The sequence below is a fragment of the Streptomyces sp. NPDC101132 genome, from assembly GCF_044759225.1.
Taxonomy (GTDB): domain Bacteria; phylum Actinomycetota; class Actinomycetes; order Streptomycetales; family Streptomycetaceae; genus Streptomyces.
This window is the reverse complement of the sequence record NZ_JBIVYX010000017.1, coordinates 1-110,303: the sequence shown is the minus strand read 5'-3', so window position 1 is coordinate 110,303 and position 110,303 is coordinate 1. Positions and strand designations below refer to the sequence as shown.

Sequence of the window (110,303 nt, the reverse complement as noted above, 5' to 3'; positions counted from 1 at the left end):
CTGGGCGTGGGGGGTGTGGGGGCGGGCGCTCTTTCATCCGGACCCGCCCCCCCCCCCCCGGGGGGCGGGGGGGGGCCCCCCCCCCGCGGGGGGCCCCCCCCCCCACGGCGTTTCCATACGGGCCCGGCCCGGCGCCGTCCGGCCCGGCTGCCCTTGCCCGGCGGCCCGGCCCGGCGCCGCCCGGCCTGGCGGGATCCGGTGCGGTCCGGTGCGGGCGGCGCGGGCCGGTCGTGCCGGACCGGGCCGACCGGTCTGGTCCGGTTCCTGCCCGGCGTGGCGCGGTCCGGTGCGGCCGGACCTGGTCCGGGGCGGCCGGGTTCGGTCCGGCGAGGTCCGGGCCGGCTGGGGCCGGAGGTCCGGGCGTCTCGGCCCTGCTCCGCCCCGCCCTGCCTTGCCCCGCCCAGCCCCGCCCGGCGCGACCCGCGCGGCCCGCGCGGCTCGGCTCGGTGGGGTCCGGACTGGTTCGGTGGGGTCCGGCTTGGGGCGGGCTGGTCCGGTCCGGTCGTTCCGGCCCGGGCCGGGTTGGTCTGGTCCGGGCCGGCGTGACACGGGGCGGGGCTGGGGTCTCGTAGAGGTGGGGCCGGGGTCAGTGGCTGACGTGTGTGAGTCGGGCGACGACGGTGACGGCCACCCGGCAGGCCGGCGGTGCGCCGGCGCAGCCGAACAGCCGGAGCCGGGGCCCCTGGGCACGTCCCTCCCCGCGCCCGGCCCCGGTGCCGCCGCGGGCCCGGAGCCTCGCGCGCTCGGGGCCGGTGCGGGACCGGACCGCCGTGCCCACGGCACGGGCGGCGCCGCCGACCCACTCGACGGTGAAGGTCGCGGTGGAGCCGTCGGCGCGGACGGCGTGCACCCGGTCGCCCGGCCGGAGCGCGGCGAGCCGGTGGAAGGACCCGGGCAGCGCGGCCGTACCGGTGTGTCCGAGGATCAGCGCGCTGCCGCGTTCCCCCGGGGTGGGTCCGGCATCGTCCCAGGACAGGCCGCGCCGGTGCGCCGGGCCGGCGGAGCCGACGGCGGCGTCGATGCGCAGGGCCGGGATGCGCAGGCGCAGCGGCGCGGAGGCCCAGAGCGCGCCGGGTGCGCGGCGGCTTCCGCGGGGGTGTGCGAGATCGTCGGCGAGCCGCCGGTGCGCGGCCAGCGGGCCGTCGGCCGGCCTGCTCTCGGCGAAGTGGCCGTGCGGGCTGTCGCGGGGCCCGTCGCCGCTGGTGACCACCCAGGCCCCCGCACACACGGCCAGTACCGCGAACAGCGCGACGAGCCGGTCGGTCCGCCGCCGGCCCGCCGCCCTCCTGCTGGAATCCACCCGTGCCCCCTCGTCCTCCGGGGGTTCCCCGGACATCCCCCAAGGCCCCCGTCCCCGTACGTCGGCGGGACCGCCGCGGGCGTCGCTGCGCGTACGTGGTGTACGTACGCGCAGCTCGCGCCCGTGGTCGCAGGCCCGCCGCTGGGACGTGCCCGGCGGCCCGCCGGTTCCGGGCCGCCCCCGTCACCACGGGCCCGCTGCCCAGGGCCCGCGCTGACGAACCCTCAGCCGGAACCGGACGCAGGCCCCGCCGAGCCCGTCCCGCCGCGTGCCCCGCAGGTCAGAGGCCCCGCGGTGACCGACGCGGGCCGGGACGGCGCCCCGCCGCCCTGCCGCCGAAAGAGTGACGGCCCTGACCGAGCCGACAGGAACCGGCGCGAGGACGACCCCGCAGCGCCGGCGGGGCCGGGGAGAGGACGAGTCCCACTGAGACCGGTGGCCGTCCGGGGCGGGTCGCGGTCGTCCAGGGTCAGGGCTGCGGGGACGAACTCCTGCCGTTCCCGTGGCTGGGCCGCTGGGATGGGCGGCGGTCGTCCGGGGTCAGGGCCGCGGGGACGAGGTCCCGCTGTCCCGGGCCGGGGCCGGGCCGGGGCGGGGCGGGGACGGGTCAGGGGCGGGGGGCGAGTTCTGCCATCGGGCTCCAGCCCTCCCCGGGGATCTCCGTGTGGATGATCTCGGGCGTGGCGGCGATGGCGCCGGCCATGGTCTCCAGGCCGGCCTTGAAGTGCGGGGCGGCGACGTGCGCGGCGCCCGCCGCCGAGTCCGTGAACCCCTCCACCAGCGTGTACTTGGTCGGGTCCTCGACGCTGCGCGACCAGTCGAAGAAGAGGTTGCCGGGCTCGGCCCGGGTGGCGCGGGTGAACTCGTCGACGAGGACGGGCCAGTTGTCGGCGTGCTCGGGACGGACGGCGAACCTGACGGTGATGAAGATCATGCCCCGAGCCTGGCAGCCGCCCCCGGCCGGACGCCACCCGCACCGTGCCGTTTTCCGGCTCCGCCGGAAAACGGCACGTTCGGCCGCAGGCACCTTTCAGAGGGCGCCGGCCGCCGCGCGTTCGAGGGCGAGGCGCGCCGCCTCGGGGCGGCGCCGGTACTCCTCCGTCGGCAGCGAAACGGACAGGGCGTGCACCGCGCCGGCCTCCCGCGGGCCTGGCAGGATCAGCGCCAGGCAGGTGAAGGCGGGGTCGGCCTCCCCGACCGACACCGCGAAGCCCTGCCCGCGCACCCGGGCCAGCTCCGCCTCCAGCCGCTCGGCCGAGGTGATCGTGGCCGCCGTCAGCCGGGCCATGCCGTGCTCGTCGAGGTAGCGGCGGCGGGCGGCCCGGGGGAGTGCCGCGAGCAGCGCCTTGCCGTGCGCGGTGGCGTGCGCGCGGGTCTCCCGGCCCGGCGCGAAGGGGTTCGCGGTGTCCGTGACCGGAGCCGTGGTGTCCACGACCGTGATCACCCCGCCCCGGTACGCGGTGTGGTACGCCTCCCCGCCCGTGGCCCGCCGCAGCCGGCCCAGCAGCTCGGCCGTCCCCGCGGCGGGCTCCCACTGGCGCCGGAAATCCCGGTGCAGCGCGGGGATCCGCGGCCCGGGAACGTACCCGTGGGCCGTCCGCGTGACGTAGCCGCGCTCGGCCAGCGGGCCCAGCAGGTGGTACGTGGTGGACAGCGAGCACCCGACCCGGCGCGCCAGCGCCTTCGCGGCCAGCGGCCCGGGCGCGGAGGCCACCGCGTCCAGGATCGCCAGGGCGCGGTCGACCGACTGCGGTCCGCTCTGTGGCATCGGAGAACTCCCCTGGGACGGCGTCGACGCTGACCGACCACCCTAAGAGATCGTCTCGATCGGTGCTCAATCACCACTCCATCACCGGGAACAGGCTGTCGGTGGAGAATCCGCGTGCACCGGTTGACCAGGGTGGGGAACACTGTGCTGATGAGCTCTGCAACCTCCCAGGCAGCACAGGAACGGGCCCTTCGGCATGTCACGGAGCTGGCGTCAGGCCCTCCGATGGACCCGACTTTGCGGGTGACCCTCAACTTCCACCCGGACCGTCTGCTGCGCGGCAAGCCGATCCTGGACGCTATGGCCGAGGGCGGTGTCTACCACTCGCAGTTCGTCACTGGGACCAGCAACGGTGGCCTGACCGCGCATCCCGGCGGCGACCGATGGCGCTGGGAGAGCCGGATCTTCGGCGGGGCGTACGACCAGGCGACCGCTCATGAGCGACCCGTCTACGGGGCGTTGAACTACCGTCGCAAGCCGGTCGGTGGGGCGCCGCGGTTCGGCTCGGCCCACTTCCGGCTGACGGCCCAGACGCTGACGCGGAGCACGTTTTGTTACCCAGACAGTTTCCTCGAACCGTCGGATTTCGGTGTCGCGGCCCGCATGGGGCTTGTTGACCTTGCCCTCGCCGATCGTCAGGACGAGCTGGACGACTACATAGAGGCGCAGGTGCACGGGCCGGTCCACTTGCAATCCGCAGTGGAGGCGCTGGTCCTGGATCCCTGCTACCGAGGCACGACGGTCGAGGGCGCGGCTCTGCGTCTCGGCTGCCCGGTGGAGTGGCACCCCGGCTTCCGACTCGGGGTTGAAGAACTCCGACGTCACCCCGACTATCGCGGTGAGGACTACGTCGACTTGGGCTCGCGGATCGCGGTCGACGGCATGCTCGATCCTGGGATCGTCGGCGACGCTGCACGCGCCGGCCTCCATGACCCCCAGGCGGTCAAGAAGGTGTGGCACTACCTGGCGCGATTCGGGTCTCCCTGGAAGGCCGCAGACAGCTCGGTGGCTCCGGCACCGAGGGACGGGGCGGTACTCGACGGCCTTCGTTGAGGGGTTGGTGCCGGAGGGCTGTGGAATGTGTTCCAGGCTGTGAGACCACAGATCCCCACGAGGCCGCAAGGCGGCGGTCGTCGACGGGTTTGACGATCGCCCGGTGCTCGCCGCGATCATCTTCGTCGCCACCTCAGGGCGCACCTGGCGGCAGCCTCCCAGCGTCTTGGCCGCCAGCGCTGAACTGTGGAGCGGACGGTGGCCAACCCCAGCCCTCACCCGAGCCCTGTCCCCACCACGGCCCCCACCCCCACCCCCACCTCCACCCCCGCCCCCGCGCCCGGTGGGGCAGGATGCCGGTATGCGGATCGAGGAGCTGGAGCGGCGCGCGCGGGGGCTGGCCGGGGCCGGGGGCCGGCGGATCCTGGGGATCGCCGGGCCGCCCGGGGCCGGCAAGTCCACCCTCGCCGACCGGCTGGCCCGGGCGCTGGGGCCCGGGCTGGCGGCCGTCGTGCCGATGGACGGGTTCCACCTCGCCCAGGCCGAGCTCGTACGGCTGGGCCGCGCCGACCGCAAGGGCGCGCCCGACACCTTCGACGCCGCCGGCTACACCGCGCTGCTCCGGCGGCTGCGCGAGCCCGCCGGTCCGGTCGTGTACGCCCCGGCCTTCGACCGGTCGCTGGAGGAGCCGGTGGCCGGCAGCATCCCCGTCGCCCCGGACGTACCCCTGGTGATCACCGAGGGGAACTACCTGCTGCACGGCGCGGGGGAGTGGGCGGGCGTACGGCCGCTGCTCGACGAGGCCTGGTTCCTCGCCCCCGACGACGCTCTCCGCGTCCGGCGCCTGGTGGACCGGCACGTGCGCCACGGCAAGGCGCCCGGCCAGGCGGCGGACTGGGTCGCCCGCTCCGACGAGGCCAACGCCCTCCTGATCGCGCCCGGCCGGGACTCGGCCGATCTGGTGCTGACCGACGTATGCTGCGAGCCGTGATCACCATCGAGCGGCTCTCGGCCGAACACGCCCCGGCCCTGCTGGAGTTCGAGCGGGCGAACCGGGCGTACTTCGCGCGCTCGGTACCGGACCGCGGGGACGCCTACTTCGAGTGGTTCGGCGACCGGCTCGGCGCCCTGCTGGCCGAACAGGCCGACGGCACCTGCCACTTCCACGTCGTACGCGACGCCGCCGGGGCGCTGGTGGGACGCGTCAACCTGGTCGACGTGGCGGACGGCGCGGCCGAACTCGGCTACCGCATCGGCGAGTCGGCGTCCGGACGCGGCGTGGCCACGGCCGCCGTCGAGGAGGTCTGCCGGCTGGCGGCCGGACCGTACGGCCTGTCGCGCCTCTTCGCCGTCACCACCCTCGACAACGCCGCCTCCCGGGCGGTGCTGCGCCGCACCGGCTTCACCGAGGCGGGGGACACGGTGGTCGACGGCCGCCCCGGCACCCGGTACGAGCGCCCGCTCACCGGCCTCTGACGGCCGGCCCGGCCGGTCTCCGCGCGCCCCCGGCGTGACGTGCCGCCGGCGTGACGCCTCCGCCGGCGTGGCGCCGCCCCCGGCACCGACAGCCGGGGGCGGCGCCACGCGCGGCTGCGCGGGGCTCAGCGGAAGAGCAGCGAGGCGTCGCCCGCCGCCGTGGTGACCGAGGACGGGCAGAGGAAGCTGCCCGAGGTCTTGGTCGCGGTGAAGGCCCGGTTGACGTACTTCCGGGTCGTGCCGTCACGGTTCCACAGCACGTTCGTGGCTTTGTAGCGGCAGGAGACGAAGCTCTGCTTGCCCGTGATGTCGATGACGTCTGCCGCGGCGGTGCCGGCCGTGTCGTCGAAGGTGACGTTGGGGTTGTTGTTGAGCGTCGCGGTGATGCCGCCACTGCAGCTGAGGTTGCCGCCGGGCTTGTTGATGGTGTTCCGGTCGATCGACAGGGCGCTCGGCGGGTTGGCGCTGGTCTTCGCGTTGGTCCAGGTACAGGTGTTGCCCGCGACCACGATCACGCCGTCGACCAGCTGGCTCGCCGTGGGCCCGAGCGCGGTGGCCGCGGTCGAGGCGCCGGCGGTGGCGGCGATGATCAGGGCGGTGACGCACGACAGTTCCGAGATCCTTCGCATGTCGCTCCTTCTTGCCACGTCCTTGTGGGGGTGTGAGCGGAGCCCGGAGGTGCGGGATGGCCGGCGGAGGTCCGTCCGGATCCGGGTGCGTCATGGAAGGTCCCATAGGGATGTTCGATTGTCAGGTCCTCGTCAAATCATTGGCCGGATCGCGGCACTCGGACGCCCGGCGACGGCACGCTTCAGGCCGTCCGCGCCGTCCCCGCCGTCCCCGCCGTCCCCGCCGTGGTCCCGGCAGCGGCCCCCGCCGTGGTCCCCGCCGTGCTCCCGGCCGTGGTCCCCGCCGGGTCGTCCTCCGCGGGCGCCAGTCCGTCGGCGACCAGGCCGGCGAGCACCGCCCGGCCCAGCGCGTGCACGGCCGACTGCGGCCGCACCATCACGGTGATCTCCTTGATCAGGCCGTCGTCGCCGGTGTGCAGCAGGTCGATGCCGTGGATGTCCTTGCCACCGGCCACGGCCCGGAAGAGCAGCACCTCCGAGGGTGCGGTCGTGCCGTCCGTGCTGGTCTCGGAGCTGCCCTCGAAGGCGCCGACGTAGCGGAAGTCCTCCAGGGTGCGCAGCAGCACCCCGAGCAGGCCGGTCACCGCGGCCCGGCCCTCGAACGGCCGGAACTTGACGGGGCTGTACAGCCGGATGTCGTCGGTGAACAACGCCTCCATGGCGGCCAGGTCGCGGCCCTCCACGGCGGCGCGGAAACGGGTGGCGGCGGACGGGGTCGGGCGGTCGGACATGGCTCCTCCAGGGGGCGGCCGGGCGGATTCCTCGTACTCATCAATCTGACTACTCATATTCATGACTATGATGGCTCGTGTCCAGGGTCCCGGAGGACGGGGCGGGGGCGGGCCCGGCACCCGCCCGGGAACGAAGCGAACGAGGAGGCGACCGCGATGGCATTGCGCCACGCCGTCCTTGCGGCACTGCTCGGCGAGGAGCTGAGCGGCTACCAGCTGGCCAAGGCCTTCGACCTCGGCGTGGCCAACTTCTGGCACGCCCAGCCCCAGCAGCTCTACGCGGAGCTCACCAGGCTGGAGGCGGAAGGGCTGGTCACCGGCCGCGAGGTGGTCCAGGACACCCGCCCCAACAAGCGGCTGTTCACCGTCACCGCCGACGGCCTGGCCGAGCTGGAGCGGTTCACCGCCGCCACGGCCAAGCCGACCTTCATCCGCGACGACCTCCTCGTGAAGGTCCAGGCAGCCGATCACGTCGACACGGACACGCTCGTCGCCCAGCTCACCGAACGCGCCGCGTTCACCCGCACCAAGATCGAGCTGCTCGAGAAGCTGCTGCGGCACATGCGCGGCGACCGCGACGAGGCCGACTTCCTCCGCCACGGCGGCCCCGTCGGCCCCTACCTGACCTGCCTGCGCGGCCTCGCCTTCGAGCAGGGCAACCGCGACTGGTACGAGCGCACCGTCACCGTTCTGAGGGAGAGGCAGACCCATGACCGGCACTGACCCGCACGAGCCCCGCCCGGCACCCCGCTACGAGCGGTACGTCGCACTCGGCGACAGCCAGACCGAGGGCCTCGGAGACGGCGACGACAACGCCGGCCTGCGCGGCTTCGCCGACCGCCTCGCCGAACTGCTCGCCGCCCACGAACCGGGCCTCCAGTACGCCAACCTCGCCGTCCGCGGCCGCCAGGCCGGACAGGTGCGCGCCGAACAGCTCGCCCCCGCCCTCGCGCTGCGCCCCGGCCTCGCCTCCGTCGTGGCCGGCGTCAACGACGTCCTGCGCCCGAAGTTCGACGCCGACGAGGTGGCGGGCCACCTGGAGGAGATGTTCGCCGCCCTCACCGCCCAGGGCGCCCGCGTGGTCACTGTCACCTTCCCCGACCTCACCCGGCTGATCCCGCTGGCCCGCCCGGTCGGCCCGCGCATCACCGCCCTCAACGACCGGGTCCGGCTGGCCGCCGCCCGGCACGGCGTGGTCGTCGCGGAGACCGCGCGCCCGGCGGCGGTCGCCGACCCGCGGATGTGGACCGCGGACCGGCTGCACGCCAGCCCCCTCGGCCACGAGCGGATCGCCGCCGCGCTCGCCGAGGCCCTCGCCCTGCCCGGCAGCGACGACACCTGGACCCGCCCGCTGCCGCCGCCCGCCGTCCCGCTGCCCACCGGCTGGGGTGCCACCGCCGCCGACCTGCGCTGGGCCGCCGGACACCTCGGTCCCTGGCTGCTCCGCCGGGTGCGCGGCCGGTCCAGCGGCGACGGCCGCACCGCCAAGCGGCCGGGGCTGCTGCCGGTCCTGGGCTGACCACCGGACGGGCCTGCCGGGGGCGGGCCTGCCCCGGGCGGGTGGGCAAGCGGGTGGGCGGGCGCGCGGGCGCGCAACGGGGCGAGCGGCCGGTGGGCGGGCCTCCGAAGGGGTGCCTCCCTCAGTAGCGGGTGCCCATGGCCTCGTGGACCTCGGCCAGCGTGGCCTCCGCTCGGGCGGCCGCCCGCGCGTTGCCGGTACGCAGCACCTGGCGTACGTACGCCCGGTCGCGCGCGTACTCGGCCCGCCGGGCCCGCAGCGGCGCGAGGTGTTCGTTGACCGCCTCGGTCACGGTCCGCTTCAGTGCCGCCGCACCCCCGTCGCCGATGGCCGCGGCCACCTCGTGGGGGTCCCGGTCCAGGCACAGGGCGGCCAGCAGCACCAGGCTCGACACCTCGGGGCGGCGCTCCGGGTCGTACGTGATGTGCCGGTCGGCGTCCGTCTTCGCGCCCTTGAGCAGCCGGGCCGTCTCGTCGGCCGTCGCGGCCAGGGCGATGGCGTTTCCGCGGGACTTGCTCATCTTCGTGCCGTCCGTGCCGAGCAGGACCGGCGCCGCCGACAGCAGCGCGGCCGGCTCGGGGAACACCTGTCCGTAGCGGTCGTTGAAGCGCCGGGCGACCGTCCTGGTGACTTCGAGGTGCGGCAGCTGGTCGCGGCCCACCGGGACGACGTTCGCCTTCGAGAAGAGGATGTCCGCGGCCTGGTGCACGGGATAGGTGAACATCAGCCCGCTCACGGACGACTGGCGGGAGTGCGCGATCTCGTCCTTGACGGTGGGGTTGCGCTGCAGCTCGGGCACCGTGACGAGGGAGAGGAAGGGCAGCAGGAGCTGGTTCAGGGCGGGGACCGCGCTGTGCGCGAACACCGTGGAGCGCTCCGGGTCGATGCCGGCGGCGAGGTGGTCCAGGACCAACTCCTCGACGTGCTCGGCGAGTCGCTCGGCCACGTCGCGGTCGGTGAGCACCTGGTAGTCGGCCACGATCACGTACGTGTCCACGCCGAGGTCCTGGAGCCGGACGCGGTTGCGGAGCGTCCCGAAGTAGTGGCCGAGGTGCAGGCGGCCGGTGGGGCGGTCCCCGGTGAGGACCCGGAAGCGCTCGGGGGCCCGGAGGATCTCGGTTTCCAGGGCGTCGTTGCGGGTGCCGGGGTCGTCGTGGGGCGGGGCGTGGGGGGCCGGGGCGCCGCAGGGTGTGGCCGTGGGTGCGGTGGTGGCCGTGGTGGTCGTGCCCGCTGTGGGGGTCGTGGTCGTGGTGGTCGTCATCTTCTTCCGCCTTCGTTTCCGCTGCTGGGCCGGGCCGTCACCGGACGGGCGGGTCCGCACGCGAAGCGGTACGCGGAAGGGCCGTCCGATGGACGGCCCGGGACATGTCTCGTCAGTGGCCGCCCCTAGGGGGAACGCCACTGCCACGCACGAGACATCTGGGTCATACGGCCAGCCTAGCGGCCGTCCCGGGCGCCGCTCCAGGGGATTTCGTCCCGCCGGGCTGCCGGGCTGCCGGGCTGCCGGACTGCCGGACTGCCGGACTGCCGGGCAGTCCGGGCGGGCGGGGCCGTCTGACGGCCGGGCCGGGGCCGGGGCCGTGTGGGTGTGGGTGCGGGGATTCACGCGGAGAGCGCGGTGCCGCCCTCCGCCCCGCCGCCGGTCTCGGCGCAGGCCGCCGCCAGCTCGTCCAGGGACATCCCGAGGGCGCCGGCCAGCGCCGCCACCGTGAAGAAGGCCGGGGTCGGGGCCCGGCCGGTCTCGATCTTGCGCAGGGTCTCGGCCGACACTCCGGCCGCCGCAGCGACCTCGACCATGCTGCGCTCGCCGCGCGCCTCGCGCAGCAGTGCGCCGAAGCGCTCGCCGCGCTCCCGCTCCCACGGAGTCAAAGGGGTCCTCACCATGAGCGTGATACTAATACCGGTATAAGTATTGGGTCCAGGCGCGTCGCGGTTGGCGGTCGGCGTGCGGAACAGGGGGCTGCGGCCATGGTGGAGATCAAGACGGCGGAGGCGCTCGACGCGATGCGGGAGGCCGGGCGCGTGGTCGCCCGCGCCCTGGCGGCGGTCCGGGAGGCGGCGGAGGTGGGGGTCGCGCTGGTGGAGCTGGACGCGGTGGCCCGTACCGTGCTCGCGGACGCGGGGGCGACCTCGCCGTTCCTCGGCTACCGGCCGGCCTTCGCCCCCGTCCCCTTCCCCGCGGTGATCTGTGCCTCCGTCAACGACGCCGTGGTGCACGGCATCCCGACCCCGTACCGGCTCCGGGACGGCGACCTGCTCAGCATCGACTGCGGCGCCGAACTCGACGGCTGGACCGGGGACGCCGCGATCACCTTCCCGGTGGGTACGCCCCGCCCGGGCGACCTGGCGCTGATCGACGCCACGCGGCGCGCGCTGGACGCCGGTATCGCCGCGGCCGTGCCGGGCAACCGGGTCGGGGACATCGCCCACGCCATCGGCGGCGTCGCACGGGAAGCGGGCCTCGGGGTGCCCGCCGACCTGGGCGGCCACGGAATCGGGCGGCGCATGCACGAGGACCCGCACGTGCCGAACCGCGGGCGGCCGGGCCGCGGCTTCCCGCTGCGGCCCGGCCTGTGCCTGGCGCTGGAGCCGATGTTCCTGGCGGGCGGGCGCGACGGGTACCGCACGGGCGCCGACGGCTGGACGCTGTTCAGCGGCGACGGCAGCCGGGCCGCCCACATCGAGCACACCGTCGCGGTCACGGAGGACGGGCCGCGGGTGCTGACGCTGCCGTGAGCGCGGCAGCCTGCGCCGCCGGGGGCGGGGGCGTGGGCGGGGCCGGGCCTGCGGTGACCGGGGTTGCCGCGAGCGTGGAACCCTGCGCCGCGCGGGTGCGTCGTAGCCCGCACACGGCAACGGAAACGACCCGAGGGGGACCCATGGGGGAGTACGACTCCGCGCGACCGCAGCCCGGCACGGACGGGCCCGGCGAGACCGGCACGTCCCAGGACAACGTCCAGCACGCGGACTTGACGGTGCCGGTGGACCCGGTGGACCCGGTGGACCAGGTGGACCCGGCGGACCCGGCGGAGAGCAGGCCCGACTGGATCGGGCCGTCCGCGGTGCCGGGTGATGCCGCTGACGGGTTCATCGGGCCTGGCGCCGTCGCGGCTGCCGCGCCCGAGTGGATCGGCCCGTCGGCCGTGCCGGGTGACGCCGCGGCCGGGTGGGACGGGCCGTCGGCGGTGCCGGGTGATGCCGCGACCGACTGGATCGGGCCGGGGCTGGTGCCGGAAGCCCCCGTGGACGACACGGGCGGTGAGCAGGCCGGCTGACCTGCTGCCGGTTCCCGTCGGAGCCGGGCCGGGCACGGTCGTGTTCGGCCCCGCTCCGACCGGGCGCGGGGCAACCGGCCCGGGGGAGCGCGCCGTACCGGGCCCGGGGTCGACCGCGTCCAGCACCTCCCCCACGCACCACGCGGCGGGGCACTGCGCGGGGGAGGTGCCCTGCGCGGAGGCGAGCCCCCGGGCGGACCGGCAGCGGTTGGGGCGGTGTGTCCAGCATGGGAGACACCGGGGTCGGAACGGCAGGGCCGGGCGGAGACTGGGGCAGGCAAGTCCCCCCCGTCCGTACGGAGCCCGCATGTCCGCAGCTGACGACGCCGGTCTCACCGGTCCCGACCGCGCGGGGCCGCAGTCCCCGACCCGCCCCCTCCGGGCCTGGTCGGCGGTGCTGGCCGTGTCCCTCGGGATCTTCTGCCTGATGACCTCCGAGCTGCTGCCCGTCGGTCTGCTCACCCCGGTCGGCGCCGGGCTCGGGGTCTCGGACGGTACCGCCGGCCTGATGGTCACCGTGCCCGGCCTGGTGGCCGCCGTCTGCGCCCCGCTCGTCACCGTGGGCACCGGGCGGCTGGACCGGCGCCTCGTCCTCTGCGCCCTGATCGCCCTGGTGGCCGCGGCCAACCTCACCGCCGCCGTCGCCCCCAACTTCGGTGTGCTCCTCGCCGCCCGTCTCCTGGTCGGGGTGGGCGTGGGCGGGTTCTGGGCGATCGCCGGCGGCCTCGCCCTGCGGCTCGTGCCCGAGCGGCACACCCGCCGGGCCACCGCCGTGATCGTCGCCGGCGTCTCCATGGCCTCCGTGCTGGGCGTGCCGGCCGGTACCCTGCTCGCCGAACTCAGCGGCTGGCGGGCCGCCTTCGCGTCCGTCGGCGTGCTCGGCCTCGGCTCGCTGGCGGCGCTCGTCCTGCTGCTGCCTCCGCTGCCGCCCGGTCCTTCCGTCGGGTTCGCCGAGCTGCCCGCCGTGCTGCGGTCCAACGCCGCGGTGCGGGCCGGGGTGATCGTGACGTTCCTGCTGGTCACCGGCCAGTTCGCGGCCTACACGTACGTACGCCCCGTGCTCCAGGACATCTCCGGCGTCCCCGCTGCGGCGGTCAGCACCCTGCTGCTCGGCTACGGCGCGGCCGGCGTCGCGGGCAACTTCCTGGCCGGTGCCCGCGAGGCCCGGCGGGCGCTGCTGGTCACCGGACTGGTGCTGCCCGTGCTGCTGGCCCTGATCGCGCTGCTCGCCTCGCCCGTGGCCGGCGGCGTGCTGCTGATCGCCTGGGGGCTGGTGTACGGAGGGGTGTCGGTCAGCGTGCAGAACTGGATGAACAAGGCCGCCCCCGGAGCCACGGAGGCCGCCTCCTCGCTGATGGTCGCGATGTTCAACCTGGCCATCGCGGTCGGCGCGGTGACCGGCGGCGCGCTGGTCGACGGGGTCTCCACGGCGGCCGCCCCGCTGGCGGGGGCCGTCCTGGTCCTGCTGGCCGCCGTCACCATCCTCGTCACGCGCCGCACCGCCCGTCCCGCGCGCCCGTCCGTACCGGTGGCCGGCGGTGGGGACGTCCGTACGGGCGAGGACGACGCGGTCGCGGGCCGCTGACCCGCCGGGGCCTAGGAGGAACTCCCGGGGCCCGGTGCGCGCTTCCCGCGGGCGGTGTCACAGAGCAGGCTGATGAACACGGAGGTGTCCGAGGTGTCGGTGGCGGCGCCGTGCAGGGACGTCGACGCGGTCCAGCCGCCCTTGCGGATGGTCAACGAGCCCGGCACCTCGGGACCCTGCTGCCAGCCGTGGGCGGACCGTGCCGTGCCGAACGCACTCCTGAGCGTCGCGTCCACCGTGGCCGCGCGGGTCTGCCCGGTGAGCTGCTCGTTGCACTCCAGCGGGATCACGTCCTGGGGTGTGCGCCGCAGGGTGACGCCCTCCGCCGCCAGCAGCGCCGTCACCTCCGCCACCACCGTGTCGGCGGGCAGCGGTGCCGCCGTGCTGCGGGCGGGCAACGGGCCGAGGTCCTGGAGCGGGTGGGCGCAGCCCGTCGCCGTCACGGCGAACAGCAGCGCCGCGCACCCCCGTACGTACCGTCCGCCTGCCATGAAACCGCCCGTCGTGCCGTGTTGCCCTTGTCGGCCGACCAGTCTCGCACCCGGGCCGGGGCGCGGCGGCGCGGGGGGTGGCGTGACGCCGCCTCGATCCCCGGGCGCGTCACCACCGGCCCGGCGCGGTCCCCGTCACCGGGTCCGAGGGCCGCCCGTCCACGCCCACCGGGACCTCACCGGCCAGCATCACCCGGTGCATCACGCGCGGACCATCCGCCACGCCCGTGTCGTTCGGGGCCAGGTGGACGGTGGCCCGGTTGTCCCAGAAGGCGACGTCACCCGGCTCCCAGCGGAAGCGGACGGTGTACTCGGGCCGGACGGCCTGCTCCAGCAGCATCTCCAGCAGCGGCGCGCTCTCGGCCCTGCTCAGGCCCAGGATCTGCTCGACGTAGTAGCCGTTGACGAACAGCAGCCGCTCCCCGGACTCCGGGTGCACCCGCACCAGCGGATGGTGCGAGGCCTGCTGGTGGTCGAGCAGGTGGCGTACGTACGCGTCGTCGCCCGGCCGCGGCTGGTAGCCGACCCCGAGCCGGTGCTCGGCCCGCAGCCCGTCCACGAACGCGCGCAGCGGCGCCGACAGTCCCGCGTACGCCGCCGCCAGGTTGGACCAGCAGGTGTCGCCCCCGTACGCCGGCACCGACTCGGCCCGCAGGATGCTCGCGGCCGGCGGGTCGATCCGGGCGCCGTGGTCGCAGTGCCACCCGCGCAGCAGCGTGTGCCGGCGCCGGTCGAGCCACTCCGCGCGGTCCATGCCGTAACGCCCGCCCAGCTCCAGGCGGTCGGCCGTGGTCTCGATCCCGGGGAACTCCGGCGGCGACACGCTGCCCCGGCGGGACGGCGCCACCGGGGTGCCGAACCGCCGGGCGAACGCCAGGTGCGCCTCGTGGTCCAGGTGCTGGCCCCGGAAGAACAGCACCTTCCAGCGCAGCAGCGCGGCCCGGACCGCCGCCGCCTCCGCGTCCGACAGGGGCTTCGCCAGGTCCAGCCCGACGACCTCGGCGCCGGTGTACCCGGCCACGGGCCGCACCTCGACCGCACTGTCCTCCACCACACGCCCTCCGCTTCCGTCGTCCCGCGACTGCCCGCCGCCCCCAGCCTGCCCCGCCCCGGCCCGGCACCAACGCAACCGCGCGGCGCCTCACACCCGTTCCGGCCAGAACTTCGACAGCGCGCCCTCCTTGTACGGAGCCGGACTCACGGCCAGTTCGCCGGCGAAGGGGCGGTCCAGGACGAGGACCAGCAGCAGGCTGAAGCCGATCAGGGCCGCCACCGCCGTGACGAACAGGAGCTGCATGCGCAGGCTGCGCAGCCCGAACAGGAAGGTCAGCGGGACGATGACCAGCGCGCCCCCGAACACCAGCACCTTGAGCAGGGTGGGCAGTTCGGCCTGCGCCAGGCTGATCCGCTCGCGGCGCTGGGCGACGGCGTCGTTGAGGCTGGCCACGGCCTGCTCGTAGAAGATCTCGTCCCGCGCGCCCACCGGTGCGTACGCCTGCAGGGCGTCGTACATCGCCTCCACCCGGGACGACGTGGCCGAGAAGCTCGGCTCGCCGGACCGCATCCTCGGCCACTGCACCTCCACGACCGAGTGCACGTACTCGCCCACCGCCCGGTGCACCCGCTCCCGGTCGGCGGGCGGCAGGACCCGGGTGGTGCGCACGACCAGCGCCAGGTCGGTCGACTCCTTGGACACCACCTGCTGCGTGTGGTCCAGCTGGGTCCACAGCGTCACCACGACGAAGGCCAGGATGATCCCGTAGATCGCGCCGAACATCCCCAGCACCACGCCCACCATCTCGTTGTGCTCGCCCTCCGCCAGGTGGGGATGGCGCCGACGGGCCGCCAGGCTCCCGGCCACGGCCAGGGCGATGAGGACGCCGACCGTGAGCACCGCGAGGGTGAGGGTGTCGAGATGGTTGAGCAGCCAGAGCGACACCGCGCCGACCTCCCCTGTTGAGCGCGTGCGGGACAGCCGGTGAAACGATCGTGCGGCCCGGTGGTCACGTGCCGTGCGCCCAACCCGGGGAGTTCAGGAAGTGAACGGGACAACTCCCCTCCGGATTCTTTGTGTTCACCTCTTGCCCTGACGACGGACGTGCGAGCACAGTGGTCGCGCGGCCGCACTGGGAGCGCTCCCATCTCTGGCGGCGCCCCATCCCTGGCGGCGCCCCTGCCCGCAGCACCCCCCTTCCCCCACCGAGAGGTGCCCATGAGCGAGACGACCGAGACACGCGTACGGCCCGGCCCCTTACGCCGCGCCTCCCTGGCGGCCGGCGCCCTGCTGCTGGCGGCCGCCGCGGCCGTCACCACGGCCTCGCTGCCCGCCAACGCCAGCGCCCCGGCGCCCGGGCCCGGCTGGACCACCGTGTTCCTGGAGGAGTTCGACGGGCCCGCCGGCAGCGGGATCGACACCGCCGACTGGCAGTACACCACCGGCACGAGCTACCCCGGGGGCCCCGCCAACTTCGGCACCGGCGAGATCGAGACGATGACCGCGGACCCGGCCAACGTCTCCCTCGACGGCGGCGGCAACCTGCGCATCACCCCGCTGCGCGACGCCGCCGGACGCTGGACCTCCGGCCGCGTCGAGACCCGCCGCTCCGACTTCCAGCCCCCGGCCGGCGGAAAGCTCCGCGTCGAAGCCCGCATTCAGATGCCGAACGTCACCGGGCCCGCCGCCAAGGGCTACTGGCCCGCGTTCTGGATGCTCGGCGCCCCGTACCGCGGCAACTGGTGGAACTGGCCCGGCATCGGCGAGCTGGACATCCTGGAGAACGTCCAGGGCATGAACCAGGTCTGGGCCACCATGCACTGCGGCACCAGCCCGGGCGGCCCGTGCAACGAGACCTCCGGCATCGGCGGCCAGCGCGTCTGCGCCCCGGTCTCCTGCCAGGCCGGGTTCCACACGTACGCCGTCGAATGGGACCGCAGCACCAGCCCCCAGCAGATGCGCTTCTCGCTCGACGGCACCGTCTACCACACCGTGCGGCAGGACCAGGTGCCCGCCACGGTCTGGGCCGACGCAACCGACCACGGCTACTTCCTGATCCTCAACGTGGCCATGGGCGGCGGCTTCCCCGACGCCTTCGGCGGCGGACCCGACGGCGGCACCGTCCCCGGCCACCCCATGCTGGTGGACTACGTGACCGTGCTCAGCAGCGGTCCCGGCGGCAGCACCCCGCCGACGACGCCCCCGACCACCCCGCCGACCACACCCCCCACCACCCCGCCGCCCGGCGGCACCCGCGACGCCTACACCACCCTCCAGGCCGAGGCGTACGACGGGCAGTCGGGCCTGACCACGGAGACCACCACCGACAGCGGCGGCGGCCGGAACATCGCCTCCATCGCCAACGGCGACTGGGCCCTCTACCGGCAGGTCGACTTCGGCACCACGCCCGCCCGCCAGTTCGCCGGCCGGGTCGCCAGCGGAGCCGCGGGCGGGGTCAGCGGCCTGGTCGAGGTACGCCTCGACTCCCGCACCAGCGCCCCGATCGGCAGCTTCGCCCTCGCCGGCACCGGCGGCTGGCAGAGCTGGCGCACGGTCCCCGCCAACATCGCGGCGGTCACCGGCACGCACGACGTCTACCTGACCTTCACCAGCGGCCAGCCGGCCGACTACGTGAACGTCAACTGGTTCACCTTCGGGCACTGACGACCGAAGGCGGACCGGTCTCCCCGGGGGCGGGCGGCCCCACCGCAGGGCCGCCCGCCCCAGCGCGCGGGACCGCGCCGGTCCCGCCACCCCCACGGACACCCCCGGCCCCCTCACCGCCACAGACCCCGCCACTCCCGCCCGGCAGCCGCGCCAGCCGGTTCTCCGCCAGGATCCGCCGGGTGGTCACCCGCTCCGGATAGCAGCGCATGAACATCCGGGTGAAGTGCGCCCCGTAGTGGATGGCCTCGCACCCCGGACCCGCGCCCAGCGGCCGCACCACCGCGTCGAACGCCGGCTCGTGGAAGTACGCCAGCGTGAACCGCTCCCGGTCCGCCAGCCGCACCCGGTGCGGCGTCGACAGCAGCGCCCCGCGCGTCAGGAACTGCAGCATGTCGCCCGGGAACACGGTCAGGACGCCGGGCACCGGGGCGACGTACCGCCAGCCGGGCTCGTCCTCCCACAGCCCCGCCGAACTCTCGTCCTCCCGCCAGTTCCGCGGCCGCGCCTCACCGGGCACGGGCGGCCGCACGAACAGCCCGCCCACCTCGTCCTGGGCGGCGATCACCAGCAGCCCGTAGTCCGTGTGCGAGCCGATCCCGCGCCGCCCCGACCCCGCCGGCCCCGGCGGGAACCGCAGCACCCGCATGTGGTGCCAGCCGTCCCGCGTCAGCTGCCCGAACCCGGCCGCGCCGCCCGGCCCGAGGCCCAGCCCGAGCGCGACCAGCCGCAGCAGCCGGTCGCCCAGCCGGCCCACGCCGCCCAGGTACGCCTCCATGGCGCGCCGGAAGCCGGTCCCGGGCCACGGCACCGGCCCGTGCGCCGGCCACCCCCGCCGCACCCGGGGGTGGCCGGGCGGCAGGTCCGGCGTGATCGTGAAGATCTCCGACGCGTCCGCCTCGCCCGCCGTGAGCTCCTCGCCCGAGGCGATGTACCCGGCGTACGAATCGGCGCTGACCAGCCCGGCCTTCTCCGCACCCGGCAGCTCGAAGAACCGGCGGGCCGCCGCCAGCGCGGACTGCGTACGGGCCTCCTGCGCCGGGTCGGCGGCCACCTGGAAGACGCCGTCCCGCCGCCAGGCCCGCACCAACTCCCGCCCCAGCGCCTCGTCGGCCGCCGTGCCCGCCACCACGGCCGGCACCCGGAACGTCCGGAAACCATCCATCCAGACCACTCCTCTTCGCCGTACCGCCCGCCCCCGTGCGGGGCACGGGCTCCTGCCCGGGTCCACGCACGGCGGGCGGGCGGGTTCGGCGGGCGGCCGGTACGCGTCGCGACTTCGGGAGGTCGGCGGGGGCCGGCGGCGGCGCGGGGTCACTCGTACTCGACCGTGAGCGTGGCGCGGGTGCCGAGGTTGAGGAACAGGTACGCCGTGCTCGCCTGGGGGGCCTCGAAGCGCAGCCGGACCTGGGTGGTCCCGGTGCGGTGCAGGGCCTGGAGGCCGGCGGGCGACAGGTCGGAGGAGGCCGCGGAGCCCGAGGAGAACGGCGGGACGGCCGCGGCGCCGGCCACCGTCGGGGCGGCGGTCCAGTCCGCCGCCTCGACCGCGCACCCGCCGAAGCAGCCCGTACGGACGTCCGCCACCAGCCGGTTGCCCGCCGGGCTCGCCCACGGGTCGCCCGAGCCGCTGCTGCGGGTGACCGTCACCCAGGCGCGGGTCACCCGTGCGGCCGCCGGGATCCGTGAGGTGTCGAAGGAGAGCAGGGTCCGGTTGTGCCGGCCGTCGGAGCCCCGGCCCACGGCCTGGCCGTAGCTGCCCTCCAGGGTGCCGACGGACGCGCCGGAACCGTCCGCGGCCGCCTTCACGTACCCGTCCTCGGCGTCCGCGCTCGGCAGGACGAGCCGGTTCCCGGCCGGCGGGGGAGTGGTGGCACCCCCGCCGAGGGCGCGGACCATGCCCATCACGGTCTCGACCTGCGGGCCGCCGTGCCGCGCGTGCGCCGTGTCGCCGAGGTAACCCCACCAGTTCCAGCAGCCGTTGGGGTTGTCGAGCGTCGCGGTCGGCACGGCCTGCGGGTACAGGACGACGATCCGGTTGGTGTCCGCGTACTCGTTGAGGTACGCGCCGTCGATGAACCGGCGGCCGAAGCCCTGGTACGCGTACCCCTGCTTGCAGCCGTGCAGGGCGACCAGCAGCGTGCACGGGGCGCCGTCGGCGCAGGCGGTGGGCACGTACGCGTAGCCGGTCTCGTCCAGCGAGTGGGCGGCGGCCCGGCCGCCGGGCGCGTACCGGTTCTGGTCGAAGGCGATCAGGCTGCCGCCGGGCGCCGCGGCGGGGGCGGCGACCGGGCCGAGCAGGTGCCCGAGGAGGTCGCGCTCGGCGTCGAACCCGCAGTCGTTGAGCCACGGACTCTGCGTGACGGCACAGGAGTTGGGGCCGCGCGGGCTGATCCACGCGTGCCCGGCGGCGACCTGGTCCTCGTACCTGACGCGCGCGCCGAAGCGGCCGTACCAGGTGGCGAGCGCGTCGGAGACCGGCTGCCGGACGGTGGCGTCGCCGGTGCCGCTGAAGAGGTAGACGGGGTCGCCGGCGAGGTTGGCCACCGGGTCGATCAGGCCTTGGGCGGACCAGTCGCGGGCGGTCCGTTCCAGCTGGTCGAGGCCGAGGTCCCGGAGAGTGTCCATGCAGGCGTGGAGGGCGGTGTCGAGGTTGCCGCGGGCGCAGCCGTACGGGCCGGAGGCGAAGGCCGCCGAACCGGCGAAGGTGCCGGAGTACGCGACGTGCAGTTGGGTGGCCAGGTATCCGCCGGACGACACGCCCGCGCTGTACACGCCGGTGATGTCGTACGGGCGGAGCTCGCCCGGCACGGCCGGGGGAGCGACCGGGTCCGCGCCCGCGGGCGCCGCGACGGCCGGGGGTGCCAGGGCCGCTCCCACGAGCAGGAGCAGGACCGCCAGCGGGCGGAAGCGGGCAGCGCGCGACCATCTCATGTGGACCCTCCCGGGTGTCCCGGCATGTGCCGATCTCGGTTCCCGGGAGGTTAGGCGCGGGGTGGGCGCCCTCCTATGGTGGCCGCAGCCACAATGCCCGGCCCGGCCATGGGACGGCCGGACCGGGCGGTGCGCGGGGGAGGCGGCGCCGGGCGGCGCGCGGGGGAGGAAGCGGCACCGGGTGGTGCGGCACGAGGCGGAGCGGCACCGGGTGGTGCGGTGTCCGGGCGGTGCGGGGCCGGTCAGCCGGCCGTGACCGGCGAGGCGACCTCGAAGTCGCCCGGGTCCACGCCGCCCTCCTTGGTGTCGTCGTTGGCGAACACGAAGGACTCGACCGGCACCCCGCGCTCCTCGCTCAGCTGGGCCACCAGCTCCTGGAGCACCACGGTCTCCAGCACCACGCGCGCGGCCTCGGCGCAGGCGGGCAGCCGGATCACGGAGAGGTCGGGGACGCTGACCTCCGCGTCGACGCCCGCGGTGGTCACCAGCAGGGTGGTGTGGCCGGCTCCGGCGAGGGAGCGGGCCAGGGCCAGCTCGCGCCCCGAACCGAAGACCACGTGCAGGGTGTTGCCCGCGGACTCCATCTCGCCGTGCAGGTAGTTGCGGGTGGCCGAGGCGGCCGCCGGCATCCGCACGACCTCCCGCAGCAGCAGGGCGCCCTCTTCCGCGGAGGCCCGGGAGGCGCCCGCGGCGACCACGTCCGCCGCGACGCAGCCGGCCGCGCGGGAGCGCAGCGCGCCGGTCACCTCCGCGGCGCGGGAGCGGACTTCGCCCGTAAGGGATGCGATGTCCCGCCAGGGGTCCACCCGTTCGGGGCGGCCGGTGAGCGCGCCGGCGATCAGGTCGAGGGCGACGAGGGTGCCGGTGTAGCCGACGGTGGACGCGTACGAGTCGGGTTCGTTGCCCAGGCCCACGGTGACGTCGGCGAGTTGGGAGAGCGGCGCGGGTACGACGTTCAGCAGGGCGGCCCTGGCCGTCCCGGCGGGGGCGTTGCGGAACGCGGCGAGCGTCTCGGAGCTGCGGCCGCCCTGCGAGACGGCGATCAGCACGTCCGCCTCGAAGCCGCTGAGGCCGTCCTCGATCTCGCTGGCCAGCACGCGCTGGGTGACGACGCCCTGCTCGCGCAGCTGCTGGACGGGCAGGGCGAGGGCGGCGTAGGAGGCGCCGATGCCGGTGAACAGGGGGCGGCGGGCGGTGCGGAGGCACTCGGCGGCGGGCTCGGCGAGCGCGGCGCGGACTCGGCCGGCCACCCGGGCGAGCGCGGCGCCCTGGTCGTTCCGGCCCTGGTGGAAGGGGATGCGTGAAGCGGACATGGGAGGGTTCCTTTCGGGCGTACGGGCAGGTGGCCGGGGTCAGGGCCGCGGGTCGCCGGCACCGGTGTCCGCGGCGCCGTCCCCCTCGCGTTCCCGGCCGGGGGTGGGGAGGTCGAACCGGACGATGGCGAACCGGAAGATGACGTAATACAGGGCGGCGAAGGCCAGGCCGATCGGGATCAGCAGCAGCGGCTTGGTCGCGATGCCGAAGTTGACGACGTAGTCGATCGCGCCGGACGAGAAGCCGAAGCCGTCACGGATGCCGAGGGCGTAGCAGAGGGCCATCGAGACGCCGAAGAGCACGGCGTGGACGGCGTACAGCAGCGGCGCGACGAACATGAAGGCGAACTCGATGGGCTCGGTGACGCCGGTGACGAAGGAGGTCAGCGCGACCGAGATCATCATGCCGCGGACGACGGTGCGGTTCTCCGGGCGCGCGGTGTGGGCGATGGCCATGGCGGCCGCCGGGAGGGCGAACATGTAGATCGGGAAGCCGCCGGTCATGAACTGTCCGGCCGAGGGGTCGCCGGCCAGGAAGCGTGCGATGTCACCGTGTACTTCCACACCGGTGGCGGGGTTGGTGTAGGAGCCGGCCTCGAACCACGGGAAGAACGAGAAGAAGTGGTGCATCCCCACCGGGATGAGCGAGCGGACGACCAGGCCGAAGATGCCCGCGCCCCAGGCGCCGGTGCCCACCAGCCACTCGCCGAAGTGGAAGAGCCAGCCGCCGACCGCGGGCCAGACCAGTCCGAAGACCACTCCCATCCCGGCGCCGGCGAAGGCGGTGAGGATGGGCACCAGACGGCGCCCGCCGAAGAAGCCCAGCCACTCCGGCAGCCGGGTCCTGCTGAACCGCTGGTAGAGCAGGGCGGCGACCAAGCCCATCACGATGCCGCCGAGCACCTTGGCGTCCAGCGGCTCGCCGTCGGCGCCCTTGGGGAAAGCGGGGCTGGCGAGCACCGCCGTGAACACCAGGTGGCCCACGACGGCGGCCAGCGCGGTGGAGCCGTCCGCCTTCTTCGCGAAGCCGATGGCCACGCCGACCGCGAAGAGCAGCGGGAGGTGGCCGATGACCGCGGCGCCGCCGGCGTCCAGCACCATCGCGAGCTTGCGGACGAGCTCGGGCAGCGCCTCGTTGCCGAGCAGGTCGGAGCCGCCGAGGCGCTTCATGAGCGCCGCCGCCGGCAGTACGGCCACCGGCAGCATCAGGCTGCGTCCGATGCGCTGGAGCACCGGCATCACGCGGGGAGCGCGCTTCCTGGTGGCCGGTTCCGGCGCCGGTGCCGGGGCGGTGGCGGTACTCATCTCTGCTCCTCGGGGGACGGGGGTGCTTCACGGCCGAACGTAGGCAGTGGTCTGAAGAGTGGTCAATGGTGGTCTGTAGTGGTTTTGTAAGCCGGGATCGAAGTCGGGACCCAGGGCCCGCCCTGCTCACGGACCATGGACCCGTTGTCCCCAGGAGATGGGGTGCGTGGCGCCGCACCTGTCGCGGACCGACTGGTATTCAGTGGTATGGTCGATCGACGGACCCCGGAGGAAGGCCCCCGATGACCGAAGACCTCGCTGCCGTGAGCGGCGACGGCCCCGCCCCCCTCTGGGCCCGGGCGGCCGACCGCATCCGCGAGGAGATCGCCCGCCGGTCCCTCGGCCCCGGCAGCCGGCTCCCGGCCGAGCGCGAGCTCTGCGCCCGGCTCGACGTTTCACGTGTGACATTGCGCCGTGCACTGTCACACCTCGTGGACCTCGGCCTGGTCACCGCCTCCCACGGCCGCGGCTGGTTCGTCGCCGCACCCGCGCCGGTCGCCCCGGCCCGCGACTGGCCCCAGCACCTGGAGTCCTTCACGGCCACCGCCCGCCGCAAGCACATGCGGCCCGGCTCGGTCGTGCTGCGCAACGCCCTCGCGGGCGCCACCCTCGACGAGGCCGAGCGGCTCGGCGTGGTCGCCGGCACCCCCCTGCTCCACCTGGAGCGCGTACGGACCCTCAACGACGTGCGCGTCGCCCTCGACCACACCCTGCTCGTCGCCGACCTCGCCCCGGACCTCCCGGGCGTCGACTTCACCCACGCCTCGCTCTACGAGGAGGTGCGCCGCTGGGGCGTCGAGCCGTACCGCGCCGAGGCCACCATCGAGGCGCGCACCGCCGACGAGGAGCTCGCCGGCCACCTCGCCGTCGCGCCGGGCGCGCCCGTGCTCGTACTCGACCAGCTCGTCCTCACCCGCGACGACCGGCCGGTGCTCCTGTCCACCGTCCGCTACAGCGGCGACCGCTACCGGCTGCGCACCACCCTGAAGACAGACTGACACCGGCGGCGTCAGTCGATGGGCAGCCCGCGGGGCTCCTTCACCCGCTTCATGATGATCTGCGAGTTGACCTCGGTGACCCCGTCCAGCGCCGTGAGCCGCTCGATCCACAGCTGCTCGTACGCCGCCAGGTCGGCGACCGCGATGCGCAGCAGGCAGCCCGGGCTGCCGAACAGCCGGTACGCCTCGATCACGTCGGGGATGTCCCGCAGGGCCTCCTCGAAGGCCTCGACGGTCCGCCGGTCGCGGCGGACCTCGATCGAGACCAGCACCTCGAACCCGCGCCCCACGGCGTCCGGGTCGATCACCGCCCGGTAGCCCCGGATCACCCCGTCCTGCTCCAGCTGGCGCACCCGGCGCATGCAGGCGGAGGCGCTCAGGCCGATGCGCTGGGCCAGCTCCAGGTTGGTCAGACGGCCGTCGTTCTGGAGCTCGCGCAGGATGCTTCGGTCAATCCGGTCCATGACGCAATTATCGACGACATCGAGTGATCAAGAGCGGTCATTTTCGCAATCACATTGCGCGTGAACTGTCCTATCCTTGCGGCCGGCCACCCGGACCACCCCACGACGGCACCACCGAGGCAGACACACATGACGACGCGCGCACGCGACGACCGCCGGATCGTTCTCATCAGCACGGGCGGCACCATCGCCAGCCGCTGGCAGGGATCGGGCTACGCCGCCGACGCGGCCGGCGGCGACGTCCTGGCCAGCGCCGCCCTGCCCGACGGCCTCGCCGTCGAGGTCGTGGACCTGTTCAACGTCAACAGCTCCAACATGACCACCCGCCACCAGCTCGCCCTGCTGCGCACGGTCCACGAGACCCTGGCGGACCCCGGCGTCGACGGCATCGTCATCACCCACGGCACGGACACCCTGGAGGAGACCGCCTTCCTCCTCGACCTGCACCACGCCGACCCCCGCCCGGTGGTCCTCACCGGAGCCCAGCGCCCGTTCGGCACCGGCGACGGGGACGGCCCCTCGAACCTCAGCGACGCCCTCCAGGTCGCCGCGACCGTCCGCGGCCTCGGCGTCCTGGTGGTCTTCGACGGCATGGTCCACGGCGCCCGCGGCACCCTCAAGACCCAGACCCTGGCCGTCGACGCGTTCTCCGACCCCTCCGCCCCGCCGCTGGGCAAGGTCGGCTTCAGCCGCGTCGACATCCGCCGCAGCCCCGCCCGCCCGGAGGCCCTGCCGCTGCCGGCCGCCGCGTACGCCGCCGACTACGCGGCCGGGGACCTGCCGCGCGTCGACATCGTCACCCACCACAGCGACGCGGACCCGGTCCTCTTCGAGGCCGCCCTCGCCGCCGGCGCACAGGGCATCGTGCTGGTCGCCACCGGCGCGGGCAACGCCACCCCCGACTTCGTCGCGGCCGTCACCAAGGCGGTGGCCTCCGGGGTGCTCGTGGCCGTCACCACCCGGGTCCCCGCGGGACCGCTCGCCGAGCTGTACACCGGCGGCGGCGCCGTCGACCTGGCCGCGGCCGGCGCCCGGCTCACCGGTACGCTGCGCGCCGCCCAGGCCCGTATCGCCCTGCTCGCCGCGGCCCTCGCGACGCCGGACCGGGCCGAGCGCGCCGCCCTCATCGGGCCGCTGCTGACCGGGCCGGAGTCCGCCGGCGAAGCGTCCGTCGCGGCACCGGAGGCCGACGCGCTCACCGGATCCGACACCGTCCCCGAGGCCGACGCGGCCTGACCGGTCCCGGGCCCCGGCCGCGCCGCCGGCCGCGTCAGTCCCGCCCGGCCACGGGCACCTCGGCCACCACGTACGTCGCCGTGGTCGCGTCCGCCTCGGCCACGAGCGCGCCGCCCGGCGCCCACACGGCCGACCCGCCGCAGCCGGTCCACGGCCCGGCGGGGCCGACGTGGTTGGCCAGCACCACGTACATGCCCGTCGACCGCGCGATGCCCGGGTGGACGGTCGCGCGCTCCTGCACGCCGCCCCCGGTGCCGTACAGCGAACTGGCGAGGTGCACCCGGCAGCCGTCGGCGGCACCACGGCCGGTCAGGTCCGCGAAGTGGTTGTCGAAGCAGGTCGCGAGGGCGAACCCGGTCCCCCCGAGTGCGAAGCGGCCGTCCCGGTCGCCCGCCTCGAAGACACCGCGTTCCTGCTCGTACAGGTGCTGCTTGGCGTACGTGGTGAGCCGCTCGCCGTCCGGGCCGTACACCAGCGAGGCCAGCACCGGACGTGAACCACCGGTGCGCAGCGCGCCGTTGACGACCACGGCGGTGCCGAGCCCGCGCAGCGGGTCCAGCCGCGGGTCGTCCGGCGTCACCCAGAGCGCGGGGTCCGCGGCCAGGGCGCCGAGCTCGTACCCGGTCAGGGCCAGCTCGGGGAAGACCACCAGCTCCGCCCCCTCGTCGCGCGCCGCGGTCGCGAGGGAGACGAGCCGGCGGACGTTGGCCGGCACGTCCGCCGGGACACAACTGAGCTGAGCTGCGGCGATCTTCATGCGCCCAGAGTGCCAGGGTGACCGGTCGCCACGGGGGCCGGGGCCGTGGTGCGGGCGGGGGCCGGGCCGTGGTGCGGGCCGGGGCTGCGGCGGGGGCCGGGGCCGTTGCGGGGGCCGGTGCCGTGGTGCGGGCGGGGGCCGTGCCCTGCCCGTACCCGGCTGCCAGGTCCGCGTCCCACCCATACCGGCCCGGGATCCCCTCCCGGGCCCGCAGCCACGAGGCCGGCACGCCGGCCGTGCCGGTCCGCGCCGCGACCACGCCGCCCGCGATGGCGCAGGTCGTGTCCCGGTCACCCCAGCCGCCGACCGTCTGCCAGAGCGCCGCGGCCAGGTCGTCCGGGTTCCCGGCCGCCGACCAGAGGGCGAACGGAACCGTGTCCTGGGCCGACAGCAGGCTGCCGGAGCCGAGCACCGAGGCCGCGTGCCGCACCGACGTCAGGCCGGGGAGGCCCGCCGCCACGAAGAGCCGCGACCGCACGTCGCTCCCGGGCACGTGGGAGGCGACCTCCCGCAGGAACTCGGCCCGGGGTACGGCCGCGTGGCCCGCGCCGGCCGCGGCCAGCGCGGCGGCGACGGACACGGCCACCGCACCCGCGACGGCCTCGGGATGGGCGTGGGTGGTCAGCGCGGACAGCCCGGCCTGCTCGGCCGCGGCCGCCAGGTCGTCCCGGAACCAGGCTCCCAGCGGCGCGACGCGCATGGCGGCTCCGTTGCCGTGGGACCCCTGGCCGCCGAACTGCCCGGTCGTCACGGTGCGCCAGTCCTCGCCCCGGCCGAACCTCTCCAGCACGCCGTGCATGGAGGGTCCGTACTTGCGGCCCGGGTCGCGGGCGTACTCCGCGGCGAAGTCCGTGGCCAGCAGGTCCGGACGCACCTCGCCGTGCACGGTCAGATGCGCGAACAGCACCAGCGCCATCGCCGAGTCGTCCGTCCAGTGCCACGGCGCGGGACGCGCCTCCCGCGCGGCCCACAGCGCCTCGGCGGGCTCGTCGGAGCGCAGGAACCACCGGTCCCCGAAGGCGTCCCCCAGGACGAGACCGTCGAGGCTCGCGTGGGCGTGGGCGTGGGCGTGGGCGAGCCGGAGCCACGGGTGGCGGGCGGCTGCCGCTGCGCGGCGCCGCCGGTCAGCGGCCCTTGCGTACGCGGGCGGCCCGCCGGGCCTCCGCGAGGGCGCGGGCCTCGCTCGTCTTGCGGGACTGGCCCTGGCGGCCGGAGCCGCCCGTCCCGATACCGCGGAACGCCGCGCCGCGTCCGGCCTTCGCGTCGTCCCCGGACCTCGTGCCGCCGCCGGGCTTCCCCGTACCGCCCGCCTTGCCGGAGCCGGCGGGCCTGCCCGTGCCGCCGGCTCCGCCCGTGGCCGGGACGGGCGGCCGTTTGGCGCCCGTGATGCGTGCCAGGTCGGGGGAGCCCGGGCCCACCTGAGTGACCGTCGCCCGGACCCCCGCGGCCGACAGCATCTCCTTCACCTCGCGCCGCTGGGCGGGCGTGACGAGCGTGACGACGCTGCCGGCCGCGCCCGCGCGGGCCGTACGGCCGCCGCGGTGCAGGTAGTCCTTGGGGTCGGTGGGCGCGTCCACGTTCACCACCAGTTCCAGGGCCTCGATGTGCAGGCCGCGGGCCGCCACGTCGGTGGCCACCAGTACGGTCACCTCGCCGTTGCGGAACTGCTCCAGCGTGTGGGTGCGCTGCGGCTGGGACTTGCCGCTGTGCAGCGCCGCCGCCTTGATGCCGGCGGCGCGCAGGTCGCGGGTGAAGCGGTCCACCCCGGCCTTGCTGGCCAGGAACATCAGCACCTGCCCGTCACGGGCCGCGATCTCGGTGGCCGTGACGTACTTCTCCGCGGCCGGGACGGTCAGCAGGTGGTGCTCCAGCGCGTCGGGCGCCCCCTCGGGTTCGTCGACGGCGGCCGGCACGGGGTCGTTGAGGTAGCGGTGGACGAGGTCGTCCACCTCGCCGTCGAGCGTGGCCGAGAACAGCATCCGCTGCCCGCCCGCCGGTACGCGGTCCAGCAGCTCGGTGACCTGGGGCCCGAACCCCATGTCGCACATCCGGTCCGCCTCGTCCAGCACCGTGATCCGCACCCGGTCCAGGTGGCAGTCGCGGCGCCCCACCAGGTCGGTGAGACGGCCGGGCGTGGCGATGACGACCTCGGCCCCGGCCCGCAGCTCCTTGACCTGGTGACCGGTCGACAGACCGCCGACCACCGTGGCGAGCCGCACCTTCAGCGCCCGCGCGTGGGGCTCCAGTGCCTGCGCGACCTGCTGCGCGAGCTCGCGGGTGGGTACGAGGACCAGCGCGAGCGGCCGCTTCGCCTCCGCCCGGCGGCCCGCCGTACGGGCCAGCAGCGCCAGGCCGAAGGCCAGCGTCTTGCCCGAGCCGGTGCGCGCCCGGCCGAGCACGTCCCGGCCGGCCAGCGCGTGCGGGAGGGTGGCCGCCTGGATCGGGAACGGCTCCGTGACGCCCGCCCCGGCCAGCGTGACCAGCAGCTCGGGCGGCAGCCCCAGCTCGCCGAACCCGGCGACGGGCGGGGCGGTGCCGTCCGTCGCGTCCGGGTGCGGGCGCTCGTCCTGGGCACCGGAACCGGCGTCGGCCTTCGCGTTCATGGGGAACCTTCCTCGATCGGGCGCCCGGAACGCACCGGGGCCCGTACCCCCTGGGTACGGGCCCCGACGTTCGAAGCGTGGGCCCATTTTACCAGCGGGCCGCCGCCGGACCGGCCCGCCGTACGATCGGCCGCACGGCTGGAGCGTGGGGAGCGTGCGGCGCGAGGGGAGCGGGCGGTGGCGATGCGGGCACGGCGGACGAGGGGTCCCGGACGGAGCCGGGGCCGACGGAGGTCCGGCCGGCGCACGAGCCGCGTGGGACGACGGGGTCGCGGCCGGTGGAGGCGTGGCTGGCGGAGGTGTGGGCGCGTACGCGCCTCGTCCAGGTGCTGGCCGGCGGCGAGGATGCGGGCCCGCTCGACGAGCGGCCGCTGCTGGGCTGGGTCGAGGACGCCGGGCCGCTGGCGGACCTGCGTTCCCTCGCGACGCTCGGCCGCTTCACCGGGGACGTGTGCCGCTGCCCCGGCGGGTTCACGCTGAGCCTGCACGACGCCGGGGGCGAGCCGCTCGGCCGGGCGAGCCTGCACGGCGTCGGCACCGTCTCCTGGGAGCGCGGCCGGTTCGGCGACGACCTGGAGGTGGCCGACCCGGTGGGGCTCGCGCTGCTGCTGGCCCGGCACGGGGCGCCGGACGTCGTCGCCCGCTTCTCCTCCCGGCTCGCGGTCGCGCTGGGGCTGCGCGAAGGTCGCCCGCAGTTCCGTCAGGCGGGCCCGGGCCCCCACGGCACCGGGCTGCTGGCCGGACGCGGCGTGCCGGAGGCGCTCCGGCCCGCACTGGCGGAACGCTCCGGATCCGACGCGGGCCGGCTGCCGGACGCGGACGTCGCCACGCTGCGGGACCGCCTCGTGGACTCCGTACCCGACCCGGTGGAGCGGACCCTGGCCCTGTTGGCCTGGCTGGGGCGCCTCCCCGACCCGATGGAGGCCGACTTCGGCGAGGGGCTCCTCGTACGCGCGCTCCTCGACGACCACCGGGTGCTGCCCACCCTGACCGCGCACGGCCGCCCGCCGGACCCCCACCTCGCCCTCGGCCTGCTGCGTTGGGCGGCCCGGGCACCCCTGGCGGGCCCGCAGGACGGCGCGGCCCTCGCCGGCCTGGTGGCCCCCGCGCTGCGCGAGCACCTGGCCTGACACCGCTTCACCCGCCTCGGCCGGGTCCCGGCCCCGCGCCCCGTCGCCGGGTGCCGGGGTGTCCCTCGCCCGGTGCGGGCCGGCACCTGTCGTCGGGTGCCGGGGCGTCCCGCGCCCGGTGCCGGAGCCCCGGTGCCGTGGCCGGTTCACCCGGTGGCGGTCAGGCGGCGCCGCAGCTCCTCCCCGGGGACGTCCTCCACGTGCGTCAGGAACACCCACAGGTGGCCCGAGGGGTCCCGCAGGACGGCGGTGCGGTCGCCGTGGAACATGTCCGTCGGCGGCTGCACGACCTCCGCTCCGGCGGCCGCCGCACGCTCCGCGAGCGCGTCGACGTCCGGGACGTACACGTGCAGCGTGACGGTCGTCCCGCCGCCCAGCGCGGCCGGCGAGGTGAAGGCGGCGCCCTCCGCCTCCGGGGTGCTCACGTCCCCGAGCATCAGCACCGAGCCGCCGATCGACACCTCGGCGTGCAGCACCCCGCCGCCGGGGGCGTCCAGACGGAAGTCCTCGCGGGCGCCGAACGCGCGCCGGTAGAAGTCGATCGCCGCGCCGGCGTCGGCGACCGCGATGTGCGGCACCACGGAGCGCAGGTAGCGGTCGGGCACCACGCCCGCGGCAGGCGCCGTGGCCGCTCCGGCCGCTCCCGCCTCTTCTGCCGGTGCGGTGGGTGCGGTGGGTGCGTTTGGTGCGGTCGTGGCGGTCCCGGCGGTGCCGGCGGGCTCGGGCAGGGTGTTGTCGGTCATCGGGGCGTTCCTTCCCTCGCGGCGCCCGCCGTCCGTCGGGAGCGCGGCCTCGACCGTAGGACCTCAAGCGCACTTGAGGTCAACGGGCGGGCGGGACCGGCCGGCAGGGCGCCGTTCGGGCGTCGGCCGGGCGTCGGGCGGCCGTCGACCACCCCGCCCAACGCACGTCACCGTCACACCCGTTCACACTCCCGCAACGCTCGTCCCAGGATGTGAACGTTCCAGGCGGCGGCCTGGACAGACCCACCCGGGCACTGCGAACCTCCGGCCATGCGTCTCACCCACCCCGTTCTCCGCCGTCTCGCCTGCGCCGCCGCACTCGCCCTCGCCACCGCGACGGCCTGCGCCCCGCAGCCCGAGCCCCAGGACCCCAAGGCCGCGCCCTCCGCCACCGGCACCCAGGGCGCCTGCGCGAAGGGCACGCTCGCGACCCGGCAGTCGGGCAGGCTGACCATCGGCACGGACAAGCCGGCCTACGCGCCCTGGTTCCAGGACGACGCCCCGTCGAACGGCAAGGGCTTCGAATCCGCCGTGGCGTACGCGGTGGCCGAACGCCTCGGCTTCGCGCGCTCCGACGTCACCTGGACCACCGTCCCCTTCAACAGCTCCTTCGCGCCCGGCGCCAAGACCTTCGACTTCGACGTCAACCAGGTCTCGATCAGCGACGACCGGCGCAAGGCCGTGGACTTCTCGTCCGGCTACTACGACGTCCGGCAGGCCGTGATCGCCCTCAAGACCTCGAAGGCGGCCGGCGCGAAGACCCTCGCCGACCTCAAGTCGGCCAAGCTCGGCGCCCAGGTGGGCACCACCAGCCTCGACGTGATCAACGAGCAGATCAAGCCGGCGCAGCAGCCCGCGGTCTTCCAGAAGAACGACTTCGCGAAGGCCGCCCTGGGCAACGGCCAGGTCGACGCCATCGTCGTGGACCTGCCCACCGCCTTCTACATCACCTCCGCCGAGGTGCCCGAGGCGAAGATCGTGGGCCAGTTCGAGCCCACCGCCGGCGAGCCGGAGCAGTTCGGCCTCGTCCTGGACAAGGGCAGCCGCCTCACCGCCTGCGTCAGCGCCGCCGTCGACGGCCTGCGCGAGGACGGCACCCTGGCCGCGCTCGAGAAGCAGTGGCTGTCCGACGCGGCCGCCGCGCCGGTGCTGAAGTGAGCCTGAAGGACGGGGGAACGACGGACGGGGGAACGACGGACGGGGGAACGAAGGACGGGGGAACGACGGACGGCGCGGATGCCGCGACCGGCATCCCCGCCCCGCAGGACCCCCCGAGCGCCCCGCACACCCGGCACGCACCCCAGGACCCCGACGACCCCTCCGACGGCTACGTCCCCTCCGCCCGCCGCATCGAACGCGAGCGGATACGCCGGGCCCGCGCCCGCCGGGCCGCCCTGGTCGCCACCGCCTCCACCCTGCTCACCGGCGCCGTGCTCGTCCTGGTCGTCGTCAACTCGCCCGGCTGGCCCCGGACCCGCGCCACCTTCTTCGACCTGCACTACGCCCGCGAGGCGCTCCCGGCCGTCCTCCAGGGCCTGTGGCTGAACATCCGCCTCCTGGTGGTCTGCGGCTCGGCCGCCCTGGTCCTGGGCATGCTCATCGCCGTCGCCCGCACCCTGAAGGGCCCCGTCCTGCTGCCCCTCCGGGTGCTGGCGGCCGCGTACACCGACTTCTTCCGCGGCCTGCCGCTCATCATCAACATCCTCAGCATGGTCCTCGGCGTGCCGGCCCTCCGGCTCCAGGGTGTCCCCACCGACCCCGTGGTCCTCGCCGGGATCGCGCTGGTCGTCACGTACTCCGCCTACCTCGCCGAGGTGTTCCGGGCCGGCATCGAGTCCGTCCACCCGTCCCAGCGCGCCGCCGCCCGCTCGCTCGGCCTGTCCGGCCTCCAGACCCTGCGGTACGTGGTCCTGCCGCAGGCCGTACGGCGTGTCGTCCCCCCGCTCCTCAACGATCTGGTCTCCCTCCAGAAGGACACCAGCCTGGTCTCGATCGGCGGGGTGGTCGAGGCCGTGTACGCCGCGCAGATCGTCGTCGGCAAGGAGTTCAACTTCACCCCGTACGTCGTCGCCGGGCTGATCTTCGTCGCGATCACCATCCCGATGACCCGGTACACCGACTGGATCACCGCCCGGACCGAACGCCGCCGCGCCCAGGGAGGCCTCGTATGACCGCCACCAACGCGCACCCGACCGCCGGCGATGCGCACCCGACCCCCGCCGACGCGCACCCGGAACCGGTGCTCCGCTTCGAGTCGGTCCGCAAGACCTACGGGCGCGAGGGCACCGGCACCCCGGTGCTGCGCGACGTCACCCTCGACGTGGCGCCGCACACCGTGACCGCCCTGATCGGCGCCTCCGGCTCGGGGAAGTCCACGCTGCTGCGCTGCGCCGCGCTGCTGGAGGACATCGACGACGGGGCGATCCTGCTGGACGGGCAGGACATCACCGACCCGCGCGCCGACGCGGACGCGGTGCGGCGGCGGATCGGCGTCGTCTTCCAGGCGTACAACCTCTTCCCGCACATGACCGTCCTCGACAACGTCACGCTCGCCCCGCGGCGCGTCCACCGCCTCCCGCGCGCCGAGGCGGAGGACCGGGCCAGGGAACTCCTGGAGCGCCTCGGCCTCGGCGACAAGGCGGACGCGTACCCGGACCGCCTCAGCGGCGGGCAGCAGCAGCGCGCCGCCATCGTCCGCGCCCTCGCCGTCCGCCCCCGGCTGCTCCTGCTGGACGAGATCACCGCGGCCCTGGACCCGGAGCTGGTCGGAGAGGTCCTGACCGTCGTACGCGGCCTCAAGGACGAGGGCATGACGATGGTCCTGGCCACGCACGAGATGGCCTTCGCCCGCGAGGTCGCCGACCAGGTGTGCTTCCTGGACGGCGGCGTGGTCCGCGAACGCGGCACCCCGCACCAGGTCCTGGACCACCCCACGGAACCCCGCACCCGCCGCTTCCTCCACCGCCTCACCCCCTCCGCGTAGGACTTGCCCGGCCGATCACGGGTGCGGGTCGTGGCGTTCGCAGACGGTCTTCCACGTCCCGAACCACGATCCCTACTCCGTGACGAAGGGTGCGTATCCCACCGGGACCTCGCTCACCTGGAGGTCTGGTGCACGACGGCGTGATCGAAGGTCTCGTCCAGCAGCTGCTCAAGTGCGGCGGTGTCCATGCCTTCCTTCTACCTCACTCGCCCGGACAGGTCCCAGCCGCCGCGGTCGCTACGACTCCGGCCAGGCTTCGGGGTTGCGGTGGTGGCTGGTGTGGCCGGCGGCCAGGGCCGTGCGGAGCGGGGCGAGGTGCCGGGTGTCCTCCGGGAGGGACAGGCGTGAGAGCAGGGCCAGTGCCGGGGCGGGGCGGAGGTCGCCGTACAGGTCGTGGTAGCTCGTGAGGATGCCGCGGAACACGGCCGGGTGCAGCTCGGGGACCAGCGCGGCCGCCTCGTACGCCGCCTCCTTGACCGGCCACGGGACCGGGCCCGAGCACTCCAGTACGTGCCGGGCCCGGTTGAGCAGCCCGGGCCCGGCCGTACCGTCGGCCAGCCGGCCGGCGTCGCGGCCCAGCACCTCGTGGAAGGCGGTGGCCGAGGTGGCGCGGTCCTCGAACCAGTCGACCCAGAGGGAGTACGTGACCGCCTCCGCGGCCTCGGTCCCCTCCAGGCGCCGCCGGTACCCCTCCCACAGCGGGCCCGTGGGCAGCGGGCCGTGCGGGCCCCGGTCCACGAGGTGGAACTCCCAGGCCACGCGGTAGTCGTCGAGGAGGTCGAGCAGCCCGAACGCCAGCCGTACCTGCTCCGCCGCGCTGAACCGCTCGTCGGTGAGGGCCAGCTCGGCCCACTCGTGCGCGACCTGGTTCGCGGTCAGCCGTCCGTCCGGGGTCCCGCCGTCCGTCCACGCGTCCTCGGCGACCTGGACCACCCCGTCCTCGGTCAGCCAGTGCCGGGCGTCCTCCCGTGCCTGCTCGTCCCGCCACGCCATCCGCCGCATCCGCCCAGTGTTCCCGAGGGTGGGTGGAGGCCCGGTGGCGGGGCGGTTCACCGTATTTCGGACGACCTTCGGCGAATTCCGGCCGGGGAATGAACCTCCGGAACCCGAACGCAGTCTCGTCTCTCGGTACGTGCCGGCCGGTTCGGAGCCACCGCGGTGACCGGGCCGCCGGCGTCCCGTCGAGACACAGGAGACCACCCCCCAATGAGCAAGATCCTGCCCGGCCGGCGCGCGCGCCGGATAGCCTCCCTCGGAGCCGCCGCGGCCGCCGCCCTGGCGCTCGTCGCGCCGGCCGCCACCGCGGCCGCCGCGGCCCCCGTCCCGCCCGCGGGCGGCGGCAAGGCGCCCGTCGGCATCATCGGCGGCAAGGAGCAGTCCGACGGCGCCTACCCGTGGATGGCCGCCCTGCTCTCCAAGGGCACCGCCAGCCCCGTGCAGCGCCAGTTCTGCGGCGGCAGCCTCATCAGCCCCGACGTGATCCTCACGGCGGCGCACTGCGTGACCGGCGCCAACGCCAAGCAGCTCGAGGTCACCGTCGGCCGCACCGTGCTGTCCAAGAAGAGCCAGGGCCAGCTGCGTTCGGTCCGCACCATCGTGTCCCACCCCCGCTACGTCAAGGGTGACGAGGCCTTCGACCTGGCGCTGCTCGAACTGGAGCGCCCGGTCACCGGCATCGTCCCCGTGAAGCTGCCCACCGCCGGCACCGACGCCCTGCTGCGCCCCGGCGCCAAGGCCAAGGTCATCGGCTGGGGCAACACCGACACCGACCTGACCCACTACCCCGACCGGCTGCGCGGGGTCTCGGTGCCGCTGCTGTCGCACCCCGAGTGCAAGGCCACGTACCCCGGCTACAACCAGGCCGTCAACGTCTGCGCCGGCGTCGAGGGCAAGGACTCCTGCCAGGGCGACAGCGGCGGTCCGCTGTTCCGCGTGGTGGCCGGCCGTACGTACCAGATCGGCATCGTCTCGTACGGCGAGGGCTGCGCCGAGCAGGGTGCGCCCGGCGTCTACGCCTCCACCAGCTCCGCCAAGCTGTGGAACACCCTCGCGGAGTCCCGTGAGGGCAAGCGGATGCTGAAGCTCCTGGGCCGCTGATCCCGGCCGCTCCCGTCCGCTGATCCCGTCCCCGCCGCACCGTCCGTACGCCGTCACGGCGGGGCGGTGCGGCGGGGCGGTGCGGCGGGCACCCGGCCCGCCCGTCCCCCCCGGCCGCGCTCCGGCTCAGCGGCCGTAGGCGTCGTGGCACAGGCGGGTGAGCGCGGGCGAGGTGATGCCCTGCGACTGCGCGCACAGCCGCGCCATGTCGACGCGTCCCGGCGCCCGGACCGGCGCGGGCCCGGGCCGCGGGCTGCGGACCGGCACGGCCCGCCGGGCCGGCTTCCGCCGCTGCTCGGGCCGCGCGGCGGCCGGGGCGGCCGGGCGGGCCCTGCGCGGGCGCTCCGCCTTCCGCGGCGGCGCCACGACCGGGTGACGCACCTGCCGGGGCGCACTGCTCCCAGCATGTACGGGCGGCTCCGCCGACAACTGCGGTACGGGCCCCCACTCCTCCCGCGCGGCCCCCGGCGTCTGGACCGCCACCGGCACGGGCGGCCGCCCCCGGGGCGCGGGACCTGCCGGCGGCACCCCACCGTCAGGCCCCACGGCCGTACATCCCGAACCGGCCAGCAACACGCACAGAACCAACGGCAGCAGAAGCGATCGACGCACCCGCCCCACCCTGGCGCAACCGCCCCCACACCGCGCCGATTTGCTCCCGTTGCCCCTCCAACGGGTGCCTTGGCAGCCTCGGTTGACGCCGACGACGAGGGGCGGGGGCGTGGCTCTCCGTATATCCGGCGAAGACCCTGCGTACGTACCGAAAGGGCGCTACGGTCTCAGTCCGACCGGCAGGGCACATGAACGACAGCAGGGGGACACGATGCTGCCTGAGGCGTTGACGGCATTGGCCGCAGCAGGGGGTGCCGCGGTGGTCCAGGCAGCGGGAAGCGATGCCTGGGAGGGACTGCGCAGCCGGCTGGCGCGGTGGTTCGGGCGCGGGGATGAGTCACGCGAACGCGGAGAGCTGGAGCGGTTGGACCGCAGCGCGGCCGCCCTGGCTGCCACCGACGCCGGCACCGCAGAGCAGGTGCGGACACGGCAGGAAGCCGTGTGGCAGACCCGCATCGAGGCGGTGCTCGAAGACATGGGCGACGACGAGCAGCGCGCCCGGGCCGCCACAGAGCTGGAGCAGCTGCTGAAGGAGGCCGCGTCGGCGTCCTCCGGTGGTGTCGGTCTCGTGTCCGGAAACACCTTCCACGGCCATACCGCCTTCCAGGCAGGCAACCACAACCGACAGGACGTCCGCTTCGGCCCCCAGGCATGACTCACCCGGAACCGGGCGCAGGGGACGGAGTGCGCGGCAACGCCTTCCACGGCCCAGCCGCGTTCCAGACCGGGCCCTTCTCGACCCAGCACGTCCAGTTCGTGTACCAGTGGAAGCCTGCCTACCGGATCGAGGGCTTCCCCGCCGACCCCCGTCCGGTACGGGCCCGGGTGCTGGCCGAGCAGCCCTCCAGGCTGCTGCGGGCCGCCCATCAGGTCGTGCCCTTCACCGGCAGGCAGAAGGACCTCGGCGATCTGGCCCGCTGGCGCGACGATCCGGCGGACAGGTTCGCCGTCAGGCTCCTGCACGGCCCCGGAGGGCAGGGCAAGACCCGCCTCGCCGCCCACTTCGTCGGCCTGAGCCGCGCCGCGGGGTGGACTGTCTGGCAGGCGGTCGTCAACGAGACCGGTGCCGAACCGATCGCCACCGACCCGCCGTCCGAAGCGGGCAACGGGTTCCTCCTCGTGGTCGACTACGCCGAACGCTGGCCCGTCCCCGATCTGCGCAAGCTTCTGCAAGATCCACTCTGGCGCCGGACTGGCGCCCCGGTGCGCATCCTGCTGCTCGCCCGCCCGGCCGGGGGAATGGTGGGAGAACCTGGACACCTGGATCGGCGACGAGCTCGACATCCCGGCCGAACTCCACCCGCTGCCGCCACTGGCCGATCAGTCACGAGCACGCGCCGCCCTCTTCGTCCAGGCCCGCGACCGCTTCGCCGACCACCTCGGCCTGCCCGCGGACCGCGCCGCCCGCATCGGCCCGCCCCTGGACCTGGACACCGAGGACGATTACGCCCAGGTCCTGACCATCCACATCGCCGCTCTGGCCGCCGTTGACGCCGCCCTCCGTGGCGAGGCCGCCCCCACCAACCCCGCCCGTGCCTCCGCCTACCTCCTCAAACGCGAACGCGCCCACTGGAGCGCCCTGCACCAGCGCGCCTCCCAGCCGCTGAGCACCAGCCCTGAGGCGATGGGCCGCACGGTACGGACCGCCACCCTCACACGCCCCCTGGCGCGCTCCCACGGCTGGAGTGCTCTCCGCCAAGTCGGGCTCGCCGACTCCACGGCCGCCGCCAACACCCTCCTGGACGACCACCGCTACTGCTACCCCGCTTCGTACACCGACCCCGCCCGTACCGTCACGGTGCTGGAACCGCTCTACCCGGACCGCCTGGGTGAAGACTTCCTCGGCCTTTCCACCCCGGCCCGCCCCGACGACCCCGGCGGCCCCCACCCGGTGCCCGGGGCGGCCACCGACGACTGGGCCCACGAAGCCGCCCACCGCCTCCTGGCCACCGAGGACCCGGGCGTGCCGACGCCGTGGACACGCGATGCGCTGGCGGTACTGATCGAAACGGCCCGCCGCTGGCCCCACGTCGCCACCGGCCAGCTCTACCCGCTGCTCAAGGCCCGGCCCGAACTCGCCCTGCACGCGGGCGGCACCGCCCTGGCCCGTCTGGCCGGTCTCGACACCCTCGACCTCACCGTCCTGGAAGCCATCGAGCCCCACCTCCCCGCGGGCCGACACACCGACCTCGACGTCGGCATCGCCGCCCTCACCGCCCGTCTGGCCCACCACCGCCTGGCCGGCACCGAGGACCCCTTGTCCCGCGCCCACGTCTACCAGAACCTCGCGACCCGCCGGCACTACGCCGGACTGCGCAGCGAGGCCCTCACGACCGGCCGAGATGCCGTGCGAGCCTGGCACGACCTCACCCGCACCCACCCCGGACACGCCCCCAACCTCGCCGGCGCGTTGTCCAACCTCGGCATCGGGCTGTCGGGGGTGGGGCGGCGGGAAGAAGCCTTGGCTGTCACCGAGGAGGCTGTGGCGATCCAACGGCGGTTGGCGGCAGCCGACGCGGCCGACTACGAGCCCCACCTTGCCGGCGCGCTGACCAACCTCGGCGCTCGGCTGCTGGAAGTGGGGCGGCGGGAGGAGGCCTTGGCTGCCACCGAAGAGGCAGTGGCGGTTTACCGGCGATTGGCGGCCAACGCGGCCGTCCACGAGCCGGACTTCGCCGTCTCGTTGTCCAATCTCGGTGCTCTCCTGGCGGAGGTGGGGCGGCGGGAGGAGGCTTTGGCTGTCAGCGAGGAGGCGGTGGCGGTTCACCGGAGGTTGGCGGCGGCCAACGCGGCTGCCTACGCGCCTGATCTTGCCGGCGCGCTGTCCAACTTGGGCAACCGCCTGTCGGGGGTGGGGCGGCGGGAGGAGGCTTTGGCTGCCACTGAGGAGGCGGTGGCGATCTACAGGCGGTTGGCGGCGGCCAACCGGGCTGCTCACGAACCCAACCTCGCCGGCACGTTGTCCAACCTCGGTGCTTTCCTGCTGGGTGAAGGGCGGCGGGAGGAAGCCTTGGCTGTGATTGAGGAGGCGGTGGAGGTCCGGAGGCGGTTGGCGGCTCTCAACTCCGCCGCCCACTCACCCGACCTCGCCAACTCGCTGACCATCTTGGCCCTGCTACTGGCTTCCGGAGGTGATCTGTCTGGGGCGCTGAGTGCCGTAAGCGCTGCTGGGGCGTGCTACCAGCGTCACGTAGCAGCGATGCCCTCGCTCCTTCCGGCGCTCCGCGCGGTCGCGGGCCTGCAGGCGCAACTGCTGGACGCGCTCGAAAAGCCCCAGGATGCGGCGGCAGTGCGACGCTGGCTCAGGGAGAATCCTCTTCCATCGGATTCCTGCGAGTGACCATCTGAGGGATTTGGCTACAGGCCGCGGCGACTGTGTTCTCGTATGTCGTCATTTGTAGGACACTTCTCAAACTGAGCGAGACGAAGGTTCCCGTGGACACTTCGGGTGTGGTGTCCGCCGTTGGCGATGTGAAGATCCCGTAATCCTTCGAAGGTGCGAGGCGCAAGGCGCAAGGCACACCGGCCTACCGACGACGACCTGCCTCGCGACGGCCGCTGCGGGCCCCGTGACGGCGCCGGCAAGCCGCCCAGTCGTTGCCCGGGCTTGCGTTCTTCCGCCCCCGATCACGCAGTCGGCGGCGCAGGCGTGATCGCGTCGGCGGAGAGCGGGGTCTTGAAGGGGGCGACCTCGCGCGGACTATAGCAGGGAATCGTGTGCGTGTCCGGGTGTTTGTCGGATGGTGATGCAGTTGCCGCCGGGGGCGTCGGGCGGGACTAGCGTCCCGTCGCACCCCCCGGGACGGCGGTGCGTGGTGCACCCCGCCCGGTACCCGGAGCGAGGAGGGCACCGTGCTGCCACTGCGTCGACGGTCCATCAGCGGGCTGCCGGACACGACGAGACACGTGCTCGCCGGAGGTGTCGTCATCGGCGCCCTGGCGCTCACGCTGGTCGCGCTGCTGATCCCGGTGGACGCGTTCGGCGGGCGCTCCCCGGCCGCCGCCGCGACGGTCACCGGTGACGACGGGGCCGGCACGCTCAGCACGCCGTACGGACCGCTGACCGCCCAGGACCGGGACTTCGTCCGCCGGGTACGGCTCGCCGGCCTGTGGGAACTGCCCGCCGGCCGCCAGGCGATGCAACGCGGCGCCCGTGAATCGGTGCGCACCGTCGGGGAGCACCTGGTCGAGGGCCACACCGAGCTGGACCGGCGCGCCATCGAGACCGGCCAGGCGCTCGGCCTCGACCTGCCCAACCAGCCGAACGAGCAGCAGCAGGGCTGGCTCTCCGAGCTCGACCGGTCGCAGGGCGACGCGTACGAGCGCCTCTTCGTTCACCTGCTGCGCCAGGCGCACGGCAAGGTCTTCGCGCTCGTGGGGCAGATCCGGGCGCAGACCAGGAACTCCATGGTCCGCGCGCTCGCCACCGACGCCAACTCCACGGTCCTGGACCACATCACGGTCCTGGAGGACACCGGCCTCGTGGACTTCGAGGCGCTGGAGAGCGGCTCGACGCCCGGCGCCGGTGCCGCCACCGGACCCACCACCCCCATCCTCCCGACGAAGTGAAGTGATCGCATTGAGCCGACCGAGTCGACAGGGCCACAAACGCCCGCGGTTCCCCCGCAAGATCCTCGCCCTCACCGCCGTCCTGGCCCTCGGGGCGGGCGGGGCGACGTTCATCGCCCAGCAGGCGTCCGCAGGCATCGGCGACCGGGGGCAGGAACAGCAGCAGGGGCAGGAGGCGATACCCGGTCAGGACGGCACGGCGGTGGTGACGGCCACCATCGACTGCCCCGACGTGGGCGACCGGCTGCGCGACGTACCCGTCCAGGCCCGCGCCGAGGTCGACACGAACCTCGCCCAGCTCGACGCCCAGCTCGCCGACGCGTACGCCAAGCTGGCCGCGGGGCAGGCGGGGCAGGGTGCGGGCGAGGCGGGGCAGGGAGATCAGGCGGGGGAGGAGAGCCAGGCAGGGCAGGCCGGTCAGGCTGCCCGAGGCGGCGGTCAGGCGGGTCAGGAGGCGCGGCTGCTCGACGACCTCCAGCAGCAGCGGGAGGCGAGCATCGACCGCGTGGCGGACGCCATCGGCCGCTTCAGCCGGCGCCCCTCGGACATCGAGGGCCTCGGCGCCTGCACGATGAAGCAGGCCTCGGTGCAGTCCGACGCGGTCAAGACGGGCCAGGCGGAACAGGGCGGCTCCACGCCCCAGGCCCCCGCGGGCAGCCGGAGCGGGCCCTCGCGGCGCGACTTCGTCGCCATCACGACCGTACGGCCCAACGTCCGCCGCCCCGCGAACCGCAACGGCGCCTCCACCGGCTCGTTCTCCGTGTCCTGCGGGCGCAACAGGAACGGCCACTTCAACCCCGACAACGTGATCGTCGCGCCCGGCGTCAGCAACGGCGCGCACCACATGCACGACTACGTCGGCAACGTCTCCACCGACGCGTTCTCCACCAACGACAGCCTCGCCGCGGCCGGCACCACCTGCGCCAACGGCGACCAGTCCACCTACTACTGGCCGGTGCTGCGCCTGCGCGACGGCCGCCGTGAACGTGACGCGAACGCTCCCGGCGGCGGGCAGGACGCCAACGTCGGCACGATCCTCACCCCGAAGCAGGTCACCCTGCAGTTCAAGGGCAGCCCCGTCGGCAAGGTCACCGCGATGCCGCGCTTCCTGCGCATCATCACCGGCGACGCCAAGGCCTTCACCAACGGCACGGCCAACGCCAACGCGTCGTGGAGCTGCACGGGCTTCGAGAACCGGCAGCTGAAGGACAAGTACCCGGTCTGCCCGCGCGGCAGCGACGTGGTCCGCACCTTCACCTTCCAGAGCTGCTGGGACGGACGCAACATCGACAGCGCCAACCACCGCACCCACGTGGCCTTCGCCGCGGCCCGCGACGGCCGGTGCGGCAACGGCTTCACCGCCATCCCGCAGCTGGTGCAGCGGATCGTGTACAGCGTGCCGCCGGGGGCGCGGATCGCCGTCGACAGCTTCCCGGAGCAGCTGCACAAGGCCGTCACCGACCACGGGGACTTCATCAACGTGATGTCGGACGGGCTGATGGCCCGGGCGGTGCGCTGCATCAACGACGGGCGTGCCTGCCGCTAGCCGCCGGGGGCCGGCGGCCCCCTCACAGGCCCCCGGGGCGGACGCTCCCCCTCCCTGACGCCCGCGTCCGCCGCGGGCACGGTGCCGGTCCGAAGCCGACTTCGGGCCGGCACTGGTGTGTGTGGGGGGTGGGGTGGGGGAGGGTGGTGTGGGGGTGCGCGGGGGCCGGGGTGGGTGGTGTGGGGGTGTGCGGGGGCCGGGGTGGGTGGTGTGGGGGTGTGCGGGGGCCGGGGTGGGTGGTGTGGGGGTGTGCGGGGGCCGGGGTGGGTGGGTGTGGGGGTGGGGTCGGTGGTCAGCCGGTGCTTTCGGGTGATGTTCTGCTGCGCCGGTCCGCCGGGTTGCCGGAGCTTCGGGTGCCGCCGCCCGCCGGAGCTTCGGCGGGTGGGTCGTGTGGTGTGTGGGTCCCCTCGGTGCTTAACCCGTTGTGGCCTGCAGGCCCTGCGGCAGGCCCACCCCTGGGGCTTTGGGGCTTCGCCCTGGCCTTCGGCCACCCCAGGCCCGGGCCTGCCTCCGGTCCAGCCTGCCACAACGGGTCAAGCACCTGCCCCACACACCACACGACCCACCTGGGCGGCCAGGGGGTGTGCGGGGGAGTGGGGTGGGGGCGCCTCGGGGGGTACGGGGTGTACGGCGCCGGGGTGGTGCGTACGGCGGCGCTGCCGTGCCCAGACACACCGCGGCCCTTCCCCCGTCGGATGGGGGAAGGGCCGCGGCGCTGGGGGGTGGAACTCAGAGGCCGTTGACTCGGGCCATGCGGCCTGCTCCCACGGGCCGGAACTCGGTGGTGACGGGGCGCGGCCGACGGGCGGACCGGACGGGCTGGCGGCGCACCTGTGCCATCAGGCGCCGGCTGCGCAGGGCCATCTCCAGTTCGAAGCGGGTGCGCGGGTCGCGCAGGTCCGGCCCGAACAGCTTCTCCAGCTGGCGCATGCGGTAGCGCACCGTCTGCGGGTGCACGCTGAGGGCCTTCGCGGCCTCCGGCGCCCCTCCGCCCTCCAGCCAGGCCAGCAGCGTGACCTCCAGCCGCTCGCTCTGGCGCGGGGTGAGGTCGGCCAGCGGGCGGAGCCAGCGGGCCGCCAGCGCGTGTGCCAGGGGCTCGTCCTGGAGCAGCATCAGGGTGGACAGGTGGTCGTCGACGAACACCGGCCGCGGTTCACCGCCGGCCCGCGAGGGCGAGAGGGCCAGCAGCCGCATCGCCCAGCGAAGCGAGGACGCCGTGTCGCGCAGCGGCACGGCGTGGCCGACGGCCGCGAACCTGCCCCGCAGCAGCGGTTCCAGGGCGACGTGGTCGTCGTCGTCCGGGCTGGGGACCAGCAGGCACGGCTGGCCTCCCACCATGCCGGCGAGGGCGTCGTCCATCTCGGCGGCGAGCTGCTGGGTCTCCCCAGGCGTGGCCAGGGCGACGGCCCGTATCGCCGGCGGGAGCGGCCAGTCGGCGGCCGCGGCCAGTTCGGCCAGGTGGACGTCGGTGGGTCCGCAGTCGCCGACGGTCAGGGCGTTGAACAGCTCCTGCCGGGCCGGATCGGGGCCGGCCGACTCGTACGGGCCACCGTGCCCGAAGCCCCCGTGACCCGGAGCGCCCTGCCCCGGCGCTCCGTGCCCCGGTACGCCGTGACCGGGCGTCCCGTACTCGTCCCGCCGCGGGCGGGGGATGCGGATCGGCTCCCGGGCCGCCGGCGTGCCGGGCCCGTGGCCGGAGCCCTCGGAACCGCCGTCGTGTCCGCGCAGCCGGTCCTGGCCGTGGCGTGCCTCGTCCTCGTGGCGCCGGCCCGCGTGGTCCTCCCGTCCCGTGTGTTCCTCCCGGCTTCCGTGCTCGCCGCGGCCGAAGCCGCCGCTCCTGCGCATCTCCTCGTGCCCGTGGTGCCGGGAACGCCCGTCGTGCCGGTCGTCCTCGCGTGTCGCGTCGATCTCGTCCTCGCGGTTCTCGTGGTTCCCGCCGCTCCCGTGGTCCGCGTACCGGTCGCGGCCTCGCGGCCCGCCGTGCCCGTGTGCCTGCCGCGTACCCTCCGCGGCGGACGACGCCCGCCGCTCCGAGGGCGGCTGGTAGCCCAGTACGACGAGCAGGGCCTCCTCCAGTGCCTGCCTGAGCAGTTCGTCATCCATGTCTTCGGCGCCTGCCGGAAGCCCTGGGGTTCCTTGCAGCAGCTCCTCCGCCATCTTCCCTGCCAGCGCAGGGAGTTCCCTGCGCAGCACCCGCGTCCACTCGCCGCGTGGGCGGGACCAGATGCGGTTCAGAAGTTCGCACATCGCTACCTCGTTCCGTGCCGGGGTATGGTCCGCCGGGTGCTCACCCAGCGGGCCTGCCGAGGTCGGCTCCGCCACCGATCTCCTTGCACAGCAGCGGAGTTGAGACCCTCGTACTCCCTTCTGGAGGGTGTCCTCCTGGAACGGAATCCTCCGGGGCTACACGATGCCATGGCGACGCGCCCGCAGGAACTTGTCACATTTCGATAAATCCTGTGGAGACGTTGGGAAGCTCCACGATGCTTCTGCCACTCCGGCCCCGGCGCCTGGGTCCCCCAGCTCTGCCGCGCGGTACCGACCACGACCCCCGGGGTGCCGAGCCAGAGGTGGAGCCTCGGTACCCGGGCGCACAGGAGACTCGATGCCCCTGTCCCAGACCCACCCGCCCCGCACGCACCGCGCCCGCCGCCGAAGGCGACACGCCGGCGCGGCCCGGACGCCCGGGCGGCGGGCCGTCCGGCGGCTGCCGCTGCTGACCCCCGGCTCCGGACGCGCGCGGCGCGCACAGAAGTACGCCGTCCTCGTCTCCCTCGCCGTCGCCCTGACCGTGGCGGCGCGGGCCGGAGCCCTCACCAGCCCCTGGGAGTTCCTCGACTTCGGCGCGGGCGTCCTCTCCCTCGTCTCCCTCACCGCCACCGTGCTGTGGGGCCTGGTGGCCACCGACCGCACCGTCCTCGGCTCCGGCCACCGGCTGCTCGCCCAGGGCATCCACCGCGGTCTCGCCGTGGCCGGTCTGGGGTTCCTCGCCCTGCACATCTGGGTGAAGGTCGCCGAGGGGCAGACGGGTGCCGCCTCGGTCGTCCTCCCCTTCGCCGACCGGGACCGCCCGCTGGCCGTGGGCCTGGGCACGCTCGCCGGCTACCTCTTCGTGAGCGTCGCCGTCTCCGGCGCGGTGCGCAGCGCCTTCGCCACGCGCAGCCGGTCGATGTGGTGGCGCGCCCTGCACATGGGCGCGTACCCGGCCTGGGGCGCCTCGCTGGTCCACGGGCTGAAGGCGGGCCGGTCCGCCGACGCCTGGGTGACGGCGAGTTACGGCCTGTGCCTGGCCGGTGTGGCGGCCGTCATCGCCGTCCGGCTGCGGCGCCGGATGCGCCGCGCCGCCCCGCGCCCCGCGGACCCGCCGCCGAAGCCCGCGTTCGCGCCGGACGCCGGCACCGGCTTCGTCACCGCCCCGCCCGTGCCCCCGGATCCCGCCGCAGCCGCAGCCGCAGCTGTACCCGCCGCCCCGCCGGAGCCCGCGGACCCGCCCGAGCCGGCCCGCGGGTACGTGCCCGAGCCGGCCGCCGCGTACGCGCCCGAGCCGGGCCCCGGGTACCCGCCCGAGCCCGGGTACGTGGCCCAGGCGGCCCCCGCGTACCGGTCCGACGCCGACCGCTTCGCGGAGGCCCCCACCGCCGAGCTGCCTTACGTACCCGCCCAACTCTCTTTCGACGGTAGGCGGTTGGCCGTCTCGGGGCCGCCCCCCGAGCCGCGCCTCGTCTCCGACGCGGGACGGCGGCCATGACCTACGAACCCCAGCCCAACCTCGGCTCCGTCGGCCCGCCCCGGCTGCTGGCGGGGCTCGACGCCGCGCCGCGCCTGGACCGGGTGGGCCACCTGACCCAGCACGGCTCGCTCCCGCACCACCGGCCCGACGAACTCGTCGCCCTCGCCGAGAACACCGACCTGCGCGGCCGCGGCGGTGCCGGCTTCCCCTTCGCCCGCAAGCTCCAGGCCGTGCTCCGCTCGGCGGCCGCCCGCGACGGCCGCACCGCCGTCGTCGTCAACGGCAGCGAGGGCGAGCCCAGTTGCCTCAAGGACACCGCGCTGCTGCTGCGCGTGCCGCACCTCGTTCTCGACGGGGCGATGCTCGCGGCCGACGCCCTCGGTGCCGAACAGGTGGTCATCGGCGTCACCCGGAACGACGTGGAGGCGTCGGTGCGCGAGGCCATCGCCGAACGCGGCCCCACCGGCGGCCGGCTGCGCGTGGGCCGGCTCCCCGAACGCTTCGTCACCGGCGAGGGCTCGGCCATGGTGCGCGGCCTCAGCGGCGGCCCCGCCCTCCCCTCGGGCCAGCGGGTGCGCACCAGCGAGCGGGGGCTCTCGGGCCTGCCCACCCTGCTCTCCAACACCGAGACCTTCGCGCAGCTCGCCGTGGCCGCCCGGCTCGGCGCGCTGGAGTACCGCGCGGCGGGCCTGCCGGCCGAGCCCGGCACCACCCTCCTCACCGTCGGCGGGCGGACGGTGGTGGAGACCCCGACCGGGGTGCCCCTGCCGTACGTGCTCCAGCTCTGCGGCTCGGACCCCGGCCAGGGCGTCCTGGTGGGCGGCTACCACGGGATGTGGCTCACCCCCAGGACCGCCCGGGCGGCGCTGGTCTCCCGGCAGTCCCTCGCGTCCTTCGACGCCGTGCTGGGCGCGGGGGCGGTGCTGCCGCTGCCGGAGGACACCTGTCCGGCGGGTGAAGTGGCCCGGGTGGCGCGGTGGATGGCCGACGAGTCGGCCGGCCAGTGCGGGCCGTGCGTCCGCGGGCTGCCGGCCCTGGCCGACGTACTGGAGGCGGCGGTCGGCGGTGACCGGCGCGCCCTGGAGGACGTCGAGGCGCGGATGCGGGCGGTGCGGCGGCGCGGTGCGTGCAGCCACCCCGACGGGACGGCGCGGTTCGTCGCCTCCGCCCTCGCCGTCTTCCCCGACGAGTTCCACGACCACGCCCGGGGACCCGGCTGCGGGCGCCGGGTGCTCGGCGCGCTGCCGCTGCCGGACGACGACAGCCCGGAGCAGCTGGTGGTCGACTGGACGCTGTGCCGGGGGCACGGGCTGTGCGCGGACGTCCTGCCCGACATCGTTGTCCTGGACCGCGACGGCTACCCGGCGCAGGCCGCCATGCCCGTGCCCGGACGGCTGCGCACCAAGGCGCTCCGTGCGGTCCGCCGCTGCCCGGCGCTCGCGCTGCGCATCCAGGAATGACGTTTCCGTAAGGGGCCGGGGGAGAAGGCGGAAACGTCCGTCCGCGTCGGCGAGTTCAGCCGAGTTCAATCTTGGCGGGAATTGATAAATTCCGCTCCGGCCCTTCACCCGCCGTCGGAAATCGCCTTTGAATTTCCCTGCAAGCACACCCGACCGGAATTTCGGAGGAGAGCGAATGGGTTACAGGCGGCGTGAGAAGTACATCGGTTCCGCGGTCGCGGTGCTCCTGCTCACCGCGGGCTGCGGCGTCACCCAGAACAGGGCCGCCCCCGCCGGCAATTCGGTACGCGAGGCCGGCGGCGGAAGTCCCATCGGCTCCGGCAGCGGCTCCGGCTCGGGCTACGACTCGGGCTACGGCTCCGGGTCGGACGGCGGCTACGGGACCGCCGGCGGGGGCTCCGGGGCCGACCCCGGCAGCGGCTACGGCGGCGGCTCGGGCTCCGGCATGGACCACACCGCCGGCGCCAAGACCGGCCCCGCGGGCCGGCTCGCCGCCCGCGACGTGGCCGGCGTCGGCACCGTGGTGGCCGACGGCAAGGGCTGGACGCTCTACCGCTTCGACAAGGACTCGGCCAGCCCGCCCAAGTCCGCCTGCGACGGCGACTGCGCCAAGGCCTGGCCGCCCGTCCCCGCGGCGGACGCCGACGCCACCGGCTCCGTGGACCCGGCCCTGCTCGGCTCCGTGACGCGCTCCGACGGCACCCGGCAGCTGACCCTGGGCGGCTGGCCGGTGTACCGCTACGCCAAGGACACCGCGCCGGGGCAGGCCAAGGGCGAAGGCGTCGGCGGCACCTGGCACGCCCTCGCACCGGACGGCGGCAAGGCCGCGGACGGCGCGGAGGAGAACGGGGCGGAGGACCGCGGGGCGGACGGCGTGCAGCTGTCCGTGGCCCGCGACCCGGCCCTCGGGAAGATCGCCGTGACCGGCACCGGAATGACCCTCTACCGGTTCGACAAGGACAGCGCCTGGCCGATGCGGCTCGGCTGCAAGGGGGCCTGTCTGGAAAAGTGGAAGCCCGCTCCCGCCGTCGATCCGGAAAAGGTGGAGGGGATTTCCAGGAAACTGGTCGGATCGGTTCGCCGGCCCGACGGTTCCCGGCAATTGACCATCGACTGCTGGCCGGTTTACTGGTTCACCGGTGACAAGAAGGCCGGCGACACCAACGGGCACGGCGCGCAGGGGCTCTGGTGGGCCGTCACGGACACCGGCAAGAAGGCCCCGGCGGCGGCCGGGTAGGCGGCGGCCCGTGGTCACGCCACGCCGCGCCCTCGCCACGGCCGCCCTGCTCGGCGCGGTCCTGGCCCCGGGCGGCTGCGCGGACCCGCCGACGGGCTCCCCGGCGGCCTCCGGTACCCCGCGCGGCGACGTACGCACCGCAGGGCGCCCGGCACCCGCCCGGCCGGCCGGGCTCCAGGCGATCGCCGCCGCGGTGGGCTGCGCGCCCGTCGTCAGCGTGGACGCCGAGGAGCTCCGCCAGGGCGGGTGCCGGACCCCGAAGGGCACGTACCGCATGGCCACCTTCGCCACCGCGGAGGGCATGCGGGCGTGGCTGGCCGAGGCCCGGGCGTACGGCGGCAGCTACCTGGTGGGGGACCGCTGGGTGGTGACCGCCAGCCCGGAGACGGTCCTGCCGGCGCTCCGGCCCCGGCTCGGCGGAACCCTCCGGGCGGGGGCGGAGCACGGGACGGAGCACGGCGGGGGACAGGGCACGGAGCCCGCCCCGGAGAACGGAACACAGCACGGAACGGGACACGGTCCGGCACACGGAACGGTGCACGGCCCGGGACACGGAACGGGAGCCGGCGGCCCCCGCACCACGCCCGGAGCATCCACCGCCCCCGGTCAGTAGGTCCACCGGCACCGCGCCACGACCCGTGCCCGCACCCGACCCGACACGACACGACACAGGCACCCCACACCAGGCATCCGGCACCGCCTTCCCCCGGTGCCGCACCAGACCCCGGGCCCGGACCAGGAGACCTCCCCGCTCCCGGTCCGCGCCCGGACCCCGGCCCCGGGGTGGTGCCCGCAGGCCACGGCGGGCCCCACCCCCGACCGGCCGGGACGGCCCCGGGACGCCGGGCTCAGCCCCGCAGTTCGGCCAGGACCTCCTCGACGGCCGGCCGGGCCAGCTCCGCGTCCTCGGGCACGAACCCGATGCGCGTACGCCGGTGCAGGACGTCCTCGGCGTCCAGCGCCCCCTCGTGGGTGATGGTGTACTCCACCTCCGCCCGCGTGATGTTGATGGTGTCGGCGATCCGGCGCATCGGGTCCGGCAGGGAGGCGGCGGCGAGGACGGCCCCCGCCTCCCCGCCGTACCGGGCGATCAGCGGGGCCGGCGCCACGTCGCGGCCCACCGTCCGGCTGTCCGGGTGCCCGGGGGCGCCGACCAACGGCAGCGCGCGCGTCCGGCACGGTCCCGCCTCCAGCCCCCGCACCCGGCAGGCCAGGTCCACGGCGTCCTCGGCCATCCGCCGGTACGTGGTGAGCTTGCCGCCCACCACCGTCACCACCCCGGAGGGCGACTCGCGCACGGCGTGCCGGCGCGAGAGGTCCGCGGTCTCACCGCCGCCCGCGTCGATCAGCGGCCGCAGCCCCGCGAAGGCGCCGCGCACGTCCGCCCGGGTCAACTCCCGGGCCAGCGCGGTGTTCACGGTGTCCAGCAGGAACGAGATCTCCGCCTCGGTCGGCTCCGGCTCGTCCGGCACCGGCCCCGGCGCGTCCTCGTCCGTCAGGCCGACCATCACGCGCCCCAGCTGCTGCGGCAGCGCGAACACGAACCGGCTGGTCGAACCCGGCACGGGCACCGTGAGCGCCGCCTCGGGCCGGCCGAACACCGCGGAGTCGAAGACCAGGTGCGTGCCCCGGCTGGGGCGCAGCCGGATCGACGCGTCGACCTCGCCGGCCCAGACGCCGGTGGCGTTGACCACGGCCCGGGCCCGCACGGTCAGCGCGGTGCCGGTCAGGGCGTCGGTGAGCCGGGCCGAGTCACCGGTGACCTCGGACGCCCGGACCCGGGTCAGGATCCGTGCCCCGTGCCCCGCGGCCGTCCTGGCCAGGGCGGTGACCAGCCGGGCGTCGTCGACCAGCTGCCCGTCGTGGGCGACGAGCGCGCCGCGCAGACCCTCCGTACGGACCGCCGGCACGAGCCGTACGGCCTCCCGCGGCCCGACCCGGCGCGCCCGCGGCAGTACCGACGAGGGCGTGCGCGCCCCCACCCGCAGCGCGTCCCCCGCCAGGAACCCGGTGCGCACCAGCGCCGCCGTCCCCCGGGACACCGAGGGCAGCAGCGGCACCGCCTGGGGCAGCGCCCGGATCAGGTGCGGCGCGGTACGCGTCATCAGCACGCCCCGCTCGACGGCGCTCTCGTGGGCCACGCCGACCCGACCGGAGGCGAGGTAGCGCAGCCCGCCGTGCACCAGCTTGGAGCTCCACCGGCTGGTGCCGAAGGCCAGGTCCCGGGCCTCCACCAGCACGGTGCGCAGCCCGCGCGCGGCGGCGTCGAGCGCCACCCCCGCACCGGTCACCCCGCCGCCGATCACCAGCAGGTCGACGGCCGCACCGGCGGCGAGCTCCTCGAGATCGGCGGCGCGACGACCCGCGTCCAGGGCGGTCGTACCGGTCGGGGCGGATCGTGTCATGGCCTCAGGTATCCGTTCAGGGCGATCGACAGTTCCCGTCGCCACGCGGCCTCCGGCAGGAGGTCGGCGACCATGCGGTGCGACTGGACGGTGGACTGGGTGATCAGCAACACCATGGCGGCGATCTCGGCCGGTTCGCCGGCGCGGATCGTGCCTCCGCGCTGGCCCGCCAGGACCGCGGCGCACAGCTGGTCGACGAGGTCGCGCTGACTCGTACCCAGGCGCTGGACCACGTACTCGTGGATGAGGTCGGCGTCCGAGCGCAGCAGTTCCCCGAGGACCGGGTGGTCGCGCATGCGCACGGCGACCTCGACGATCCACTCCACCAGCGCCTCGCGGTCCGTGCCGCCGCGCGGGGTGCGTTCGACGGTGCTGAGGACCTCCCGCGTCAGCAGGGCGCCGACCAGTGCGCGGACGTCCGGCCAGCGCCGGTACACGGTCGGGCGGCTGACGCCGGCCCGCCGGGCGATCTCCGCCAGCTGCACGCGCCTGCCGAGCACGGCGACGAGTTCCGCCGCGGCGTCGAGGATCTGGTCGTCGATGCTGCGGGGCTCTTCGTCGCCCGAGGCAGTGTTACTGATTGACATGATGTGGAAAACTGTAACGCATGTCTACGGAACCGCACCTGCCACCGGACCGCGTGGCGGCCCTCCCGCTGCCCCCCATGGCGTGGAACGCCTGGGGAGACCCGGCCAAGGCCACCCCGCTCTCGGCGGACATCACCTCCCTCCTCGAAAGCCTGCTGGAGCTCACCCCCCGCGACACCGCGCCGGTCGCCGCCGAGGACGTGCGGCTGGTGCCCTCGCGCCTGAGCGGGGTGCACCTCAAGGCGCTCGCCGCCGTCGTCGGCGAGGAGCACGTCAGCGTCCGCGACGCGGACCGGCTGCCCCGCGCCGGCGGCAAGTCCACCCTGGACCTGCTCCGCCGCCGCGCCACCGAACCCCAGGACGCCCCGGACGCCGTGGTGGTCCCGGGCTCCGAGGAGGAGGTCGAGGCGGTCCTCGCGCTCTGCGCCCAGCAGCGCATCGCGGTGGTCCCCTTCGGCGGCGGCACGAGCGTGGTCGGCGGACTCGACCCGGTGCGCGGCGCGTTCACCGCCGTCGTCTCCCTCGACCTGCGCCGCTTCGACGCGCTGCACTCCCTCGACGAGGTGTCCGGCGAGGCCGTCCTCGGTGCGGGCCTCACCGGACCGCAGGCCGAGGAGCTCCTCGCCGAGCGCGGCTTCGAACTCGGCCACTACCCGCAGAGCTTCCGCTTCGCCACCATCGGCGGCTTCGCCGCGACCCGCTCCTCCGGCCAGGACTCGGCCGGGTACGGACGCTTCGACGACATGGTCCGCGGCCTGCGCGTGGTGACCCCGTCCGGCGTGCTGGACCTCGGCCGCGGCCCCGCCTCCGCGGCCGGCCCCGACCTGCGCCAGCTGTTCCTGGGCTCCGAAGGCACCCTCGGCGTCATCACCGCCGTCCGGGTGCGCGTCCACCAGGTCCCGGCCGTCAAGCGGTACGAGGCCTGGAGCTTCCCGGACTTCGCCTCCGGCGCCGCCGCGCTGCGGGCCGTCGAGCAGCAGGGCACCGGCCCCACCGTGCTGCGCCTGTCCGACGAGACCGAGACGGCCGTCAACCTCGCGATGACCGCGAAGATCGGCGCCCCGCAGACGGTCAGCGGCTGCCTCGCCATCACGGTCTTCGAGGGCACCGACGAGCAGACCGCCGCCCGGCACGCCCTCACCCGCACCGCGATGCACGAGCACGGCGGCACCTCCCTGGGCGAGGAGCCGGCCCGCGCCTGGGAGCACGGCCGCTTCGGCGCCCCGTACCTGCGCGACGCGCTGCTCGACGGCGGCGCCCTCTGCGAGACGCTGGAGACCGCGACCAGCTGGTCGAACCTGGACCGGCTGAAGGCGGACGTGACCGCCGCCCTCCAGGGCGCGCTCCAGGAGTCCGGCAGCACCTCCCTGGTGATGTGTCACATCTCGCACGTGTACGCCACCGGCGCCTCCCTCTACTTCACGGTGGTCGGCGCGCAGCGCGGCGACGCGATCGCCCAGTGGAGCGTGGCCAAGAAGGCCGCGAGCGACGCGATCACGGCGGGCGGCGGGACGATCACCCACCACCACGCGGTCGGCACCGACCACCGCCCCTGGATGGAGGCCGAGATCGGCGAGCTGGGCGTGAAGGTGCTGCGGGCCGTCAAGGAGGCCGTGGACCCCGTCGGCATCCTCAACCCCGGAAAGCTCATCCCGTGAGACCCGAGCCGGAGCGGCGCACCATCGGCACCGTACTGGTCCTCACCAACCCCGCGGCCGGCTCGGGCGGCGCCGCCCGAGCCGCCGGGACCGCCCTCGCCCGGCTGCGGGAACTCGGCATCGACGTCCGCAGCGCCGCCGGGACCGACGCGGCCGACAGCCTCCGGCTCGCCCGCGAGGCGGTCCGGGACGGGGCGGTCGACGCCCTGGTCGTCGTCGGCGGGGACGGCATGATCGCCCTCGCCGTCCAGGCCCTGGCCGGATCCGGCCTGCCGCTCGGAGTCGTCCCGAGCGGTACGGGCAACGACCTGGCCCGGGAGTTCGGGCTGCCCCTGGGCGACCCGCGCGCCGCCGCCGAGGTGGTCGCCCGCGGGCTCGCCCTGCGGGTGGACACCGGACGCATCACCACCGCGGACGGCGCGTCCCGGTACTTCGCCTCCGTGCTGGCCATCGGCTTCGACTCCCTGGTCAGCGACCGGGCGAACCGGATGAGCTGGCCGCGCGGCCGGATGAAGTACAACCTCGCGATGGTCCGCGAACTGGCCGGGCTCCGCCCGATCCCGTTCCGGCTGGTCCTCGACGGCGACGAGACCGTCGAGAAGGAGCTGGCGCTGGCCTCGGTCGGCAACACCCGTTCCTACGGCGGCGGGATGCTGATCTGTCCCGGTGCCGACCCCTGCGACGGGCGCCTCGACCTGACCCTGGTCGAGGCCATGCCCCGGGCGAAGCTGGTGCGCTTCTTCCCGACGGTGTTCAAGGGCACCCACGTGCGGCACAGCGCCGTCGCCGTCCACCGGGCGGCCCGGGTGCGGGTGGAGGCGCCGGGCATCAACGCGTACGCGGACGGCGACCTCGCCGGCCCGCTGCCCGCCGAGATCGAGGTGGTCCCCGCCTCCCTCTCGCTGCTGGTCCCCGCCTGACGGGCGGACGCGCCGGGTCCGCCGTCCACCCCCACGGACGGCGGCCCCGGCCACGCCCGCCGACACGGACGGCGGCCCCGGGGACTTCCGTCGGCACGGACGACCGGCCGCGAAGCCAGTGCGCCGCGCCGCGGCAGGGGCCTAGGCTGGGCCGGTGATCGAGATACGTCGCGCCGAGCCCGCTGACGGGGACGCCCTCGGGGAGATCCACGCCGCCGCCTGGGAGGCGGCGTACGCGCCCTTCTTCGACCCCGGGTTCGCGCGGGCCGGCGTACGCGACCGGCGTTCCCGGTGGCACGAGCGGATCGCCGGCCCGGACCCCGACACGGTCCTGCTGGCCCTCGCCGACGGCCACCCGCTCGCCCTCTCCTGGTCCGCGCCCTCCCGGGAACGGCCGGGCAGCGCGGAGCTGTACAGCTTCTACGCCCACCCCGACGGCTGGGGCACCGGCATCGCCGCGGCCCTCATGACCGGCACCCTGGACCACCTCCGCGAGTCCGGCTTCGAGGGCGTCCACCTCTGGACCCTCCGGGACACCCCGCGCTCCCGCCGCTTCTACGCCAAGTCCGGCTTCACCGCCTCGGGCCTCACCCGCACCCACGACTTCGGCGACGGCCACCCGTTGCCCCAACTGGAGTACCAACGCCCCGTCTGACCCGGGCTCCCCGGCGGCGCCCTTCCGGCCGACGGACCGTACGCGGCCACGGCGCCGCGGGAGCACGGGGTCCGGATCGGGCGGGCCGTCAGGCCGGTTCGGTGAGGCGGACGATGTCCTCGTACGTGCGGACCGACGCGCCGCCCTTCGGGGTCTGACCCGCGCCCTCGCGGAGCGAGGCGATCATCGCCGCGGCCAGCCGGCCGGCCGGAACCGGGCGGTACGCGCGGGCGCCGCCCCGCATCACCGGGGAGAGCGCGGACGCCGCCGCGAAGCCGAGCTTCTCCGCCAGGCGCCGGTCCGGACGGGGGCCGGTGATGAAGGACGGCCGGAAGATCTCCACCCGCTCGAACCCGACCGCCTTCACCTCCTCCTCCATGTCGCCCTTGACCCCCAGGTAGAAGTTCCGCGCGCCGGCCTTCGCGCCGACCGACGAGACCAGCGCGATCCGCTGCGCCCCCGCCGCGTGCGCGAGCCGGGCGACGGCGACCACGTAGTGCTGGTCGACCTGCCGGAACGCCTGCCGCGAACCGGCCGCCCTGATCGTGCTGCCCAGGGCGCAGTACACGTCGTCCACGGCCGGCACGTCCGACGCCTCCAGCGCGTCGAAGTCCACCACCCGTACGTCCAGCCTCGGATGGGCCACGTCCAGGGGCCGCCGGGCCAGCACCGTCACCCGGTCGTAGAGCGGGTCGCGGAGCAGTCTGGCGAGCAGCTGGCCCCCCACCAGTCCGGTGGCTCCGACCAGAAGTGCGCTGCGGGTCACGGGCGTTCCTTTCGGCGGCCGGCGTTCGGCCTCGGCTCCGCAGCGTACTGCGGCGGCGCCCGGCGGCCGCCCAGGCGCACGGCTCCCCCCGCCGATTTGCCCTTCGCCCGCCGGTTCGCCCGTACCGGAGCGGCGGGCCGATAAAAGGAGTGCGCACGTCCGGGCCCCCGGTGTACGTTCTCGATCGTTCGAAGGGGGACCCGAAATGGCGAAGCTGAACCAGATCATCGCTGTCGAAAAGGGTGTCAAGAGCAAGTCGCTCCAGGACATCACCGCGGCGCACCACAAGGTGCAGAAGCCGGCGCTGCTCGCCGGCATCTCGCGCACCTACCAGCCCAAGGACGAGGAGGGCGAGCAGCTGCCGCCCGAGTCCACCCGCGTGCAGGTCCAGGCCGAGGACGTGCTGCGGGAGACCTCCGCGTCGCTGACCCGGCTGTTCGACGTGACCGCCACCAAGGACTGGGCGAACTGCGAGGCCCGCGCGGACGTCACGGTCGACGGCCGGACGATCCTCCCCGGGGTCCCGGTCAGTTACCTCCTCTTCCTGGAGAAGCAGCTCACCGACCTGCACACCTTCGTCAAGAAGCTCCCCACCCTCGACGCCGCCGAGTCCTGGTCCCACGACCCTTCGACGGACTGGTGGAAGACGGACCCGGTCCGCACGATCCGCACCAAGAAGGTGCCCCGCAACCACGTCAAGGCGGAGGCTACGGAGAAGCACCCGGCCCAGGTCGAGGTGTACTACGAGGACGTGCCCATCGGGTACTGGACGACCGTGAAGTTCTCCGGAGCCCTTCCCGCGCGGCGGGTGAACGAGCTGGTGGAGCGCGTCGAGAAGCTCCAGCAGGCCGTCAAGTTCGCCCGCGAGGAGGCCAACGGCACCGAGGTCTCCGACCAGCGCGTCGGCGACGCGGTGTTCGGTTACCTGTTCGGCTGAGGCCGGCACGGGTAACCTCCATGATCGCCCCCGCGTGCGAGCGCGGGGGTGCGCATACAGGCGCGGGCCGGAAATGAGGACCGGTGCGCGCGATGAGCGCAAGCTGACACTGAAGTTCAGCCTGAAAGAAGCGGTGACAGTGAAGGTTCGAGTCCTTCCCCCGGCACAGCACCACCACGGGCCGGGGTAGCCCAACACGGCAGAGGCAGCCGCGGTCAATCTCAGACTCTCGCTCCAGTCTCAGCATTGCCGCCGATCGCCGGATCGACCGAGGCCGGACGGACGCCGTCGGATGCGAGTTCGACTCTCGCCTGCACCTCTCACACGGTGCGGTAGTTCAAAGGAAGAACACGACGGCATGACGACTGATCCGTCCTCTTAAACGCCGCCGGCGTGCGCAATTGGGTGGCATCCCCAGGGGCCCGGGAGCTGGATACGACTCCCGGGCTCCGCCACACCCGCCCTCCCGTCCGCACCTCGCCCCCCCTCGCACAGGCCCGTTGATCAAGGCGAGGGCAGGCCCTAGATTTGCGGCACGTGACGACCTCTCAGGCCACCGGCCGCATATTCGACGCCCTGCACGCCACCGCCGTCCGCGACACCGATCAGTTGCGCGGCCTGTACGAGCAGCCCGGCGACCTCGTCCGCCGCAAGGTGGTCGACCGCATCCACGACGTGGCCCGCGCGTTCATCGCCCGCTCCTCGCTGGTGTTCGTCGCCAGCGCCGGCGCCGACGGCAGCTGCGACGTGACGCCCCGCGGCGGACCGGCCGGATTCGTCTCCGTACTCGACGAGTTCACGCTCGCGATCCCCGACGCCACCGGCAACAAGCGGCTCGACAGCTCCCACAACATCGTGGAGACCGGCCGCGCCGGCCTGATCTTCCTCGTCCCCGGCCAGGGCAACACCCTCCGCGTGAACGGCCGGGCCTGCGTCTCCGCCGACCCCGGCCTCCTCGAACGGCTCACGCCGGTCGGCAAGCCGCCGCGCAGCGCGATCGTGGTCGAGGTGGAAGAGGCGTACCAGCACTGTCCCAAGGCCCTGCTGCGCGGCGCCGCCTGGAAGCCGGAGCAGTGGCTCTCCGACGACGACGTGCCCAGCTCCGCCGAGGTGACCCTCTCCCATCTGAACGTGCCGGGCCTCACCCTGGAGGAGATCCGCCGCCACGAACGGGAGTCGTTGCTCCACCGCTACGAGTGAGGTGCGCACGGTGCTGTCCCAGGACCCCCTCGACCGCCTCAAACGGAGGCTGCGCGTCATGCGCACGAGCCGCGGGCTCTCCATGGCGGGCCTCGAACTCCGCGGGGGACTCGGCCACACCACGGTCGGCCAGGCCCTGAACGGGCCGTCCGTGCCGAGCGAACAGACCGTCGTCGCACTCGCCGAGGCACTGCGCATCCCGGCGGAACCGCTGCTGGCCCTCCGCGCGGAAGCCTGTCCCTCGGTCCAGCGCGCCGTCGACGGTGCGGCTCCTGGAACAGGAGGGATTGCCCTGGCGGTGAGCCGGCGGCGGCCCGTCCCATCGCCCGGACGCAGTGGGAACGGGGGCGCCGTCAGCCGAGCGTCAGCGTGAAGGCCGCCCCGCCCTCCGGGCCGTGGCCGCGTGCGGTGAGGGTGCCGCCCAGGCGGGCGGCCAGGCGGTGGGCGATGGCCAGCCCCAGGCCGCTGCCGACCGGCCGTTCGCCGCGGTAGCGGCGGTGCAGCGCGCCCCGCTCGAAGGCGACGGCCACATCCTCCTCCGTGAGGCCGGGGCCGCCGTCCCGCACCTCGACGCGTGCCCCGAGCCCGTCCGTCCCGGGGGACAGCGCGAGGACCACGGGCCGCCCCGCCGGGGTGACCCGCAGGGCGTTCTCCAGCAGGCAGTCCGCCAGCTGCCGCACCCGGAAGCCGTCGGTGCGCACGGGCACCGGCCCGCTCCCCGCCACGCCCTCCAGCCGGAACTCCACCCCGTGCCGGGCGCACCGCTCGCGCCACACCTCCCCGGCCTCCGCGAGCACCGCCGCCAGATCGGTGTCGGCGAGGACGAGCCGGAACTCGTCCGCCTCCAGCCGTGCCAGGTCGAGCAGGTCACCGAGGAGGCGGTCGAGCCGCTGCGCCTCGGCGGCCACCACCCGGCCGGTCTCCGGCACCCGTTCGGCCGGGATCACCCCGTCGGCCAGCGCCTCCGCGTACCCCAGTACCGAGGTGAGCGGTGTGCGGATCTCGTGGGAGACGGCGAGCAGGAAGTCGCGCTGCCGCTCCTCGCTCCGCGCCAGCTCCCGGTCCAGCACCGCCAGCGCCCGGCTCACCTCCGCCACCTCCACGGGCCCCCGGCCGTCGCCGCCGTCCCCGCGGTACGCGGGGTCACCGGCACCGGCCGCCCCACGGGCAGCAGCCCCCGCGGTACGTCCCGCAGCGCCCGCGGCGGTGTCGCGCACGCCGACCATCCCGTCGTCCCCGCGCCGCGCGGCCACCCCCCGCTCCCCGTCCGCCAGCCGCGCCGCGACGCCCGCGGCCCGTACCAGGGGGCGGGCCAGGCGGCGGGCCAGGAAGGAGCCGGCCAGGGCCGCGCCGGCCAGGCCTGCCAGCGAGGGCAGCAGCAGGTTCCGCCGGATCCGGGCCGCCGCCTCGTCCACCTCCGCGGTGGACTTGGTGAGCACCACCCCGCCCGCACGGAACGCCCGCCCCTCGACGATGACCTCCTCGCCGTCCAGCGTCCCGGTGGCCGACAGCGGCCTGCGGGCGAGCAGTTGGTCGCGCTGGGCGTTCGACACGGCCGGTGCCGCCGGCCCGGTCAGCGTGCCCGACGGGTCGAGCACCGCGACGCGGACCCCGTTGGCACCGGCGATCAGCTGCTCGCCCTCGACGAGGAGGCCGGACAGCCGGGGGAGGCGGCTGAGTACCGTGGCCTGCCGGCCGAGCCGGTCCCGCTCCTGCGCCTCCGCGTTGCCCCGGGCCGTGTACCAGGCCGTGACCCCGCTCAGCAGTACGGCGACCAGCGCCACCAGCCCCGCGCACAGCACCGTCTCCCGGGCCAGCGTCAGCCGCGGGAGCCGGTCGCGCAGCGCCCGCCCGGGGCGCCCGCCGGTCACGCGCGCCCCTCCGCCGTCCCGTAGCCGACGCCCCGTACCGTCCGGAGCGGGCTGGCCGCGCCGAGCTTGCCGCGGATCTGGGACACGTACACGTCCACCACCCGCTGGTCCCGGTGGGCCGAGTCGCCCCACACCTGGTCCAGCAGCTGGGCCCGGGTGAACACCTGCCCGGGGTGCGCCAGGAGGTACGCGAGCAGGTCGAGCTCCAGCGTCGTGAACTCCACCGGCTCGCCGTCGACGTGCACGGTACGGCGGCCCGGGTCGACCCGCAGCGGCCCCAGCGCGTACACGTGCGAGCCCCCGGCGGCGCGGGCGCCGCGGCGCAGCACCGCGTTGACCCGGGCCACCAGCTCACCCGGCGAGAACGGCTTGGTGAGGTAGTCGTCGGCACCGAGTTCCAGGCCGAGGATCCGGTCCGACTCGTCGCCGCGCGCGGTGACCAGCAGCACCGGCGTCCAGTCGCCGCGCTCGCGCAGCCGCCGGCAGAACGTCACGCCGTCCAGGCCCGGGAGGCCGATGTCCAGGACGACCGCGGCGGGGCGGAGCCGGGCCACGGCGTCGAAGCCGCCGGGGCCGTCCTCGCAGAGGTGGGTGCGGTAGCCGTCCCGCTCCAGGTACAGCTTCTGGAGGGCGGCGATGTTCTGGTCGTCCTCCACGATCAGGACGAGTCCCTTGCGGGGGTGCATGACGACTCCGGGAAACGTGTGCGCGGGGCGGAGCCGCGGATGGCCGGCCGGGAACGTCGCCATGCTAACCAGCCGGTCCCGCCCGCCGGCCGCTGCCGGGGTGGGCGGGCGGTCCGCCTAACAGAGCCCTCACAATCCCCTGATGGCCGCCTCGCACCGGCCGCCCACGATCATTGCCGGGTGCGAGCCGGAGATCCGGCAGGCGCCCGTCCCGACGTCGCCCCGGCAAGGATCCCCGTTGACGAAACCCACCGATCAGACGACCGCCTACCGCACCGGCACCGGCACCGCCACCGACGACACCGACAGCACCGACCGCGCTGACGGTACGGACCGCACCGGCCGCCCCGAACACGCCGGCCGCGCCGGCCGCAGCGCCCCGCCGCGCCCGCGGCCCGGGCCCCCGGCCGCCGCCGCGCCCGCGCCCGCCGGCCTGCTGCACCGGACCGGCCGGGCCTGCGCCCGCCGCCCCTGGCTCGTGGTCGCCCTCTGGCTGCTCGTCCTGCTGGCCGTCGTCGGCGCCGACCGCGCCTGGGGCGGGCGGTACGAGGACGACTTCAGCCTCCCCGGCACCTCCGTGCAGACCGGCGCCGAACTCCTCGACGCCCACGGCGGCCCCAAGGCCGCCGGCGTGCCCGCCCAGATCGTCCTCTCCACCGGCGGCGGAACCCTCGCCGCACACCGGGCGGCCGTGGGCACCGTCCGCGACCGGCTGGCGGGCCTGCCCGACGTGCTCTCGGTCGCGGACCCCCTCGCCACGCCCGGCGCCCTGACCGACGACGGCCGCACCGGCTACTTCACCGTCCGGTTCGCGTCCAGCCCTGCCGCCTTCGAGAAGACGTACGTCGACCGCGTCGACCGGGCCGTCGCACCCCTGCGCGCCGACGGCGTGACGGTCGAGTACGGCGGACCGCTCGGGCAGCTCGACCGGCCCGGCGCCGCCGACCGCGCCTCGGAGGCCATCGGCGTCGGCACGGCGGTGGTCGTCCTGCTGCTCGGCTTCGGCAGCGTGGCCGCCGCCGCGTTCCCCCTGATCAGCGCCGCCGTCGGGGTGGCGGCCGGACTGGCCGCGCTCGGACTGCTCGCGGCCTGCTCCGACTTCGCGGCCGTCTCGCCCACCCTCGCCGTGATGATGGGTCTGGGCGTGGGCCTCGACTACTCCCTCTTCCTCGTCACCCGGCACCGCAAGCTGCTGCACTCCGTGCCCGACCCGGCGGAGGCGGCCGGCCGCACCGTCGCCACCAGCGGCCGCGCCGTCCTGGTCGCCGCCCTCACGGTGGCCGCCGCGCTCGCCGGACTCTTCGCCTCCGGCGTCGGCTTCATCGGCATGCTCGGGGTCGCCGCCGGGGTCACCGTGCTCACCGGCGCCCTCGCCGCGCTCACCCTCACCCCCGCTCTGCTGGGCCTGGCCGGGCGGCGCATCGACCGGTTCCGGGTCCGGCGGCCCGTGGACGAGCCGGACGGCGACGGCGACGTGTGGCACCGCTGGGCCGCGCTCGTCGCCCGCCGCCCCTGGACCTTCCTGCTGCTCGGCACCGCGGTGCTCGGGCTGCTCGCGGTGCCCGCCCTCTCGATGCGGCTGGGCCACGTCGACGCGGGCGCGTCCCCGTCCTCGTACACCGAACGGCGCGCCTACGACCTGGTCTCCGCCGGCTTCGGCCCCGGCGCCAACGGGCCGGTCACCGTCGTCGTCACCCTGGACAAGGACGGTACGGACCCGGCCGGGCGCGCCCGCCTCGTGGACGGCCTGCACCGCGCCCTGACCGGCACGCCGGGCGTCGCCTCGGCCACCCGGCCCGCCCCCACCCCGGACGGCGCGCTCCTGGTGTCCACCGTCGTCCCCGACAGCGCCCCGCAGGACCGGGCCACCGCCGGCCTGCTGCACCGGCTGGAGGACCGCACCCTGCCGGAAGCGCTCGACCCGTACGGCGCCACCGGCTACCTCACCGGCCAGACCGCCGCCCAGCAGACCTTCCGAAACGTGCTGGCCGAGCGGCTGCCGCTGGTCGTCGGCCTGGTCGTCGCGGCCGCCTTCGTGCTGCTGCTGACGGTGTTCCGCAGCCCGCTGGTCGCCCTCAAGGCCGGGCTGCTCAACCTGCTGTCGATCGGCGCCTCGTTCGGCGTGGTCGTCGCCGTGTTCCAGTGGGGGTGGGGCGCCGGGCTGCTGGGCGTGCACGAGAGTGTGCCGGTCGAGTCGTACGTGCCGACGATGATGTTCGCGATCGTCTTCGGCCTGTCCATGGACTACGAGGTCTTCCTGCTGTCCCGCATCAGGGAGCACTGGCTGGCCACCGGCGACAACCAGGAGAGCGTCGCGGCCGGGCTGGCCTCCACCGCCCGCGTGATCACCTGTGCCGCGATCGTGATGACCAGCGTCTTCCTGGCCTTCCTGCTCTCCACGAGCACCGTGGTCAAGATGCTGGCCCTCGGCCTCGGCGTGAGCGTGGTGCTCGACGCGACGGTGGTCCGGCTGCTGCTGGTGCCCGCGACGATGAACCTCCTCGGGCGGGCCAACTGGTGGATCCCGGCCCGGCTCGACCGGCTGCTGCCCCGCCTCGACCCGGAGGGCGCCGCCCACCCCGCGGCGGAGGGGGCGGGAGCATGAGCCGGACCCCGCCGGCCGCGCCGGTCCCGGTCCTCGTACGGAGGCGGCGGCGCCGCCGGGCCGGCTGGGCCCTCGCCGTGCTGACCGGCCTGACGGCGGGGGGCGTCGGGGCCGAGTCGGCCGCCACGGCCGTGGTGGAGCACCGGATCGAGGCGGCCCTGCGGCCCCGGCTCGGGGAGACCACGGCCCGCCTGTCCGGCTCGGGCCTGGCGGCCCTCCTCACCGGCCGCGTCGGCGCGGCGGACGTCAGCGGCGACCGGGTGCCCGCGGGCGACGGCACCTGCTCGGTACGGCTGCACCTGGAGGGCCTCACCCGGGCCGGGGAGGACGGCGCCGAGGTCGACTCGCTGAGCGGCACGGTCACCGTGCCGCTCGGCTCGCTGCGCGGGCTGCTCGCCGGTGGCGGCGGGGACCGCCCCCGGCTGCCGCCCGGCCTCGTCCCCCGCGCCGTCCGGCCGGTGGACGGGGGAGTGCAGATCGAGGTCCGGGCGGACCACCTGCACCTGGGCCGAGGGCGGTGAGGGAGGGGGTCAGCCCACCCGCGCCGTCACCGTCCGCCCGGGCGCGACCCTGACGGTGGTGTAGGTGTACGTGACCCCGTCGACCACCTTCGTACGGGCCGGCCGCGCCACCCCGTCCACCGTCACCGTGGCGTGGCGGCCGGGGAAGCGGGCCTCCCAGGTGTAGGCGGCGGCGCCGGAGAGGTGCGTGAGCGCGGACGCGGTGGCGCCGTCGTGCCGCAGCGCGAAGCGGGAGCCGCCGACGGCCAGGCCGTCGAGGGCCAGCCAGTCCATGCCGGAGGGCAGCCGGGACTGGGTGGTGAGGGTGTTCCGCGGCGCGTCCGGCGTGACGCCCATCAGGCCCTCGACGGTCTGGCCGAGGAGGGTGAAGGAGACCTCGGGGTAGTCGCCGTTGGTGCCCTGCTTGGTGTTGACGTGCTGGACGTCCTTCCGGTCGTAGACGTGCTTCATCCACTTCCAGGCGGTGTCGTTGCGGTTGTTGGTGAAGAACGTGTCCGGCAGGTAGGTCAGCGCCTCGATGTTGGTGGGCCGGTCCGCGCCCGAGGCCTGCTCGTCGATGTAGTCGAGGTAGGCCTCGCGGCGCGGGCCGGGGTCGAGGATCTGCTTCATGGGCATGAACCAGCTGTTCTCCTTGCCCCAGCCGGTCAGCGCCCGGCCGTCCGTGGTGTAGCCGCGGACCATGTCGGCGCCGGAACCGGGGCCGCTCCAGACCGTGTTGTAGTACGTCTTGAGGTCCCGGGCCTTCCGGTCGTACCTGCCGGCCAGCACGCAGTCGCCCTTGGCGCGGGCCAGCGCGGCCATCGCCCGGTAGGCCTGGTACTGGGAGCCGATGCCGTCGCCGGCCTCCGCGAGCGGTTCGCCGCTCTGCTCGTTGTAGCTGGCGGTGCCCTGGAAGATGCCGCCGCCGGTGCCCTCGGCGACCTTCACGGCTCCGTTGTCCTTGAGGCCGTCGTGGAGGTCGACGAACTCTCCGGTGGCGTGCCGGTAGAAGTCCCACAGCCTCGGGTCGTCGAGGTAGGCCCGGTCGCCGCTCCAGCGGTACGCCTCCTCGGCCTTCTGGACCAGCTCGAAGGGGGCCGGCACCTCGCGGACGAAGGTGGAGGGGTTGCGGTAGTCGATGGACAGGTAGGTGCTGTCGTCGAAGTTGAACGCCCAGACGGGGTAGTACTTGTGCTGCTTGGTGGCGGAGCCGGCGAAGGCGGTGAGCATCGCCTTGTTCTCGGCGTGGAGGCCCAGGACCCCGGCGCCGGCCAGCTGGTGGGCCGTGTCGCGGGAGTAGAAGCCGGTGCGGTTGGCGTAGCCGGCCCAGTACGAGGGCGCGTACGTGCCGGTGCCGTCGCCGCCGGGCTGCCGCTCGTCCACGTTCAGCGGCCCGCGCGTGCCGGGCAGGTGCACCCAGCTGTTCGCCTTGCGCTTGGCCCAGTCGAACATCTCCACGATCCGGGGGTCCGAGGAGCGGACGGCGGGGTCGGCCGGCGACGCGGGCGAGAGCATCACGTCGTCCGCGTTGACCCACCCGTCGCCCGACTCGAAGCGGATCTCCAGCCGGTCGCCCGCGGCCAGGGAGATCCGGCTGAGCGTGTGGCGCCGGTAGTGGGCGGAGGCGGGCAGCGTCAGGGCGGCCCGCTCGGTGCCGTTGACGCGGGCGGCGTACCGGCCGTTCGGGCCGCCCGTCGCTATCCAGGCGGACACGTCGTACGTGCCCGCGGCGGCCGCGGTGACGGTCTGGGAGACCGTGCGGCCGGGGCCGGCGTCGAGGTAGGCCAGCCGGCCGCCGCCGTGCGGGTAGTTGGTGGCGACACCGGTGCCGGGACCGAACTCCCAGCCCTCGGCGCCCTCTTCGAAGCCGGGGTTGAGGACGGCGAGCGGCGCCAGCAGGGCGATCGCGGACAGCAGGGACACGGGTGACGGCGGCATGGGCTCTCCCGGGACGAGGTGACTGGGGCGGGGCGGGCGGCACGCTAGCAAGCGCCTAGGACGGCTTGCAATGACTCTGCCGAAAGTTGCTTGCCGGTCAGAACTGAAAACTTTCAATGAAGTCTTGTAAGTAGCTCAACCGGCGTGGTTGAGTTCCGGCCGTCAGTGCACGACCGCCGTGGCGAACAGGAGTGGCCCGACATGGAGTTGAACCGTCGAAGCGTGCTGCGGATGGGCGGCGGCCTCGCCGCCGCCCTGCCCGTGCTCACCGCCTGCTCGGGCAGTGGCGGCGACGCCGGCGGCGGCCGGGCGGGGGAGCCCGGCAAGGGTGCCATCACGGTCTGGTCCTGGCAGGGGCCGGCCGCCGAACTCAAAGCCCTGGTACCGGAGTTCAACAAGCGGTTCCCGGACATCCGGGTCACCGTCGAGGACATCGGCAACCCCGCCATCTGGGACAAGATCACCACGGCGCTCGCGGCCGGCGGCCAGGGCCTGGCCGACGTGCTCCACATCGGCGTGGACTACCTGCCCGGCTACGTGGAGAAGTTCCCCGGCGGCCTCGCCGACCTCGCCCCGCTCGGCGCCACCGCCCACGAGGACGCCTTCGCCCAGGGCCTCTGGGCGACCGTCAGCCCCGACGGCAAGCGCGTCAATGCCCTCCCCTGGGAGGCGAACTCGGCCGGCTTCTACTACCGCGCCGACCTCTTCGAGCGCGCCGGCGTCGACGCCGACGCCCTGACCACCTGGGACGAGACCATCGAGGCCGGCAAGCGCATCAAGGCCAGGACCGGCGCCCACCTCCTCGGCCTCGACAAGCCAGCCTCCCAGCCGGACGCCGCCAACTTCTTCCAGATGCTGCTCCAGCTCCAGGGCGCCTTCTACTTCGCCCTCGACGGCACCATCACCCTCGGCTCACCCGAGGCAGTCCGCGCCATGACCCTCATCAAGACCATGAACGACGCCGGCCTCGTCAGCGACCTCGCGGGCGGCTGGAACGCCCTGATGAGCTCCCTGAAGAAGGGCACCAACGCCGTCCAGCCCCTGCCCACCTGGTTCGGCGGCATCATCGAGGAGCAGGTGCCCGGCGAGGCCGGCAAGTGGGGGGTACGCCTGCCCCCGGCCGTCCGCCCCGGCGGGCCCACAGCCGCCACCGTCAACTCCACCCACCTCGCCGTCGCCGGCAGCAGCAGGCACCAGGCGGCCGCCTGGACCTTCGTCGAACACGTCCTCACCCGGCCCGCCTCCCAGGTGCGGATCTACCGCGGCAAGGGCATCGCCCCCGCCCTGATGAAGGCGTACGACGACCCGGTCTTCCACGCCCCCTCGCCGTTCTTCGGCGGCCGGAGGAAGGGCGAGGTGTTCCTGGCCGCCCTCAAGGCCCCCCAGTCCGCCACCAACTACACCGCCGACTACGCCCGCGCCCTCAAGCTCGTCACCGACGCCCAGACCAAGGTGCTGCTGAAGGGCGCCGACCCGGCCGAAGTGCTGGGGGAGGCGGCCGACCGGCTCGGCGAGCAGACGGGCCGCAAGGTCCGCTCATGACCGCCGCACCCGCCGCCGCACCCACCGCCCGCGCCACCGCCACACCCCTCGCGGGCCGGGGCGCGGGCCGCCGGCCGCGCCGCCGCGGGCGCGCCGCCCCGTACCTCTTCGTCCTGCCCGCCCTGCTGCTCTTCGCGGTCTTCAAGCTGTACCCGATCGGGCGCTCCTTCCTGCTCAGCCTGTACCGCAGCACCGGCGGCACCGAGCGGTTCGCCGGCGCCGCGAACTACACCCGGCTGCTCCACGACCCGCTCTTCTGGACCGCCCTCAAGAACACCGCGCTGATCCTCGCCGTCCAGGTCCCCGTGATGCTCGCCCTCGCCACCGGACTCGCCGTCGCACTCGACTCCCGGCTGCTCCGCGCCCGCGCCCTCTTCCGGCTCGGCTTCTTCCTGCCGATGGTCACCGGGCTGGTCGCCTACGGGATCGTCTTCTCGGTCCTGCTCAACCAGGAGTACGGGCTGGTCAACTGGCTGCTCGGACGCGTCGGCGGCGGCCCCGTGCCCTGGCTCACCGACCCCTTCTGGGCCCGTGTCTCCCTCGGCCTGGCCCTCACCTGGCACTACACCGGCTACAACGCCGTGATCCTGCTCGCCCGGCTCCAGACCGTCCCCGCCGAGCTGTACGACGCGGCCGCCGTCGACGGGGCGGGCCCCTGGGCCGCCTTCCGGCACGTCACGCTGCCCGGACTGCGCCCCGCCCTGCTGCTGACCGCCGTCCTGTCCACCATCGGCACCCTCCAGCTCTTCGACGAGCCGTACGTGCTGACCGGCGGCGGCCCCGACAACGCCACACTCACCATCGGCGTGTACCTCTACCAGAACGCCTTCAAGTTCTTCGACTTCGGCTACGCGTCGGCCATCGCCTACGCCCTCACCGTCCTCATCGGCCTGCTCGGCCTGATCCAGTTCCGGGTCCTGGGGGAGCGCCCGTGACCACCACCCGCCGTCCGACCACCCGCCGTCCCGCCCCCGGCGCCCCGGCCCGCCGCCGCGCCGGCAGCCTCCTGCTGACCTCCGCCCTCGCCCTCGCCCTCGCCGTGGTCGCCGTGCCCTTCGGCTGGCTCGTGGTCGCCGCCACCCACAGCTCCCGCGAGATCTTCGACAGCCCGCCGCCCGTCCTGCCCGGCGGCCGGCTGGCGGAGAACCTCGCCGCCCTGGAAACCGCCGCCGGCTTCGGCCGGGTGGTCCTCAACTCCCTGGTCAACGCCACCCTCTACACGCTGCTGGCCGGCGCCGTCTGCACCCTCGCCGGGTACGGCTTCGCCACCTACCGCTTCAAGGGCCGCGACGCCCTCTTCGCGCTGGTCATGCTCGGTCTCGTGGTCCCGGCCCAGGTCACCCTGGTCCCGCTGTTCACGATGATGGCCGACCTCCGCTGGCTCGACACGCCCCAGGCCGTGATCCTGCCCCACCTCGCCCTGCCCTTCGGCATCTTCCTGATGCGCCAGTCCATGGCAGCGCTCCCCGCCGAACTCCTCGACTCCGGGCGCATGGACGGCTGCGGCGAACTCCGCCTGTTCTGGCGCGTCGCCCTCCCGCCGATGCGGCCGGCCCTCGCCGCCCTGGCCGTCTTCCTCTTCCTCTACCAGTGGAACGACTTCGTCTGGCCGCTGATCGTGCTGCGGGACGGTGCCTCGTTCACCATCCCCGTCGCCCTCGCCTCCCTCCAGGGCCTGGACGAGACGGACTACGGCGCGATCCTCGCCGGCACCTCCGTCGCGGCGATCCCGATGGCCCTCGTGTTCCTGGCGCTGCAGCGCCACTTCGTCTCCGGCCTGCTCGCCGGCGCCGTGAAGGAGTGACCCGTGCAGTCCCCGTCCCACCCCCACCCCCAGTCCCACGCCCAGTCCCAGTCCCGGCTCCACGAAACCGAGCCCGTCACCACCGCCCTGCTGCCGCCCGCCCCCTACGCCCCGCTGCTCGACCAGGTCTCCCTCGCCGTCGTGGCACCCGGCGCCGCCGCCCCGCCCCGCTGGACCCTGACCGAACTCCCGGACGGGCCGCACCTGCTGGAGGTGCGGGCGGACGGCGCGCCCGTCGAGATCCGCTTCTCCGTCCCCCTCGGCGACGCCGCCGGCTACTGGCACCCGCAGGGCGGCTGGCGGCGCACCCTGCTCGCCGACTGGGCCGGCCGCTCCCGCGTCTCCCTCGTCGACGGGCACGCCGCCGGCTGCCTGTACGACCACTCCGGCGCGACCCTCCTCACCTTCGCCGCGGCCGACCCGGTACCCGAGGCCACCCTGCGCTTCGGCGTCTCCGAGGAGAACGACACCCACGTCGTCCACCTCACGCTGCCCCCCGCCGGCACGCCCCACCGGGTTCTGCTGGTGCCCCGCGCCCCGTCCGTCGCCACCGCCCTGCGCACCCTGCGGGCCTGGTTCGCCCGCGCCTTCCCGCCCATGCCGGTCCCCGACGGAGCCCGCACACCCGTCTACTCCACCTGGTACGCCTTCAACCAGGACGTCAGCGGCACCGCCGTCGAGACCCAGGCCGCCCTCGCCGCCCGCCTCGGCTGCGGGGCGCTGATCCTCGACGACGGCTGGCAGATCGGCGGCCACGGCCGCGGCTACGCGCGCTGCGGCGACTGGCGGCCCGACCCCGCCAAGTTCCCCGACTTCACCGGACACGTCGCCCGGGTACGGGCCCTCGGCCTGCGCTACCTCGCCTGGGTGGCCCCCCTGCTGCTGGGCACCGACGCACCCGGCCGCGCCTCCTGGGACCCGTACGCCCCCGCACCCGCCGGGGTGCCCGGCGGGCTGGTGCTCGACCCGCGCCACCCCGAGGTGCGCCGCCACGTCGTCGCCGTGTGCACCGCACTGGTCCGCGACCACGGCCTCGACGGACTCAAGCTCGACTTCCTGGAAGAGGCCCGGGTGTACGCGGGCGACGGCCGCGGGGACGTGGGCCGGGCCATGACCGTCCTGCTCACCGAACTGCGGGACGCCCTCACCGCCGTACGCCCCGACGTCCTGCTGGAGCTCCGCCAGCCGTACACCGGCCCCGGGATGACCCCGTACGGCACCATGCTCCGCTCCTTCGACTGCCCGGCCGACGCCACCGCCAACCGGGTCCGCACCCTGGACACCGCGCTGCTCGCGGTCGGCGGGGCCGTCCACTCCGACATGCTGATGTGGGCGCCCGGCGCGCCCGTCGAGGCGGTGGCCCGCCAGCTGATCGGCGCCTTCCACGCCGTGCCGCAGGTCTCCGTGCTGCTGGACCGGATCCCGGAGGCGCACCGCGCGGCGGTGGCGTTCTGGCTCGGCCGGTGGCGCCGGAACCGCGAACTCCTGCTGGACGGCGAGGTCGAGCCCGGCCGTCCCGACACCCTGTACCCCCTGGTCCGCGTCACGGCGGGGGACCGGAGCCTGGTGAGCGTGCACGGCGACCTCGTGGTGCCGGTCGACCTGGCCGCGTACCGGACGATCGAGCTGGTCAACGGCTCGGACCGGGACCGGCTGGTGCTGGACGTGCGCGGCGGCGGGGTGCCCGTACGGGTCGTCGTCCATGCCCCGGACGGCCGTATGATCGGGGACGCTCCGGCCGTCCTGCCGGAGGGGCCCAGCCCGCTGGCCGTGCCACGCGGCGGACTGGCGTCGCTCACGATCACGGAAGGACCGCGATGAAGGTCGGCATCACCGACGTCGCAGCCCGCGCGCAGGTCAGCGAGGCGACCGTCAGCCGGGTCATCAACCGCCGCCAGGGCGTGTCGAAGAAGACCCGGGACGCCGTCGAGCAGGCCATGGCCGAGCTGGGGTACGAACGCCAGACCCAGGGCCAGCTGGTCGCCGTGGTCACCGGCTTCGTCTCCAACCCCTTCTTCGCGGACGTGGCCGAGCGCGTCGAGTCGGCCCTCGCACCGCACGGCCTGAAGACCGTCCTCTGCCCGGCCTTCCCCGGCGGGGTGCCGGAGCCCGAGTTCATCTCCGCGCTGGTCGACAAGGGCGTGGCCGCGGTCGTGTTCCTGTCCGCCTCCAACACCCTGGAGGGCGCGGACACCGACACGTACGAGATGCTGCGCCAGCGCCGGGTCCCGTACGTCGGCGTCAACGGCGTCTTCGCGGACGGCGTGCCCACGCCGGTGTTCTCCACCGACGACGTGCTGGCCGCCGAACTGGCCGTCGACCACCTCCACCGGCTCGGGCACCGGCGCATCGGCATGGCCTCCGGCCCGTCCGGCAACCACCCCGCCGACCGCCGGGTGCGCGGCTTCCTGGACGCCATGGCCCGGCGCGGGATCGAGGACGCCGAGCGCTGGGTGATCCGCCAGTCGTACTCCGTCGAGGGCGGCCAGGCGGCCGTCGCCCCGCTGCTGGCCCGGGGCGCCACCGCCATCGTCGCGGCCAGCGACTACATGGCCCTCGGCGCGATCCGGGGCATCAGGCGGCAGGGGCGCTCCGTACCCGAGGACGTGTCCGTGGTCGGGTACGACGGATCCGCCATCACCGAGTTCACCGACCCGCCCCTGACCACCGTCCGCCAGCCCGCCGACCGCCTCGCGCTGGAGGTGGGGCGCAGCGTCCTGGCGCTGGTCGGCGGCCGCGAGGTGCCGGACGGCGAACTGCTCTTCGACCCGGAACTGGTCATCCGCGCCACGACGGCGCCGCCCCCGGGGGAGTAGGGGCCTCGGGACCGGTCTGCGCGGCGCGAAACACCCACCCGCGGTCAATCCACTCACCGGCCCGGCCTCCGCGCGGTCTCGGCCAACCGTCCGATTAGGATCAGGCCATTCTCAGTGGGGGGCCACCGGGCGGTCCGGCGCGCACGCGCCCGGTCCGGCACGCCCTCCCGCGCATCCGCCCCGGAGGGCCGCCTTGCCCCGTCACACCCGCGCGCGCCGCGCCGTCCCGGCGCTGCTCGCGCTCGGCCTGCTGGCCGCCACCAGCGCCTCGTTCGCCGGCCCCGGTACGGCGGCCGCCGCCGCGACCGCCGTGCCGCCGGTCACCGAGCTCGTCCTGGACGCGCCCGATCCGAACGCGGAACCCGGTGTCGACCGGCTGCTCGCCTCCGGCACCTCCGGCTTCCTGCACGTCCCGCCGGGCGCCGGCGCCCCGGTCTGGACCCGGTACGCCGACCTCGTCGGCGTACCGCTCCCGGCGACCGCCCCCGTGCCGGCCAGCCCCTCCCCGGGCTGGTACGGCCAGGGCGCCGACCTGGTCGCCCTGCCGAACGACGACGCCCCCGAGAGCCTGACCCTCTGGCGCCCCGACGGCTCCGCGCCCGTCACGGTCGACCTCCAGGGCCGGGAGTACGTGGGCACGTTCGGCTCCACGGTGATCACGCAGGACCTCTCCACCTCCGCCGTGGTGCTGACCGACTTCCCGTCCGGCGAGCGGCGCGACCGTACCGTCACGGGCCTGCCGCAGGGCGAGACCGTCAGCGTGTACGTATGGCCCGGCGGCGCGGGTGACACGGCGGGCGCGCTGCTGAAGTACCGGGTCAGCGAGGAGGGCGGGGCCGACGACACCCGCGCCGGGTACGTCGACTTCGCCTCCGCCGTCCTCACCGACGCCTTCGACGCGACGGAGGAGGCGATGCCCCTGCTCGACGGCACGCGGGCCGGCCTGCTGGACGGCCCCTACCTGGTCACCAAGGGGCGCACGGCCCTGACCGGCCCCGCCAGGACGGCCTCCTTCGAGGAGGAGAACAGCGAGCTGTACCGGCCGAAGTCCGCCGCCCTGCTCGGCGACCGGGTGCTGATCCACGGCGAGTACGAGGCCCTGTACGCCGCCCCGGTCGCCGGCGGCGCCGAGCGCACCGTCCTCCCCGCTGCCCTGACCGCCCTCGTCCCCACCCCCGACGGGCGCGTCCTCGCGGTCGGCGGCACCAACGCCGCGGACTGGTGGGTGCAGCGCATCGGCAGGGCCGCCGACGGCACTCCGCTGCCGGCGAAGTTGGCGCAGGTGCCGGGCCCCGGCTACCGCAAGACCGGCATCGCGATCAGCCGCGGCCTGCTGCGGGTGGCCGAGGACCACAACAGCACCGCCACCGACCGCACCAGCGTCTGGAAGATCGGCAGCTCGCCCACCGCCGGCCTGACGGCCTCGGCCCGTACCGCGGGCACGGAGACCGACGGCCCCTGCCCGGTGTCCTCGGTGAACTGCACCCCGCTGTGGGGCAACGCGGGCTCCGGCGGCGACGTGGTCCAGTACCGCGCGGACGTGGAGGGCGAGCGGGACCGGGTCATGGCCCTCGACAGCAGGGCGTACCTGGAGTTCGCCGAGACCACCGGCGGTTCGCTCGTCGACGTCTCCGACGGGTACGTCCTCTTCAACTCGGGCGGGGCGGCCCCGGCCCAGTACGTGGCCGAGTTCGGCCGCCACCTGCTCAAGCGTTCCGTCCGGACCGCCGCGCTCGACGCCGGTGTCCTGTGGAGTGCCACCTCCACGGCAGGCCGCCTGGAGAGGCGGAGCACGCCCACGGGCAGCCCGGTCACCGTGGAGACCGGCGCCCCCTGCGTGCCCAAGGAGCTCCAGGCCCGAGGCCGCTGGCTGTACTGGAGCTGCGGCAGCACCGGCCCCGCCGGCGTCTTCGACACCGTCGCCAAGACCGCGAAGGCCGTACCGGCCGGCGACGTGCTGCTCGGCGACGGCTTCACCGTGCGCCACGACCACACCGCCAAGGCCCTCGTCCTGACCGACGCGCGGACCGGTACCAGCCGTACCCTCGCCACCGGCGTGCCGGTCAAGGGGCCGGCCGTGGACCGCCGCGTGCGCTGGGCCGTCGACGAGTTCACCAACCTGGTGGCCTGGGTCGACGCCGACGAGAAGGTCCACGTACGGCCGGCCGGCATCGCCCCGTCGCCGCTCACGGTGACGGAGAGCGGCTTCGACCCCAGATCCTACGCCTGGGAGTTCCTGCTCAGCCGCCCGGTGACCTCCTGGACCATGACCCTCACGGACCTGGCCGGCACGCCCCTGCGGACCTTTGCGGGAGGCGCGACCCCCGGCCGCCTCGCGGTGGACTGGAACCTGAAGACCGCCACCGGGGCCCCCGCCCCCAACGGCGGCTACCGCTGGACCCTCAGGGCGGTCCCGTACGGGACGACGTCGGCCGTCACCGTCACGTCGGGCACCGGCAGGATCTCCGGCGGCGGAGCCGCCCCGCACGACTACGGCAACTACGAGGGCGAACCCGACGGCATCGGCGACGTCCTCGCCCACACCACCACCGGCGGCCTCCGCTTCGTGTACGGCGACGGGAAGGGCGCGTTCAACGGCACCGCCACCGGCTCCGGCTGGCCCGCCGGGATCCGCCCCGTACCGATCAAGGACATGAACGGCGACCGGTGCAACGACCTGCTGGTCCGCAACCCGGCCGGCGAGCTGCGCCGGTACACCCCCTCCTGCGGCAAGGCGGTCACCCCGTCCACCGCCAACAAGCTCATCGGCACCGGCTGGAACCAGTACGACGTGCTGACCTCGCCCGGTGACGTGACCGGCGACGGGCGCGGCGACCTGGTCGCCCGGAACGCCGCCACGGGCGCCCTGTACCTGTACGCACGCAACGCCGACGGCGTGTTCGCGGCCCGGACGCAGGTCCCGGGCGCGTACAAGGGCTACAAGCGGATCACCGGTGCCGGCGACCTCAACGGCGACGGACACGGCGACCTGGTCCTGCACGACACGGGCAACGAGCTGTGGCGGATGAGCGGCCTGGGCGGCGGGAGGTTCGCCGCGCCCGTGAAGCTGGCCGACAACTGGGGCACGGCGTACAACGCCCTGGCCGGCGTCGGCGACCTGACCGGCGACGGCCGGGCGGACCTGATCGCCCGCGACACCGCGGGCGTCGTCTGGCGCTACGCGGGCACCGGCAAGGGCACCTTCGGCTCCCGCGTCCGGATCGCCACCGGCTGGCAGGTCTACGCCGGCCTGTACTAGGACGGCGAGGGTGGCAACCCACGCTCCCGCGGGGTGCCACCCCCGATCCGTCTGGTAGACCGAGGTGAACGGGACCGCGCGCAGGTCGGGGCCCCTGTTCCCGGCCCGGAGGTCCTCGGGCAGCCGGTCCCGCAGGCTGGTCATCCGTCCCCCGACGCCGCTCTCCTGGCCGTCCCAGCCGAACCACGCGCCGAGCTTCCAGCGGGCGGCGAACAGGAAGCGCGTGACCGGTGCCCGGACCGGCTCGCCGGTGCCGTCGGCGAACTGGGCCACCAGGCGGGCGAGGTCGTCGGGGCCGCGGTCAGGGTCGAGACGCCGGCCGCCGCGCTCGGGGTGAGCAAGGGCGGCCCGTCGGCGCGCGGGCGGCCGGGCCGGAAAAGCGGTTGACCCCGGTCCGCCGCCGCCGGTCACATGATCCTCATGATCCCCACGGATGCAGGACCCGCGGCCCCCGGCGGCCAGGACGTCGGCGAGGACCTCGTACGGCGGCTGGTCGCCCGGCAGTTCCCCGAGTGGGCCGGACTCCCGGTGACCCGGATCCCCTCCGGCGGGACGGTCAACGCCATGTTCCGGCTCGGCGACCGCATGGTCGTACGGCTGCCGCTGACCGAGGGCGGTGCCGGGGACGTGGGGCTGGAACGGCGCTGGCTGCCGCGCCTCGCGCCGCTGCTGCCCACGCCCGTCCCCGAGGTGCTCGGTGCCGGCCGCCCGGCGGAGGGCTACCCCTGGCCCTGGTCCGTGTACGGGTGGCTGGCCGGCGCGAACCCCGAGGCCGGGGCCCTCGACGCGCCGGAACCGCTGGCCCGCGACCTCGCGGCCTTCGTCACGGCGATGCGCGGCGTCGGCCTGCCGGACGCTCCGCCGGCGTACCGGGGCGGACCGCTCACCTCGCTCGACGCCGCCACCAGGGGGGCCGTCGAGGAACTGCGGACGATCCCGGAGGAGGGCGTGGACTGCGACGGCCTGCTCGCCGTCTGGGAGGACGCCCTGGCCGCACCGGCCTGGGACGGGCCGCCGGTCTGGCTGCACGCCGACCTGATGCCGGGCAACCTGCTGGTCTCCGCGGGCCGGCTGACCTCGGTGATCGACTTCGGCTGCACCGGCGTCGGAGACCCGGCCTGCGACCTCTTCCCCGCCTGGAACCTGCTCCCGGCCGGGGCGCGCGAGGTGTTCCGCGACTCCCTCGGCGTGGACGACGCCACCTGGCGCCGCGGCCGCGGCCGCGCCCTCTCCCAGGCCGTCATCGCCCTGCCGTACCACCGGGGCGCGAACGCGCACATGGCCGGCAACGCACGCCACGTCATCCGCGCGGTCCTCGGCGGGGCCTGACCCCGCGCGGGACCGCGGCGATGCGGGACGTGCGCGTCCCCGGCCCGGACCGGGCCGGGGACGCGCACGCCGTCAGCGGGCCGGGATCAGCGGCGCTCGGGCAGGTCCGCCTCGGCCGGGTTCACCGAGAACCCGCGCGCGGCGGACCGGGCCGTCGGGGCCTTCTTGCCGCAGAACGCCGGCTCCAGCACGCCGCCCAGGGCCGTGTTGGCCACGCCCCGGTTCGAGGTGTTGGCCATCGCGGCCAGGCTGCGCTTGCCGTCCTTGGTCGCGAACGCGTACGTGTAGAAGCCCTGCACGGTGCCGGTGTGGCCGTACACCGACGTGCCGCACGACAGGTCGTACCGGCGCAGCCCGAGCCCGTAGTGACGGGTGTTCGTGGCGTCGGTCGGCGTGACCGTGGTCATGGCGTCGAGCATCTCCGGCTTCAGCAGCTTGCCGCCCAGCAGCGACTTCACGAAGGTGTTCAGGTCGGCGGCGTTGGAGATCATCGCGCCGGCCGACTGGCCCCAGGACACCGTCTGCTCGGTGGAGTCGACCAGCGGCGCGCCCGCCTCGTCGGGGTGCAGGTAGCCGCGGGCGTGCAGGCCCTTGATCTCCGTCTGCGGGTGCACGTACGAGGTGTTGCGCAGGCCGAGCTTCTTGATGATGCGGCGGTCGTACTCCTTGGCGACCGGGTTCCCGGTCAGCTTCTCGATGAGCATGCCGACCACCACGAAGTTGGTGTTCGAGTACTTGTACGCGACGCCGGGCTGGGTCGTACGCGGCTCGGCCAGCGACAGGTCCACCAGCTCCTGGTAGCTGAACTGGCGGTTCCGGACGGCCTCGAAGCCCGGGACCGTCTGGGCGAACATCTTCTCCGTGTAGTCCGCCAGACCGCTGCGGTGGGTCATCAGGTGGCGCACGGTGATCCGGTCGTCCGGCAGCAGTCCGGGCAGGTAGCTGTTGACCGGGGCGTCCAGCTCCAGCTTCTTCTCCTGCACCAGCTGCAGCAGCACCACCGAGGAGAAGGTCTTCGTCACGCTGCCGATGCGGAAGCGCGCCTTGGCGTCCATCGCGGCACCGCTGACACGGTCGCGGACGCCCACGGCGCGGCTCTTCGCACCGTCGGGGCCGGTGAAGCGGGCGAGCGCGCCCGGCGCGCCGTTGGCCATCGCGGAGTTGAGCGCCGCGACGACCCCGTCCAGGTCGGGCGCCGGGGTGGTGGTCCGCGGGGCGGCGGCGGGGGTGGCGGGGGCGGGGGCGGCGTACGCGCCGGCGGCGGGCACGAGACCGCCCACCAGAGCGGCGAGCAGGGTGGTGCTCACGGTCAGGCGTCGATGCGGCGACAGGGACACGTTGGTTCCTCGACTTGATCGTTACGGGTCGACAGGGCCGCCCGCGCGGGGCGGCCGGACCGGGGGTGCCGGGCACTGCGCGCCGGTCCCCAGGGGTCCACTGATCATGAGGGGTACCGGGGCGGACGGGTTCCTTCCGCTTCGGCGGGTTCCGGGCGGCGCCCGCGGCGGAGCACGTACTGGGCCGGCCGGGCCCACCCGATCGTGTGGCCTCGCGTGTCCCGGCCGTGGCGCTGAAGGGTGGCCGGTCCGTCAGGGGCCAGGGTGGCGGAGGCCGTTCCCCACGCAGGTGGTGGAGCAGTTCCCCACGCTAGGAGCAAACCCCATGCGCATTCGTACGACCATCGCCGCCGGTGTGCTGGCCGCCGCCGCCCTCGTCCTCGGCGGCGCGGGCGCCGCGTCCGCCGACTCCATCGCCGAGGGCATCGCGTACGGCTCGCCCGGCGTCCTCTCGGGCAACGTGGTCCAGATCCCCGTCCACGCCCAGCTGAACGTGTGCGGCAACTCGATCAACGTCATCGGCCTGCTCAACCCGGCCGCGGGCAACGTCTGCGTCAACGCCTGACGCACCGCTCCGGCCCGCCCGCAGCCCGCGGGTGACGCCGGCGCGCCGCGCCCGGGTGCCCCCGCACCCGGGCGCGGCCTCGTTCACCCCCCCCGCGGACCACCGCGTCCGCGGCTTGCGAACACGAGCCCCCGCGAAGTCCCCCGACGACGGGACCACCGCCCCATGTGCCCGGGACGCCCCCCGCCCGAGCATGAGCCCGTCCCGATCAACGGGCAACGACAGGGGGGCACATGAACCACCGCATACGCACCACCCGCACCGGCGGCGCCGGTCCGGCCGGCCGCACCGCCGCGCGCCGGAGGCTGGCCGCCGCACTCGGCGCCGGAGCGCTCACCGCGTCACTCGTGGCCGGCACCGCCGCCGCACAGGGCGGGCCGGTGGCAGCACCCGCGCCCGCCGCCCGGGCCGCCGCCACCACCGCGCACACCGGCCCCGTGCCCGGGGGCTTCGCGTCCTGGGCCGACCTGATGGCCCTGCAGAAGAAGCTGGACGCCGCCGCCGACCGCATCACCGCCACCCGGGCGGAGGGCTACGCCGGCATCGTCACCGCACCCGAGAACCGCGAACTGCGCCTGTACTGGAAGGGAGCGCTGCCCTCCCCGGTACGGAGCCTGGTCGCCGACATCCGGCGCAGCGTGCCCGTACGGGTGCTGCCCGCCGCCCACACCGAACGCGCCCTCCAGGCCGAGGCGGCCCGGCTCATCCGGCAGCCGGGGGTGCTCTCGGTCGCCCCGAACGCCGACGGCAGCGGCCTCACCGTGGCCACCGCCGGCACCGCGGCCGCGGACGGCCCGACCGCCTCGGTGCCCCTGCGGCGGACGGCCGAGCGCCCCGCACCCGCCTCGCGCGGCGCCGACACCTCGCCGTACTGGGGCGGCGCCCGCTGGAACGGCTGCTCCACCGGCTTCGCCGTGATCACCGGCACCGGCACCTCGGCCATGCTGTCCGCGGGCCACTGCGCCGACGACGGCGCGACCGCCCGCACCGGCGGCGGCACCACCATGGGCACGGTCTCCGGCACCAACAAGACCCGCGACACGCTGCTGGTCAACGCCACCTCGGCGGGCCGCATCTACGACGGCGGGGTCGGCACCGGCGAGTTCTCCAAGCCGGTGGCCGGAGCCCGGCGCAGCTACACCGGGGACTGGCTCTGCGACTCGGGCGCGTACTCGGGCGCCGTCTGCAACATCCAGGTCAAGGCCACCGGCCAGTGGATCAACATCGGCTACAGCGTGGGCCCGGTGGTCCGCGCCGAGCAGGTCGACCGCGTCGCGGCGGTCGGCAACGGCGACAGCGGCGGGCCCGTCTTCGAACTCGACTGGCCGGACCACCCCGAGCGCGTCATCGCCAAGGGCACCAACACCGCCATCGACCTCAACACGCAGGCCGCGTGCCAGGGCACCCCGGAGAGCGCGAGCCGCCGCTGCGCCTGGCGCTTCTACTACGCCGACGTGATCGGCGCCCTCACGTCCTACGGAGCCCGCATCGCGACCGGCTGACCGGCCGGCTCACGGCACCTGGGCGGCGAAGGCCTCGTAGGCCGGCTCGCCGAAGAGCACGAAGCGGACCTCCTCCACCGAGGTCGGCGTGGCCCGCACCGTCTCGACGGCGATGCGGGCGCCGTCGTCCAGGGGCCAGCCGTAGACGCCCGTGGAGATCGCGGGAAAGGCGACCGTACGCGCGCCCAGCTCGTCCGCGACGCGCAGTGACTCGCGGTAGCAGGAGGCCAGCAGGGCGGAGCGGTCCTCCTCGCGGGACCAGACCGGGCCGACCGTGTGGATCACCCAGCGGGCCGGGAGCTTCCCGGCGGTGGTGGCCACGGCCCGGCCGGTGGGCAGGCCCTTGCCGTAGTGGGAGGCCCGGAGGTCGCGGCAGGCGGCGAGGATCTCCGGGCCGCCCCGGCGGTGGATGGCGCCGTCCACGCCCCCGCCGCCGAGCAGCGAGGAGTTCGCGGCATTGACCACGGCGTCCACCTGCTGTTCCGTGATGTCGCCCCGCACCAGCGTCAGCTTCGTCATCGTCCCTCCCTCGGGGTCCGTCCCCCGGGGTCGCTGCCCGGGCCCGCGCCCGGGTGCCCGAGCCTACCCGGCGGGCCGGGAGCCCGGCGGGTTCCGTAGGCTGGAGGCATGACCGAGCGAAAACCACCGGGTGTCAGCTTCGAGTCGTTCGTGGACAAGCAGATCCGCGAGGCCACGGAGCGCGGCGACTTCAAGGAACTGGCCGGCTTCGGCAAGCCCCTGGCCGACGACACGGCCCCCTACGACGAACTCTGGTGGGTCAAGGGCAAGCTCCACCGGGAGGGCGTCTCCGTGCTGCCGCCCGCGCTGGCCCTGCGCAAGGAGGCCGAGGACGCGGTGGAGGAGATCGCCGGGGCCAGGACCGAGGCCCGCGTCCGGGAGATCCTCACCGCCGTCAACGAGAAGATCGCCGCGGCGGTCCGGATGCCGCCCCCGGGACCGCCCCTGAACCTCCGCCCCTTCGACGTCGAGGCCATGGTCCGGGAGTGGCGCGCCGCGCACCCCGGCTGAGCCCGCCGCGGACCCCGGCTCAGGTTTCCCGGGCCGGGGCGTACTCCGCCGCGTCCAGACCGAACGTCCACGCCACCCCCTGCCGTGCGGTCAGGGTGTCCGGCGGTACGCGCAGCCAGTACGTGCGGCTCGTACCGTCGGGCTCGGGCGTGGAGTTGACCACCTCCACCATCACCACGTCCTCGTCGTCCGGCAGGGGGATCCGCCACAGCACCCCCGTCCCGTCCCGGTGCACCGGCTCGGCCCCCGACTCGTCCAGGTACCGCTGGTAGCCGTAGTGCTCCAGCATCACCCGGCGCAGCTCCGCGTTCTCCTCCTCCCGGATCCGCTCGGGCGTCAGGGTGGCCAGGCCGGACAGCAGGTCGGCGGGCACCGGCATGCCGCGCCACGCGTACAGGGCGAAGCCGTCCGGGAAGGCGAGGGCGGGTCCGTCGCCGCGGTCCAGGCGGCCGGCCTCGTCCCGGTGCAGCTCCACCGGCCGCTCGCAGACCACGGCCAGCCGCTCGTACGGCCACCACCAGCCCGCGGCCGTGGCCACCGCCGCGACCCCCTCCAGGGGCGTGCCGCGGGTCGTGTCGTACGCGCTCAGCCAGGCCGCGTCGTGCTGGCCCAGGACGGCGTCCAGGAGCAGCAGCCGGACCTCCGCCTCCTCCGCGGGACCCTCCGTCAGCTCCTCGACCAGGCCGGTGCGGATCCGGTCGGCCAGCCGCTCGGTGTTCTCCCACAGGCGGGCCCCGGTCAGCGCCCACCGCCGGCTCCACCCCCGGGGCCCCAGCGCCTCGTTGAGCCGGGCACGCTCGGCCGCCCAGGGCGCGCTGCGGACCTGGTCCCGTACGCTCCGCCCGCGCGCCTGCGCGCCCCAGGCGCCGTCCGGGGCGCCGAGCAGCACCAGCGCGGCGCGCGGCGAGTCGGCCCACACGATCCGGGCGGGCTCGGCGAGTCCGGCCGTCCGGTACGCGAGCCGCACCCCCGCCTCCGCAGCCGCCCGGTCCGCCGGCCCGGTGGCGGCCGCGACCGCCCGCCACGCGTCCGCCGGCCGGTCACCCGCCCCCGTCGTCCCCGACGGCGCTCCGGTCCCCGTCCCCACTCCCGGCACCCCGTCCACCTCGGCCCCGTCCACCTCGGCCCCGTCCCTTCGTACGTGCGTCATCGCCTTCACCCTGCTCGCCCCCTCAGTCCTTCGGCCCGTGGATCCTTCAGTCCCCGGTGCCGTCCGCCACGTACGACGCGTCAGTCCGCCACGACGCGGACCGCGCCCGGCACGTACTCCCGCTGCCGCACCACCCGGTACCAGCCTTTCGGCAGCGGGATCGCGGCGTGCTCCTCGTGCACCACCCGCCCGCCGTCCGGGAGATGGAGCAGCATCGGCCCGAACGGGCCCGGCTCCCGCACCAGTCGGCCCGGCCCGAGCACCGCGTGCGCGTGACCGGTCACCTCGCCCAGCGCCAGTACCAGCCGCCCGCGCCCGTCCCTCGGCTCCTCCTGCGCGTCCGCCGCGTGCGCGGGCACCGCGGCCCCCGCGAGCGGCACGATCAGCACGTCCCCCTGCCGGTACATACGTGTCCCCTTCCCGCACGTCGCCCCCTGCGCCGTGCCGTTCACACAACGTACGGCCGGGGTCTGACAACGGGCCGTCCGCGGCCGGGGAGCCCGGGAACCCCGCCGGAACCGCCCCTGCCGCGGCCGTTGTCAGCGCCGCTTGCTACAACTTGCAGGCACGTCGGACGAGGCGTCCGGGACCGAAGAGGAACGGCGGGGACCATGAGTTACGCGAGGCATCTGCGGGAGTCGTACGGACTGCCCGTGTTCGACTTCCCGGAAGCCGAGGACCTGAAGGGCCTCGCCGCGCTGCCCGAGGCCGACGCCGTCGCCTGGCGGATCTCCTCCAACCCCTACGACGCCACCGAGAGCTGGCCCGCGGCCTTCGCCCGCTTCACCGCGGCCGTCGACACCACCCGCGTCAAGTCCCTGGTCGTCGGCGCCTGGGAGGAGGCGTACGACCGGGGCCCCGGCGACATCGTCGAGGCCCTCCTCGCCGCCCGGGACCGGCTGCCCGCCCTGCGGGCGCTGTTCCTCGGGGACATGGAGTCCGAGGAGTGCGAGATCAGCTGGATCAACCAGGGCGACGTCGGCCCGCTGCTCGACGGGTTCCCCGAACTGGAGGAGTTCGGCGTCCGCGGCGGCAGCGGCCTCGTCATCCCGCCGTTCACGCACGGGCGGCTGCGCTCCCTCACCGTCCAGACCGGCGGCATGCCCGCCGCCGCCGTCCGGAACGTCGCGGCCAGCAGCCTGCCCGCCCTGGAGCACCTCGACCTCTGGCTCGGCACGGACAACTACGGCGGGGACTGCGTCCTGACCGACGTGGAGCCCATCATGGCGGGCGACCGCCTGCCCGCGCTCCGGCACCTGGCCCTGCGCAACAGCGACATCCAGGACGAGATCGCCGCCGCCATGGCCGCCGCGCCCGTCGTCGCCCGGCTGGCGCACCTCGACCTCTCCATGGGCGTCCTCACCGACCAGGGCGGCACCGCCCTCCTCGGCGGCCAGCCCCTCACCCACCTCACCTCCCTCGACCTCCACCACAACTACCTCAGCGACCCGCTGAAGCAGCGCTTCCGCGACACCCTGGCAGGCGCCGGCGTCCGGCTCGACCTCGACCGCGGCCACGCCGACGAGGACGAATGGGACGGCCGCGTCTGGCGGTTCGTCGCCGTGGGCGAATAGCCACCACGGCCATGACACAGCACACGCCCCCGCGCTGGGCGGTCGTCGGCAACCCGGAGAACCGCCGCGTCGCCCTCTTCGGCCAGGCCCTGCACGACGCCGGGCTGCCCGCGCCCCGCGTCGTGCCCTGGACCGCCGTCCTGCGCGCGGGCGGTGCCGTGTTCGGGCCCGACGAGCTCGTACGCCTCGACTCGCCGGGGGAGAACCCCGAGGTCGACCGGATCCTGCGCGGACTCGACGACCCCACCCGCGTGGAGGGCGGCGCCCGGTGGTACGCCGGGTTCACCGCGGCCGTACGGTCCCTGACCGGCGGCGTGCGCCTCGACGACCCGGACGAGCTGGCCGTCCTCTTCGACAAGCGGCTCTGCCACCACGTCCTCGACGCGGCCGGGGTGCCCGTACCCCGCTCACCCACCTCGGGCGGCCGGACACCCGTCCGCGGCTGGGACGACGTGCGCGCCCTCATGGACGCCCACGCGATGCCGCGCGTGTTCGTCAAGCTCGCCCACGGCTCCTCCGCCTCCGGCATCGTCGCGGTCGAGACGGCGGGACGCGGCCGCATCCGCGCCACCACCGCCGTCGAGACCACCGAGGACGGCAGCCTCCACAACTCGCTGCGGGTGCGCCGCATCACCAGCGAACGCGAGACCGCCGCCCTCGTCGACGCCCTCGCCCCGGACGGGCTGCACGTCGAACGCTGGTGGCCCAAGGCCTCCCTGGCCGGCCGTACGGCGGACCTGCGCGTCGTCGTGGTGGCCGGCCGGGCCACCCACGCCGTGGTCCGCACCAGCCGGTCACCCATGACCAACCTCCACCTCGGCGGACTGCGCGGCGACCTCGCCGCGGTGGTCGAGGCGGCCGGGCCCCGCTGGGCCGACGCCCTGCGCATCTGCGAGCGGGCCGCGGCCTGCTTCCCCCGCACCGTCTGCGTCGGCGTCGACCTGCTGCCGGCCGTCGGCTGGCGGCGGTTCGCGGTCGCCGAGGTCAACGCCTTCGGGGACCTGCTGCCCGGCCTCACCGGCCTGCCCGGCAGCGGTGCCGAGGGCCTCGACACGTACGCCGCCCAGGTCGCCGCCGCACCGTCGTACGCGCGCGAGCGCGCACCCCTGCACCACCACCCGAGGAACCACCGTGCACCAGCCTGAGAACGCCCCGGAGGGGCCGGACATGAACGAGGTCGTCGGCCGCGACGACCTCCTCCTGCTCACCCTCGACACCCTCCGGTACGACGTGGCCGCCGAACTGGCCGCCGCCGGACGCCTCCCGAACCTCGCCCGCCACCTGCCCGGCGGCGCCTGGGAACGGCGGCACGCCCCCGGCAGCTTCACCTACGCCTCCCACCAGGCGATGTTCGCCGGCTTCCTGCCCACCCCCGCCGCGCCCGGCCCGCACCCACGGCTGTTCGCGGCCCGCTTCGCCGGCAGCGAGACCACCGCCGGACGCACCTGGGTCTTCGACACGCCCGACCTGGTCTCCGGCCTCGCCGCGGCCGGCTACCGCACGGTGTGCGTCGGCGGCGTCGGCTTCTTCAACAAGCAGGGCGCCCTCGGGGACGTGCTCCCCGGCATGTTCCAGGAGAGCCACTGGGAGCCGGAGTTCGGCGTGGCGTCCCCCACCTCCTTCGAGGCGCAGGTCGCCCGGGCCGAGCGGATCGTCGGCTCGCTCCCCGAGGAGCAGCGGCTGTTCCTCTTCCTCAACGTCTCCGCGCTGCACCAGCCCAACTGGTTCCACACGCCCGGCGCGACCTGTGAGGCCGGCGACAGCCGCGCCACGCACGCCGCCGCCCTGGAGTACGTCGACCGCCACATCGGCCGGCTCTTCGCCGCGATGGGCTCCCGGCGGCGCTGCTTCGCCATCGTCTGCTCCGACCACGGCACCACCTACGGCGACGACGGCTACACCGGCCACCGGCTCGCCCACGAGGCCGTCTGGACCGTGCCGTACGCCCACTTCTTCCTGGAGCACTCCGCATGACGCCCCCCGCGACCGAGACGCCCGCCGCGGCCGAGACGCCCACCGCAGCCGAGACGCCCACCGCGGCCGCGACCCGTACGGCGGAGGACACCGCCGGCCCCGTCCGCCCGTACCAGAGCTACGTCTACGCCTACCCGCACAAGACCGCGTACCGCCCGCTCCCCGAGCGGCCCGCCCTGCGCGACCTCTGGCGGGGCGAGGACAAGCAGGCACTCTCGCTCTACCTGCACATACCGTTCTGCGAGGTCCGCTGCGGCTTCTGCAACCTCTTCACCCGCATCGGCGCCCCCGACGGGCTCGCCGGCCGGTACCTCGACGCGCTCGACCGCCAGGCCGCCGCCGTCCGGGAGGCCCTCGGCGACGACGGCCCGGTCCGGTTCGCCAACGCCGCCTTCGGCGGCGGCACGCCCACCTTCCTCACCGCCGCCGAACTCACCCGGCTCTGCGACATCGCGGAACACCGCATGGGCGCCGACCTGCGCGCCGTACCCCTCTCCGTCGAGACCTCGCCCGCCACCGCGACCGCCGACCGGCTCGCCGTCCTCGCCGACCGCGGCGCCACCCGCGTCAGCATCGGCGTCCAGAGCTTCGTCGACGACGAGGCCCGGGCCGCGGTGCGCCCGCAGCGCCGCGCCGACGTCGAGGCCGCGCTCGGCCGGATCCGCGACGCCCGCATACCGGTCCTCAACATCGACCTCATCTACGGCATCGACGGCCAGACACCCGCCACCTGGCGCACCTCGCTGGACGCCGCCCTCGCCTGGCAGCCGGAGGAGCTGTACCTCTACCCGCTGTACGTCCGCCCGCTCACCGGCCTCGCCCGGCGCACCGCGCACACCGACCGGGAATGGGACGAACAGCGCCTGGCCCTCTACCGCCAGGGCCGCGACCACCTCCTCGCCCAGGGCTACGAACAGGTGTCCATGCGGATGTTCCGCAGCCCCGGCGCCGCCCCGCAGGGTCCCGACGACCACGCCTGCCAGACCGACGGCATGATCGGCCTCGGCTGCGGCGCCCGCTCGTACACCTCGGCCCTCCACTACTCCTTCGACTACGCCGTCGACATGGGGGAGATCCGGGCCATCATCGACGACTACACGGCCACCACCGACTTCGGCCACGCCGTGCACGGCCGGTACGTCGACGGCACCGAAGCGCGCCGCCGCCACCTCCTGCAGTCCCTCCTCCAGGCCCGCGGCATGCCGCTCGCGGACTACCGCGACCGCTTCGGCACCGGTCCGCACGAGGACTTCCCGGCCGAACTGGCCGCCTTCGCCGCCCGCGGCTGGCTGGCGGAGACCACGGACCCGGCCGGCGGCACCGGCCCCCTCCTGCGCCTCACCCCGGAGGGGCTGGCCCACTCCGACGCCCTCGGCCCCGCCCTCTTCTCGCCCGCCGTACGCGCCGCCATGGCCGCCTACGACCCGAAGTAGCCGCCGTGGACCTGACGATCCTCTACCGCGGCCCGCTCGCCTCCTGCGACTACGACTGCCCCTACTGCCCCTTCGCCAAGCGCCGGGACACCTCCGGGCAACTGCGCGCCGACCGCGCCGCGCTGGAGCGGTTCACCGCCTGGGCGGCGGAGCAGCGGGACGACCGGCTGTCGGTCCTCTTCACCCCGTGGGGCGAGGGCCTGGTCCGCTCCTGGTACCGCCGCGCCCTCGTCGACCTGTCCCACCAGCCGCACATCGCGCGCGTCGCCATCCAGACCAACCTCAGCTGCCGCACCGACTGGCTCGCCGACGCGGACCCGGCCACCGTCGCCCTCTGGTGCACCTACCACCCGGGCCAGACCCCGTACGACCGCTTCCTCGCCAAGGTCCGCGACCTCGCCGAGAGCGGCATCCGGCACAGCGTCGGGATCGTGGGGCTGCCCGAGAACCTGCCGCACGCCCGGCGGCTGCGCGCCGACCTGCCCGCCCACGTCTACCTCTGGGCCAACGCGGCCGAGGGCCACACCTACACCGACGCCGAGGCGGACGACTGGACCGCCCTCGACCCGCTCTTCCCGTACAGCCGGCACCCGCACCGCTCGGCCGGACTGCCGTGCCGCACCGGCGCGTCGGTGGTCTCGGTGGACGGGGAGGGCACGGTCCGCCGCTGCCACTTCGTCCGGGATGCGCTCGGCAACCTCTACGACGGCTCGTACCGCGCCGCCCTCGCCCCCCGCCCCTGCCCCCTGACCACCTGCGACTGCCACATCGGCTACGTCCACCTCGAGACCCTCCCCCTCTACGACGTCTTCGCGGGCGGCGTCCTCGAACGCGTCCCCGCCACCCCCACCGGACCCCGCCCCTTCGTCCCGTTGACCCGGGTACGTCCCCACGCGGATTGACGAACTCCGATTGGCAGGTGATACGACCACGACGACCGTGCCGAGAAGGTGTTCCGGCGCGCCCTGGCGGACTTCCCCGACGACCCGGACCTGCTCGCCGGCTACGCGGAACTGTGCCTGCGCACCATCCGCGCGGACCGCCCCGCGCGCAGCGACCGCGGACCGGCGCTGCTGAAGCGGCTCACGGCACTCGCCCCCAGGTCGGCGCAGGCCCGCCGGGTGGCGGCGGTGGCCGCCGCGCCGCACCACAACGCCGGGCTGGCGCGCGCCCGCGCCGTCCAGCGGCACGACCTCCGCGACGCCCTCGCCGCGGGCGACCCGCGCCGCGCCGCGGAAACCGCCCGGGCGCAGGCCGCCCTCCGTCCGGACGACGCGCGACGGGCGGTGCTCGCCGCGGGCCTCGGCGAACTGGCGCGCCCCTGGGCGGCCCCTCTGGTGCCGCTCGCCCGCTCGCCCTACGGATCGGACCTCGCCGGGTCGGCGGTCCTCGCCGTGCTGCTCCTCAACGCCGCCGCCCTCGGTCTCCCGGTCTGGGCGCTGGGCGGCGTGGCCCTGTTCGCGCGGCTGCCCGCGATCGTGCTAGCCGGCCGGCTCCGGGTCGCGCGGTGGCGCGGGGGACTCGCGGCCGCGGCGCACCCGGCGGTCGCCGCGCCCGCGCTGCCCGGCCTGCCGCCGGTACGTCCCACCGGGCGCGACCGGCTCCTGGCGGCGGCCTCGGCCGCCGTGGCGCTCGCCGGAGTCGCGGGCGCCGTGGTGGGGACGTACGCCGTCCACGCGTAGGACCGCGGAGGGACACGCGGTACGCGCCGTCGGCGGGTCGTCCCGCGTCAGAGGACGTTCATCAGGATGATCGCCGCGAGGTCCGCGAGGATCACGGCGACGACCCCGATCACCATGAACCACGCCTGGCGTGACTCGTCCATGCCGTCACCCGCCTCCCGGACCCGTGCGCCGGCCACCCGCGGGCCGTCACCGTGTGCCGGTCATCCGGGGCCCGTATTCCGGGGCCCGTGATCCGGGGCCGGTCATCCGCGGGCCCGTCGTCCGTGCGCCGGCAGACCGGCCGGCCGCGGACCGCTCGTACGCGCACCGGCCGGCCTCTGCCATCGTCCCCCGGCCGGCCCGGGACCACATCTCGGGCCGGCCGGGGCACGGAAACCGCAGGCCGGCCCGCGGGCGTCAGCCGCGCTCGCCCCGCCGGTCCCGCACCGGCCCCTCCGAGGGCCGGACGTGGCCCCGCGGCGTCGCCGGGTACGGGGCCTCCCGGGGCCGGTACGCCGGTGAGGGCCCGGGATCATAGCCGTGGCGCGGCGCCGGCTGCCCGCCGTACACCCCGTCGAAGCCGGCCTCCGGGGAGCCCTGGGCCCCGTACCCCGGCCCGTACCCGTGCGCCGGCGGGGCCTCGTACGCGTGCGCGGCCACCGGCACCGGTCCGGGCGGCGCCTCCGCCGGCGCGGCCACCGGCACCGCGAGGCTGCCGTAGCGCTCCATCCGCTGCCACCGCAGCCGCGAGCCCGCGATCGCGGTGAAGACCGACTGGATCACGACCAGGTACATCAGCTGGCGGTAGACGAACTGCTGGAGCGGCAGGCTCCACAGCGGCCCCGGCCGCTCACCGTCCAGCCGGAACGCGTACAGCCCCATCAGCACCTGGAGCATCAGGAACGCCGTCCACAGCCCCACGATCCGCACCGGATCGAGGAACACCAGCCCGTACACCGCGAACACGTCCACGACCGGCGCGAGCAGCGGCAGCAGCACCTGGAACATCAGCAGGTACACCAGCCCGCGCCGCCCCAGCTTGCCCGCCTGCCCGCGCTGCACCAGCGCCCCCCGGTGCTTCCACATGGCCTGCAGGGTGCCGTAGCACCAGCGGTAGCGCTGCCTCCACAGGGCGCCCAACGAGGCCGGCGCCTCGGTCCAGGCCCTGGCCCGCTCCTCGTACACGACCCGCCAGCCGTCCCGGCACAGCGCCATGGTCAGGTCGGTGTCCTCGGCCAGCGTGAGCCCGCTGACCCCGCCCACCCGCCGCAGCGCGTCGCGCCGGAAGGCACCCACGGCACCCGGCACGGTGGGCATGCACTCCGCCAGGTCGAACAGACGGCGGTCGAGGTTGAAGCCCACCACGTACTCGATGTGCTGCCAGCGCCCCAGCAGGCCGCCCCGGTTGACCACCTTGGCGTTGCCCGACACGGCACCCACGCGCGGGTCCGCGAAGGGCTGGACGATCATCCGGACGGCGTCGGGCTCGAAGACGGTGTCCCCGTCGACCATGACGAGCAGGTCGCAGGAGGCGGCGGCGATGCCGGTGTTGAGGGCGGCCGGCTTGCCGGCGTTCTCCTGCCGGACGACCCGTACGCCGGGCAGTCGCAGCGCCTCGACGACGTCCGCCGTGCCGTCGGTCGAACCGTCGTCCACGACGATCACCTCGACCGGATGGTCGGAGGCCAGCAGCGAGCGGACGGCTGCCTCGATCCCCGCGCTCTCGTTGTACGCCGGGACGATCACGCTCACCGGCTCGGTGACCGGCGGCCCCCAGGGCTTCCGGCGCACCCGCCTGTGCCGCCGCGCGGCGACGAACACCGCGACCGCGCGGAGCGCGCTGATCGCACCGGCCGCCCACAGCAGCCAGGACAGCCCCTCCAGCACCCGGTCACTGGTCCGCAGCGCGGCGATCAGCGCGGAGCCCTGCCATGCGTACGCGGTGGTGGCGGGCCGTTCCGCCCGCGGCAGGGAGACGGCCTCGCCGACCGTGGTGAACCGCCACCCTGCCTTCTGCAGCCGGGGGACCAGCAGGTCGAGCGCGGCGACGGTCTGCGCCCGGTCGCCGCCCGCGTCGTGCAGCAGCACGATCTGGCCGGCCCGGCCCGAGGGGGTGGCGTTCGAGACGATCCGGTCCACGCCCGGTCGCCGCCAGTCCTGGCTGTCCCGCGTGGTCAGCACCGTGAGGTAGCCCTCGTGCCCGGCCTGGGCGACGGCGTCCCAGTCGGCGTCGGTGAGCGCCCGGTTCGAGGCGGAGTAGGGCGGCCGCAGCAGCGGGGTGGTGATCCCGGTGGCGCCGGCGACCACCAGCTGGTTCTGGCGCAGTTCGAGCGTGCGCCGCCAGGGGGAGGCCGCGCCGAGGTCGGTGTGGGTGAAGCCGTGCAGGCCGATCTGGTGCCCCTCCGCGACGATGCGGCGGGCCAGGCCGGGGTGCTCGGCGACTCGGGTGCCGACGGTGAAGAAGGTGGCGTGCACCCCGTGCCGCCGCAGCACGTCGAGGACCTTCGGGGTCCAGACCGGGTCCGGGCCGTCGTCGAAGGTCAGGGAGACCGTGCGGGCCGCCGGGGCGGTGGTGCGGGCGGAGGCGCCCTCGACGACCGGCCCGCCGGAGCCGACCGCGGCGGGCACGGAGGCGGCCGTCGCGGGCTCGCGGGGGGCCGCGTCGGGGGTGCGGTCGAACAGGTGCTGGGTGTAGCCCTGGAGGAGCAGCGCCGCCGAGAGGGTGAGCACGAGGGTGGTCAGCAGGATCCAGTGCGCGCGAACGGGGACGTCGCGGACGCCGGAGTGCCGGTCGCGGGCCCGCCGGCGGGTGGTGGTGGCCAAGGGGGAGTGCTTCCTGTTCTGCCTGCTGCGGTGGGGGCGACGGGGCGGGGGCGTGGGGGCTACGGCTTGGCGGTCGGCTTGCCGTTGCCCTGGCCCGGCGGGGAGGTGGGCCGGCCGCGCCCCTGGCCGGGCGGGGTCGGCCTGGCGGTGGGGCCGCCGGTGGTCCGGGTGGGCGTGGGCGCCGTCGGGGGCGCCGTGGTGGGCGGCGTGGTGGGTGTGGGGCCGCCGGTGCCGGCGGTGGCCCCCGGCCTCGGGGAGGGGGCCGCCGCGCGGGTGGCCGCAGGCGCGGTGCGCGGGGCGACGCGCTTCGCGTCCCCGTGGGTCGGACCGGGGCTGGTGGCACCGGCCGTCGGGCGGGCCGGCTCGGGGCTGCGCGGTCCCTGGGCGGAGGGCAGGAACGGCGCCTCGATCGTGGGGCCGCCGAGGAGGGTGCTGGCGAGCAGGGCGACGTACGCCAGCGCGGGAACCGTCAGCAGGTACCCCCAGCGCCGCACCCGTCGGTGCCTGCGGCCCGAGGCGTCCACGAACACCGGCCGGGCTTCGGGCACGCCCTCCGGCCGCGGGTCCGGCACCGCCCCGGGCGCGTCCGCGCCGTCGAGGAGGAGCTCCATGGTGTCGTCGTCCTGGATGCCTGGGGGTCGGTGCATGCGGGGATGGCCTCGGGGGGATCGCGGGGGCGGACGGGGTGTCGTCTCATGCCCTACAGCGCTGGCGGAGCCCCAGATGTCACTCCCGGCTCCACGGGCGACGGGTGCACGCCGGCCGTGCCGCTTCCCGGGCGTACGACTCGGCCGGACATGTCCGTCAGCACCCGGAGCATGCGGTTCCCGGACGCTTCGGCCCGCCCTGTCCCAGTCCCCCCGGCCCCCTGTCCCTGTCCCCCCGCCCCCCTGTCCCGGTCCCCCGGCCCCCGGCACGGACCGGGCTCCCGCCGGCGATGCCGGTGACGCGGACCGGACGTGCGGCCCGCCGCGGGTGGCCGCACCCCGTCCGGCCCGGCGGTCAGGCGGGGGCGTCGGCGCGGTCCACGACGGCGGCCATCTCGTCCTCCGGGAGTGCGGGGTTGGCGCCCGCGCTGGAGGCCAGTTCGGGAACGTGCAGGACCTCGCGGAGCCGGGGCAGCGGGAGGCGGGGATCCGCGGCCGCCGCCTGGCGCGTCCAGACCGCCGGATCGTGGCTGAGGCGTTCGATCAGCTCGGGGGTGGCCGCCGGGTCCCGGACGGCCAGCCGGCGGTGGTTCCCGTCCGGGTGGTCCGCGTACCGCGCGGCGAGGCCCTCGCGCGGGAAACGCGGGTGCGTCTCGGCCATCCAGGCGGAGAACGTCCCGCCCAGCCGTGCGAACACCCGCATCAGGACTTCCTCCGGGGCGTCGGGGTGATGGACGCTCAGGTGGTCCTCCACCAGGGGGTCCCCGGTGCGGGCCAGCACGTCCAGGAGGTCGGACGGCAGGTGGGGGCTCAGGGCGGCGGTGCGGCGCAGCAGCGGGTGGGCGGAGGTCGCGGCGCGCCGCAGCACGTCGGGATCGGCGAGCCCGTCGTGGACCCACTCCACCTCGCGCCGGTCGAAGTCCCGTACCGTGAACGCGACCGACATCCGCCGTGCCTCGTCGAGTTCGGGCCGGACGGAGACGGCGGTCCGCACCTCCTCGTCCGGATCCACGGCCAGCCGCTCCACGAGGTCGGCGGGCAGGGACGGGTTCGCCGCCAGTGCGGTCAGGTGCGTGCGCTCGGCGACACACCGTTCGGCGTCCGCGCGGCGGAGCAGCCCGCGGCGCAGTGCCTCGGCGGCGGCCTCGGGATCGCCGAGGAGCCCCGCCGTGACGCGCGCGTCGCTCCGGCACCGCCACAGCGCGGCCGCCCGCCGCACCCCGGGATCGGGGTCGGCCGCCAGCGCCGACCGCTCGCCCGGCGCCAGCGACTCCCAGGCGTCCACGGCGCGGAGGCGCGCGGCGGCGTCGGGGTGCGCGGCCAGCGAAGCCGCGAACGCGGTCGTCAGGTGGGGGGAGTCCAGCACGGCTGCCCGTACGGACGGCTCGGGGTCCCGCAGCAGCCGGGCGTACACGGCGTCCGCCAGCGGCGGCACCGTCGTACGCGGCACGTGCCGCTCGGGCCCGTACGCCAGCGCGGCCCGCACCCTGGGAGAGGGATCGTCCACCAGCCGGGCCCGCCGGCCGGGGTCGGCCCCGGTGCTGGTCGCGAACTCGACCCGGACCGCGGGGTTGGGGTGGGCGAGGATGAAGGCGACGGCCTGTTCCGGGAGGTCGGGACGCCGGAGGGCGTGATGGAGGGCGAGGTGGTCCCGGCCGACGAGGGTGAGCAGCCGCAGCAGCAGCGCCGCCGGCAGCGCCGGATTCCGGGCGAGCCCGCTCAACGCGGATGCGTGAAACGCCGTCATGCGGTGCCTGTCCGTCCCCTTGGTTCCGTGCGGTCGCAGCCCATGATGCCGGTCCGCTTCCCGCGGCGACGGGGCGGGCGCCGCCCCCGGCCGGCCGCCGGGCGTCGTTGCCCCCGGGGGGCACGGAGTACCGGCGGCCCGAGGCGCGGTCCGGCGCGCAGCGGCGGGTGTGCCGACCGCGGGCTCGGCCCGGTCACGCGCCTGCGCGGAACAGGGGCTCACGGCTGTTGCCGGCGCTTGTCGGGATACGGGTGACCCGGCAGCGGGCCGCCGACGGCGCCCGGGCACGGCACGGGCCCGCCCCCGTGCCGGACTGCGGGGCGGAGGGCACGGGGGCGGGTGGGGAGTGGTGGTGCGGGTCAGCAGACCCGGCCGGTACCGGGGCGCCTGGCGGCCGGGTACAGGACCGCCGCCGCCAGTACGGCCGCCAGGCCGGCGGCCAGGACCGCCAGGGCGTCGGCCATCGGGACCGAGTCGCCCCAGGCCCGGGCGAGCGGCTCGAAGCCGGTCACCCTGCCCACCACGTGCAGGCCGACGGCCGACACGGCGGCCAGGGCGGCGGCCCACCACGCGGCCGCCGTGTCCCGCAGGACCAGCACCACGGCACAGCCGAGGCACAGCGCGGCGACCGCGGCCGGCAGCAGCCGACCGGAACCCGCCGACAGCAACGGCACGGGATCCGCGGGCAGGTGCAGCCCGGCGACCACGAGCAGCGCCAGGGCCACGGGCCAGCGCAGGACCAGCCGCAGCGCGGCGGACCTCCGGACCCGGGACGCCCCCGAGTCCTCGCCCGAGGCCCCGTCCTCGTCCCCGTGCCCGGTCCCGGCGCCGAGGCGTACGGGAACGCGTACGGCGTTCCGGGCGGCGGCAGTTCGGGCCGCGCCCCGGCCCGCGCGGACGCCGGCCGCGTCACCGGTGGAACCGGTGCCGGCGTCCGCGTCCCGTTCCGGCGGCCCGGGATCGGGGACCGGCATCGGGGCGGTGCTCCCGCGTACGGCGGGATCCTGGCCGGCCAGGACGCCCACCAGCTGGGCGACGTCCTCGACGGGCCGGGTGAGCGCGACCGCGCGCAGCGCGATCTCGGCCTCGGCTCCCTCCCGGGGTGACTTCGCCAGCAGGTCGATCAGCTCGCCCACTTCGTGGACGGGGCGCGAGACGGCCGCGGTGCGGAGGGCCTCCGCCACGAGTTCGGGGTAACGCCCGCTCTGGTTCAGCAGGTCCAGAAGGGTGGCGACCTGGTCCAGCGGCCGGCCGGCGGCCGCCGTGTTCACCAGGGAATGCAGGGCGTCCGCACTCATCTCGCCCGTGGCAGGGGGGTCGTCGGGAAGCCCGCGGCGGTCTGCCGGTGGTGCCGCGGGCGCGATTGTCTTGTTCATCAGAACTCCGTTCGCCGACGCGCGGGGTTTGCTCGACGCACGTCGGTCGCTGTGCGCCATTGGATGCGCACGCAATGTCATTAGGTGCCATGTCCGCGTCGTACGCCATTCGGGCCAGGCAAACGGGGGGGGGTGCGGTGCCGGTGCCTTCCACGTCGGTGCCGGCAGACGCGCCAACGTCCGCCGCCTCGGGTGCGATGCGCCGCCGCGGCGCGTGGCCGACGGGGTCCGTACGCGGCCCGGCCCCGCCGCGTCCCTCGCCCGCACCTCACCTGCGCCCCTGCCGACGCGCGCTGCGGCCGGCGGGCGCGGGGCCCACCCGCCCGACGCGTTCCGCGCACCGCCGCGCCTGCCGCCGAGGCCACACGCCTGAGGTGTCATCCGGCTTCTGTGACGCATGAGGCGCCTGGTGCAGGGATACTCCGCGCGTCCGCCCCCGGTCGGCGGCCGACGGCCCGCAGGCCCCACGCGTTGGCGGCGCCCCGGCCTCGACCGAGGCCGGGCGGCCGCAAGAGCCTGGGGTTCGGCCCGCCCGCGCCCGCCGGCCCCGCTCACGCGCGGCGTGCGTCCTCGGGTGCCCCGCGCGCGCCTGCGGCCCCGCGTCCTCGGCCGGGTCCGGTCCCGCCCACCCGCCGCCGGGCTCGCCGGCGCGGTGCCGGACTTCCCGCCTCCCCTGGGGCCTCCGGCCGGAACCGCTCCGTGGGTCCGGCCCGTCCAGCTCTCCGAGCGCGGTCTCCCCGTTCGTCAGACGGCAGTCTCCGGCGCCCGTCGGCCGGTTCGCCCTTACGGAAGGTAACCCCGCGCTGCCCGCCGGTCGATGAGGTTCCGCCAGGTGACGGGCCGCCATCGGCGTTGTCAGTGGCCCCCGCTACTGTCCCGCTCATACCGCAGCTCAGGGGGAGTTGGACCCCCTGGTTCCGGCTGCGCGGGAATCGGCAGGACTTACCGAGGGGGCACGTGCGATGGGCTGGCTGGCAACGGGCGAAGGATATGAAATCGCCCTGGTGGAAGGCCGGGTGGCGGCACGCGCTGTGACCGGCCGGGCCGCGGGGCGGCAGCTGAAGACACTCCCGAAGGCCCTGCGCGACCACCCCGAGGTGGACCGGCTGCGCCGGCTCGCCGAGTGGCTGGACCGGCACGAGGCCGCGTGCGTGGCGCAGGTGGACGGCTGGATGGTGTCCTCCCTGCCGGTGCCCACGGCACTGATCGCCCGGGTCTGGCGCGACGAGGCCTGGCGGAGCGCGCTGCGCGACATCGCCGTCGTCGGCGACGACCCGGACGAGGTGGGCTTCCTGCGCGAGGCCACCGAGTCGGGCGAGCTCAAGGTGGTCGACCTCGACGGCGAGACGGTGCGGCTGTCCCCGGCCACGGTGACGCTCCCGCACCCGGTCCTGCTGCCGGACCTGGCCGACGTACGCGAGTTCGCGGCCGAACTCGGCATCGTGCAGCGGGTCGAGCAGATCCACCGGGCGACGTGGGCCAAGCCGGCGGAGTTCGCGGCGGACACCACGGAGGTACGGGAGTTCGCCGGCGGTTCCTACCCGTCCCGGTTCCGCCTCGCGGCCCGCGCCACCGGGCTCGGCTACCGGGTCTCCGGCGGCTACGCCACCTGCACGGTCCGCGACGCCGGCCGGAGCCTCGAGGCGGCCGTCTGGATCGGCGAGCCGTACTGGGACGGGGACTCCGCGACCGGCGCCCTCACCTGGCAGGACGAGCGGGGCCGGGCCGTGCCGCTGCGGGAGGTCGGGCCGGTGGCCTGGTCGGAGGGCATGCGGATGGCCGCGGCGCTGTACGCGGGCCGCCGGATCGAGGAAGGCTCGGGCGCATGAGCGGCACGCTCCCGTCCGCGACCCCCACCGGTAACGCCACCGCGACCGGTAACCCGAACACCAGTGGCACCGGCACCGGTAACGCCACCACGACCGGCACCGGCACCGCCGCCTCCGCGGCCGCCACCGCCGGTACCGCGACCACAGCCACCGCCGGAATCGCGACCACCACCACGGCCGCCGGCACCACCGCCACCACGGCCGCCCGCACCGCGACCACGGCCGTCGGCACAGACACGACGGCCGCCCCCGCCACCCCGCCCACGACGAAGAAGAGCACGGACATGACCACCACCCCCGGAAGCGCCGCCGCCCCGGCCCCGCGGCCCCCGCACGAGTCCGAACTGCTGCTCAAGGCCGGCGCGGTGCTGCCGCTCGGCACCCCGGACGCCGGCCCGGAGGCCGTGGACCTCACGGCCCGCGCGTACCGCCACCCCGCCCTCGCCGACGACCGCGTCGTCGTACGCCTCGCCCCCGCCGAACTCGGCGTCGCCGAGGACCTCGCCGGCGGCTTCCTCGGGCTCGTGCCCGACGGCGAGCCCGCCCTCGTCGGCCTCGGCCGCCGGCAGGCCCTCGGCTTCCCCGAGTGGGTGCTCGTCCACCACCCGGAGGACGGCCACCACGCCCTCGCCCTCGTCCCCGAGATGGAGCGCGTGGCCCGGCGCGCCAAGACCAAGCCCAAGGCCGCCCTGGAGGAATGCCAGGAGCTGGCCGGCCGGCTCGCCGCCGCCGTCCCCCACTTCCTGCCGGTCTTCTACGAGGAGGCCGCCCGCGTCTTCCTGTCCGTGGAGAACCCCACCTTCGCGGCCCAGCTCTTCACCCGCGCCCGCAAGGCCGAGGCCACCCACGGCCTCGCCGTCGACCAGGACCGCCTCGACGCCGTCTTCCTGGAGTTCGCCCTCGCCGGCGCCCTGCCGGTCCGCGTGCTCACCTCCTACGCCAAGGAGCTGGAGGCCCGGGTGCCCGCCCCCGAGGCGTACGAGCGCTTCCGCCGCCTGTGCGTACGCCGCACCGCAGGCGGCATGGCGCCCTCCGCCCAGGCCGCCCCCGCGCTGCGCCGGCTGGCCCGCGCCGCCGGCCTCGACCCGGCCGCGGCCGAGCAGGACTTCCTCGCCGAACTGCTCCCGCTGCCCGCCACCCTGCGCGCCACCACCGCCTGGTGGAAGTCCCACAAGACCGCGCTCACCGCACTCGGACGCCGCGAACCGGCCGTGCGCGGCACGCTGCTGAGCCTGATGCCGCCGTGCGAGGGGTACGACGACGAGATGTCCCCGCTGTGGCTCGACATCCTGGAGGAGTCCGGCGCCACCGCCGGCCTCACCTCCGCCGAGGTCACGCCCGAAGAACGCTGCGCCGACGGCGCCGCCGGCTGGCTGGAGCGCTTCTCCAAGGCCCGCCACACCCACTGGAGCCGGCGCCCCGGCCTGCCGCTCCTCCTCGACGTCGTCAACCGGGCCGCGGACCGGCTGCGCGCCGAACTCGACGCACCGGACCGGGAGAAGGGGCTTGACGTCGGCGTCGGCGACGTCGACCTGATCGACCTGCTGCTCTCCCTCGGCCTGCCGGTCGCCGGCCCGGGCCCCCAGGCGGTGCTGAACCTGAACGGCTGGGCGGCCACCGCCGGCCGGCGCGACCTGCTGGCCCTCGCCGCCGACGAGCGGTTCCGGCGCGCCTTCGACCAGGCCGCGTACGCCTTCGGCGACGACGACTTCAGCCGGACCGCCATCCGCCGCCTCGCCGCCTCGCCCGGCGGCCGCCCGATGCTCGCCGCCTGGGTCCGCGAGGTGGCACGGGACTCCGCCGCCACCGGCCTGCCGCTGCTCCCCGAGAAGATGGCCCGCCTCACCTGGCTGCCCGCCGAGGCCCTCGCCCTGGCCGAGCCGGAGGTCGCCGCCGCAGCCGCCACCGACCTCGGCGAACTGCTCGCCCGCACCCTGCGCGGCGGACTCTTCGAGGAACTCACCTGGCCCGCCTGGGAGGAGGCGCTCGCCGCGCTCGACCCCAAGGGCAACCGCAGCGATCTGACCGTGGTCTCCGCCTGGCCCCACCTCATCGTCGCCAACGACCGCCAGGTGCGCGTCATCGGCGCCGACTCCACCCTGCTCGTCCACGACCTGCGCATCCCCGGCGACAACCGCCGCTCCACCGGCTTCCAGTACGCCGACGGCGCGCTGCTCGTCTGCTGGCGCGCCTGGTACGGCGGGGGAGAGGCGCAGGGCTACTGGCACACGGCACCCGACCAGATCTTCACGCTGGACAACGGCAAGCAGTCCTGGCGCGTCGCCCTCCAGCAGATCGGCCTCCCGCTCCCCGACGGCGGCCTCGCCACCGGCGAGGGCGTCCTGCACCGCGGCGACACCCGGCTTCCCCTGGAACGCCCGGTGATCTCCGACGGCATCACCTACTGGGCCTGGCACGGCGAGGAGCGCCCGGCGGGCTGGTACGAGTTCGACCCCGCCGACGGCAGCCGGGGCAGGCACTCACTCCCCGGATTCCTCGCCGACGCCCTCCAGGACCTGCCCGCGGGCAGCACCCTGTGCGAGAACACGAGCTGGCTGCGCCCCGCACCGCACGTCGAGGGCTCGGTCACGGGCGCCCCCGTGGACGGCCTGCTCGGCTGGCGGGCCGTCGCCCTGCCCGGCGGCGGCTGGCGGGCCGGCGACACCGCCGGACGCACCGTCACCGTGCCCGAGGAGAGCGACTACCCGGTCGCCGCGGTCACCTTCCCCGGCGACGACCGCCCCCGCGCCCTCTCCCACCACTGGCAGTCGTTCCGCCTCACCGACCCGGACGGCGTCATCACCGCCTCCGGGGGCATGCGGCCGGGCAACGGCCACGGCGGCCAGGGCCCCAAGCTGCCGCCCGCCGACCACTGGTACTGCCTCCGCACCCGGGACCACCAGGGCTCCCTGGCCCTCCGAGGCATCGGCACGGACACCGTGTCCGCCCTCTTCGCCGCCGCCGCGGAGGCTGTCCCCGCCCCCGACCGGTACACGCACCAGGGCACCGGCGTCACCCGCGCCACCGTGGAACTGACCGTCCTCGTCCGCGCCGCGCTGCCGCAGGTCACCGACCCGGCCCTGGTCGCGGGCGTCGTCGCCCAGCTCGGCCAGGCCCTCGACCAGCGTGCCCTGCTGGCGGGCATCGCCCGCCGCCTGGCGGCCGGCACCGACGCCGAGCCGGGCTCCCGGGTCCCGGACGGCCCGAACGACGGCGTCCTCGGCCACGCGGTCTCCGGCCTCACCGGGAACACCCGATACGGCTGGACGAACAACGACGGCCACGGCTGGTTCGAGGCACTCCGGGCCCTGTCCGACGCCCTCGCGGACACCGGGGCCACCGCGGTGCCCGGCCGGCTGCACTGCGACGTGCCCGGCCTGCCGTACGCCGGCCTGGCCTGGACCGAGTACCTTGAGCACCCCGCCGCACTCGCCTACCGGGCCGTCGCCGCGACCACCACGGACGAGCACCGCGAGGCCCTCCTCGCCCTGCTGGCCGAACTCGACGGCCTGGGACTGGCCGCCGCGGCCACCGGACGGTGGCGCCGGGTCACGGTCGAGCTCACCCAGCGCGACCTGCTCAAGGAGGACGGATCCCACCACAACGTCCACCACCGCGGCGTCCTGCCGCTCGGCGGGGGCGCCTTCCTCGCCAGCACTGAGCAGTGCGTCTCCGTGCCCACCGGCTTCTCGCTCGGCATGCTCCAGCACGACCCGGCGGGCCGCTTCGAGCTGCCCGCCCCGTACACCGAGCGCCGCTCGTCCCCGCTCGGCGACGCCGCCCGCGAGGCCGACTGGCTGACCCGGTTCCTCAAGGAGGCCGCCGACCGCGGCCCCGTCCCCTGGCTGCCGGAGGCCGCCGAGGAGTTCGCCCGCCTCACCGGCGTAACCGACGTCCTGGCCCGCCTCGTCATCAGCGGCCTGCCCGGCGTCGACGCCTACGAGCGCGGCTTCCTCACCACCGAGCAGCGGACCGTCCTCGGCGTGAAGGTGGCCGACGCGGCCGTCGCCAAGGACGACCTCGGGGCCGTCAAGGGCGCGGTGCGCCGGGCCGTCGTCGGCGCCCTGCTGCCCGAGGACCCGGCCCGCCTGTGGACGCACGGCCCGGACACGGCCGCGGCCGCCGAGGTGTGGAACCGCCTGGTCGGCCGCCGCACCCCCACCCCCCAGTGGCTGGTCACCGAGGCCCACCGGAGCCTCAAGGGCGCGTGGCCCGGCCTCCGCGCGCTGCCCGCCGTCCTCGCTCCGGCCACCTCCGCCGCGCTCAGCACCGACGTGGCGTGGGAGGTCAAGGGCGACCGGGTGGCCCCCCGGGAGGGCGGCCCGCACGGAGCCTTCTCCGGCGAGGTCCTCACCGGCGCCGTCGCCGTGCTGGCCTGGCTGGCGCACCGCCTGCCCGCCGGCGACCCGCTGCGCGCCCAGCTGCCGCCCGCCCTGACGGCGGTCCGGGACCGCCTCGCCGCCCCCGACCTGATGCTCAGCCTGGGCCGGTACGTCGGCCTGGCGGAGTTCCGCAAGGCCGCCGGCGCCCCGACCCGCACCACCGAGCACTACGAGCAGTACGGCGCGGTCGTCTTGGCCACCTACGACGGACAGCCGATGCCGGCGCTGCGCCCGAGCCTGCTGGACTCCGCCGGCGGCTGCCCGTACCTGCCGCTGCTGCGCGGCACCGACCAGCGGCCCTTCCCCGCGGAGACGGCGCTGCGGCTGGCCGGCGACCTCCGCTTCGCCGCCCTGCTGGCCGACCCCGGAGCGCCCGCGGCCGGCGACACCGCGGCGGACGGCACCTGGTGGCCCCAGGACCCGACGCGCTCGGTGCCCGGCCTCGTCGCCGAGACGACGGCCGCGTACGGGCTCGGCGAGGACGCCGCCGCCCTGTACCTGATGCTGCTGGCGATGCCCGACCCCACCGACCGGAACACGGCCCGCTGGACGGGCTGGAAGCCGGCCCGGCTGAAGGCCGCCCGCGCCGAACTGGCCGCCACCGACCTCGTTCTGCAGGCCACCCGCACCCGCGCCGGGCGGAGCCTGTTCCTCCCGGGCGGCTGGGCCGAACTCGCCTCGCCGGTCGTGCCGGTCGAGGAGTGGAAGGCCCCGATGTACGAGCTGCTCGCCGGCGGCAGCGCGCACCTGGGCGTGCTGATGCCGACCGAGCCGGTCGCCGACCTGTACCGCAGGGCCTGGGAGCGGGTCCGCTCCGGCGACGTACCGCGGTTCGCGGAACTGAAGGTACGGCGGCGCGCCCGGCGCCGCTGAACCGGTGCCGTCGGCCCCACCCGGCCGGCGGCACCCCCTCGCGCACCGGGCGCCCCGTGATCCCCGAGGGCGCTCCGATCCGGGCCCCCTCGGAGGGCACCGGGACCGGTTCGGTGCGTGCCGGGCCCACCCCGGTGCGTGCCGGGGAGACCGGGGGCGCACGGCCCTCTGGTACGGACCGGATCCACGTACCCCACCGACACAACCCAGCGACACACCGCACCCATCACCGAACAGGACTCCGCACACCATGACCGCCACCACCCAGCCCGGCCTCCCGGACCTGCCCGAACAGACCGCCGCCGGACGCCCCGCCCGCCGGGGGAGCGCGACGCCGCCCGCCCGTCAGGTCCTGCCCGCCGAGGAGCGGTACGCGACCGAACTCGCCTTCCTCGCCGCCCAGGACACCGGCCCCCGCCCGCCCGGCTGGGCGCTGACGCCCCGCGCCGTGGTGACCTTCGTCTGCGGCAGCGCCGGCGAGGAGCTCGCCCTGCCCCGCCGCCGCGCGGGCCTCCCCGCGAAGCTGACGATCGCGCCCAAGTTCGTCGGCGAGCGGGCCCTGGTCGAACGCTGCGTCGTCACGCTCGCGGGCGAGCGCGGCCTGCTGCTGGTCGGCGACCCCGGCACCGCCAAGTCCATGCTCTCCGAGCTGCTGTCGGCCGCCGTCTGCGGCACCAGCGCCCTCACCGTTCAGGGCACCGCGGGTACCACCGAGGACGCCTTCCGGTACGGCTGGAACTACGCCCAGCTGCTCGCCCAGGGGCCCACCCCGGACGCCCTCGTCGACTCCCCGGTGCTGACCGCCATGCGGACCGGCCGGGTCGCCCGCATCGAGGAGATCACCCGCTGCCTGCCGGAGGTGCAGGACGCGCTGGTGTCGATCCTGTCCGAGCGCCGGGTCACCGTGCCCGAACTGACCGCGACCGAGGACGCGGTGGTCAGCGCGGCCCCCGGCTTCACGGTCATCGCCACCGCCAACCTGCGGGACCGCGGCGTGTCCGAGATGTCCGCGGCCCTCAAGCGCCGCTTCAACTTCGAGACGGTGCAGCCGATCGCCGACGCCGACGCCGAGGCCGCCCTGATCCGCCGCCAGGCCGTCGCCGCCGTCGAGCGCGCCGGTGCCGGGTTCGGCGTCGACGACGCCGTGCTCGACGCCCTGGTGACCGTCTTCCGCGACCTGCGGACCGGTCGCTCCGCCGAGGGCTGGGACGTGGAGCGGCCGGGCACCGTGATGTCCACCGCCGAGGCGGTCCAGGTCGCGGCTTCGCTGGGCGTCGCCGCGGCGTACCTGCCGGGCGGCGACGTCCTCGACCTGCTGCCGGGGCACCTGCTGGGGGTGGTCCGCAAGGACGACCCGGCCGACCACGAGAGGATGCTGGGCTACTGGGACGGCCCGGTCCGGCGCCGCGCCGAGGACGGCTCCGCGATGTGGCGCCGCCTCTGGGACCTCCGGGGGAACCTCCGGTGACGACCCCCCGTACGACGTACGATCCCCACGCGGCCGTCGAAGCCCTGGCCGGCTCGCGGCAGCCCTTCCTGCTCGGGGTGCGCCACCACAGCCCGGCCCTGGCCGCGGTGATCCCGGCGCTGCTGGACGCCTCCGGCGCCGAGGTGGTCTGCGTCGAGCTGCCCGCCGATTTCCAGGACTGGCTCCCGCACCTGGCCGACCCCGAGACGGTCGCGCCGGTGGCCCTGGCGGGCGCGGGCACGGACGGCCGCCTGGCCTTCTACCCGTTCGCGGACTTCTCCCCGGAACTGGCCGCGATCCGCTGGGCCCGCGAGCGCGGCGCGCAGGTCCTGTGCTGCGACCTGCCGCTGGCGGACGAGGGCTGGACGGCCTCCCGGCCGGCCCTCGCACCGCCGGCCGCCACCCCCGACGGAGAGTCCGCCGACACCGCCGTCGGCACCCCCGCCGGAGCGGGCGGGGAAGCCGGCGCCGTCGCCGCCGGGGCGGACGCGAACGGTGACGGCGGGCCCGGCTCCGTTCCGGTGCCTCCTGCGGTCACCGCCGGGAGGTCCTTCGCGGATGCGCTCGCCGCGGCGGGCACCGGCCGGGAGGGCGAGGACATGTGGGACCGCGCCGTCGAGGTCCTGGCCCCCGGCTGCGCGCCCGAGGCGGTACGGCGTGCCGCGCTCGGCGTCGGCTGGGCGCTGCGCCGGGACGCCGAGGCCGAGGGTGGCGTTCCCGCCACCGACCTCGCCCGCGAGGCCCACATGCGCCGCGTGATCGGCGAGGCCGCCGCATCGGGCCGCCAGGTCGCGGCCGTGATCGGCGCCTTCCACGCCCCGGCCCTGCACGTGCCGGTCGCCGTCCCGGCCTTGCATGTGCCGGGCGCCCCTGGTGGCTCTGCCGGTCAGCCCGCCTGGGGCGGCGCGGCGGGTGCGGCGGATGGGTCGTCTGGTGCGTCTGGTGGGTCTGGTGCGTGCGGTGCGTCCGGTGGCTCCGGTGTGTCCGGTGGGGACGGTTGCGGTGGGGGGTCGGGCGGTGGAGCGCTTCCCGCCGGCTCGGTGCCCGCGGGTGATGCCGCGCGTCCGCTGCCCGCGGATGGTGCAGCGGGCCCGGTGCCCGGTTCCGCCGGGGGCGAAGGGCTCGTCACCTCGCTCGTTCCGTACTCCTTCGATCTGCTCGACTCCCGCTCCGGGTATCCCGCCGGGATCCGGGACCCGCGGTGGCAGCAGGCCGTGCTGCGGGCCGGGGGCGAGCCCGGGCGGGTGGACGAGGAGGCCGCGCGGGCCGTCACCGACGTGTGCCGCGAGCTGCGGGCCGCCGGGCACACCGCCGGCACCGGGGAGGCCGCCGAGACGCTGCGGCTCGCCGGGGACCTCGCGCGACTGCGCGGACTCCCGGCACCGGGGCGCGGTGAACTGCTGGAGGCCGTCACCTCCGTACTCGGCCAGGGTGAACTGCTCGGCCGGGGGCGGGCGTTGGCCCGCGCCCTGGAGGCCGCACTCGTCGGCACCGCCCGCGGGTGCCTCGCCCCCGGCACCCCCCGTTCCGGCCTCGCGCCCTCGGTGGAGCGGGAACTGGCCGCGCTGCGGCTGCCCTGCCCCGACGAGCCGGCCGCCCGCGAGGTCCGCCTGGAGCCGCTGCGCTCACCGCTCGACCACCGCCGCGAGGTCATGCTCCAGCGCCTGCTGGTCTGCGGCGCCTCGTACGGCGAGCCCCTCAAGGTCGCCGGCACGGGCGACGCCGCCGCGCTCGGCACCAAGTGGCGGCTGCGCTGGACGCCTTCCGTTCCCGCCCGCCTCGACCTGGCCGGGGTACGCGGCGTCACCGTGGCCCAGGCCGCGGCCGGCACCCTCCGGGCCACCGCCCGCCGGGAGGCCGCCGAGGGCGGGCCGACCTGCGCCCAGATCCTCACCGGACTGGCCGCGGCCGCCCGCTGCGACCTGCCCGAACTGGTCGACGTACGGCTCGCGGAGGCCGCCGGCACCCTGCCCGCGTCGGCGACCCTGCCCGAACTCCTGGAGGCACTCGACCTCCTGGACGCCCTGCACCGCGGGCACCTGCCCGGCACGGGCGAGGCAGGCCGTGCCGAAGCCGCCGCGCTCGCGGCGGAACTCCTCGAGGCGGCCGTCCGCACCCTCCCCGGCCTCGCCGGCAGCGAGGACCCGGCGGACGCCGCCGCGCTCGTCGCCCTGGCCGACCGGGCTGCCGCACACCACCTGGGCCTTCGCCTGGACCAGTCCCTGACCGACCTCGCCGGCACCGGGGCGCCGCTGATGCAGGGCGCCGCCCTGGCCGTACGGGCCCTGCTCCAGCTCGACCCGACGGAGGACCTGGGCGACCGGGCCGCCGGATGGATCGACACGGCCACCGATGCTTCCGGGCGTCGCAGGCTGACCCGGCGGCTGACCGGCCTGCTCACCGCAGCCGGGCCCCTCCTCCAGGCGTCCGCCGCCGTTCTCGACCCCCTGCTGGACCGCATCGAGAGCCTGGACGACCAGGGCTTCCTGGACCGGCTGCCCGCCCTGCGGGGCGGGTTCGACGCCCTGGCACCGGCCGCCCGCGGCCGGCTCCTGGACACCGTCACCGGACGGCTCGGCGACCGGATCGACCTCACCCTGGAGGCCCCTCCCGCGCTGCTCGCCCTGTGGGCGGCGGCCGACGCGGCGGGTGCTGCGGCGCTGAAGGCGTTGCCGGTGCCGGTGCCGGTGCCGGAGCGGGAGTCGGGGTGGGTGCGGGAGTCGGTGTCGGAGCGGGTGCGGGAGTCGGCGTCGGAGCGGGTGCGGGAGTCGGTGCGGGAGTCGGTGTCGGTGTCGGCGTCGGAGCTGGTGCCGGTGCCGGGTCCGGTGCCGGAGCCCGACGGTCCCGGCGGACCCGCAGCCGCCGAAGCCACCCGGCCCCGGCGGTCCGAGCCGCACCGCATCGGCACCGCCGACCGGTGGCGGCTGCTGCTCGGCCGGCAGCACGACCGCCTGCCCGACGGTGCCCGCCGCCACGCCCGGGCCCTCGACGAGCTGTACGGCACGGGCCGCGGCGAAGGCGCCGCCGATCTGGACCGGGGCGGCGTGCCCGGTGCCGGCGGCGGCCAGGAGGCGTCGTTCCCCACCGCCCGCGAATGGGCCGGGGAGCTGGAGGCCCTGTTCGGCGCCGACATTCGGGAGGAGGTGCTCGCCGCGGCGGCCGACGCGGGCCGCACCGACGTGCTGACCCAGCTCGACCCGGCCTCCGTACGGCCGTCCGTGGAGCTGCTGACCTCGGTCCTCTCCCTGGCCGGCGGCATGCCCGAGCACCAACTGGCCCGGCTGCGCCCGCTGGTGAAGCGACTGGTCGAGGAACTCACCCGCGAACTGGCCACCCGTACCCGGCCGGCCCTCTCCGGGCTCACCACTCCCCGGCCCACCCGTCGCCCCGGCGGCCGGCTCGACCTCGCCCGCACCCTGCGCGCCAACCTCGCCCACGCCCGGCGGGCGGAGGACGGCCGGGTGAGCATCGTGCCCGAGCGCCCGGTCTTCAGCACCCGGGTGCGCAAGGAGGCCGACTGGCGGCTGATCCTGGTGGTCGACGTGTCCGGCTCGATGGAGGCGTCGGTCGTCTGGTCCGCGCTGACCGCCGCCGTGCTGGCCGGCGTGCCCGCGCTGTCCACCCACTTCCTGGCGTTCTCCACCGACGTCGTGGACCTCACCGAGCGGGTGGACGACCCGCTGTCCCTGCTGCTGGAGGTGTCCGTCGGCGGCGGTACGCACATCGCGGCCGGCCTCGCGCACGCCCGCTCGCTGATCACCGTCCCGAGCCGCACCCTCGTCGTCGTGGTCAGCGACTTCGAGGAGGGCGTGCCCGTCGGCAGCCTGCTGGGCGAGGTACGGGCGCTGGCCGCGTCCGGCGCCCACCTGCTCGGCTGCGCGGCCCTCGACGACGCGGGCACGCCCCGCTACTCGGTGCCCGTGGCCCGTCAACTCGTCGCCGCCGGCATGCCGGTGGCCGCACTCAGCCCGCTCGCCCTCGCCCGCTGGGTGGGCGACCGCCTCCGTGGAGATGCCCGTTGAACCCCGAACCGTCTGCTGTGATCCCGCCGGGGGTGCCTGGTGCCCTGCCGCCGGGTGAGCCTGTTGGCCTGTCGGCTGTTGGCCTGGCGGCTTTTGGCCTGCCGGCTGTTGTGCTGCCGCCGGTTGTGCCCGCCGTGCTCGCCGAGGCGGTCGAGGGCCTCACCGCACGGCTGCGGAAGAAGCTGGACGCGGCCATCGCCGACTGTGCCGGGGCCGCGGTCGCCGGACCGGACGGCACGGTCACGGTCCGCTTCGGCGAGGACACCGTGGTCACCCTGCGGCCCGGGGATGCGGGGGTGATCAGCGAGGCCGGGCAGGCCGTGTGCGGCTGCCTGCTCGCCCCGCGGTGCCTGCACCGCACGGCTGTGCTGGGGGCGGCGCCGATCGCGGATGCCGACGATGTGGAGGAGGTTGGGCCGGGGGGTGAGGCCGGGGCTGAGGCTGGGGCTGGGACTGGGGCCGAGGCTGGGACTGGGGCCGAGGCTGGGGTTGGGGTTGGGGCTGGGGGCGCAGCTGGGGTTCGGGCTGGGGCTGGGGTTGGGGTTCGTGCTGGGGCTGGAGCTGAGGTCGGGGTTCGTGCTGGGGCTGGGGTCGGGGTAGGGGCTCCGGCACCGGCAACGGGTGGCCCTCTGCCCGGAGATCCGGTGCCGGGTCCCGCGGAACCGCTCAGCGACGGTCAGATCGCTGCGGCCGGCGCCCTGTGGGACGCGGCCGCCACGGCCCTCGCCGGCGGCGTCGCCGCCTCCGGCGCCGTGGTCCAGGCGGAGCTGCTCCGTGCCGCCCACACCGCGCGGGTCGCGGGTCTGCCGCGTGCGGAAGCGGCCGCGCTGCGCCTGGTACGCGGCCTGCGCGCCGCCCGTGACGGCGGCGCCACCCAGCCGCTGGCAGCCCTCACGGCCGCCTACCGCGAGTTGCTGCTGGTGAGTGCCGTGCTGGCCGCCGGCACGCCCGATCCCGCCTTCGTCGGCACCGGCCGGCGCGCGTACCGGTCCGGCGGCAGCGTGCGTGTGTACGGCCTGTGCCGGGAGCCCGTGCTGTCCGCCACCGGGTACGGAGGTGTGGTCACGCACCTGCTCACGCCCGACGGAGCCCGCCTGTCCGTGTCCGACGTGAAGCCGGGCGGCCTCGCGCGGGCCAGGGGAGCCGGTTCCGCCTCCGTGGCCATCGGTGGCGCGGTGCTCGACCACGCCGGGCTGGCCCGCGGCGGGCTGCTGGTCGTGGGCGCCACCGTCTCCGCCGACGGCCGCCTCGGCGCCGGCCGCGGGGTCAGGGCCACGCCGCTGCCGGGCGTGGCGTGGACCGACGAACCGGTCGCCGCGCTGTTCGCCCGCCCGGCCGCGGAGGTCGTCGCCTGCCGGCAGGACGACGGGTCCGGGGGTGGGGTCGGGGCTGGCTCCGGGGCTGGAGGCGGGTCCGGGTACGACGGCCGGTCCGAGCTGCTCGGGTGCGACGTGGAGGTGGTGGGGGCGTACGCCGACCACCTGCTGGTCCGCGAGTTGTCGCCCGACGGCACCGTGCGCGACGGTGCGCCGGTGCTCCGTCTGCTGCCGGCTCACCCCCACCCCGACCTCCCGTTCGTGGCCAACCTGCGGCGCCTCGCGGGGTGCCCGGGGCTCCGCATGCGGGTCCTGGGCCGCCCCGACCGCGACCGGGCCGCCACGCTGCGTCCCGTTGCGGTCGGACCGGTTCCCGGTGCGGAGTTCACCCTGCGGCTCCCCGACGCCTGGCTCGGGCGGGCCGACCTGGGGTACGACCTGCTCCAGGGGGAGCACCTTCCCGCGGGAGCGCCCGGCTCGGTTCCCCTGGCCGTCGATCCCGGCCCCGACCTGCTCGCCGAATCCCCGCTGTGGCGGGTGCGGCGGCTGCTGGAGGCCGGGGTGTCCGGCGGACGCCGAGCGGTGGCCGAAGCCGCCCGCGGCGGCGAACCGGTCAGCCGCCCCGACCTGCTCCGCCGGGCCGGCTTCGGTACGGCGGCCGAGCTCGCCGGGGCCCTGGCCGCCGAGGCGGACCGGCGGAGCCGGGACGCTTTCGGCCGCCTCACGGATGCCTCGGCCGACCGGTACGCGCGGGCTTGGCTCGCGTCGGCCGTTCACCTTTCTGCGGCTGAGCGGTCCTTGATTGCGGCTTCCTGGTCTTGAGACAGGGGGAGGGAGAGTGGGAGGGGCGGGGGCATCCGGAGCTTCGGGGGTGGGTCGTGTGGTGTGTGGGTCCCCTCGGTGCTTGACCCGTCGTGGCCTGCAGGCCCTGCGGCAGGCCCACCCCTGGGGCTTTGGGGCTTCGCCCTGGCCTTC

The 110,303-nt window shown here is 75.5% G+C and carries 87 protein-coding genes and 3 pseudogenes; 54 read left to right on the top strand and 36 right to left on the bottom strand.

Annotation, left to right across the window (positions count from 1 at the left end; all coding sequences use genetic code 11):
- Positions 1-586 precede the first annotated feature (586 nt).
- The 3 genes from ACIQUR_RS30890 to ACIQUR_RS30880 all read right to left on the bottom strand — a co-directional run bounded on the left by ACIQUR_RS30890 (position 587) and on the right by ACIQUR_RS30880 (position 3,068).
- On the bottom strand, positions 587-1,300 hold the full coding sequence (locus ACIQUR_RS30890) for a sortase domain-bontaining protein (protein WP_403671381.1): 714 nt from the start codon (positions 1,298-1,300) through the stop codon (positions 587-589).
- A 607-nt stretch (positions 1,301-1,907) separates the two neighbouring features.
- The gene (locus ACIQUR_RS30885; protein WP_403671378.1) at positions 1,908-2,234 is read right to left on the bottom strand and encodes a putative quinol monooxygenase; all 327 of its coding nucleotides are present in this window, start codon (positions 2,232-2,234) and stop codon (positions 1,908-1,910) included.
- A gap of 96 nt (positions 2,235-2,330) precedes the next feature.
- On the bottom strand, positions 2,331-3,068 hold the full coding sequence (locus tag ACIQUR_RS30880) for an IclR family transcriptional regulator (protein ID WP_403671375.1): 738 nt from the start codon (positions 3,066-3,068) through the stop codon (positions 2,331-2,333).
- Positions 3,069-3,293: 225 nt separating this feature from the next.
- Here ACIQUR_RS30880 and ACIQUR_RS30875 point away from each other — a divergent pair, with 225 nt between their 5' ends.
- The 4 genes and pseudogenes from ACIQUR_RS30875 to ACIQUR_RS30860 all read left to right on the top strand — a co-directional run bounded on the left by ACIQUR_RS30875 (position 3,294) and on the right by ACIQUR_RS30860 (position 5,537).
- Positions 3,294-4,121 (top strand): DUF3626 domain-containing protein, encoded by an 828-nt coding sequence (locus ACIQUR_RS30875; protein ID WP_403671518.1) that lies wholly within the window; start codon positions 3,294-3,296, stop codon positions 4,119-4,121.
- Between the two features lie 4 nt (positions 4,122-4,125).
- A pseudogene (locus ACIQUR_RS30870) lies at positions 4,126-4,281 on the top strand (transposase); the annotation flags it as partial.
- A gap of 141 nt (positions 4,282-4,422) precedes the next feature.
- The gene (locus tag ACIQUR_RS30865) at positions 4,423-5,052 is read left to right on the top strand and encodes a nucleoside/nucleotide kinase family protein (RefSeq protein WP_403671515.1); all 630 of its coding nucleotides are present in this window, start codon (positions 4,423-4,425) and stop codon (positions 5,050-5,052) included.
- A complete protein-coding gene (locus ACIQUR_RS30860; protein ID WP_403671372.1) occupies positions 5,049-5,537 on the top strand; it encodes a GNAT family N-acetyltransferase in 489 nt (162 codons plus the stop codon). Before ACIQUR_RS30865 ends, ACIQUR_RS30860 begins: the two co-directional genes overlap by 4 nt.
- Before the next feature lie 125 nt (positions 5,538-5,662).
- Here the strand turns inward: ACIQUR_RS30860 and ACIQUR_RS30855 are convergent, their stop codons facing one another.
- Positions 5,663-6,166, bottom strand: a complete 504-nt coding sequence (locus tag ACIQUR_RS30855; RefSeq protein WP_403671369.1) for a hypothetical protein — start codon at positions 6,164-6,166, stop codon at positions 5,663-5,665.
- Between the two features lie 296 nt (positions 6,167-6,462).
- Positions 6,463-6,897 (bottom strand): annotated as a pseudogene (locus tag ACIQUR_RS30850) (nuclear transport factor 2 family protein); the annotation flags it as partial.
- Positions 6,898-7,053: 156 nt separating this feature from the next.
- Here ACIQUR_RS30850 and ACIQUR_RS30845 point away from each other — a divergent pair.
- Positions 7,054-7,620: a PadR family transcriptional regulator gene (locus ACIQUR_RS30845; protein WP_403671366.1), complete on the top strand. Its 567-nt coding sequence runs from the start codon at positions 7,054-7,056 to the stop codon at positions 7,618-7,620.
- A complete protein-coding gene (locus ACIQUR_RS30840) occupies positions 7,607-8,416 on the top strand; it encodes an SGNH/GDSL hydrolase family protein (protein ID WP_403671363.1) in 810 nt (269 codons plus the stop codon). Before ACIQUR_RS30845 ends, ACIQUR_RS30840 begins: the two co-directional genes overlap by 14 nt.
- 121 nt (positions 8,417-8,537) lie before the next feature.
- Here the strand turns inward: ACIQUR_RS30840 and trpS are convergent, their stop codons facing one another.
- Together trpS and ACIQUR_RS30830 are read right to left on the bottom strand one after the other, a co-directional pair.
- On the bottom strand, positions 8,538-9,677 hold the full coding sequence (gene trpS / locus ACIQUR_RS30835) for a tryptophan--tRNA ligase (RefSeq protein WP_403671360.1): 1,140 nt from the start codon (positions 9,675-9,677) through the stop codon (positions 8,538-8,540).
- A gap of 341 nt (positions 9,678-10,018) precedes the next feature.
- A complete protein-coding gene (locus ACIQUR_RS30830) occupies positions 10,019-10,300 on the bottom strand; it encodes a helix-turn-helix domain-containing protein (protein ID WP_403671357.1) in 282 nt (93 codons plus the stop codon).
- A gap of 84 nt (positions 10,301-10,384) precedes the next feature.
- Here ACIQUR_RS30830 and map point away from each other — a divergent pair, with 84 nt between their 5' ends.
- The 3 genes from map (at position 10,385) to ACIQUR_RS30815 (ending at position 13,276) form a co-directional block, all read left to right on the top strand.
- The gene (gene map, locus ACIQUR_RS30825) at positions 10,385-11,152 is read left to right on the top strand and encodes a type I methionyl aminopeptidase (protein ID WP_403671354.1); all 768 of its coding nucleotides are present in this window, start codon (positions 10,385-10,387) and stop codon (positions 11,150-11,152) included.
- Positions 11,153-11,295: 143 nt separating this feature from the next.
- Positions 11,296-11,691: a hypothetical protein gene (locus ACIQUR_RS30820; RefSeq protein ID WP_403671351.1), complete on the top strand. Its 396-nt coding sequence runs from the start codon at positions 11,296-11,298 to the stop codon at positions 11,689-11,691.
- 307 nt (positions 11,692-11,998) lie between these two features.
- On the top strand, positions 11,999-13,276 hold the full coding sequence (locus ACIQUR_RS30815) for an MFS transporter (RefSeq protein ID WP_403671348.1): 1,278 nt from the start codon (positions 11,999-12,001) through the stop codon (positions 13,274-13,276).
- An 11-nt stretch (positions 13,277-13,287) separates the two neighbouring features.
- On the opposite strand, the gene ACIQUR_RS30810 is transcribed toward ACIQUR_RS30815, so the two are convergent.
- The 3 genes from ACIQUR_RS30810 to ACIQUR_RS30800 form a co-directional block, all read right to left on the bottom strand.
- Positions 13,288-13,767 carry a hypothetical protein gene (locus ACIQUR_RS30810; RefSeq protein WP_403671345.1) on the bottom strand — a complete coding sequence of 160 codons (480 nt, stop codon included), beginning with the start codon at positions 13,765-13,767 and terminating at the stop codon, positions 13,288-13,290.
- 109 nt (positions 13,768-13,876) lie between these two features.
- Positions 13,877-14,821, bottom strand: coding sequence for a TauD/TfdA dioxygenase family protein (locus tag ACIQUR_RS30805; protein WP_403671342.1), 945 nt, complete (start codon positions 14,819-14,821; stop codon positions 13,877-13,879).
- An 87-nt stretch (positions 14,822-14,908) separates the two neighbouring features.
- Positions 14,909-15,706, bottom strand: a complete 798-nt coding sequence (locus ACIQUR_RS30800) for a DUF4239 domain-containing protein (RefSeq protein WP_403671339.1) — start codon at positions 15,704-15,706, stop codon at positions 14,909-14,911.
- Positions 15,707-15,979: 273 nt separating this feature from the next.
- Here ACIQUR_RS30800 and ACIQUR_RS30795 point away from each other — a divergent pair, with 273 nt between their 5' ends.
- The gene (locus ACIQUR_RS30795) at positions 15,980-17,425 is read left to right on the top strand and encodes a glycoside hydrolase family 16 protein (RefSeq protein ID WP_403671336.1); all 1,446 of its coding nucleotides are present in this window, start codon (positions 15,980-15,982) and stop codon (positions 17,423-17,425) included.
- Here ACIQUR_RS30795 and ACIQUR_RS30790 read toward each other — a convergent pair.
- The 4 genes from ACIQUR_RS30790 to ACIQUR_RS30775 form a co-directional block, all read right to left on the bottom strand.
- Entirely contained in the window at positions 17,409-18,590 is a 1,182-nt protein-coding gene (locus ACIQUR_RS30790; protein WP_403671333.1) for a 2-oxoglutarate and iron-dependent oxygenase domain-containing protein, read from the bottom strand. The two genes, ACIQUR_RS30795 and ACIQUR_RS30790, sit on opposite strands and share 17 nt — an antisense overlap.
- Before the next feature lie 149 nt (positions 18,591-18,739).
- The gene (locus tag ACIQUR_RS30785; protein ID WP_403671330.1) at positions 18,740-20,356 is read right to left on the bottom strand and encodes a poly(3-hydroxybutyrate) depolymerase; all 1,617 of its coding nucleotides are present in this window, start codon (positions 20,354-20,356) and stop codon (positions 18,740-18,742) included.
- A 242-nt stretch (positions 20,357-20,598) separates the two neighbouring features.
- Positions 20,599-21,669 (bottom strand): SIS domain-containing protein, encoded by a 1,071-nt coding sequence (locus ACIQUR_RS30780; protein ID WP_403671327.1) that lies wholly within the window; start codon positions 21,667-21,669, stop codon positions 20,599-20,601.
- A 39-nt stretch (positions 21,670-21,708) separates the two neighbouring features.
- A complete protein-coding gene (locus ACIQUR_RS30775) occupies positions 21,709-22,974 on the bottom strand; it encodes a PTS transporter subunit EIIC (protein WP_403671324.1) in 1,266 nt (421 codons plus the stop codon).
- Positions 22,975-23,216: 242 nt separating this feature from the next.
- Between ACIQUR_RS30775 and ACIQUR_RS30770 the strand changes: the two genes are divergently transcribed.
- On the top strand, positions 23,217-23,972 hold the full coding sequence (locus ACIQUR_RS30770; RefSeq protein WP_403671321.1) for a GntR family transcriptional regulator: 756 nt from the start codon (positions 23,217-23,219) through the stop codon (positions 23,970-23,972).
- An 11-nt stretch (positions 23,973-23,983) separates the two neighbouring features.
- Here ACIQUR_RS30770 and ACIQUR_RS30765 read toward each other — a convergent pair whose 3' ends face one another.
- The gene (locus ACIQUR_RS30765; protein ID WP_403671318.1) at positions 23,984-24,436 is read right to left on the bottom strand and encodes an Lrp/AsnC family transcriptional regulator; all 453 of its coding nucleotides are present in this window, start codon (positions 24,434-24,436) and stop codon (positions 23,984-23,986) included.
- Between the two features lie 129 nt (positions 24,437-24,565).
- On the opposite strand from ACIQUR_RS30765, the gene ACIQUR_RS30760 reads away from it, so the two are divergent.
- Positions 24,566-25,672, top strand: coding sequence for an asparaginase (locus tag ACIQUR_RS30760; RefSeq protein ID WP_403671315.1), 1,107 nt, complete (start codon positions 24,566-24,568; stop codon positions 25,670-25,672).
- A gap of 34 nt (positions 25,673-25,706) precedes the next feature.
- Here ACIQUR_RS30760 and ACIQUR_RS30755 read toward each other — a convergent pair whose 3' ends face one another.
- The 3 genes and pseudogenes from ACIQUR_RS30755 to ACIQUR_RS30745 all read right to left on the bottom strand — a co-directional run bounded on the left by ACIQUR_RS30755 (position 25,707) and on the right by ACIQUR_RS30745 (position 29,032).
- Positions 25,707-26,429: a carbon-nitrogen hydrolase family protein gene (locus ACIQUR_RS30755; protein WP_403671313.1), complete on the bottom strand. Its 723-nt coding sequence runs from the start codon at positions 26,427-26,429 to the stop codon at positions 25,707-25,709.
- A 280-nt stretch (positions 26,430-26,709) separates the two neighbouring features.
- Positions 26,710-27,429 (bottom strand): annotated as a pseudogene (locus tag ACIQUR_RS30750) (ADP-ribosylglycohydrolase family protein); the annotation flags it as partial.
- Positions 27,430-27,553: 124 nt separating this feature from the next.
- Positions 27,554-29,032: a DEAD/DEAH box helicase gene (locus ACIQUR_RS30745; RefSeq protein WP_403671310.1), complete on the bottom strand. Its 1,479-nt coding sequence runs from the start codon at positions 29,030-29,032 to the stop codon at positions 27,554-27,556.
- Positions 29,033-29,310: 278 nt separating this feature from the next.
- Here ACIQUR_RS30745 and ACIQUR_RS30740 point away from each other — a divergent pair, with 278 nt between their 5' ends.
- Positions 29,311-30,162: a hypothetical protein gene (locus ACIQUR_RS30740; protein ID WP_403671307.1), complete on the top strand. Its 852-nt coding sequence runs from the start codon at positions 29,311-29,313 to the stop codon at positions 30,160-30,162.
- Positions 30,163-30,308: 146 nt separating this feature from the next.
- Here ACIQUR_RS30740 and ACIQUR_RS30735 read toward each other — a convergent pair whose 3' ends face one another.
- Positions 30,309-30,905 carry a VOC family protein gene (locus tag ACIQUR_RS30735; protein ID WP_403671304.1) on the bottom strand — a complete coding sequence of 199 codons (597 nt, stop codon included), beginning with the start codon at positions 30,903-30,905 and terminating at the stop codon, positions 30,309-30,311.
- 270 nt (positions 30,906-31,175) lie between these two features.
- Here ACIQUR_RS30735 and ACIQUR_RS30730 point away from each other — a divergent pair, with 270 nt between their 5' ends.
- From ACIQUR_RS30730 to ACIQUR_RS30720, 3 genes are all read left to right on the top strand, one after another.
- Entirely contained in the window at positions 31,176-32,063 is an 888-nt protein-coding gene (locus ACIQUR_RS30730) for an ABC transporter substrate-binding protein (RefSeq protein ID WP_403671301.1), read from the top strand.
- A gap of 191 nt (positions 32,064-32,254) precedes the next feature.
- Positions 32,255-33,076: an amino acid ABC transporter permease gene (locus tag ACIQUR_RS30725; RefSeq protein WP_403671512.1), complete on the top strand. Its 822-nt coding sequence runs from the start codon at positions 32,255-32,257 to the stop codon at positions 33,074-33,076.
- Complete coding sequence (locus ACIQUR_RS30720) at positions 33,073-33,888, top strand: amino acid ABC transporter ATP-binding protein (RefSeq protein WP_403671298.1); 816 nt, start codon at positions 33,073-33,075, stop codon at positions 33,886-33,888. Before ACIQUR_RS30725 ends, ACIQUR_RS30720 begins: the two co-directional genes overlap by 4 nt.
- A 237-nt stretch (positions 33,889-34,125) precedes the next feature.
- Here ACIQUR_RS30720 and ACIQUR_RS30715 read toward each other — a convergent pair whose 3' ends face one another.
- The gene (locus tag ACIQUR_RS30715; RefSeq protein ID WP_403671295.1) at positions 34,126-34,890 is read right to left on the bottom strand and encodes a hypothetical protein; all 765 of its coding nucleotides are present in this window, start codon (positions 34,888-34,890) and stop codon (positions 34,126-34,128) included.
- A gap of 204 nt (positions 34,891-35,094) precedes the next feature.
- On the opposite strand from ACIQUR_RS30715, the gene ACIQUR_RS30710 reads away from it, so the two are divergent.
- A complete protein-coding gene (locus ACIQUR_RS30710) occupies positions 35,095-35,985 on the top strand; it encodes a S1 family peptidase (protein WP_403671292.1) in 891 nt (296 codons plus the stop codon).
- 126 nt (positions 35,986-36,111) lie between these two features.
- Here the strand turns inward: ACIQUR_RS30710 and ACIQUR_RS30705 are convergent, their stop codons facing one another.
- Positions 36,112-36,351 (bottom strand): hypothetical protein, encoded by a 240-nt coding sequence (locus tag ACIQUR_RS30705; RefSeq protein ID WP_403671289.1) that lies wholly within the window; start codon positions 36,349-36,351, stop codon positions 36,112-36,114.
- A gap of 457 nt (positions 36,352-36,808) precedes the next feature.
- Between ACIQUR_RS30705 and ACIQUR_RS30700 the strand changes: the two genes are divergently transcribed.
- The 4 genes from ACIQUR_RS30700 (at position 36,809) to ACIQUR_RS30685 (ending at position 42,712) form a co-directional block, all read left to right on the top strand.
- Positions 36,809-37,252 carry a hypothetical protein gene (locus tag ACIQUR_RS30700; RefSeq protein WP_403671286.1) on the top strand — a complete coding sequence of 148 codons (444 nt, stop codon included), beginning with the start codon at positions 36,809-36,811 and terminating at the stop codon, positions 37,250-37,252.
- Positions 37,253-37,660: 408 nt separating this feature from the next.
- A complete protein-coding gene (locus ACIQUR_RS30695) occupies positions 37,661-39,937 on the top strand; it encodes a tetratricopeptide repeat protein (RefSeq protein WP_403671283.1) in 2,277 nt (758 codons plus the stop codon).
- Positions 39,938-40,449: 512 nt separating this feature from the next.
- Positions 40,450-41,166, top strand: coding sequence for a DUF4142 domain-containing protein (locus ACIQUR_RS30690; RefSeq protein WP_403671281.1), 717 nt, complete (start codon positions 40,450-40,452; stop codon positions 41,164-41,166).
- Positions 41,167-41,176: 10 nt separating this feature from the next.
- On the top strand, positions 41,177-42,712 hold the full coding sequence (locus ACIQUR_RS30685) for a DUF1996 domain-containing protein (RefSeq protein ID WP_403671278.1): 1,536 nt from the start codon (positions 41,177-41,179) through the stop codon (positions 42,710-42,712).
- Between the two features lie 729 nt (positions 42,713-43,441).
- On the opposite strand, the gene ACIQUR_RS30680 is transcribed toward ACIQUR_RS30685, so the two are convergent.
- Positions 43,442-44,959 (bottom strand): helix-turn-helix domain-containing protein, encoded by a 1,518-nt coding sequence (locus ACIQUR_RS30680; protein WP_403671276.1) that lies wholly within the window; start codon positions 44,957-44,959, stop codon positions 43,442-43,444.
- A gap of 358 nt (positions 44,960-45,317) precedes the next feature.
- Between ACIQUR_RS30680 and ACIQUR_RS30675 the strand changes: the two genes are divergently transcribed.
- From ACIQUR_RS30675 to ACIQUR_RS30660, 4 genes are all read left to right on the top strand, one after another.
- A complete protein-coding gene (locus ACIQUR_RS30675; protein WP_403671274.1) occupies positions 45,318-46,460 on the top strand; it encodes a hypothetical protein in 1,143 nt (380 codons plus the stop codon).
- The gene (locus ACIQUR_RS30670; protein WP_403671271.1) at positions 46,457-47,902 is read left to right on the top strand and encodes an NADH-ubiquinone oxidoreductase-F iron-sulfur binding region domain-containing protein; all 1,446 of its coding nucleotides are present in this window, start codon (positions 46,457-46,459) and stop codon (positions 47,900-47,902) included. Before ACIQUR_RS30675 ends, ACIQUR_RS30670 begins: the two co-directional genes overlap by 4 nt.
- Before the next feature lie 175 nt (positions 47,903-48,077).
- Positions 48,078-49,139 carry an SCO0930 family lipoprotein gene (locus tag ACIQUR_RS30665; protein ID WP_403671268.1) on the top strand — a complete coding sequence of 354 codons (1,062 nt, stop codon included), beginning with the start codon at positions 48,078-48,080 and terminating at the stop codon, positions 49,137-49,139.
- Between the two features lie 10 nt (positions 49,140-49,149).
- The gene (locus tag ACIQUR_RS30660; protein WP_403671265.1) at positions 49,150-49,752 is read left to right on the top strand and encodes a hypothetical protein; all 603 of its coding nucleotides are present in this window, start codon (positions 49,150-49,152) and stop codon (positions 49,750-49,752) included.
- A gap of 235 nt (positions 49,753-49,987) precedes the next feature.
- Here ACIQUR_RS30660 and ACIQUR_RS30655 read toward each other — a convergent pair whose 3' ends face one another.
- Together ACIQUR_RS30655 and ACIQUR_RS30650 are read right to left on the bottom strand one after the other, a co-directional pair.
- The gene (locus ACIQUR_RS30655) at positions 49,988-51,544 is read right to left on the bottom strand and encodes a glycerol-3-phosphate dehydrogenase/oxidase (protein WP_403671262.1); all 1,557 of its coding nucleotides are present in this window, start codon (positions 51,542-51,544) and stop codon (positions 49,988-49,990) included.
- Positions 51,541-52,131, bottom strand: a complete 591-nt coding sequence (locus tag ACIQUR_RS30650) for a TetR/AcrR family transcriptional regulator (RefSeq protein ID WP_403671259.1) — start codon at positions 52,129-52,131, stop codon at positions 51,541-51,543. The genes ACIQUR_RS30655 and ACIQUR_RS30650 overlap by 4 nt, the downstream gene beginning before the upstream one ends.
- A 20-nt stretch (positions 52,132-52,151) precedes the next feature.
- On the opposite strand from ACIQUR_RS30650, the gene ACIQUR_RS30645 reads away from it, so the two are divergent.
- From ACIQUR_RS30645 to ACIQUR_RS30635, 3 genes are all read left to right on the top strand, one after another.
- Complete coding sequence (locus ACIQUR_RS30645; RefSeq protein ID WP_403671256.1) at positions 52,152-53,789, top strand: FAD-binding oxidoreductase; 1,638 nt, start codon at positions 52,152-52,154, stop codon at positions 53,787-53,789.
- Positions 53,786-54,709 carry a diacylglycerol kinase gene (locus ACIQUR_RS30640; RefSeq protein WP_403671253.1) on the top strand — a complete coding sequence of 308 codons (924 nt, stop codon included), beginning with the start codon at positions 53,786-53,788 and terminating at the stop codon, positions 54,707-54,709. Before ACIQUR_RS30645 ends, ACIQUR_RS30640 begins: the two co-directional genes overlap by 4 nt.
- 154 nt (positions 54,710-54,863) lie before the next feature.
- Entirely contained in the window at positions 54,864-55,364 is a 501-nt protein-coding gene (locus ACIQUR_RS30635; RefSeq protein WP_403671251.1) for a GNAT family N-acetyltransferase, read from the top strand.
- A gap of 88 nt (positions 55,365-55,452) precedes the next feature.
- On the opposite strand, the gene ACIQUR_RS30630 is transcribed toward ACIQUR_RS30635, so the two are convergent.
- Positions 55,453-56,130 (bottom strand): NAD(P)H-binding protein, encoded by a 678-nt coding sequence (locus tag ACIQUR_RS30630; RefSeq protein ID WP_403671248.1) that lies wholly within the window; start codon positions 56,128-56,130, stop codon positions 55,453-55,455.
- 205 nt (positions 56,131-56,335) lie between these two features.
- Here ACIQUR_RS30630 and ACIQUR_RS30625 point away from each other — a divergent pair, with 205 nt between their 5' ends.
- From ACIQUR_RS30625 to ACIQUR_RS30615, 3 genes are all read left to right on the top strand, one after another.
- Positions 56,336-57,067 carry a hypothetical protein gene (locus ACIQUR_RS30625; protein ID WP_403671245.1) on the top strand — a complete coding sequence of 244 codons (732 nt, stop codon included), beginning with the start codon at positions 56,336-56,338 and terminating at the stop codon, positions 57,065-57,067.
- Between the two features lie 537 nt (positions 57,068-57,604).
- Positions 57,605-58,267 carry an MSMEG_1061 family FMN-dependent PPOX-type flavoprotein gene (locus ACIQUR_RS30620; RefSeq protein ID WP_403671242.1) on the top strand — a complete coding sequence of 221 codons (663 nt, stop codon included), beginning with the start codon at positions 57,605-57,607 and terminating at the stop codon, positions 58,265-58,267.
- Position 58,268: 1 nt separating this feature from the next.
- Entirely contained in the window at positions 58,269-58,640 is a 372-nt protein-coding gene (locus ACIQUR_RS30615; protein WP_403671239.1) for a helix-turn-helix domain-containing protein, read from the top strand.
- On the opposite strand, the gene ACIQUR_RS30610 is transcribed toward ACIQUR_RS30615, so the two are convergent.
- Positions 58,621-60,138 (bottom strand): sensor histidine kinase, encoded by a 1,518-nt coding sequence (locus ACIQUR_RS30610; RefSeq protein WP_403671236.1) that lies wholly within the window; start codon positions 60,136-60,138, stop codon positions 58,621-58,623. The genes ACIQUR_RS30615 and ACIQUR_RS30610 overlap by 20 nt on opposite strands.
- On the bottom strand, positions 60,135-60,824 hold the full coding sequence (locus tag ACIQUR_RS30605; RefSeq protein ID WP_403671233.1) for a response regulator transcription factor: 690 nt from the start codon (positions 60,822-60,824) through the stop codon (positions 60,135-60,137). The genes ACIQUR_RS30610 and ACIQUR_RS30605 overlap by 4 nt, the downstream gene beginning before the upstream one ends.
- A 238-nt stretch (positions 60,825-61,062) precedes the next feature.
- On the opposite strand from ACIQUR_RS30605, the gene ACIQUR_RS30600 reads away from it, so the two are divergent.
- On the top strand, positions 61,063-63,429 hold the full coding sequence (locus ACIQUR_RS30600) for an MMPL family transporter (RefSeq protein WP_403671230.1): 2,367 nt from the start codon (positions 61,063-61,065) through the stop codon (positions 63,427-63,429).
- The gene (locus ACIQUR_RS30595) at positions 63,426-63,950 is read left to right on the top strand and encodes a hypothetical protein (RefSeq protein WP_403671227.1); all 525 of its coding nucleotides are present in this window, start codon (positions 63,426-63,428) and stop codon (positions 63,948-63,950) included. Before ACIQUR_RS30600 ends, ACIQUR_RS30595 begins: the two co-directional genes overlap by 4 nt.
- A gap of 9 nt (positions 63,951-63,959) precedes the next feature.
- On the opposite strand, the gene ACIQUR_RS30590 is transcribed toward ACIQUR_RS30595, so the two are convergent.
- Positions 63,960-65,867, bottom strand: a complete 1,908-nt coding sequence (locus tag ACIQUR_RS30590) for a hypothetical protein (protein ID WP_403671224.1) — start codon at positions 65,865-65,867, stop codon at positions 63,960-63,962.
- A 201-nt stretch (positions 65,868-66,068) separates the two neighbouring features.
- Here ACIQUR_RS30590 and ACIQUR_RS30585 point away from each other — a divergent pair, with 201 nt between their 5' ends.
- The 7 genes from ACIQUR_RS30585 to ACIQUR_RS30555 all read left to right on the top strand — a co-directional run bounded on the left by ACIQUR_RS30585 (position 66,069) and on the right by ACIQUR_RS30555 (position 76,617).
- Positions 66,069-67,409: an ABC transporter substrate-binding protein gene (locus ACIQUR_RS30585; RefSeq protein ID WP_403671222.1), complete on the top strand. Its 1,341-nt coding sequence runs from the start codon at positions 66,069-66,071 to the stop codon at positions 67,407-67,409.
- The gene (locus ACIQUR_RS30580) at positions 67,406-68,344 is read left to right on the top strand and encodes a carbohydrate ABC transporter permease (RefSeq protein ID WP_403671219.1); all 939 of its coding nucleotides are present in this window, start codon (positions 67,406-67,408) and stop codon (positions 68,342-68,344) included. Before ACIQUR_RS30585 ends, ACIQUR_RS30580 begins: the two co-directional genes overlap by 4 nt.
- Complete coding sequence (locus tag ACIQUR_RS30575; protein ID WP_403671217.1) at positions 68,341-69,213, top strand: carbohydrate ABC transporter permease; 873 nt, start codon at positions 68,341-68,343, stop codon at positions 69,211-69,213. The genes ACIQUR_RS30580 and ACIQUR_RS30575 overlap by 4 nt, the downstream gene beginning before the upstream one ends.
- Positions 69,214-69,216: 3 nt before the next feature.
- The gene (locus ACIQUR_RS30570; protein ID WP_403671214.1) at positions 69,217-71,034 is read left to right on the top strand and encodes a glycoside hydrolase family 36 protein; all 1,818 of its coding nucleotides are present in this window, start codon (positions 69,217-69,219) and stop codon (positions 71,032-71,034) included.
- Positions 71,031-72,029, top strand: coding sequence for a LacI family DNA-binding transcriptional regulator (locus ACIQUR_RS30565; protein ID WP_403671212.1), 999 nt, complete (start codon positions 71,031-71,033; stop codon positions 72,027-72,029). Before ACIQUR_RS30570 ends, ACIQUR_RS30565 begins: the two co-directional genes overlap by 4 nt.
- Before the next feature lie 193 nt (positions 72,030-72,222).
- Positions 72,223-75,288, top strand: coding sequence for an FG-GAP-like repeat-containing protein (locus ACIQUR_RS30560; RefSeq protein WP_403671209.1), 3,066 nt, complete (start codon positions 72,223-72,225; stop codon positions 75,286-75,288).
- 420 nt (positions 75,289-75,708) lie between these two features.
- On the top strand, positions 75,709-76,617 hold the full coding sequence (locus tag ACIQUR_RS30555) for an aminoglycoside phosphotransferase family protein (protein WP_403671206.1): 909 nt from the start codon (positions 75,709-75,711) through the stop codon (positions 76,615-76,617).
- An 86-nt stretch (positions 76,618-76,703) separates the two neighbouring features.
- Here the strand turns inward: ACIQUR_RS30555 and ACIQUR_RS30550 are convergent, their stop codons facing one another.
- Positions 76,704-77,954: a serine hydrolase domain-containing protein gene (locus ACIQUR_RS30550; protein WP_403671203.1), complete on the bottom strand. Its 1,251-nt coding sequence runs from the start codon at positions 77,952-77,954 to the stop codon at positions 76,704-76,706.
- 325 nt (positions 77,955-78,279) lie between these two features.
- Between ACIQUR_RS30550 and ACIQUR_RS30545 the strand changes: the two genes are divergently transcribed.
- Entirely contained in the window at positions 78,280-78,519 is a 240-nt protein-coding gene (locus ACIQUR_RS30545) for a chaplin (RefSeq protein ID WP_403671200.1), read from the top strand.
- Positions 78,520-78,752: 233 nt separating this feature from the next.
- Positions 78,753-80,021, top strand: a complete 1,269-nt coding sequence (locus tag ACIQUR_RS30540; RefSeq protein WP_403671197.1) for a hypothetical protein — start codon at positions 78,753-78,755, stop codon at positions 80,019-80,021.
- A gap of 9 nt (positions 80,022-80,030) precedes the next feature.
- Here ACIQUR_RS30540 and ACIQUR_RS30535 read toward each other — a convergent pair whose 3' ends face one another.
- Positions 80,031-80,540 (bottom strand): O-acetyl-ADP-ribose deacetylase, encoded by a 510-nt coding sequence (locus tag ACIQUR_RS30535; protein ID WP_403671194.1) that lies wholly within the window; start codon positions 80,538-80,540, stop codon positions 80,031-80,033.
- Positions 80,541-80,648: 108 nt separating this feature from the next.
- On the opposite strand from ACIQUR_RS30535, the gene ACIQUR_RS30530 reads away from it, so the two are divergent.
- Positions 80,649-81,050 carry a DUF1992 domain-containing protein gene (locus ACIQUR_RS30530; RefSeq protein ID WP_403671191.1) on the top strand — a complete coding sequence of 134 codons (402 nt, stop codon included), beginning with the start codon at positions 80,649-80,651 and terminating at the stop codon, positions 81,048-81,050.
- Between the two features lie 19 nt (positions 81,051-81,069).
- Here the strand turns inward: ACIQUR_RS30530 and ACIQUR_RS30525 are convergent, their stop codons facing one another.
- Together ACIQUR_RS30525 and ACIQUR_RS30520 are read right to left on the bottom strand one after the other, a co-directional pair.
- The gene (locus ACIQUR_RS30525) at positions 81,070-82,200 is read right to left on the bottom strand and encodes a DUF6745 domain-containing protein (protein ID WP_403671189.1); all 1,131 of its coding nucleotides are present in this window, start codon (positions 82,198-82,200) and stop codon (positions 81,070-81,072) included.
- Positions 82,201-82,280: 80 nt separating this feature from the next.
- Positions 82,281-82,607 (bottom strand): hypothetical protein, encoded by a 327-nt coding sequence (locus ACIQUR_RS30520; protein WP_403671186.1) that lies wholly within the window; start codon positions 82,605-82,607, stop codon positions 82,281-82,283.
- A 204-nt stretch (positions 82,608-82,811) separates the two neighbouring features.
- Here ACIQUR_RS30520 and ACIQUR_RS30515 point away from each other — a divergent pair, with 204 nt between their 5' ends.
- From ACIQUR_RS30515 to ACIQUR_RS30490, 6 genes are read left to right on the top strand one after another with little or no spacing between them, the layout of a single operon-like run.
- Positions 82,812-83,774 carry an STM4015 family protein gene (locus tag ACIQUR_RS30515; protein ID WP_403671183.1) on the top strand — a complete coding sequence of 321 codons (963 nt, stop codon included), beginning with the start codon at positions 82,812-82,814 and terminating at the stop codon, positions 83,772-83,774.
- 11 nt (positions 83,775-83,785) lie between these two features.
- Positions 83,786-84,919, top strand: a complete 1,134-nt coding sequence (locus ACIQUR_RS30510; RefSeq protein ID WP_403671180.1) for an STM4014 family protein — start codon at positions 83,786-83,788, stop codon at positions 84,917-84,919.
- A gap of 22 nt (positions 84,920-84,941) precedes the next feature.
- Complete coding sequence (locus tag ACIQUR_RS30505; protein WP_403671509.1) at positions 84,942-85,748, top strand: STM4013/SEN3800 family hydrolase; 807 nt, start codon at positions 84,942-84,944, stop codon at positions 85,746-85,748.
- Complete coding sequence (locus ACIQUR_RS30500) at positions 85,745-87,181, top strand: STM4012 family radical SAM protein (RefSeq protein WP_403671177.1); 1,437 nt, start codon at positions 85,745-85,747, stop codon at positions 87,179-87,181. The genes ACIQUR_RS30505 and ACIQUR_RS30500 overlap by 4 nt, the downstream gene beginning before the upstream one ends.
- A 5-nt stretch (positions 87,182-87,186) precedes the next feature.
- The gene (locus ACIQUR_RS30495) at positions 87,187-88,083 is read left to right on the top strand and encodes an STM4011 family radical SAM protein (protein WP_403671174.1); all 897 of its coding nucleotides are present in this window, start codon (positions 87,187-87,189) and stop codon (positions 88,081-88,083) included.
- Positions 88,084-88,131: 48 nt separating this feature from the next.
- On the top strand, positions 88,132-88,863 hold the full coding sequence (locus tag ACIQUR_RS30490; RefSeq protein WP_403671172.1) for a hypothetical protein: 732 nt from the start codon (positions 88,132-88,134) through the stop codon (positions 88,861-88,863).
- A 399-nt stretch (positions 88,864-89,262) separates the two neighbouring features.
- Here the strand turns inward: ACIQUR_RS30490 and ACIQUR_RS30485 are convergent, their stop codons facing one another.
- The 4 genes from ACIQUR_RS30485 to ACIQUR_RS30470 form a co-directional block, all read right to left on the bottom strand.
- On the bottom strand, positions 89,263-91,668 hold the full coding sequence (locus tag ACIQUR_RS30485; RefSeq protein ID WP_403671169.1) for a bifunctional polysaccharide deacetylase/glycosyltransferase family 2 protein: 2,406 nt from the start codon (positions 91,666-91,668) through the stop codon (positions 89,263-89,265).
- A 59-nt stretch (positions 91,669-91,727) separates the two neighbouring features.
- Positions 91,728-92,315 (bottom strand): hypothetical protein, encoded by a 588-nt coding sequence (locus ACIQUR_RS30480; RefSeq protein ID WP_403671166.1) that lies wholly within the window; start codon positions 92,313-92,315, stop codon positions 91,728-91,730.
- 355 nt (positions 92,316-92,670) lie between these two features.
- Positions 92,671-94,038 carry a Mucin-2 gene (locus ACIQUR_RS30475; RefSeq protein WP_403671163.1) on the bottom strand — a complete coding sequence of 456 codons (1,368 nt, stop codon included), beginning with the start codon at positions 94,036-94,038 and terminating at the stop codon, positions 92,671-92,673.
- 383 nt (positions 94,039-94,421) lie between these two features.
- Positions 94,422-95,438, bottom strand: coding sequence for a hypothetical protein (locus ACIQUR_RS30470; protein ID WP_403671161.1), 1,017 nt, complete (start codon positions 95,436-95,438; stop codon positions 94,422-94,424).
- A 962-nt stretch (positions 95,439-96,400) separates the two neighbouring features.
- On the opposite strand from ACIQUR_RS30470, the gene ACIQUR_RS30465 reads away from it, so the two are divergent.
- The 5 genes from ACIQUR_RS30465 (at position 96,401) to ACIQUR_RS30445 (ending at position 110,150) form a co-directional block, all read left to right on the top strand.
- Positions 96,401-97,267 carry a DUF4132 domain-containing protein gene (locus ACIQUR_RS30465; RefSeq protein ID WP_403671158.1) on the top strand — a complete coding sequence of 289 codons (867 nt, stop codon included), beginning with the start codon at positions 96,401-96,403 and terminating at the stop codon, positions 97,265-97,267.
- Positions 97,264-102,522: a DNA-binding protein gene (locus tag ACIQUR_RS30460; protein WP_403671155.1), complete on the top strand. Its 5,259-nt coding sequence runs from the start codon at positions 97,264-97,266 to the stop codon at positions 102,520-102,522. Before ACIQUR_RS30465 ends, ACIQUR_RS30460 begins: the two co-directional genes overlap by 4 nt.
- 250 nt (positions 102,523-102,772) lie before the next feature.
- A complete protein-coding gene (locus tag ACIQUR_RS30455) occupies positions 102,773-103,990 on the top strand; it encodes an AAA family ATPase (protein ID WP_403671152.1) in 1,218 nt (405 codons plus the stop codon).
- A complete protein-coding gene (locus ACIQUR_RS30450) occupies positions 103,987-108,012 on the top strand; it encodes a DUF5682 family protein (protein ID WP_403671150.1) in 4,026 nt (1,341 codons plus the stop codon). The genes ACIQUR_RS30455 and ACIQUR_RS30450 overlap by 4 nt, the downstream gene beginning before the upstream one ends.
- Before the next feature lie 644 nt (positions 108,013-108,656).
- Positions 108,657-110,150: a hypothetical protein gene (locus tag ACIQUR_RS30445; protein WP_403671148.1), complete on the top strand. Its 1,494-nt coding sequence runs from the start codon at positions 108,657-108,659 to the stop codon at positions 110,148-110,150.
- The last annotated feature ends 153 nt before the right edge of the window (positions 110,151-110,303 follow it).

What these genes read in the sequence shown, in the direction of transcription:
- ACIQUR_RS30530 (WP_403671191.1), top strand. Translation starts at nt 80,649, where the DNA reads ATGACCGAGCGAAAACCACCGGGTGTCAGCTTCGAGTCGTTCGTGGAC.
- ACIQUR_RS30815 (WP_403671348.1), top strand. Translation starts at nt 11,999, where the DNA reads ATGTCCGCAGCTGACGACGCCGGTCTCACCGGTCCCGACCGCGCGGGG.
- ACIQUR_RS30510 (WP_403671180.1), top strand. Translation starts at nt 83,786, where the DNA reads ATGACACAGCACACGCCCCCGCGCTGGGCGGTCGTCGGCAACCCGGAG.
- ACIQUR_RS30775 (WP_403671324.1), bottom strand. Translation starts at nt 22,974, where the DNA reads ATGAGTACCGCCACCGCCCCGGCACCGGCGCCGGAACCGGCCACCAGG.
- ACIQUR_RS30515 (WP_403671183.1), top strand. Translation starts at nt 82,812, where the DNA reads ATGAGTTACGCGAGGCATCTGCGGGAGTCGTACGGACTGCCCGTGTTC.
- ACIQUR_RS30670 (WP_403671271.1), top strand. Translation starts at nt 46,457, where the DNA reads ATGACCTACGAACCCCAGCCCAACCTCGGCTCCGTCGGCCCGCCCCGG.
- trpS (WP_403671360.1), bottom strand. Translation starts at nt 9,677, where the DNA reads ATGACGACCACCACGACCACGACCCCCACAGCGGGCACGACCACCACG.
- ACIQUR_RS30585 (WP_403671222.1), top strand. Translation starts at nt 66,069, where the DNA reads ATGGAGTTGAACCGTCGAAGCGTGCTGCGGATGGGCGGCGGCCTCGCC.
- ACIQUR_RS30555 (WP_403671206.1), top strand. Translation starts at nt 75,709, where the DNA reads ATGATCCCCACGGATGCAGGACCCGCGGCCCCCGGCGGCCAGGACGTC.
- ACIQUR_RS30580 (WP_403671219.1), top strand. Translation starts at nt 67,406, where the DNA reads ATGACCGCCGCACCCGCCGCCGCACCCACCGCCCGCGCCACCGCCACA.
- ACIQUR_RS30590 (WP_403671224.1), bottom strand. Translation starts at nt 65,867, where the DNA reads ATGCCGCCGTCACCCGTGTCCCTGCTGTCCGCGATCGCCCTGCTGGCG.
- ACIQUR_RS30760 (WP_403671315.1), top strand. Translation starts at nt 24,566, where the DNA reads ATGACGACGCGCGCACGCGACGACCGCCGGATCGTTCTCATCAGCACG.
- ACIQUR_RS30460 (WP_403671155.1), top strand. Translation starts at nt 97,264, where the DNA reads ATGAGCGGCACGCTCCCGTCCGCGACCCCCACCGGTAACGCCACCGCG.
- ACIQUR_RS30655 (WP_403671262.1), bottom strand. Translation starts at nt 51,544, where the DNA reads ATGACACGATCCGCCCCGACCGGTACGACCGCCCTGGACGCGGGTCGT.
- ACIQUR_RS30715 (WP_403671295.1), bottom strand. Translation starts at nt 34,890, where the DNA reads ATGCGGCGGATGGCGTGGCGGGACGAGCAGGCACGGGAGGACGCCCGG.
- ACIQUR_RS30465 (WP_403671158.1), top strand. Translation starts at nt 96,401, where the DNA reads ATGGGCTGGCTGGCAACGGGCGAAGGATATGAAATCGCCCTGGTGGAA.
- ACIQUR_RS30785 (WP_403671330.1), bottom strand. Translation starts at nt 20,356, where the DNA reads ATGAGATGGTCGCGCGCTGCCCGCTTCCGCCCGCTGGCGGTCCTGCTC.
- ACIQUR_RS30765 (WP_403671318.1), bottom strand. Translation starts at nt 24,436, where the DNA reads ATGGACCGGATTGACCGAAGCATCCTGCGCGAGCTCCAGAACGACGGC.
- ACIQUR_RS30845 (WP_403671366.1), top strand. Translation starts at nt 7,054, where the DNA reads ATGGCATTGCGCCACGCCGTCCTTGCGGCACTGCTCGGCGAGGAGCTG.
- ACIQUR_RS30535 (WP_403671194.1), bottom strand. Translation starts at nt 80,540, where the DNA reads ATGACGAAGCTGACGCTGGTGCGGGGCGACATCACGGAACAGCAGGTG.
- map (WP_403671354.1), top strand. Translation starts at nt 10,385, where the DNA reads ATGGTGGAGATCAAGACGGCGGAGGCGCTCGACGCGATGCGGGAGGCC.
- ACIQUR_RS30780 (WP_403671327.1), bottom strand. Translation starts at nt 21,669, where the DNA reads ATGTCCGCTTCACGCATCCCCTTCCACCAGGGCCGGAACGACCAGGGC.
- ACIQUR_RS30820 (WP_403671351.1), top strand. Translation starts at nt 11,296, where the DNA reads ATGGGGGAGTACGACTCCGCGCGACCGCAGCCCGGCACGGACGGGCCC.
- ACIQUR_RS30455 (WP_403671152.1), top strand. Translation starts at nt 102,773, where the DNA reads ATGACCGCCACCACCCAGCCCGGCCTCCCGGACCTGCCCGAACAGACC.
- ACIQUR_RS30770 (WP_403671321.1), top strand. Translation starts at nt 23,217, where the DNA reads ATGACCGAAGACCTCGCTGCCGTGAGCGGCGACGGCCCCGCCCCCCTC.
- ACIQUR_RS30645 (WP_403671256.1), top strand. Translation starts at nt 52,152, where the DNA reads ATGTCTACGGAACCGCACCTGCCACCGGACCGCGTGGCGGCCCTCCCG.
- ACIQUR_RS30885 (WP_403671378.1), bottom strand. Translation starts at nt 2,234, where the DNA reads ATGATCTTCATCACCGTCAGGTTCGCCGTCCGTCCCGAGCACGCCGAC.
- ACIQUR_RS30865 (WP_403671515.1), top strand. Translation starts at nt 4,423, where the DNA reads ATGCGGATCGAGGAGCTGGAGCGGCGCGCGCGGGGGCTGGCCGGGGCC.
- ACIQUR_RS30790 (WP_403671333.1), bottom strand. Translation starts at nt 18,590, where the DNA reads ATGGATGGTTTCCGGACGTTCCGGGTGCCGGCCGTGGTGGCGGGCACG.
- ACIQUR_RS30545 (WP_403671200.1), top strand. Translation starts at nt 78,280, where the DNA reads ATGCGCATTCGTACGACCATCGCCGCCGGTGTGCTGGCCGCCGCCGCC.
- ACIQUR_RS30810 (WP_403671345.1), bottom strand. Translation starts at nt 13,767, where the DNA reads ATGGCAGGCGGACGGTACGTACGGGGGTGCGCGGCGCTGCTGTTCGCC.
- ACIQUR_RS30665 (WP_403671268.1), top strand. Translation starts at nt 48,078, where the DNA reads ATGGGTTACAGGCGGCGTGAGAAGTACATCGGTTCCGCGGTCGCGGTG.
- ACIQUR_RS30650 (WP_403671259.1), bottom strand. Translation starts at nt 52,131, where the DNA reads ATGTCAATCAGTAACACTGCCTCGGGCGACGAAGAGCCCCGCAGCATC.
- ACIQUR_RS30565 (WP_403671212.1), top strand. Translation starts at nt 71,031, where the DNA reads ATGAAGGTCGGCATCACCGACGTCGCAGCCCGCGCGCAGGTCAGCGAG.
- ACIQUR_RS30830 (WP_403671357.1), bottom strand. Translation starts at nt 10,300, where the DNA reads ATGGTGAGGACCCCTTTGACTCCGTGGGAGCGGGAGCGCGGCGAGCGC.
- ACIQUR_RS30500 (WP_403671177.1), top strand. Translation starts at nt 85,745, where the DNA reads ATGACGCCCCCCGCGACCGAGACGCCCGCCGCGGCCGAGACGCCCACC.
- ACIQUR_RS30605 (WP_403671233.1), bottom strand. Translation starts at nt 60,824, where the DNA reads ATGCACCCCCGCAAGGGACTCGTCCTGATCGTGGAGGACGACCAGAAC.
- ACIQUR_RS30855 (WP_403671369.1), bottom strand. Translation starts at nt 6,166, where the DNA reads ATGCGAAGGATCTCGGAACTGTCGTGCGTCACCGCCCTGATCATCGCC.
- ACIQUR_RS30540 (WP_403671197.1), top strand. Translation starts at nt 78,753, where the DNA reads ATGAACCACCGCATACGCACCACCCGCACCGGCGGCGCCGGTCCGGCC.
- ACIQUR_RS30735 (WP_403671304.1), bottom strand. Translation starts at nt 30,905, where the DNA reads ATGACCGACAACACCCTGCCCGAGCCCGCCGGCACCGCCGGGACCGCC.
- ACIQUR_RS30525 (WP_403671189.1), bottom strand. Translation starts at nt 82,200, where the DNA reads ATGACGCACGTACGAAGGGACGGGGCCGAGGTGGACGGGGCCGAGGTG.
- ACIQUR_RS30710 (WP_403671292.1), top strand. Translation starts at nt 35,095, where the DNA reads ATGAGCAAGATCCTGCCCGGCCGGCGCGCGCGCCGGATAGCCTCCCTC.
- ACIQUR_RS30795 (WP_403671336.1), top strand. Translation starts at nt 15,980, where the DNA reads ATGAGCGAGACGACCGAGACACGCGTACGGCCCGGCCCCTTACGCCGC.
- ACIQUR_RS30675 (WP_403671274.1), top strand. Translation starts at nt 45,318, where the DNA reads ATGCCCCTGTCCCAGACCCACCCGCCCCGCACGCACCGCGCCCGCCGC.
- ACIQUR_RS30680 (WP_403671276.1), bottom strand. Translation starts at nt 44,959, where the DNA reads ATGTGCGAACTTCTGAACCGCATCTGGTCCCGCCCACGCGGCGAGTGG.
- ACIQUR_RS30595 (WP_403671227.1), top strand. Translation starts at nt 63,426, where the DNA reads ATGAGCCGGACCCCGCCGGCCGCGCCGGTCCCGGTCCTCGTACGGAGG.
- ACIQUR_RS30880 (WP_403671375.1), bottom strand. Translation starts at nt 3,068, where the DNA reads ATGCCACAGAGCGGACCGCAGTCGGTCGACCGCGCCCTGGCGATCCTG.
- ACIQUR_RS30520 (WP_403671186.1), bottom strand. Translation starts at nt 82,607, where the DNA reads ATGTACCGGCAGGGGGACGTGCTGATCGTGCCGCTCGCGGGGGCCGCG.
- ACIQUR_RS30505 (WP_403671509.1), top strand. Translation starts at nt 84,942, where the DNA reads ATGAACGAGGTCGTCGGCCGCGACGACCTCCTCCTGCTCACCCTCGAC.
- ACIQUR_RS30755 (WP_403671313.1), bottom strand. Translation starts at nt 26,429, where the DNA reads ATGAAGATCGCCGCAGCTCAGCTCAGTTGTGTCCCGGCGGACGTGCCG.
- ACIQUR_RS30625 (WP_403671245.1), top strand. Translation starts at nt 56,336, where the DNA reads ATGGCGAAGCTGAACCAGATCATCGCTGTCGAAAAGGGTGTCAAGAGC.
- ACIQUR_RS30480 (WP_403671166.1), bottom strand. Translation starts at nt 92,315, where the DNA reads ATGCACCGACCCCCAGGCATCCAGGACGACGACACCATGGAGCTCCTC.
- ACIQUR_RS30745 (WP_403671310.1), bottom strand. Translation starts at nt 29,032, where the DNA reads ATGAACGCGAAGGCCGACGCCGGTTCCGGTGCCCAGGACGAGCGCCCG.
- ACIQUR_RS30840 (WP_403671363.1), top strand. Translation starts at nt 7,607, where the DNA reads ATGACCGGCACTGACCCGCACGAGCCCCGCCCGGCACCCCGCTACGAG.
- ACIQUR_RS30700 (WP_403671286.1), top strand. Translation starts at nt 36,809, where the DNA reads ATGCTGCCTGAGGCGTTGACGGCATTGGCCGCAGCAGGGGGTGCCGCG.
- ACIQUR_RS30470 (WP_403671161.1), bottom strand. Translation starts at nt 95,438, where the DNA reads ATGAACAAGACAATCGCGCCCGCGGCACCACCGGCAGACCGCCGCGGG.
- ACIQUR_RS30875 (WP_403671518.1), top strand. Translation starts at nt 3,294, where the DNA reads ATGGACCCGACTTTGCGGGTGACCCTCAACTTCCACCCGGACCGTCTG.
- ACIQUR_RS30720 (WP_403671298.1), top strand. Translation starts at nt 33,073, where the DNA reads ATGACCGCCACCAACGCGCACCCGACCGCCGGCGATGCGCACCCGACC.
- ACIQUR_RS30730 (WP_403671301.1), top strand. Translation starts at nt 31,176, where the DNA reads ATGCGTCTCACCCACCCCGTTCTCCGCCGTCTCGCCTGCGCCGCCGCA.